Source organism: Candidatus Binataceae bacterium (assembly GCA_035508495.1).
GTDB lineage: Bacteria > Desulfobacterota > Binatia > Binatales > Binataceae > JASHPB01.
Genome location: DATJMX010000036.1, coordinates 1 through 99,930 on the forward strand (window position 1 = coordinate 1; position 99,930 = coordinate 99,930).

Here is a 99,930-nt window from a genome sequence, read left to right on the forward strand (position 1 = left end):
ACCTCATTAAAATATCATCCGGTCCGTGCGTGCTGCCTTCCGCCAGGTAGAAACTGACGGTCGCCGGCCTCAGCCCGCTCGCCCTTACCGTCGCTTGCAGAAACATTTCGCCGCCCGGCGCGCTGCCCGGCGGAACGGGCGCGAGCACGTTCGAAACCGCCACCTGCGCGAATGCAAGCCGCGGCATCGACAGGGCGATCAACCCGACCAACAAGAGTAACGACGCTATGACCTTCGATTGACCCGGGCGGCGATTCGCCGCAAAGTGGCGCGCCGTCGATTTGTCCAATAGCACTGGCAGACACTCCGCTTCCTTTTGATAAGCTCTACTTCCTGTAGGATAGCTTTCACATGAAGTCAAACGCGCTAATCATTTTGAAAGGTACAAGACGCGAAGTGCGCAGCGGTGCGATATTTACCGATGGATTTTTGAGCTAAGCCGCCTTAAGAAGAAAACGAAGAATCACCACCAAGATCACAAATGCACTAAGAAAGGCGGCGCTCGCGCCGCCCTTTAGTGTTTTTCTTTGTGACTTTGTGACCTTCGTGGTTGTTGAATCTGCTGCTGGTGATTCGTTCGCGGTCTCCGTACAGAATGCTCACATGACGCGGCATCACGATGGCAGCGCGGGCGATGCAAACTACGGCGTAATCGGCCAGGGCTACAGCCACTATCGGCGGCCCGAGCCGCGGATCGCTGCGATGATCGGCGAAGCGCTGGGCGATTCGCGAACGGTTCTAAACGTCGGCGCGGGCGCCGGCTCGTATGAACCCGCCGATCGCGTCGTGACCGCGGTTGAGCCGTCGGCGACGATGCGCGCGCAGCGGGGCGCGCATCTGTCTGCGGCGATCGATGCGTTCGCGGACCATCTGCCGTTTGACGATCGCTCCTTCGATGCGGCGATGGCAGTGTTCACAGTGCATCAGTGGCCCGATCTGCGCGCGGGCCTCCGCGAAGTGCGGCGCGTCACGCGCGGACCGATCGTGATCATGGCCGGCGACCCCGACGAGCTCAATCGCTTCTGGCTGAATGAATACGTACCCGAAGTGATCGCGGTCGAAGCGCGCCGCTTTCCTCCTATCTCGTCAATCGTCGAGGCGCTCGGCGCCAGGGCGGAAATTCTGAGCGTCCCGATCCCATTGAACTGTACCGACGGATTCGCGGAGGCGTATTACGGACGCCCCGAAGGCTTGCTCGACCCGGGCGCGCGGCGCGCATGCTCTGCATGGAGCTTCGTCGATTCATCGATCGAAGAGCGGTTGGTGCGAGATCTTACACGCGACCTCGATAACGGCACCTGGGACGTGAATAACGGCCACCTGCGCACGCAAGCAGAGTTTCACGGCTCGCTGAAACTGGTCATCAGCCGTGTGTGATTTCGCGACTATCGAAATTCAGAAGATGACCACCAAGACACGAAGGTAAGACACAGGGGGCACGAAGACGGTCGGCGCTCGCGCCGCCCTTAAAGGTTTTTCCGACTTCGTGCCTTTGTGACCTTCGTGGTTTGACTGGCCGTCTGCGCTCAGGGATTCGCCGCAACTTCGGCGAGTGCGATAGCGTCGAGTGCGATTGATGGCACGTAGTAGGCCTCGGGCGAGCCCCAGACTATTGCGGGCGTAGAGCGGGAGCCGATTGCCAGCGGGTGTTTGAAGACCTGCGCGATGTTGGCGTTGATGCGAAGGCTGTTGGGTGCGACGGGGTCGGCGATTTTGCCGTTGCGAATCAGGTAGGAGTCCCCGCTCACGGTGCAGGTGAAGTCGCCCGCGCGCTGGCCGTTGATTGGATAGGTGTACCAGACGCGACCGATGTAGATGCCGTCGCGCACCGCAGCCAGCAGCGCATCCTCGGCGACGCCGCCGCGCGCCCGCATCACGACGTTAGTTCCCGCCGTGCCAGGATGCCCGTCGAAGCGACGGCCTCCGCCCTCGCCGAGGCGATAGCCGTTGTGTGCCGGGAATTGCAGTTTATCGCCGCCGGCCGAGCCGAGTTTCTCGGCGCGTTCTTCGTCAGTCAGCAGGCGATGCGAATCGTAAACCGTCGAGAGCAGGCCGATGAGCTTGCCGTTGCGAATGAGATCCGTGCGCTGCGCCGCCAGGCCTTCGCACGTGATACGGCGGCGCGCTGCACCCGCGCGATGCGCGGGATCGTCGAACAGGCTAAGCCGCTCATCCATCACGCTCGTGCCGAAGCGGCCATGGTAGGCGGAACTCGCGGCGTGAAACGCGCCCGTCGTGACCGAACCCATCACCATGTAGTTGAGAATCTCGGCAATCGGCTGCGGTCCGAGCACAACGCGGTAAGTGCCTGAGGCTGGCCGCGTTCCGCTTGCGAGACTGAGAGCGCGCTTCACCGCGTCGCGTCCGAGCGTCGCCGCCGAGGCATGCATCGCCTGAGCGGACGAGCCCAGCGCGCTGGCCGTGCCCTTCGCGTCGAGCGATTCGATGAGCGCAGTCACCGACGAACTGAAGTGCGCGCTCTCGTCGGTGCGGATATCTGCGAAGTGCGACGCCGCGATCGCGATACGATCGCGAATCACCGAAACGTCGCCGCCGATGACGAGTCCCGGATGCTCCCGCTTGGCGGCATCGGAGCGCTTGAACGAATCGATCGCGCCGCGCACGACACTCCATGCCGCACTGGCGATCGCTGCATCGCTCACGCGCGCGAGATCGGATTTCTCACCGGCGGGCAGCTTGAGATGGCGCGGCTCCTGGGGAAATCCCGGAAAATGTGGATCGACAACGAGCGCTCGCTTGGCGCGCGCCAGTCCCTTGCGCACCGCGTCGAGGCTGAAGTCGGCGGCTTCGAAGGCGCTGCCAATTTCGTGCGCGTCGCGTTTCATCGCGAGCCGCACCTGCCATCCGTCGGCGTGCAGCGACTTGAATTCCTCGACGCCGCGGCACGGAATGTCGGAGGTGAAATTGAGCCGCGCGATTCGATGCTCGCCGCTCGAGCAATAAATTTCGAATTCGAGCAACTCGCTGTCACGCGCGAGAAGTTTCGCCGCTGCACGCGCAAAGCGCGACAGTTCCGCCGCTTTGAGCATCAGCCGCCCCCGAGCCGCGCCCGCGAGCGCAGCGTCGGCCCGCCGTTCGACATCCGCTTCACCTGCATCGGCTGCCCCTTGCCGCAGTTGGGGATCGCGATGAGCCGCAGATCGTTGCCGACCGCGTCGACGTTCATGAAGAAGCTCTTCGAGTCGGCGATCACGCTGCCCGCGCGATAGAGCTTTCCAAGCCGGCCATGATCGATCTCGTAAACGCGGCGCGCCGAGATGCGGAAGTTCTCGCGCGATTCGGCGATCGACGGTGTCTGATGTCCGCAGACATAGTAGCCGCGCTCGACCTCACCGATGATCTTGTCGGGCGGCGTCTCGCCAGGCATGAAGAACGTGTTCGACATCCGGATGAGCGGCACGTGCCATCCTTCGGACGCCCGCGCGTGGCCGTTGGGCTCCGCGCCGAGCGCGGCGGCAGTGTCGCGCGAGTTGAGAAAGCCGTTGAAGATTCCCTGGTCGATATTGATCACGCGATGGCCGGGCGTGCCCTCGTGGTCGTAGCGATAGTGCCCATAGCCGTCGAGCGTCGGATCGGAGCAGGCAGACAGCAGCGGCGATCCGATGCGATGGCCGATCTGATTCTCCGCGAGCGACTTCAGAAACCAGCTTCGGCCCGCGTACGCCGCTTCCATCTTGAGCGCGCGATCTGCTTCCGACGGATGTCCGACGATCTCGTGCGCCGCGAGCGCGTTGAAGTGCGGATCCGTCACGACCACCACTTCGCCGTCAGTCGCCTTGAGCGCAGGTGCGGCAGCGAGTTCGCGCGCTTCGGTGGCGAGCTCGGTGCAGAAGCCGATGAGATCGCGATTCGGCATCAGCTCGCCGCGCCATCCGTCGGCGATACTCTCGAAGCCGCGCTGTTGACCGATAGTGTCGTAGCTTTCCTGGTGGCCGTCGCCGCTCTGCGCCACGACGTAACAATCGCCCTGCGCAAACGCGGTCGCCTGCGAGATCAGGCTGCCGCTCGTGCTGACAAAGATTTCGTGGCGCAGCTCCGTCATCGCGGCCGCGACGTTGAAAGCGATTTCCTTGCCGAGTCCGGAGACGGCGCGCGAAGCGTCGAGCGCAAGCCGCTTAAGTTCGTCACTATCGAGGCTCCGCGGATCGCGCTTGTAATGCGCCTCGACTTCGTCGCGCACCGGAGCGGGCGGCAGCGAGGCCCGCAGCATGAGCGAATCGGCGCTGGCGCCGAGGCTCTTCGTGAGCGCGGCTTTCTCGCGCGCGCTGAATCGGGCGCGATCGTGCGCCTCGTCGAGCGCGCGCCTGAGCGCCGCAACGAGCTTTGTAGGCGAGCGCGCCAGAGTGCCGACTTCGCCACCGGTCTGGCCGTGCCCCACGACGCCTCCTTGCTCGGCATGCACCGAGATCGCATACGCGGCGGTCGCGCTTTCGTTGGCGTCGCGCGGCTCGCCGTTGGTTGCCGATGCGGACCGGTTGAAGACGACTTCAAAGCGCAGGTCGGCATACGCCGCGCCACGATGCGATTTGGCAAAGCGCGCGAGGAGCGCCGGCCCCTCGCGCTTTAAGTATTCGATCGATTCGAAGAGATCGCTGGACGTGGGCATCGACGAATGGCCGGCGCGGTTAGATCACGCCTTCGCCGCGAAGCGCTTCGCACTGCTGTGCGCTCATCCCGAGCATCTCGCCGAGGACTTCCGTCGTATGCTGTCCGTGCAGCGGCGCGGGCTTCACCTCGACGGGAGAGTCCTCGAGCTTGATCGGACATCCCGGCATCGTGAACTCGCCGCGCGCCGGATGGTTGATCGTCACGATCATGCCGCGCTCTTTCATGTGCGGGTCGTTCAGCAGCTCGACGCTGTCCAGCACCTTTCCGCACGGCACGCCAGCCTCGCCCAGGATGCGCATCACTTCGTGCTTGCTGCGTTGCATGGTCCATTCGTGGATCGCCTCGGTGAGAGCGTCGATATTGGCGGCGCGCGAGCGATGGTCCTTGAAGCGATCGTCGGCCGCCATCTCGGGCTTGCCCATCGCGCGGCACAGGCTCTCCCACATATCGGGCGTGGTGCAGAGAATAAACACGTAGTCATTGTCTCCCCCGGGCGCGCACTTGAAGACGTCACCCGGTCCGGCACTGGTGCGATTTCCCACTCGCGGCGAAGGCTTGTGCGTGATGTAGGTGCCCATCATCGGAACGCGCACAAAATTGAGCACGCACTCCTGCATCGCGACTTCGACCTTCTGCCCGTGCCCGGTGCGCTCGCGCTGGATGTATGCGGCGAGCACTCCAGTCGCGGCGTGGATCCCTGTTCCGGTGTCGCCGATCGTCGGACCCGGCTTGAGCGGTGGCGAGCCCGGAAATCCAGTCAGCGTCATCGCGCCGCCCGTCGCCTGCGCGATCATGTCGAAGCTCTTGAACTTGCTGTACGGCCCATAGGTGCCGAAGCCTTTGATCGTCAGGTAGATGAGCCGCGGATTGATTTCGCGCAGCTTGTCGTAGCCGAGGCCGAGGCCCTCGAGCGTGCCCAGCGAATAGTTCTCCGCGAGGATATCGACTTTCTTCACCAACTCGATAAAAAGCTCGCGGCCCTTGTCAGTCTTGAGGTTGATCGTGACGCTGCGCTTGTTGGCGTTGAGCAGGATGAAGTAGTGCGAATCGACGCCCTGCTTTTCCGTGAGCAGCCATCTGCCCTGCTCGCCCATCTTCGGCGACTCGACTTTGATGACGTCGGCGCCGAGCCACGCGAGCATCTCGGTGCACGAAGTGCCCGCTTCGAACTGGGTCAAGTCGAGGACTTTCACGCCGGCCAGCGCTTTTTCCATCGCGATTCTCCTGCTCAATGGCGCCGTCAGAAGCGGCACCGGTCAACGATGCGGACGGTGATGAACCTTTCTATCGCCCCCGAACGCTATGCGGCAAGCGCGGATGCTTATGTCGTTTGGCCGCGTCTGGTAGATCATGAGAGGAAGCGCATCGCGACCGCATATGACAGAGGCCACAGCCAAGCTTGCTCGCATCCGCGAAGAACTCAACCGGCAATTCCTTGAGCGCGCGGACATGATCGACGGCGCGCTCGTCGCGCTGCTCTCGCGCAGTCACGTGCTGATCATCGGCCCGCCGGGCACGGCGAAGTCGATGCTCGCCGACGAGCTGTGCCGGCGCGTCGAAGGCGCGCAGTACTTCCAGTGGTTGCTGACGAAGTTCAGCACGCCTGAGGAAATTTTCGGCGCCGTCAGCCTGAAGGGCCTAGAGGAAGATGACTATCGGCGGGTCACGGCGCACAAGCTGCCCGAGGCGCATATCGCGTTCCTCGATGAGATCTTCAAGGCCAACTCATCGATCCTCAACGCGCTGTTGACGATCATCAACGAGCGCGTGTTTCACAACGGGCGCGAGCGCGTCGACGTGCCGCTGCTCACGATGTTCGGTGCCTCCAACGAGTTGCCCGACGAAGACGAGCTGACCGCGCTCTACGATCGCTTCATGCTGCGCTTCATCGCGGACTATATCGCCGACGAATTCCGGTTCCTGAGAATGCTCGGCGGGCAGGGGCATGTTCCGCGCACGACGATCACGTTCGGCGAGCTGGCCGAGCTGATTCAAGCGGCTGAAGAAATCGCGATCAGCGGCGTAGTGCTGGAGCTGATCGCCGGCCTGCGCAAGCATCTCGGCTCGCAGCAGATCATCGTGTCGGATCGGCGCTGGAAGAACTCGCTCGCCGTGATGCGTGCGCACGCGCTGCTGCTCGGCCGCGATACTGTCACTGAAGACGACGTGATGTTCCTCGAACACGTGCTGTGGAAGGATCCCGAGGAACGTCCGAAGGTGATCGAAGCGATCAAGCGCCTCGTCAAAGGCTACGAGGAGAAGGCGCAGGAGCTGCTCTTCGAAAGCCGCGAGCTGCGCGAATACGCCGAGGGCCACTGGGAAAGCGACGAGCAGAAGATGCGCGCGCTGACCGAGGTCAATGCCAAGATCGCGCGGATCGTCGCCGAGTTCGAAAAGGTCACCCGCGAAGCGTCGGAAAGCGGGCGCACAATCGCCAATGCCGACGCGATGCGCAACGAAGTCCGCGACATCCAGATGGCGATGCTGCGCCGGAGCCTCGGCGCCTGAGCTGCGATGCCGGCGGAGGAATCGACGCCCGCAATCGTGATCCGCGCGCGCGACTATGCCGATTCGGATCGAATCGTCACGCTGCTCACTCTCGAGGCCGGCAAGCTGAGTGGAATCGCCAAGGGCGCGAAGGCCTCGCGCCATCGCTTCGAGCGCAAGCTCGAGCCCTTCTCGCACGTGATGCTGCATTTCAAGCGGCGCCCGCACGGCCAGCTCGTCTTCATCACCAAGGCTGAAGCGGCGGACCTGCCGCAGCACGTGCTCGACGACGACCTCGGCAAAATCGCGCTCGGCAGCTACATGCTCGAGCTGTCAGATGCGCTCACGACCGAGGAAAGCGAAGCCGCCGAAGCGTATCGCATACTCGAAGCGGGTCTGCGCACGCTCGCAGCGATGTCGCTAAGCGCATCGCTCAAGCAGTCATTCGAATTGAAGATCCTGGGATGGGCGGGCTACGGCCTCGAGTTCGCGCGATGCCGCGTCTGTGCGGAAGCGGTCACGGCGGAAAGCGATGCGATGTATTTCGTGCTCGCGCGCGGCGGAATCGTGTGTACGCGATGCCGCAACTCGATACCCGAGGGCGCAATCAGGATGGGCGCGCTCAGTGCCTATGCGCTCGCGCGCCTTGCGAACGCCACGCTCGCAGACGCGCCGCACCTGCCCGCATCGGGCGCCGAAGGTGCGGCAGCGCTCGCGCGCTTTATTTCATCGATTCTCGATCGCAAGCTGCGCTCGGCAGCGTTCCTCGAATCAATTCTCGGTGGTGGCGCCTGAGCCCGCGATCTGCACATTCGAGTTGTACAGTTCAGGATACTTGTCGCGCAGCGCGTTCAGCTTCGGCCAATCGTTGAAAACGATATATGGATTCTTCGGATGCAGCTCGAAGTAGTTCTGATGATATCCCTCGGCCGGATAGAAATGCTTTAGCGGCACGACTTCAGTGACTATCGGCGCGCCGAAAGTATTTTTCTTATCCGCCTGCGAAATATATTGCTGCGCTTCCTTCTTCTGCTGATCGTTGCTGTAGAAAATCATCGATCGATACTGCGTACCTTCGTCAGGCCCCTGGCGATTCAGCTCGGTCGGATCGTGAGCGACATTGAAGAAGACTTTCAGCAGCTGATCGTAGGAAACCTGCGCCGGATCATAGACCACCTGCACCGATTCGGCGTGGCCGGTCGTCCCCGAGCTCACGATTTCGTAGTGCGCGGTATCGGCGGCGCCACCCGAGTAGCCCGAGGTCACCTGCTCGACGCCCTTGACGTGCTTGAAGACGGCATCGACGCCCCAGAAGCATCCGCCGGAGAAGACCGCCGTATCGGTCGGCGTGGTCGTAGCAGCCTGCGCAGAAGGAACATCGATGACAATGGGATTGAAGGCCATGCCTTGATCATAGGCAACGAGGCCGAAAAGAACGCCCAGACCAAGGACTATTTTCAGAACTGAAAGGCGCGGATTTGCCTCTGACTTCGAAAGCATTGCAAACCTCTCCTCCAATATAACCACCCACGAACCAAATACGTTCCGGAGAGTTTGACGTTGCAGGAAAGTCAGGTATTCGCGAGAAATTCCTTGAGTGCCGCAGCAAATTTCCGGCGGCGGCGCTCGTCGCTGCCGAACTTCAGGAGCGCGTAGCGCTGATCGTAGTCGAGCCGCTGCCAGGCGCTCGCATCGAGCTGAAAGCCGAGCTCGCGGGCGCGATTGATCAGGATCGCGGGCAAGTCCTCGGTCGGCACGGCCGCGACTTGCTGCTCTTTGGACAATTCCGAGGGCGGCTCGCCGGAGCGAGCCTTCACTGCGCTGCGGACGAACTCGGCGAAGTGCTCGCGCTCGGCGGCGCTGTCCGCAGGCATGTCGTTGATCGCGCGCCGCTCGTGCATCTCGAGCGAGAGCCACTGATTGCGGCTGACTTTGATCCTGAGTGCGTCGAGCTTCTGCCGCGCCGCGAGCGGAGGACATGAAAGGTCAGCGTTGAGCTGCCTTTCAAACTCATAATGATGCTTTTCCATTTGCCTGTCCGCCTCTGAGAATTGACGGAACTCGACTAGCTATTGCTTGGAGCGCAGGAACGACGCAACTTCCAAGTTGGGGAGCGCGCAATGCGCCGCCATCCCAGCTTTCTCATAGTAGCGTTGATGATATTCCTCGGCGCGATAGAAAGTCGCCGCGGGCTTGATCTCAGTGACTATTGGGCGGCGGAAGATATGCGCTTCGTCGAGACGCTTCTTCGAGGCCTCAGCAACCGTGCGCTGCTCTTCATCATAATAGAAGATTACTGAGCGATACTGCGTACCGATATCGACGCCTTGGCGATTCGGTGTTGTCGGATCGTGAATGGTCCAGAAGAGATCGAGCAGCTCCTTGAAACTCACGCGGCCCGGATCGTATTCGACGCGCACCACTTCGGCATGCCCGGTCTTGTCGGTACAGACCATGCGGTAGGTGGGATTGTCTACCCATCCGCCCATGTATCCCGACTCGGCCTCGATGACGCCCGGCAGCTTGTGAAAGGCATCTTCGATGCCCCAAAAGCATCCGGCTCCGAAAGCAGCAACTCGCGTCTCTCCCATATTGTCGATCTCCCGGTGGCGGCGCTCAGGCACTCAGCAGGCGCATCATCTGTTCAGGATAGCGTTCACCGGCCGCGATTCCGCGCGGCGCGATTTCATCGATCTTCTTGAGTTCGGCGGCCGTGAACTTGATATCCACGGCACCGGCATTTTCTTCGAGATATTTGCGCCGCTTGGTGCCCGGAATGGTCACGATGTCCTCGCCCTGCGCAAGCACCCATGCGAGCGCGAGCTGCGACGGCGCACATTGCTTTTCAGCGGCCATTTGCTTGATTCGCTCGACGAGCTCCAGGTTCTTTTCGAAATTGTCGCCCATGAAGCGCGGCGAGAAGCGGCGATAGTCGTCGGGCGCGAGGTCTTCGAACTTCTTGAACTGTCCCGTCAGGAAGCCGCGGCCAAGCGGACTGTATGCGACGAAGCCGATTCCCAGTTCGCGGCAAGTCGCGAGGATTTCATCCTCGGGATCGTGGCTCCAAAGCGAATACTCAGTCTGAAGTGCCGCAATCGGATGAACCTTGCAGGCGCGCCGCAGGTTCTGCGGTCCCGCCTCAGACAGTCCAAGGTAGCGAACCTTGCCTTCCTTGACGAGCTGCGCCATCGCGCCGACGGTGTCTTCGATCGGCGTGTTCGGATCGACACGATGCTGGTAGTAAAGGTCGACATGATCGACGCCCAGCCGCTTGAGGCTCGCCTCGCAGGCCTGGCGGACATATTCGGGCTTGCCGCTGATACTGCGAGAGGTCGGGTCGGGACCGCGCACGATCGCGAACTTGGTAGCGATTACGAACTTGTCGCGGCGGCCTTTGACTGCGCGTCCAAGCAGCAATTCGTTTGTATGGGGTCCGTATGCGTCGGCGGTGTCGAAGAAGTTGATACCCAGTTCCAGGGCGCGATCGATCGTCGCCATCGACTCTGTGTCATCGCCGGGGCCATAGAACTCGGACATACCCATGCATCCGAGTCCGACCACAGCGACGCGAAGATCGCTGCGCCCCAGTTGCCGGTGAATCATCGCAACCCTCCAGGCATCGGAAGATTCGTATTAGAACTGCTGAAGCGAGTCCAGCGGCGCGCTACTCATCACCGACACCATGTCGACTATTTCCCAATTTAACAAAGCCGCACGGCGCGGTGAAATCGAATCGCGTGCGATCACTGCCGTGGCTCGCGAAGATTGACCGAGCCCACCGGCACGAAGCGGCGCGAGCCGAACTTCCAGTTGTCGCCGACCTTCACGTACTCGTCTTCATAATAGCCCGATCCGATCCATTCCATCGCGCGCGAGATGCTGCGCAGCTCGACGTAGCATCGCCCGCTCGCCTTGCCGGATCCTTTCAGCTCAACGACGTGGTTATGGATGTAGGGACGCGGCGTCGCGTCGGCCAGCGCCGAAGTGTACATCTTCTTGAGCGCGTCGTGCCCGGTGGTAGTCTGCTCGCGCTCGCGGCCCTTGAAGATGAAAGTCGCGTTGTCGCTGAACAGGCCGACGAGTCCGTCCATGTCGCCGCGCCATACGCAATCACAATAGCGTACGGGCAGATCGCGGATGGCCTCGCGATCGAGAAGCTCAGTTAACAACTGTTCGGTGCTCTTCATGATCGTCCTCGCGCGTCTGCGAATAGAATTCGTTTGCTGTTATGGCTTTCGCACAAGCGGGCAACGATCGTCAAACCTCAATTCTTGATAAGTCGGGGCGAAGCTCTTATAAGTCGGGCACATCTCACCCGCGAGATAATTCCTGCCGCGTCGTTGGTGACTCAGCGCATGAAGATAGAGCCCTTCAAGGTTCATATTCCCGATGAAACCCTCGACGACCTGCGCGCGCGTCTCAAACGCACGCGATGGCCGCGCGACTACGCCAACGACGATTGGCGCTACGGCACCAACCTCGAGTACCTGCGCGAGCTCGTGCAGTACTGGATCGATCGCTACGACTGGCGCGCCGTCGAGCGGCAGATCAACTCGTTCTCGAACTTCAAAACTGAGATCGAAGGCGTTCCGATCCACTTCATCCATGAGAAAGGAAAAGGCCCGAAGCCGATTCCGCTCATTGTCACGCACGGCTGGCCGTGGACCTTCTGGGACATCAACAAGGTCATCCGCCCGCTCACCGATCCGGCCTCGCACGGCGGCGATCCTGCGGACGCATTCGATGTGGTCGTGCCTTCGCTCCCCGGCTACGGATTCTCCACGCCGCTGACGACGCCCGGCATCAATTATTGGCGCACCGCGGATATGTGGGTGACTCTCATGCAGGACGTCCTCGGCTACGGCAAGTTCGCCGCGCAGGGCGGAGACTGGGGCTCGATCATCACGCATCAGCTCGGGCATAAGCACGCTGACAAATTGATTGGCGTGCACATGAACATGGCGATCGATCTGAATCTGTGGGGCGCGAAATTCCCAGGCCCCGATCAGTACGGACCCGATGAGAAGGGATTCTTCGAGCGCTCACTCGCCTTCTTCCAGGAGGGCAGCGGCTACTCCGCGATTCAGACCACGCGTCCGCAGACGATCGCATACGCGCTGAACGATTCGCCCGCGGGCCTCTGCGCGTGGATTCTCGAGAAGCGATGCGCCTGGAGCGATTGCGACGGCAAGGTCGAGAAGCGCTTCACCAAGGATGAGCTGCTCACGACGATGACGATCTACTGGGCGACCGAGAGCTACGGGACCTCGGCGCGCTTTTACTACGAAGCCGTTCACAATTTGTGGAAGCCGTCGCACGATCGTCATCCGACGATCGAAGCCCCGACCGGAATCGCCGTGCTGCCGAAAGAGGTCGTCCTGATGCCGCGCAAGTGGGCCGATGGCTACTACAATCTGAAGCGCTGGACGCGCTTTGAGCGCGGCGGCCATTTCGCACACATGGAAGAGCCCGAAGCGCTGGTCGAAGATATCCGCGCCTTCTTCCGGCCGCTTCGCTAGTTACATGGCGTCGATGCAGAAGCACGAGAATCCCGACGTCGTTGTGTTCGGCGGTGGAATCGGCGGCAGCGCGCTTGCGATCGCGCTCGCACAGGCCGGAATCGCGACGGCGATCCTTGAGAAGACTCTAGCGCACAAAGACCTCGTGCGCGGCGAGTGGATCGCGCCGTGGGGCGTCGCCGAGACTCAGAAGCTGGGTCTCTACGACACGCTACTCAAGGCCGGCGGGCATCATCTGGCGCGGCATATTCCATATGGCGATGACGTCACGCCGGGCGAAGCCGAAGCGCAGAAGCTCGACATGACCGCGTTCGAGAACGCGGGCTTCAAGCCGCCGCTATGCATGCGGCATCCCGTGATGTGCGATCTGCTGAACGCTGAGGCGATCGCCGCCGGAGTCGAACTGCTTCGCGGCATCAATGACTTCGAGTTGACGCTCGAAGCCTCACCGACAGTCCGATTTCATCACGACGGCGCCGAACGAACATTCAAGCCGCGCATAGTAATTGGGGCCGACGGCCGCAACTCCGTCGTGCGGGCACGTGCCGGTATTGAGCTGCATCGCGATCCCATGCATCACCTGATGGCCGGGATGCTGGTGGACGACACGAATGGCTGGCCCGCGGATCTGCAAATCTTCGGCACCGAAGGCAGCGTCAACTTTCTCGCCTTCCCGCAGTCTCTGAGTCGCGTGCGGCTATATATTTGCTACGGCATCGACGACAAGCGCCGCTTTGCCGGTGCTGACAACCAGTCGCATTTCCTCGACGCGTTTCGCCTCACGTCCGTGCCGGGCAGCGAATACCTCGCAAACTCGACTCCTGCCGGGCCGTGTAATTCTTACGGCAACGAAGATACCTGGACCGACGAACCCTATGCGCCCGGCGTGGTTCTGATCGGCGACGCCGCGGGTCACAACGATCCGATCATCGGCCAGGGGCTCTCGATCACTTATCGCGACGTGCGCATCGTGCGCGACCTTATGCTCGAAAATCGCGACTGGTCGCCCGCAACCTTTCGTCCCTACGCCGAAGAACGCCGCGAGCGGATGCGACGCCTGCGCATGACTGCGTCGCAATTATCGATTCTGTACGCCGAGTTCGGGCCACATGCGCGCGAGCGGCGCCTCAAGGTTCGCGAGGAACGCGCACGCAACAATCTTCTCGATCCCGCGGCCGCTACTTTCATCGGTCCCGAGATGCTGCCCCCCGAGACCTTCGACGAGGGCATCCTCGATCGCTTGCGCGCGATGTGATCGCGCTTGATGGAGCACAAGATGAAACTTGGATTGCTATATGAAGTTCAGATTCCGAAACCGTGGACACCCGGAATCGAAGCTCGCACCTATGGCGAAGTGATCGACCAGGTCGTGCTCGCAGACCGGCTCGGCTGGGGCTACGTCTGGGCGGTTGAGCATCATCTGCTGCCGCAATGGTCGCATTGCTCGGCGCCCGAGATTCTCTTCGGCGCGCTCAGCCAGCGCACTTCGAAGATTCGCATCGGCCACGGAATCGCGCTGCTGCCGCGCAACTTCAATCACGCGCTGCGCGTGGCGGAGCGTGCAGCCGTGCTCGATATCCTGACCGGAGGCCGCGTCGAGCTCGGCACCGGCCGCGCAGTCACGCTGCAGGAGCTTGACGGCTTCGAAGTGAACCCGGACGACACGCAGGCGATGTGGTCGGAGGCGGTCGAAATTCTGGTGCGAAGCTGGAAGGACGAGCCGGTCGAGTTCAACGGCAAGTTCTACAAGATTCCGCCCAGCTACGTCGTGCCGAAGCCGATTCAGAAACCGCATCCTCCGATGTGGCTCGCGGGCACCAACCCCGCCACTTTCACGCTCGCGGGCGAGCGCGGCCTCGGCATGCTCGGCTTCGTCACGGGCGCGCCCGAAGATCTCGCCCCGCGTATCAAGGGCTACAAGGAAGCGGTGCGCGACGCGAAGCCGGTGGGAGCCTTCGTCAACAATCAGTCAGCGGTGCTGATCCAGACCTACTGCGCCGAGACCCGAGAGCAGGCGATCCGCGATGTCGAGGGTCCGCTCGAAACCGTTGCGCAGCTTGCCGCGGAGCTGTTCCTGCCGTGGGCCGAGAAAGGCCGCGAGCGCAAGGCGGAGTCATACAAGTATCTGACCCAGCAGCCGGCGGCCGATTCGCGAACCGGCGCGGCGGGAGTCGCGGGCGATGTTAACCAGCGTATCCGCGACGGTATTATCGCGGTCGGAACTCCCGACGATCTGATCAAGCTGTTCCGCATCTACCGCGACATGGGAGTCGATCAGATGCTGACCTGGGTGCAGTTCGGCGGCCTCGAACATGCCAAGATAATGCGCAGCATGGAGCTCATCGGCAAACACGTCATCCCGGAGCTTAACCGCTAGATGATTTCAAGAAAGCAGGTAGTCAACATCCAGAGATGTCGTCACTTGAAGAGCAGCTTGCTCAGTACGTAGAAAAGAAAATCCCTGGCGCGGCCCAGGTGCGGGTCGATCAGCTCGAGCAGATCTCCGGCGGCGCATCGCGGCAGACCTATCGCTTTCGGCTCGGCTACAGCGAAGGTGGAACGGCCCGCGAGCGGCGGCTCATCCTGCGCCGCGATCCGGCCGCGAGCCTGATCGACACCGATCGCAAGGTCGAGTTCGCCGCATACAAGGCATTTTTCGGCACCGAGGTTCCGGTTCCAGAAGTTCTGTGGCTCGAAGACGATCCGAGTCACCTCGGCAGCCCGTTTTTTATCAGCGTCGAGATGACTGGCTTCCAGACCGCGCCCGCGCGCATCTTCATGGAGCCCTACGCGGCTCATCATCAGAAGATGGCCGAGCAGAAGTGGTCTATTCTCGGTGCAATCACGCGTCACGATCCGGCAAAGCTCGGCCTCATCGGCACGATGGAAGCCGTGAAGCCGGAGGACTGCTGGCAGCGCGAACTCGGCTACTGGGAAGGCGTGCTCGATTCCGACGAGCTGATTCCTCAGCCTACGATGCGTGCCGCGATTCGCTGGATGCGCCGCAATCCGCCGCCGCCCGCGCAGAAGGTATGCGTCGTTCACGGCGACTACCGCACAGGCAACTTTCTCTACGACGAGGAGGGGGACATCCGCGGCATCCTCGATTGGGAGATGTCTCATCTCGGCGACCCGCTCGAAGACCTCGGATGGAGTCTCAACCGCGCATGGTGTTGGGGCGGCGACGATCGCCGCGGCGGCCTCGTTCCGCGCGAGCAGGCGATCGCGATCTGGGAAAAAGCCAGTGGCCTGAAAGCCGACCCCGCCGCGATTCATTGGTGGGAGCTGTTTGCCGCGGTCAAAGGCCAAGGCATCTGGGTGTCGAGCGCGCACGCCTGGGAAACCGGCTCGAACAAGGATCCGATCCTGGTGCTCAGCGCGTGGTCGCTGATGAACCTGCAGGATCGCGCCGCACTCGAACTGATGGGGCATCTGAAGTGAGACCGAATATTCCAGTTGTATTTCAGACTGTGGCCGCCGACCTGATGATGCGCGTGCTGCCCGCGATCAGCCCGACCTATCACCAGGGCACAGTCGGTATGATCGCAACGCTGCTGGTGATCGCAGCCGACGAATGGGACCGTGGCGCGAGCCGCCGCCTCGAAGAAAACCAGGCCATGCGTGACCTCTTCCGCAAAGCCGCGCCTGTCGTGAGTGACAAAGCGCTGAGCGATCGCCTCAAGCAGTTAGCAAGCAGCTCGGACACCGACTACCGAGTCTCAGCGCTCGAAGATAACAACTGCGCACTGCGCGCGGCGTTGATCGAACTACATACTCAAATCGAATCGCAATCTGGGAACGAGGCGCGCGAGATCGAAAACGCGATCTGGAAGGAAATAGCAAAGTCAACAGAACGTCGCCGCCTATCGACGGCTGCGTTTTGAACGATGCGGGCATTGCCATTGTGCGGCGACATGGATCACGGAACCGGTACCGGCGCCACTTGACGCGGCGCTGTCCGAGATGGATTCGACTGCGTTCGCGTTTGCTCACTTCGCTCACCATGACGCAAGAAGCCGCTCGCTTCGCTCAGGGATGAGACGGTTGCCCGCCGCACCATGGCCGACAGCTTCTGTTGGTCAGGATGCGGCCGGGCTGGTCAATTTCAATTTCAGTCTGAAATTCAGTTTCCGAAACTATACGCGCCGCCTTTCTCTAGCGCTTTCTTGTAGGCGGGGCGCTCGTGGAGGCGCTTTGTCCACGCGTCCAAATTTGGATACGACGCGCGGACGCCGAAGGCGCCTGCTACTTCGCCGACGAAGCTCATCTCGATGTCGGCGCCGGTCAGGCTGTCGCCGACCAGGAACTGCTTGCCCGCGAGCGACTTGTCGATGTAACCGAGATGGTTTGCGATCTCGCTCTCGATTCGCGGCCTGAGCGGCGCGCCGGCATCGCCGAGGCGCGAGACGTAGAGATTCAGCATGAGAGGCAGCATCGCGGAGCCTTCCGAATAGTGCAGCCACTGCTGATATTCGTCGTACGCGGGAGTGTTCGCCGCGGGCTGCAGGCGGCCGCCGCCGTGATGGCGAATGATGTAATCGACGATCGCGCCCGACTCGATAATCGTGCGGCCGTTGTCGGTGATCACCGGCGATTTGCCGAGCGGATGAATCTGCTTGAGCTCCGGCGGCGCGAGCCGCGTCTCCGCGTCGCGTGCGTACTTCTTGATTTCGTAGGGCACGCCGAGTTCTTCGAGCAGCCAGAGGATTCGCTGCGAGCGTGAATCATTCAGATGATGAACCGTGATCATGGGGTCTCTCCTTCGGTCGAACTGATCAACATAGGATCGTTGCTGTCGCGGCGAAGCACAAGAACCAATGTTGGCCGTGACTAGAGCATCGCGTTCAGCACGTGCTGGCCGAGTGCGAGTGCGCCATGCATCCTCGCGGGCTGATCGGCGTTCAGGTACGCATGCCCCATCATCGCCTTGATGTCCTGGTAGCGGCGCTGGAGCGGATTGTCTAGAAAGATCGCGCGTCCGCTGCTCGATTCGAAGAGCTGATCGATCGCATGCGATGCGAGCTGCGCCGAACGGCACGCGTTGTACCTGACTGCGGCGCGCCGCACGAGCGGCACATTCTCCTCGCGCCCCACCGCATCGATCATCACGTCGAGATCGTGGCGCATCACGAGGAACCCCGCGTCGATCACATACGCCGCTTCGCTCAGCATCTTCTGGATGTATGGATCCTCGGCCGAGTTGCCGCCCATGCCGGCTTTGCGCGTTTTGCTCGCCTCCGTCCATAGCTCGAGAAATCCGCGCGATGCGCCGAGCACGGCGGCGACGAGCGCGTAGTTGAAAATGATCGCGAATGGCATGCGGTAGAGCGGCGCGGGGTTAACTTTCCATCCCGGCAGCTCGCGTGCGAGCGTGTAATCCCAATGCGATTGCGTGCGATGCTCCGGCACGAACGCATCGTCGACGACGATATCCTTGCTGCCGGTGCCGCAGAGGCCGGCGACGTGCCAGTTGTCGTCGATCTTGTAGTCGCGCCGCGGAATCATGAACGACTTGAGATCGGGAACCTGCGCGCCTTCGATTTCGACGCCGCCCGCGATCGCGCCCAGGTTCACCCATTGACAGTGATCGCATCCGCTCGAGAACGACCATCTGCCGCGAAGCTTGTAGCCGCCGCTGACTTTCTCGGCCTTGCCGGTGGGCGCGTATGACGACGAGTGCATGACGGTGGGATCGGTGCCCCACACTTCGCGCTGAGTCTCGTCGGGAAAAAGCGCGAGCTGCCACGGATGCACACCGATAATGCCGGCGACCCATCCTGCGGCGCCATCTGCGCGAGCGACTTCCGCGATCGCGGCGAAGAAGTCAGCAGGATTTGCTTCGAGCCCGCCCCATCGCGACGGCTGAAGACCGCGCAGCAGCTTCGCATCGAGCAGCGCCCGCCATGTCGCGTCGGGCATCCGCCGCAGCCGCGTTCCTTCGTTCGAATTTTCGCGAAGCATCGGCGCGAGGCCGGCAGCCAGTTCGATTAGGGATTTGTTCATTGATTAAACCGCCCGATGAAATGACGCGCGAAAGCTTTGCACAGATCGGCGTCGAAGCGTTAATAACAGCGCGAGGTGTGATGATGAGACTCAAAGACAGAGTTGCCGTGATAACAGGCTCCGGCTCGGGTATCGGCGAGGCCACGGCCAAGCGGCTCGCGGCCGAGGGCGCCGCGATTGTCGTCGTCGATCTCAACGAGGAAGGCGCGACGCGCGTCGCCGGCGAGATTCGCGCGGCGGGCGGAACGGCCGAGTCGCTGCGCGCGAACATCGGCAATCCCGCGGACACCGAAGGCATGATCAAGTTTGCGACTGAGAAGTTCGGCCAGCTCGACATCCTGCACAACAACGCGATCCGCCTCTACACCGGCAAGCTCAGCGAGATGACGCTCGAGCAATGGCGCAAGAGCGTCGAGGTCGGTTTGACCGCATACTTTTACGCAACGCGATGCGCGCTCGAGGTGATGATTCCGCGGCGCAAGGGCGTGATCATCAACACCGGCTCGGTGTCAGGTATCGCGGCGGACTATGGCCTCGGCGCATACAACGCGATCAAGGCGGGCGTGATCAACCTGACGCGCGCGACCGCGATCGAAAACGCGCGCAAGGGCATCCGCTGCAACGCGGTGTGTCCCGGCGCGATCGCAACGCCGCCGATCATCAAGGTGCGGCAGGCGAATCCGAAGCTGGCGCAGGCGACCGAGCAGGCAATCCCGATGGGTCGCTACGGCGAGCCGGTCGAAATCGCGAACGTGGTCCTGTTCCTTGCATCGGATGAGTCTTCATACGTAAATGGCACAACGATCGTGGCTGACGGCGGTCTGCTCGCAGGCACCGGAATCCCCAGCGTCGCAGGCGTCGGGCCGGACTAAGGTGAAATCAATGGAGTTCGAACGCGCAAAACTCGACATCGAAGGCAACCTCGCGTTGCTCACGCTCAACCATCCTGAAGTGATGAACGCCGTGTCGGCCGAGATGCTGACCGGGCTCTCAAAGGCGCTCGACGAAGTTGAGAATCCGAAAAACGGCGTGCGATGCCTCTTGATGACGGGCGCGGGACGCGGCTTCTGTGCCGGCGCGAATCTGCAACCAACCTCCGGCGGCCCGAGTGGCTCGCGCGATGCGGGCTCGGTTCTGGAAACGCAATACCATCCGTTCCTGCGGCGGCTGCGCGAACTGCCGATCCCGTTCATCACCGCGGTCAACGGCGCGGCGGCCGGCGTCGGCATGAGCTTCGCGCTGATGGGCGATCTCGTGATCTGTGGGCGCTCATCGTACTTTTTGCAGGCCTTCCGGCGCATCGGGCTCGTGCCCGACGGCGGCTCGACCTACATCCTGCCGCGGCTTATCGGCAAGGCCCGCGCGATGGAGCTCTCGATACTCGCGGAGCGGCTGCCCGCGGAGAAGGCGCTCGAATGGGGCCTCGTGACGCGCGTCGTCGAGGACGCTGACCTGATCCCGAAGGCCAAAGAGCTCGCGCTCGAGATGGCGAATGGCCCGACCGTCGCGCTGGGCCTCATTCGGAAACTCTATTGGCAGAGTGTAGATAATACCTACGAAGAGCAGCTAAACTTGGAGCGCCAGATGCAGCGCAAGGCGGGCTCGACCGCCGACTTCGCCGAAGGCGTGCGCGCTTTCCTCGAAAAGCGTCCGGCCAAATTCAAGGGCGAATGACGCCTGCAAAGTTGTGACGATGGCTTCGACCGATCGCGATCTTCGGGTAATGACGCTGAACGTCTATTTCGGGACCGACCTGGAGCGCGCGTACAACTCGAAAGATCTGATGGAACTCGTCACCGCGCTCGGCGAGACGTGGAAGGAAGTCGTGGCCAGCGACTTCCCGGGCCGCGCCGCGCGCATCGCTCATGCCGTCGCAACAGCGAAACCGGATATCCTGGCGCTCCAGGAAGCGGCGCGCTGGTCAAGCGGGATGCCGGGCGAGATGCGCGTCGAGTACGATTTTCTCGAGCTGATCCTCGCGGCTCTGCATCGAGGGGGGACGCCGTACATTCCCGTCGCGATACGCAAGGATCTCGATCAGATGGCGCCGATGGACCCGAGCGGCACATTCGCGCGGATCGAGGATCGCCACGCGGTACTTATGCGCGCGGAGTCAGCCGGTCGCCTCTACCCGTACGACATTACCGGCGGAGACTTCACCACCAATTTTCAAACCACAAGCCCGGTGACCGGGACCTTGACCTCGCCGCGAAGCTGGATCGCGGTGGACTGGAATCTCGCCGGTAAAAAATTTCGTCTCATCGAATGCCACGTCGAATCGCTCGACCATGATGTTCAACTGGCGCAGACCCGTGAGCTGATCGCAGGCCCCGCCTCGACCACTGTTATGCCGTTAATCTTCGTCGGCGATCTGAACTCCAACGCCAATCGCGATCCCAAAATCGAGGACTATAGCGACGCCTATCCGGCAATGATCGAGGCGGGGTTCAATGACGCGTGGGCGTCACTCAATCCTGACGACCTTGGCAATACTTGTTGCCACGCGCGCGATTTGCGTAACGCCGTCTCGACTTTGAATCGGCGAATAGACGTCGTCCTAACGCGCGGCGAGATCACGCCGATTTCCGCCGAGCTGGTCCTTAACGATCCTTCGGTGCGCACCTCGTCCGGCGTGTGGCCGACCGATCACTCGGGCATCATTGCGAAGCTCAGAATCGACTGAGCCGGCGGAAAAATCAGTCTGGGAATCGCACCTTTACCGACGGTGTGTCGGCAATCGCCTGGCAGGCGAGGATCCAGCGCTGCGCCAGATCGTTCTTGTCCAGCACCTGGTTGCGGCGCAGGTGAACTTCGCCGGCCTCCAGCGTGCACATGCAGGTCGCGCAGGCGCCTTGCCGGCATGAATAAGGGGCCCTGAGCCCGGCTCGCAGCATCGCATCGAGGAGCGGCTCGTTCGCACCGCACGTGAGATCGTGATGCTGACCGTCGAGCTCCACCTCGAGACGAATCTCGCCCTGCCCTTCTTCGATAGTGACAGGCGCCGCATCTTCTTCGTCCGGCAGCGATACGTAGCGCTCGATATGAACCTGCGCGGATGGAACTTCGAGACTCCGCAGCGCCTCAGCCGTGGCACTCATGAAAGCCTCGGGACCGCAGATGAAGATCTCAGCGGTTGCCCAGGGACGCGACAGCTCCGCGAGCTGTGCTGTCGTCGGCAGGCCCTGCACCGAGTCGAGCCAATGAACGATTTGCAGCCGCGCCGGATGCGCGCGCGCGAGGGCATTGAGCTCATCGCGAAAGATCACCGAATTCTCATCGCGATTGGCGTAAACGAAGAAGAGCCGGCCAGATCCCGCGACCAATACCGACTTGATAATCGAAAATACTGGCGTGATACCGCTGCCGCCCGCGAACATCAGGAAGTCGCCGTCGAGCGAGCGCAGGGTGAAGTGACCCGCCGGAGCTTTAACCTCGATCGTGTCGCCGGCCTTGACGTTGTCGCAGATCCAGTTTGAGATGCGGCCGTCCTTCACGCGCTTTACGGTTACGCGCAGAGGCTCGTCGATTAGCGGAGAGCTCGCAAGCGAATAGCATCGCAGCAAATGCCTGCCGCCGATGGGGATTCGAACGGTCAGGAATTGTCCGCAACGATAACCAAACTCGCGGGCGAGCTCGGATGGGATTCCGAAAACGAGCGACTTCGAGTCCGCTGTCTCCGCAATGACTTCGCGCACCTGTAGCGCGTGAAACTCTGACTCCACGAAACCGCCGTATCAGTATGCGTTGGTGATCCGCAACTGCGCCCCGTTGACGAATCGCGATTCATCGGAAATCAAATAGAGCACCAGGTTCGCCACGTCGCTGGTGAGACAAAATCGCGAGGTCGGATCGGCATCGTAGCTGACAGTCAGGGGATCGGGATCGCCGAGCAGCGGCAGCGTCATCGGCGTCAGCACGCCGTCGGGATGAATCGAGTTGCAACGGATGCGATAGCCGGCGCTTCGGCAATGCACCGCAACACTGCGGGTCAGCGAGGTCACGGAGCCCTTTGAGGCGCTGTACGCGACCGCGAACGGCAGCCCATCGACCGCGACTGACGACATGTTAACGATCGAACCGCCGTCGGTTGATTTCATCGCCGCGACCGCGTGCTTGCAGCCGAGAAAGAATCCGTCGGCATTGATGCGATGCAGTTTCTGCCACTGCTCGAGCGTCGCGTCTTCGATCGATCCCATTTCGAGCACGCCCGCATTGTTGACCAGGCCGTCGATTCGGCCGAATCGATCGCGCGCCGCCGCCATGACTCGCTGCCAGTCGTCGTTCCGCGTGACGTCGTGGCGCACAAATATTGCGGCGTCGCCAATCTCATGCGCGACGGCGTGACCGCCTTCTTCGTTGAGATCGGTGATAACGACGCGCGCGCCTTCGCGGGCGAGCACAAAGGCGTCTTCCTTGCCCATCCCGCTGGCGCCGCCGGTCACGATCACAATTTTTCCTTGCACTCGTCCCATAACTCTCTCGACGATCAGGCGGTCGCCTCCGCGCGGCGTGTTTGACTCGCCAGGTTCACCGTGGCGGATCGACCGACGCGGCGACCCGACCAGATACAATCCGCGAGCGCGAGGCCGCTGACATAGTTGTTCGACGCGACACCGACCGCGGCGCGGCCTGCGGCATAAAGCCCTGCGATCGCGCTGCCATCCGCGCGTTTCACATTGCCCGTCGCTTCATCGACAACGAGGCCGCCGAGCGTGATCGCGGCGCACGGAAACACCTGTTTGTCCACGGAGATATCGAGCGCGCAGAGCGGCATCGCGTCGAGCGCTGCGAGGAGATCGCGCGACTTACCGAGCGGATCTGCGCCGTTTGCGGCAGCGCGATTGTAACTCTCCCAGCTCGCGCGCAGCGCCACGGGATCGGCTCTCATGCGACGCGCGAGGTCGTCGATCGAACGTCCGCGCTTCGCGCCCGCAAAGGTCAGCATGATAGCCGGCACACTCTGAAATCCCCACAGGCCGCCGAAGAGCGCTTCTCGCACAGCGTCGCGGCGAATCGTGGAATCGATCACTAGCCAGGCGTTGCCGTCATGATGCTCGCACATCTCGAGGCCGAGCCTGGCGCCGTAAACTTCCTCGTTGCAGAAGCGCCGCCCCGTCGTATCGACGATCATGCCGCGCGCCCACGCCAAAGGCGGATTGATGAATCGCCAGGCCGAAACGCGTTCCAGCCGCGCGCATTCACCGCCGACGGATTGGCCGAGGCGAATACCGCTGCCGTCGCATCCTGAAGTGCCAAGCCGGAAGTTGCGCAGATACTTGGGCGCATGCCGCTTCAACATCTCGCGATTGTAGATAAAGCCTCCCGTGCTGAGCACCACGCCGCGTCGCGCGTGGACGCGAATCGGCCGCGCCGCGGCAAGTTCAACCGCCAGTGCGCGACGGCGAAACATGTCGGAAATCCCCGCCGACGCATACGACGTTCGCTCGACCCATCGATTCAGGCGCTGATGCTGGCGCGCTGCGCGGCTCCCTTGCGGCAAATGCCACAGTTCGACACCAATGACTGCGCCATCGCTATCGACGATCAGTCGCCGCGCCGTGGTCTCGGTCATCACGCGCGCGCCAGACGCACCGACGCTTTTGCGCAGTGCGCCAAACAGATTCGCGCCCGAAAGTCCCGAGCCTTTGACGCGATGCCCTCGCGGCGCCGGCGGCGCGCTCCCGGCATATTCCTTCACCGCTTCGTTGCCCGAAAAATAAAGGTAGTAGCCATCCGCTGGATATGATGTTTTGTGCAGCGGAACCGTGGAGTCGAACTCGACGCCCTGGGCCTCGAGCCACTCGAGCATCTCGACGCTGTGATCGCAGAAATCACGCAGCGTATCTGCGCTGACAGCGTCGCCGACTTCCTTGCTCAGGTAGTCGAACATCGCTGCTGGGGTGTCGTTGTAGCCGGCCGTCTTCTGATGACGGGTGCCACCGCCGCAATAAACAACGCCGCCGCTCTTGGCGCTCGCGCCGCCGCCGTCGAAACGATCGGTGACGATCACGTCGGCGCCGGCATGAGCCCCTTCGATCGCAGCAGCCGCGCCGGCGGCGCCGAATCCGACCACGAGCAGATCGCATTCGTCGTCCCACCTGGACGCGCCGTCGCGATCGACGCGGGTCGGCGCGTAGATTGGAGTCGCTCCAGCTCCGCTGCCGAACATCGCCGTGTCAGATTCGTGGCTCGCCGTGGCTGCTTCCTCACTCGATAACGATTGAAGAAAATTCGGTGGGTGAGCCGAGCGCCATTCGTCCGGACGGCGGCTGGCTGCCGTCGATATCCTTGACGCCGTAGCGCTCGGCGAGCTCGGCTGAATAGAACGTCTGGCCCGTGAGCTCCATGCGCTTCGGGTCGTTGTAAATCGCATCGATGATGCGTCCGCCGAACTCAGCCGATTCCGCGATCGCGAGCATCGGCCCGTATTTCGACTTGTTCTCGTCGATCATCAAAACTTTTTCGGTCTTCACGAGGCCCAGCCAAACCGAGATCACCGCCACATCGAAGGGCTTGAAGTCATGGGCCATGTCGTGTGACATCTTGTCAACTCCGGCCTTGGCGGCGCCGTAGGCAGGACCGTGGACGTAGGCTTTGGCGCCCGGCGACGACGAGTTGAAGATAAGCCCGCCCTGCTTCGCGAGCATCGGCGCGGCGAACCAGGTCGTCGTGTAGTACGAGCGCAGTCCGACATCGAGCAGGCGGGTGAACCCGAGCGGCTTTTTCCAGAACGGCCCGCTCTCCGTGAGGCCGTCAGGAATCGCCGTCGCGTTGTTGACGAGGATATCGAGCCGGCCTGATTCCTTCTCGATTCTTTCGACCAGCGAGCGCGTCTGATCGTCGCTGCTGTGGTCGCATACGACCGCGACACCTTTGCCCCCGCGCTTTGTAACTTCTTCTGCGGTCGCGAAGACCGTCCCGCCGAATGGGTTGTCGCCTTTCTTCGCGCTGCGGCCAGTCACGTAGACCGTCGCGCCAGCGGCACCCAGGGCGATCGCGATCCCCTTGCCGACGCCGATACTGGCGCCGGTCACCAGACACACCCGATCCTTGAGCATCGTCAGACTCCTGCCAGATGATGGGCCGCGATATAACCGAAAGTCATCGCCGGACCAAGGGTCGAGCCCGCGCCGGGGTAGCTCGGACCCATCACAGCGGCGGAGGTATTGCCGGTCGCATAAAGCCCGGGAATCGGCTGACCGTCCTCGCGCAACACGCGCGCGTACTCGTCAGTGAGCAGGCCGCCCTTGGTGCCGATGTCGCCGGCGTCGATTCGCATCGCGTAGAACGGTGGCTTCGCAATCGGCGCAAGGCATGGATTGGGCTTCACGTTCAGGTCACCGTAGTAGCGATCGAAGGTGTTCGAACCTTTGCCGAACTCCTTGTCATCGCCGGTTCGCGCGTATTCGTTCATTTTGTCGATCGTGGCGAGCAGGCCCTCGTTATCAACTTCGATCTCCTTTGCGAGATCGTCGAGCGAATCCGACCGATAAAAAACGCTGCCGACCCAGCTCGATGGCAGCGACTTGTCGGGCCGCGCCATGCCGGGCAGCAACGGCCCGCAAGGATACTTGCGGCGGAACTCGGCATCGAAGATGAGCCACGCCGGAAGGTTCGCGCCGCTCTTTTCGTTGTCGGCGTACATCGCATACACGATGTCGCTGTAGGGCGCGGCTTCATCGACGAAGCGCCGGCCGTTGCGATTGACCATCACGCATCCGGGCAGCGCGCGCTCGACGAACAAGGCGCGGCGCTTTTCGCGGCCGTGGATAAAAACCGTTGGCGCCCACCATGCGTGATCCATCAGATCGACTTTGGCGCCGACGCTCTGGCCCGCGCGGATCGCGTCGCCGGTGTTCGCCTCGGGCGTCACTGTCCACTCGGCGCGTGTCGGCTTCGGCAGGTATTGCTCGCGCATCGACTGGTTGTGCTCGAAGCCGCCTGCGGCGAGAATCACGCCGCGCCGCGCCCCGATTCGAATCGTCTTGCCGTTCTGATTCGCGACGACGCCAACGATGCCGCGGCTGTCGGTCACAAGTGACTCCAGCGGCGTGTTGAGCCACAGCGGGATGTTGCGATCGATCATCGAGCGGCGCAGCGAACCGATTAGCGCGCTGCCGAGCGTCATTCGTCGATCGCGCTTGTTGCGAAACCGCCACGGGATATCGAGCCAGTAGCTCGCCATGCGCTTCATGAAGAGCGCGATCCATCCCGATTCCTTTGTTAACAGGGTGTGAGCTTCGCCCGCCGTCATCGCAACGCGGCCCGCGATTAACGTGCCGGGCTGCGGCGGGCGCATCGCTTTGAAATCATCGCCGAGCTGACCCGCATCGCACGGCAGCGGATCGAGCGTCCGGTATCCCGGCTTGCTGCCCTTCAATTGCGGGTAGTAGTCCGAGTAGTGCGACATCGTGCGATACTTGAGATGCGTCTTGTCCTCGATATAGCGCAGCATCCGCGGCGCCTGCTCGAGGTATGCGAGGATTCGCTCTTCGGCAACCATGCCGCGCGTCGCCTGCCGCAGATATGTGAGCGCCTCGTCAACGCTATCCTTCCCGCCCGCGGCTTCGAGGAGATGATTGCACGGCACCCATACGCCGCCGCCTGAGATCGCCGTCGTACCGCCGTACTGATCGCTCTTTTCGATCAGCACGGTAGATTGCCCGAGATCGTGCGCGCAGATTGCCGAGGTCATGCCGCCCGCGCCCGAACCGACGACGACTACGTCGAATTCGTGATCCCATCGCGCGTCGGGATTCGCGGGTCTCGTGCCGCCGCTCATATAAAGAAGTCCGTGTTGCCGAGGCCGAGCAGCACGCCGCCGTAGTTGCGCCCGAACTTGTCGGCGTTGTTCGCGTAATGCATCCGCGCCGCGTGGATATCGACGAAGAACCGGCCGACGGGATTGTCGGTGTAGATTCCCTGCCCGCCGCAGGCATGAAAGATCGGATCGATCAGCTCTGCGCAGCGGCCCGCCACATCGGCCGATTGATAGCGGTAATGGATACGATCATTAACGTCGAGCGCTTCGCCGCGACTCAGTCTATCCATCATCGCGTCGAAGTTGCGATGGAGCGCGAGCTTCATTTCGTCGATCGCGACTGCCGCTTCCGCGGCGGCACGTGCCGCCGAAGGATCGTCGGCAGGCTTGCTGCCGTCGTTGTTGCTGACCCGCGTCGTCGCGTAGCTGCGGAACGTATTGAGCGCGCCCTCAAGCGCGCCTATCGACGCGGTTGATACGGCACGGACGAATACCTGGCCGAACGGCAGTTTGTAGAGCGGCGCTTGATTAACGCTGAGGCCGGGACTTGTGCCCATGAAACCGTCGAGCGCGCGATGCGTTCGATACTCAGGCACGAATGCATCCTTGACCAGGACTTCCTTGCTGCCGGTGCCCTTGAGGCCGACCGTGTGCCAGTTATCGTTGATCTCGAAGTCGGCGCGCGGCACGAGGAACGTCCTGTAATCCGGCATGCCGTTGTCCGACGGTACTAATCCGCCGAGAAACACCCAGTCAGCATGATCCACACCGCTTGAGAAACCCCAGCGGCCTTTGAAGTTGAAGCCGCCATCGACGCGCTCGACCTGGCCCTTGGGCATGTAGGTCGATGCGATCAGCACCGAGCTGTCTCGCCCCCAGACGTCCTCTTGAGCACGCTCGTCGAACAACCCCAACTGCCAGTTATGCACCCCCACGACGCCATACACCCATCCGCTCGACATGCATCCTTCAGACAACGTCATCTGGATATCGAAGAAGACGTTGGGATCGAGCTCGTAACCGCCGTAGCGCTTGGGCTGCATCACGCGGAAGAGCCCGGCCTCTTTGAAGTTCGCCATCGTCTCGGCAGGAATCGAGCGCTGCGCTTCGGCGCGCGAAGCGCGCTCCGCGAGTCGAGGCACGAACTCGCGCGCGCGAGCTAATAGAGTTGCGGCGAGAGCGCCGCTTTGCGCGGCGTCATTCGTTTCGCGCGACAGGTGTGTGGCCATTCCGCCGCCTCACAGCTTGTAGGATCCGGACCGAGGCGATGCTCGCATCCGCGCACCGACAGCGGAATCGTCTGAAAAGACTATGATTCGATCAGCCGAGCCATACGACGCTGCCGAGCAGCATCCGCACCAGCGTCGTCTGCCGCGTGATTCCGATTTTCGAGAAGATCGCCCGCAGATGCGCACGCGCGGTGTTCTTGCTGATATCGAGGCTCTCGGCCGCCTCCTCCAGCGTGAGGCCGTTGGCTAGCTCGAGCGCAAGCGCGGCCTCGGCCGGAGTGAGATCGAAGAGCCGCCGCACCGTCTCGCGCGAGGCTTCCGATCTGCGTTCCGCATCGCGAATCAAAATCGCAACGGACGGACGATGCTTGCCCTCGGTCCATCCCGTCGGCGGCACGCTACGGATCACGACACCGAGCTTGCCGCGACCCGCCTTGCGCGTAATCGCGATCGCCTCTGCCACGGCCGGCTTTCCCGATTCGCGATTGAGCGCCTGCTTCACCAGGCGCTGCAGCTCGCGATTTTCCGCTGGCAAACCGGCATGAAGCGCACCGCCAACGATGCGCAGGCCGTCGCCTTCGCGCAGCATCTCGTCGGCAACCGGATTGCTCTTCACGATCACGCCGGTCTCGTCCAGAAGGACCATCCCGACCAGCATCCGATCGACCGTGCCGGCGTAGAGACGGCGCTCGGAATCAATTTGCTCGAGCTGCGAATGCAGATGCACCGCGCGCTTCAGATGCGGCATCACCACGGCGCAGAGCGCCTTGTCGCTCGGCGAGAAAGGCCGCTCGCGATGCGATCTTGCGACGCGAAAGCGGCATTCGAGGCCGTCGTCAGTGCGGATGTCGAAGCCGAGCGCATGAAAAATGTCGAGCGGCTTTAGAAACTGCTTGTAGAATTCGCTATCGCGCCACTGGTGGTCGCCGATCAGCTCCTCGACGGTGACGACGCGATCGGGAGGCAGGTCAACGAACGGATCGAGCGCGTAATAATACTTGTTGTATTCGTCCTGGCGCGTGACGGGGCGATCGCCAGCGGCATTGACCATCAGTGCCTCGCGCTCGGCCGACGGTGGACGAAGCATCAATGTTACATAGCTGGCACGCAGATGCGTGCGCATCAGATCGAGCGCGGTCTTCCAGGGCACCGGCTCCAGCGGCCCCTGGTAGATCGCGGAAACCAGCTCGCTGAAATCGGCCAGCGACAGCGGCACGCCGCGATACGGGTCGGCGCCGTTGCGCCGCGGATGAGCAGCCTTGCGCACATCATTGATGTACGCCAAGGCGCCGCGGACTGCGATACGCGAAGATCAGTCCTCGAATACGTGCCGCAGGTTCGGCGATTCCTTGAGATTGATGTTCATCTCGACGACCTGGCGCTTGCGCAGCTCCTCGGGCACCGCAGCCGCGTCGGTGTAGAACTGCTTGTACCAGTCGCGAAGCTGGTAGATCGGCCCATCGCCCTCGCACAGAAGAGGATTATCGATGCGCACCTTGTTATCCCAGATCGCGACATCCTGGTAGAAGCCCTGCTGGATGCCCTTGATGTACGCGTCAGCCATCTGCTTCGCGGCGTCCTCGGGCATTCCCTTGATCTTGCGCACCATCATCCCGAAGCGCAGGTCGAACGAGCGCAGCGTGATCGGCACGTGGCAGTTGAGCAGGATCGAATCGACCGGGAACCCGCCCACCTCGCCCTTCATCTCGGTGATCTGATACGCGGGGCCGAAATACGTCGCGCAGGTGGCGAGGCTGCCCTGGCTGCCCGGCGAGCCGCTGCCGATCATGATCTGCGTCGCTTTGTGACCCTGGAAAATGTTGGCGAAGTAATCGACCGGCGCGCCATGCACGACCGGGAAGTGCGCCATGTCCGAAACGTTGTCGATAAGCTCGCGGCAGTTGGTGTTGATCGTCCACTTCTCGATCACCCAGTCGGTCCACTCCTCCGAATCGCACGCCACGAGATGAGGGATGTCGAGCTCAGGCGTCGGCGCCGTGCCCTCGGGATCGTTCCATACAAAGAGTAGGTTATTTTGCTCAGATGTCGGCCACGATTTGACCCGCGCCTTGGGCGGGATGCGCTTGCTGTACGGGATATTGTTGCACTTACCGTCGGCGCCCCAGCTCCAGTTGTGGAACGGACACAGCACGCTGTCGCCGCGCACCTCGCCATGGCTGAGATCGGCGCCCATGTGCGGGCAGTAGCTGTCGAGGATGTGCACCTTGCCGCTCTCGCCCCGGAACGCGACGAGGCGCGTGCCGAATGCGTTGAGCGTGTGCGGCTTGCCGTCTTTGTATTCGCTCGCGAGGCCCAGGCAATGCCATCCGCGCGCGTAGCGATTTTCGATCGGCGATGCTTCGATTTGATGTGAAACCGCCATTAGCACCCTCCGCCCTTTTCGAGGCCGAGAGCATGGTCGCAATGAGTTCGCCTCGGCGGCATCGTCCTTTCGGACGATGGAGCGGTTGATCACGTCCGCCTCATTGCGGGATTGTGAAGCTCTCAGGAGGTCTCTTCTTATGGCGATTACCGGAGGCTGCGCCTGCGGCGCGGTCCGTTACGAATGCGCGGCCGATCCGATGATGGCGGCAAACTGCTACTGCACCGATTGCCGGCATTCGACCGGCACCGCGATGGCATCGGTGATGCTCGTGCCGAAGGCCGCGCTCAAAATCACCGGCACGCTCAAGCAATACGCAGTTAAGGGCGACAGCGGCGCCGAAGTGAGCCGCGGCTTCTGCCCCAATTGCGGCTCGCCGATCCTGTCGCTCATCGGCGCGATGCCCGAGTTCGTCGCGCTCAAGGCCGGCAGTCTCGACGATCAGTCGCAGTTCAAGCCGATGGTGCAGGTGTACATGCAAAGCGCGCCGCACTGGGCGCCGGTGCGAGACGATCTGCCGAAGTTCGACAAGCAGCCCGGCTGAGCGCGGCTCGCGCGCGGATAGTTCGACGGTTGAAATTTCGCCGCGTACGCGCTATCGCAATGGTTCAACCAATATTGAATTGAGTTGAGGGCGCTCATGGAACAGGCCGAACTCCTCGTTGATGAAAAAAATCGCTACCGCCTCGAGACTCCGGGCCATGACGGATGGCAGCGCACGGCGCGCCCCGGCGATCCCAATAGGTACCTGATGATCTCCGCCGACTGCCACGCCAACGAGCCCGGCAGCCTCTGGAAGCAGCGCCTCGACGCGAAGTATCGCGACAGGCTGCCGCACGTCGAGACCGACGCCAACGGCGAGAAATGGTTCGTCGCCGAAGGCCTCGGGCGCTCGCGGGTGCGCGCGCGCATGATCGCCGACGTGCCGCGCGAGAACAGCGAAGATCGCTTGCGCGGCAACGCCGGCGCCGATCCCGAGCAACGCATCAAGGATCAGCTCCGCGACGGTATCGACGCCGAGATCATCTTCCCCAACAAGGGGCTGATGATGTTCGCGACCAAGGATCCCGGCTTCGGCATGGCGCAGTGCAAGGTCTGGAACGATTTCGCGTGGGAGATGTACGGCAAATATAACGATTTCATGTCGCCCGCTGCCGCGATCATGACAGCCGACGTCGAGCTCGCGATCGAAGAAATCAAGCGCGTCGCGAAGATGGGTTTCCGCTTCCTCACCCTGCCCTGCAAGCCGATTTTCGGCGGCCACGATTCACGCGACACGAACTACAACCTCCACGATTACGATCCGATGTGGGCGGCGATCGTCGAATGCAATCTGCCGATTACGTTTCACGTCTCGACCGGGCGCGACCCGCGCGTCGCGCGCAAGGAAGGCGGCGCCGTCATCAACTACGTCTCGCATTCGCTCTCGCCGACGATCGAGCCGGTCGCGAGCCTGTGCGGCTCGGGCGTTATCGAGCGTTTTCCGACGCTGCGCTTCGCCGCGATCGAAAGCGGAATCGGATGGGTCGCGTGGGCGCTGGATGCGATGGACGAGGCCTATCGCAAGCATCACCTGTGGGCTTATCCGCGGCTGAAGCAACTGCCAAGCGAATATTTCCGCAGCAACGGCGCGGCGAGCTTCCAGGAAGATCGCGCCGGACTCGAGCTCGCCGAAAAATGGAACCTGGTCGATAATTTCATGTGGGCCAACGACTATCCGCATGCCGAAGGCACCTGGCCGCATTCCGCCGAAGCGATCGAGCGCCAGATGGGCCATCTTAGCGACGATTCGCGCGCGAAGATCCTCGGCCTCAATGCCGCCAGGATGTTCAACTTCGATGTTGACTTGTTGTTGAAGCGGCGCGAAAGCGCGAGCGTCTGAACGCACTGCACGCGGCGCGCCGAGGAGATGCCATGATCGAAATCGGAATTTTTCACAACGGCGCCAGCGATCTGCCCGTGCTGCGCACGAAGAGCGGCGTGGCGATCAACGACGGCAATCTCGCCGAAGTTCACGAAGCGAGCCAGCGATGCCTTGTCTCCCAGGTGCGGCAGGGAATCCTCGCCGACAAGCTCGGCTTCAACTATTTCTTCATGACCGAGCATCACTTCCAGCCCGAAGGCGCCGAGTTCAGCCCGAATCCGCTCCTTGCCGAGACGGCGATCGCGGCGCGCACCAACCAGATCAGGCTCGGCCAGGCCGCTAACATCGTGACTTGGTGGCACCCGATTCGAATCGCCGAGCAGGCTGCAATGCTCGACGTGCTGAGCGGCGGGCGGCTCGAATTCGGAATCGGGCGCGGCTACCAGCCGCGCGAGGCCGAGGTCTTCGGCTGGCCGTTCGCGACCATCCAGGACCAGGAGCGCAATCGCGCCTACTACCAGGAGGCCTACGAGATCATCATCAAGGCCTGGACGCAGCCCTCGTTCTCGCATCGTGGGCAATTCTTCACCATCCCGCCGGTCTTCACGCGCTGGAACCATCAACAAACGATCGCCTACTTCGAGTCGGGCAAGGCCGGCCGCAAGCTCGAAGAGGTGCTCAACATCGGCGCACCTGATCCCTACGGCGGCGCCAACCCCGTGATGCAGAGCGCGACCACGCTCAAGGAGCTCCAGGTGTTCCCGCAGCCGCTCCAGCGGCCGCATCCGCAAATGTGGGAGCCGCTTACGACCGAGAGATCAATCAAATGGGCGGCGGAGCGCGGCCTCAACGGCTACTTCATCGTCGAGCCCAACACGCGCCTCAAGAAGAACATCGACATTTTCTACAACGAGTCCGAAAAAGCTGGATGGCCGGATCGGCTGGGACGCGGGCGCCTCAAATACGGATGGGACGCGGAAAAGCGGCGCGGTGTGTTAACTGGCCGTTATATCCACATGCTGCTGCCCGGCAAGAATCGTGAGCGTGAGCTCAAGCGCTACAGCGACGCGCTCGAGGTGCAATGGGATTACTACGGGCCGTTCGGTTTCGCCGCGGTGCTGGCCGATGCGAACGAGGCCAAGCTCGACCCCGCGGCAAAAGTGTCGCCCGAGCTGCTGCTGAAAAAGGAAGTCGCGCTGTTCGGCAGTCCGAGCGACGTCGCCGCCCAGATCATGCGTATCAAGGAGAGCTGCGGCTACGAGGATTTCGCCTTCAACGCGTGGTTCGAGAAGGGCGGCCTCGATTCCAGGGAAATCGAAGACCAGATGCAGTACTTCGCCGAAGAAGTGACGCCGCTCCTCGCCAGAGCATGCGGCGGCCAGGTGAAGAATCCCGCGCTGGGCCTCGACTTCGAGAGCTGAAAGAAACTTTACGGAGCGCGAGAGAGCTCTTCGAATAGCCTCGCCCGCGGCTGACGCCGCAGGCGGAAGCCGCAAACCGAGAGCCCGCGCGTCGATTCACTGCGTGAATCGACACGCGGGCGTGGGTGCAGCGCCCGAGGCCAACGCACAACAATTTGGAGTGACAGATTGTGAAAATCGGATTGATATTCGTTAACGCCGGGCCCTTCAGCGAGCCCGAGCCCTTCCGCACCCTCGCAACCCACGCCGAAGCGACGGGATTCGAATCGCTCTGGAGCGTCGAGCATGTCGTCATCCCCGACGGCTTCAAGAGCCCCTATCCATACACCGCGAGCGGCAAGCTTTCAGTTACGGACGATGTTGCGCTACCCGATCCGCTGATGCATCTGGCGTTCGCCGCCTCGATCACTACGAAGATTAAATTCGGCACCGCGGTGATGATCCTGCCGCAGCGCAGCCCGCTCTACGTCGCGAAGGAACTCGCGAGTCTCGATCGCCTGTCGAACGGCCGCATGCTGCTCGGTATCGGCAGCGGATGGCTGGCCGAGGAATTCGAAGCGCTGCAACTCGATTGGAAGAAGCGCGGCCTCATGACCGACGAAGCGATCCAATCGATACACGCGCTGTGGCGCGACAACCCATCGAGCTTCCACGGCAAGTATTTCAACTTCGGTCCCGTGCGCAGTCTGCCCAAGCCCGTTAATCCGCGCGGTGTGCCGATTCTCGTCGGCGGTCATTCTCCGGCCGCGGTGCGGCGCGCGGCGCGCTTCGGCGACGGCTTCTTCCCGGCGGTCGGCGAGCTGAAAGGCCTGTCGTGGGAAATCGATGCGGCCGCGATGGAACGGCTGCGCGCACTGCTCGACGATCTCAAAACTGAATGCAATAAGATCGGGCGCAATTCGGCGGAGCTGGAGATTTCCTGTATCGGCCCTGCCGACCTCGATACCTTGAAGAAGCTGCGCGACCTCGGCGTAGCGCGCGTCACGATCGGTCCGCCGGCATTCACCTCCGATGAGCTCAAGCGCGGTCTCGACAAGATCAGCAACGACATCATCGCGAAACTCTGAGGCAGCGAAAACAATGAAGCGCCGCGATCAAATCAAGATGACGCCCTTGGAGCTTGAGGCGTTCCTGCGCGATGAAAGAAAGATCGCGCTCGCGACGATCGGCAAGGACGGCTATCCCCACGTCGTCGCGATGAACTACCTGTGGCGCGACGGCGCGATCCTGATGACCTCCTACGGCAAGGCGCAGAAGGTCATCAACATCAAGCGCAATCCGAAGGTCGCAGTGATGGCGGAATCAGGCCGCAACTACGCGCAACTGCGCGGCGTGATGATCCGCGGCGAATGCGAAATCGCCGAGGACACGCCAACCGTCGAAGCCGCGATGCGCGCAATCCGCAGCCACGCCTCCGGCGAATCCAACGCCCAAATCGGCCCCCTGACGACAGCACCCAAGCGCGTGGTCCTCAAAGTAATCCCAAAAAAGATCACAAGCTGGGACCACAACAAACTCGGCGGCGTTTACTGAATCCTGTTTCCTCCCCTCGTCCAACGAGGCTCTGCAAAACTCGAATTGACTGCACTTTCGTATGCGTTTTCAAGTCCCCTCTCCTTATCCCAGGGACAAGGATAGGGGACAGATTCCTCCACGACTCGTATGCAGTGTTTTGCAACGCGCTCTTGGTCAGGGAGAGGGATTCTCCCAGCCGAGAAATCGGTGATGCAAAGCTTTCCTGTACAATGGGAGGGCTTGGGATAGGTGCAGCGCTCGCAGCTCTGCAGTCGGAGGTTCCCATGATCAAAGGAAGTTGCCTGTGCGGCGGCGTGCGATTTGAGATCGCGAAAGCGCCTGGGCCGTTTGAGCTTTGTCATTGCAGCCGATGCCGCAAGCTGTCTGGCTCGGCGTTCACTGCCGGTCTAGGCGTATTGAGCGCAGACTTCCGGCTGCTCGAAGGCCGGGAGTTGATTGCGGTCTACGAGGCGCCGATTCTTCGTGAGCCGCCGCCCTATCGCTCCGCGTTTTGCTCGCGATGCGGCTCGCAGGTGCCGAATCCGCAGCCGGGCCAGGAATGGTTTGAAATTCCGGCTGGTCTGCTCGACGACGACCCCGGAACCAAACCCGACAAGCACATCTTCGTCGAGTTCAATGCGCCGTGGTTTGCGATCGCGGACGATCTCCCGCAATTCGACATGCCGCGCCTGCGAGAACTGCGCGCGCGGCAGCCGAAGCGCCGTTAACCCTGCTTCGTCTTGCCGTCGAGCTCGTCGAACAGCTCGCGCACTACGCGCATGCCGTTCACCGCGATCGGCCATCCCGCGTAGTGCGCGAGATGAATCATGATCTCGGTGATTTTCTCGCGGCTGATGCCCGCGTTGAGCGCGCCGCGCAGATGCGTCTTCAGCTCGGGATTGCGCGCCAGCACGGTCAGCGTCGTGATCGTGATCATCGAGCGCTCACGCAGCTCCAGCCCTGGCCGCGTCCAGATTTTTCCGAAGAGGTACTCGACCGTGAGCTTCTGAAAATCCTCTTCCATCATGCCGGGCCGCGGCTCGACGCCGAACAGCTCCTTCATCCGCGCCGCGCCCTTCTGATAGTCCTCCGAATTCGCCATCGTCGTTACCTCCAGTGTCTGCCCCAACACTATCAGCGCAGGTCGCGATTCGTGTAGCCGAGGATCACGCGCGCGATGATGAGGCGTTGAATCTCGCCGGCACCCTCGTAGATGTCGAAGATGCGTCCGTCGCGGAAGCATCGATCGAGCGGATAGCATTCTGCCACCGCCTCGGGGCCCAGAATCTCGATACATCCTTGCGTGATACGCCGCGCGGCTTTGCCGCCTGCCGCTTTGGCGATCGAGGCTTCGACTTTCGGCGGATGGTTCTGCTGTTCGAGCCACTTCGAGCGCATCACGGTGAGCATTGCGGCTTCGTGCGCCGCCTCGAGCCGGATGAATTTGTCGACTATGGCGGACCGGCTCCTGGAGCCAGCGCGATAGTCGAGGTTGATTCCGCGCTCGGTGAGTTTTTCGCGCGTGAAGTCCAGCGCCGCGCGCGCCACGCCGAGCGCCGTCGCCGCCACCATCGGGCGCGAGTCGTTGAACACCGACATCGTTGACTTGAAGTCACCCTTGATATGGTTGAATTCCGGAATCCGGCAATTCTCGAACAGCAGGTTGCAGGTGTCGTGCGAGCGGATGCCGAGCTTCTTGAGCTGCGGACCGACGGTGAAGCCCGGAGTGCCGCGCTCGACCAGGAAGGTCGTCATGCCGCGGCTGCCGTCAGGCGCAACGAAGCGCGCGAAGACCATCGCAGCATCGGCTGACGCGGCCTGCGAGATGAAAATCTTTTCGCCGTTGAGAACCCATTCGCCGGTTTCGCGATCGAACGTCGCAGTTGTCCGGATGTTAGCAGGATCCGAGCCCGCGCCCGGCTCCGTGATCGCAATCGCGATCGTGTAGTTCTTCCATTTCTCGATCTGCTCAGGCGTCGCGACTGTTTCGAGCACAGTGTTGCCGAGGCCCCACTTGCTGCGGCGCAGCCCCATGCCGCCGTACTCGACCTCCGACATTACGAGCGCGTGGAGAATACGCGGGCCGCTGCTGTGCGGCACTTCGGCCGCGAGCGTGACCACATCGGGAAATTTTGCCGCCTCGGGAAACTCTCTTGGCGGCAGCTCATCCTCATGCTTGTCGTAATAGTCGGCGTAGCCGCGCGCGATCAGCGCCTGCTGATGGGCGGAATCGAGAAGCTTCTCGTCGGTGGGAGTCAGTTCAAAATCAACCATCTCAAAATCCTCGTCGCGTCCGATAGTCAAACGCCAACGGCGCCTTCAAGCACCGACAAAGTGCGGATGTCGCGGTACCACATCTCGACCGGGTTATCGCGCAGGTAGCCGTGGCCGCCGAGCATCTGGACGCCTTCGTCCGCGATCCACATCGCCTGCTCGACGGCGTAGGTATAGGCGAGTTGCGCCTCGCGGGTGGCGACCTTGCCCTTTTCGAGAATCGAGGCCGCCTTCCATACCATCCAGCGCATCGCGTCGGTTTCGATCCGCATGTCGGCCAGTCGAAACGCGATCACCTGCTTCTGCGCGAGCGCCGCGCCGTGCACCACGCGCTCCTTTGTGTAGGGAATTGCGAACTCCATGACCGCGCGGCTGGTGCCGCTCATGATCGCGGCGAGCGCCACGCGCGCCGAATCGACGATTTGCTGCACATCGCATCCCGCAGCCTCGCCAAGGAGTGCGTCGCCAGCCAGCTCGACGTCTTTGAAACTCACATTCGCCATCTGGAGCGCCCGCAGTCCGATGCCGCGCTTCCTCTCGATGATGACGCCGGCGATGTTGCGATCGACGATGAAGGCTTCGCGCTTGTCATCTAAATTCGCGATCACGAGAAAGTGGCTGCTCTTCTCCGCGAGCGGAACCGGACCTTTGACGCCGTTCAGACGGTAACCGTTGCGCGTTTTCACCGCGCTCGTACGGATTGCGGATACATCGAAAGCGAAGTCGGGTTCGGCGATTGCCACGCTTGCGCTTCGATAGTCGTCGTCAGCGAAAAGCGGCAGGAGCTTTTTCTTTTGCGCCGCGCTGCCGTGTGCCGCAATCGCGCTCAGAAAACCCAGCGGCGCGGCAGCCGCAATCGCGAATGACGCATCGGCAAAGGCAAGTTCCTCAAGCGCGATCGCGTTGGTCACGCAGGTGCGCGCGGGCGCATCCTCATCGGCACGCGCCTGGATGACACCGGTCGCCCACAGCTCGGCGAGCGTGCGCGGCGAAATCGCCTCGCTCTCATCGGCCACGCGTGCCGCGGGCCGCAAAGCTTTGGCCGCGAGATCCTGGAGCATCGATTGCGCGAGCTTCTGTTCCTCGGTGAGTTCAAATGAGATCAATTCTCTGCACCTCGATAGGTGGAAGCTGTTTGACTTTGACGAGGCCGGATAGTAATGGTTCAACCAATGAAAAGCAAGGCCGAGATCGTGGAAGGGGCGGAGGCGGCTGCCAGATCACGTGAACGCGTGATCGATCGCGCCGGGCGCACGGCGGAATTCAGGCGCATCAAGAGTCCGCGCGCGTTTGAGGAGATCGCCGAGCAAATCCGCAAGGAACTCGCGGCGCGCCGGCTGCGCGCGGGCGATCGTTTGCCACCCGAACGCGCTCTCGCCGAGCAGTTTGGCGTCTCCCGCAACACGCTGCGCGAGGCACTGCGCTCGCTCGAGAACGCGGGCCTGCTGCGTCTGCAAAAGGGCGCGACCGGAGGAGCCTTCATCCGCGAAAGCAGCGGCGACGCGATCATCATGGGTCTGCGCGACATGTTCCATCTCGGCGCAGTCACGCCCGAGCATCTCACCGAAGCGCGCGTATTGGTCGAGTCGATCGCGGTCAGGGTGGCATGCGAACGAGCCACGGCCGATGACATCGCAGCGCTCAATGAAAACGTCGCGGCTGCCGAACGCGCCGCGCGCGACAAGATCGCATTTTTCGATCAGGCGCGGATCCATCTCGACTTTCATCGCATCCTCGCGCGCGCAACGAAGAACCCCGTGATGGTCATCGTGATGGAGGCGTTGGTCGATGTGATGCAGCACTTCATCGTCGCGATCGGCCAGCAGCGCAATATCTGGGTGCTACCGTCGCGGCGCCGCTTCATGAAGCATTTCGCCGCTGGCGATGTAGACGCGGCAGTGACCGAGATGGAACTGCACCTGGAACGCCTCAACCGCTACTACCTGTCGCTTTTGAAGGAACAGCATCGTGACGCAGCGGCCGAGTGAAGAAATCCTTGGCGGCGTGAGGGTTCTCGACTTCACGACGATCGTGTCGGGGCCGCATTGCACGCGCCTGCTCGCCGATCTCGGTGCCGAGGTGATCAAGATCGAACCGCCGGAAGGCGACTTCATTCGCGTTCAGCCTCCTATCCGCGATAGCAAGAGCGCGTACTTCGCCAGCCTGAATTGCGGCAAGAAGAGCCTGGCGCTCGATCTCAAGACGCCGGAAGCGATCGAAATCATTCACGGGCTTGCGACAACTGCCGACGTGATAGTCGAGAATTCGCGGCCGGGGGTCATGGATCGTCTCGGCCTTGGATATGCGGCGCTATCGAAGTTAAATCCGCGTCTCGTGTATTGCTCAATTTCGGGATTCGGCCAGACCGGTCCGTGGGCGAAGCGGAGCGCATACGCGCCGATGCTGCATGCGGCGTCGGGCTACGACCTGGTGAATCTTTCGTATCAAAACGGACTCGAGCGACCGCTCAACACCGGGATCTATGTCGGCGACGTTCTCGGCGGCACGTATGCTTTCGGCGCAATTCAATCAGCGCTACTGAAACGAGAGCGCAGCGGCTCGGGAGACTACATCGATCTCGCGATGATGGATGGATTGCTCGGGATGCTGATATACGAATATCAGGAAGCGCAGTTTCCGCCGCGTCCGCGCGTAACTACATTTCAACCGACTCGCGCAAAAGACGGCTACGTAATGATCGCGTCGGTAAAGCCCAATAATTTCGATTCCTTGGCGCGCGCCGTGGGGCATCCGGAATGGCTATCGGATCCGCGCTTCAATTCGCTGCGTTCTCGCTCGGAAAATTGGAGCACCTTGATGGCTCTCATCGACGAGTGGGCATCGACTCGGACGGTTGCTGAGTGCGAAGAGATCATCACGCGCGGCGGAGTTCCTTGCTCGCGATATTACACAGTGCGCGAAGCCATAAATCAGCCTCATCTCGAGGAACGCGGCAGCTACGAAATCGTTAACGATGGCGCTGGCGCGTTGAGGATACCGAATCCACCGTTCAAATTTTCGAATGCCGCGTCACGCGCACGCGACTATGTACCTGCGCTCGGCGGCGACAATGATGAGATCCTGTCGCGCGTACTCGGATATTCGGATGCTCAAATCGCGGCGCTTTACGGATCGCGCGTGCTTCATCGCGCGACCGATGCAGACTGAGTAACCGGAGGAAATCGAAATGGGCGAAATTCTGGTAGCCGGCATTACTCACTATCCCCCTTTGGCGGGACGCGATGAGGCCATGTCGTGGATTCTCAAGCGGATGCTTCAGAATCCTCAACTGCCCGAGCGCCTCCGCACACCTTCGGCGTGGCCGGCAGGGATGCGCGAGGAATGGGGCCTTGACGAAGGCACCGCCTCAGCCCGGCATCATCGCGAGCGGCTCCTGAAGGCGTTGCGAAAAACCCGCGCGCAAATCGATGCATTCCATCCCGACTTAATAGTCATTTGGGGTGATGACCAATATGAAAACTTCCGCGAGGAAATCGTACCGCCATACTGCATTTATGCGCACGATACTTTTGAGTTCGGGCCGCCCGCTCACAACATATGGAACGAACCTGCCGACAAGAGGTTCCGGCTCCCGGGACATGTCGCTGCAGCCAAGTATCTGGCAAGCGGTTTAATCGAGGCAGGGTTTGACACTGCTTACTCGTATAGACCCCTGCACCATCCTCTCGGTCATGCGTTCGCCAATGGAATCCTTTACCTCGACTACGATCGGAAAGGATTTGCATATCCAACTATTCCATTCGCCATTAACTGCTACGGCCGCCAGGTAATTGCACAACGCGGCGGTCTGCCAAACTTCGAGAATCCTCCCAGCGAAGCTCAACTCGATCCTCCTGCACCCACGCCGCGGCGCCTGTTCGAGCTCGGCGCCGCCACAGCGCGAATCTTCTCGCAAAGCCGCTGGCGTGTAGTTTTGCTGGCATCCTCTGGATGGTCGCACGCGTTCCTCACGGCCAAGAATCAGTATCTATTTCCCGATACCCTCGCGGATCGTGAAATGTACGACGCTTTGCGCACGGGTAACTATGATCTGTGGCGCAACTATCCGGCCAAGGCGGTAGAAGAAAGCGGCCAACAGGAATTACTCAATTGGATGTGCATCGCAGGCGCGCTCGCTGAGCTTCGGCGGGCTCCCAAGGAAATGGAATTTATCGATACCTGGATCTTCAATTCGTCAAAGTGCTTCCTCGTCGCACCTCCGCAAGCCAACCAGGACAGGATCACGCCATCGTGAAGCTAAAGGGCAAGGTTGCGCTAGTAACAGGAACGAGCCCGAATATCGGCGGTGGAATCGCCGAAGGGCTTGCGGCAGAAGGAGCCGCGGTCGTGTGCGTGGATTCGCGCGCCGAAAACGCTGCGGATTGCGCGCACTACATTCAGAGCACAGGCGGCCACGCGTTGGCTCTGACGGCGGACGTTACCGACGAGGCGCAAGTCACGCGGGTTGTTTCCTCGGCACGCGAGAGTCTCGGACGAATCGACATCCTCGTTAACAATGCGGCTATCTTCAACAAGAAGGGTGTTGTCGATATGCCTCTGGACGAATGGCGAAGGCAGCTCGACATAATTCTTACCGGCGCCTTCCTCTTCACCAAGCATGTCGGCAATCTGATGATTGCGCAGAAGCGCACGGGCAGCATCATCAATATAATTTCGACCGCTGGCCACCAGGGCGAGCCGAATAACATTGCCTACTGCACGGCGAAGAGTGGTCTCCTCAACTTCACACGCTCGGCTGCGATGGAACTGGTCACTCATGGTATCCGGGTCAATAGTTTGACGCCGACCGCAACCGATCCCTCCGAATCTCTTGAGCGGGCCGCGCGATGGGGACGAACTACCCACGTGAATACCGAACAGTTGCGCGCCGCTTTCGAGCCGTTTCGTAAGGGAGTGCCGATGCAAAAGCTGCCGCGGCCCTCCGATTACGGAAAAGCGGCCGCCTTCCTCGCGTCAGATGATTCAGAAATGATCACGGGAACCGATCTGCGCGTTGATGCGGGCGCGGTCGCTCGATATTGGGCCTGGGAACCTACCATTAAGTAGTACTGCTAACCGGATTACTCAGTGGGGAAAATCATGAGCGAAACAAATAGTGATTTTATTATCGACGATCAGAGCGCTGGACTTTTTCGCGTAAATCGTCGCGTCTTCGTGGATCCGGAATGCCTGGAAATGGAGCGGCGGCGCATCTTCGAGACGTGCTGGATTTACGCCGGACACGAGTCCGAGGTTCCGCACGCGGGAGACTATCGCTCGCGCAATGTTGTCGGCCGCCCGATGATCCTCGTTCGCGGCGATGACAACGTTGTTCGTGTGCTGCTCAACACCTGCACGCACCGTGGCGCGATGGTTTGCCGTCAGCGGTCGGGCAATGCGAAGACTTTCCAATGCCCTTATCACGCCTGGACATACAATTCGCGGGGCAACTTGATCGGCGTTCCCGGCGAAGACTCATATGCTCCGGCGTTCGATCGCAACGAACTCGCGCTCGCCGCACCTGCGCGAGTCGAGAATTATCGCGGTTTTATCTTCGTCTGTTTCGATCGCAATACGCAGAGTCTATATGACTATCTTGCCGGCGCACGCGAATACCTCGATCTGGTCGCGGATCAGTCCGAGATGGGCATGAAGATCGTCGCTGGGCAGCAATCTTACAGCGCGCGCGCGAACTGGAAGTTGCTCGTGGAAAATAGCTACGACGGCTATCACGGCTTGCCGACGCATCAGAGGTATTTCAGCTTCCTGGGCGACATCGGGATCGATCTCAAGGGCATGAATTTGTCTGCTCCTCGCCGGCAAGCCGCGCTCGATCTCGGAAACGGACATGCGGTGGTTGAATATCAGAGCGCCTGGGGACGGCCGATTGCGCATTGGGTCGAACCGTTCGGAGAACATCGCAAGGAACACTTCGCGCAGCTGCGGCGGAAATTCGACGAGCGATTTGGTCCCGAGCGCGCCGCGCGAATCTGCGAGACCAGCCGCAATCTTGGAATTTTCCCGAACCTCGTAATCAACGATATCATGGCGATCACGGTACGGACTTTCTATCCGGTCTCGCCTGACTATATGGAGGTCAATGCCTGGGCGCTGGCGCCGATTGAAGAGAGCGCCGAGGACTCCGCACTGCGCCTCGATAACTTTCTCACCTTCCTCGGGCCGGGCGGCTTCGCTACACCTGATGACGTCGAAATGCTCGAGACCTGCCAGCTCGGATTCCGTAATCGCGAGGTCGCGTGGTCGGATATCTCGCGCGGCATGAAACGCGACGTGCCTGCGATCACGGACGAACTGCAGATGCGTGCGTTCTGGCGACGATGGAATCAACTGATGACCGAGCCTCAGGCGCGACGCGCAAGGCGGGCAGCATGAGCACCATTGAATTGCCCACTCGGCAAGAGGTCGAGGATTTACTCTATCGCGAGGCCGCGCTTCTCGATGACTGGCGCCTCGAAGACTGGCTCGAACTTCTCACTGAGGATATAGTCTACGAGATCCCGCCAACCGACGTTCCCGAAGGCGACTCGCGAAATACTCTGTTCATTGTCGCCGACGATGCGGTCCGTGTTCGCTCACGCGTTAAACAATTGCTAGGCAAGTCGGCGTGGGCCGAAAATCCGCATTCACGAACGCGTAGATTGATTTCCAATGTGCGCGTGCTCGGCGCCGAGGGCGACAATGTACTGGCTACTGCGAATTTCGCCGTTTACCGGATGCGCTATGAATCGATCGATACGTATATAGGCCGTTATGAATATAAGCTCGCACGATTGAATAGCGAGCTGAAAATTCGCGAGCGGCGCGCAATCCTCGACATCGAAGCGCTGCGCCCGCACGGTAAAATCAGTTTCATTCTGTAAAACTGGAATCGCGAGGAGGGCGCATGGAAGCGATCGACATGCACAACCATTTCATCGCGCCCGAAATCATCGATTACCTGGGGCGCGAAGGAAAGCATTTCGCCACGCGAGTCGTGGAGCGCGACGGTCGCCGCTTCTTCCTCATTCAGGAGAGTGCGATGCGGCCGATCGACGGTGCGATCTCAACGCCGCATGCGCGCATCGCCGACATGGAGCGCGAAGGAATCACGGCGCAAGCGGTATCGTGTGTCCCCTTCCTGATGTATCCCGACGTCTCCGCCGATCTCGGACTGGCGATCGCGCAAACAAACAACAACGCTTTGGCCGCGCTGGGAAAGTCAGATGCCAACCACTTCGTGCCGCTCGCTTCGGTGCCGTTGCAGGATCCTGAACGTGCGGCTCGCGAGCTGGAGCGCGCCGCGAAGCTGGGGCTCCGCGGAGTCGAGATCCCACCTAAGGTCGGCGAGAAACAGCTTGATGAGCACGAATTCGAGCCGTTCTGGGCGGCGGCCGAATCACTACGGATGGCGGTCTGTATTCATCCGTTCGAGGCCGCGCCTGCGGGAGCGCTCGCACGCTACTTCCTGGGTAACCTGGTTGGCAATCTCTATGATACGGGGCTCGCGGCAGCCCTTTTGATATATGGCGGCGTGCTCGAGCGCCATCCTAATCTACAGATTGTTCTCTATCATGCGGGCGGCACACTGCCTGCGCTGGTCGGCCGGCTCGACATGGGTTATCGGCTCGTGCCTGAATGCCGCTCAGCGATACCGCGGCCGCCTTCTACCTACGCGGCCCAGTTTCATTTCGACATCATAGCTCACAACCGCGCGATGCTCAGTCATTTGATCCAGAACTACGGTGCAAGCCAGTTTGTGATCGGAAGTGACTATCCCCTCGCGGCGGGTCTGGCCCATCCGGCGGAGGAAGTCAAAGCGCTCGGGCTCAACTCGGATGACCAACAGAAGATAATGAGCGGGAACGCGCGCAGACTTCTGCGCCTCGAGAATTGAATCAGGTTGTGCCGGTAAAGAACGCGATCGAGCGGCCGGCGAAGGCGCTGATCGGCGCCCAATACACTCCGAACAGGATCGTCGCCACCGCGAACACTCCCATCAGGCTGTAGTTCCAGATATCGAAGGACACTGTGCCTTCGTCGCCATTGGGCTGCTGCAGGAACATCGTCCAGACCGGTTTCAGATAGTATCCGAGGGACACCACCGAATTGAGCACCCCGATCAGGGCCAGCAGATAAAACTTGCTGCGTATTACTGCGGCGAAGATATAGAACTTGCCGATGAATCCTACGGTCAGAGGAATGCCGGTGAGTGAGAAGAGGAAGATCGTGAGCGCGATCGCCGGAACGATTCCGCCGCGCCAGGCGAGTCCGCGATAGGCATCGATATCTTCGCGTCCAGTCGAGTTCGCAACGATCATCACGACCAGGAAAGCGCCGGCATCCATTACATAGTACGCGAACAAGTACACGAGCATCGCATGGATGCCGTCGTTTGACAGCACGACGAAACCCATCAGCGCGTAACCCGCTTGCGCGATACTCGAATACGCGAGCAGGCGCTTCATGTTGGTCTGCTGCAGAGCGGCCAGATTGCCAAGCGTCATCGTGATGATGCAGACGAAGAGCAGCAGTTGCGGCCAATCAACCCCGGCGAGAGCCTGCCAGCTTCCGCCCGAAGCGAGATGCGAGATCGCGGGGAAGAAGAACCGTGTCAGGAGCGCGAAACCCGCAGCTTTGGAACCGATTGCGAGGAATGTCGTGATCGGAATCGGCGCGCCAGTGTATACGTCGGGCGCCCACATGTGGAACGGCACCGACGCCACTTTGTATCCCAGACCGCTCAGGATCAGCACCAGCGCAATGAATACTGCCAGCACCGGCAAATGCCCGGGGGCCGATAGCGCGCGGTTTATCTCACTGAAATCCATCGAGCCGGTCAGGCCGAAGATCCAGCTCATGCCATAGATCATCGTGCCCGACGCGACGCCGCCATAGATCAAGTATTTCAACGCGGCTTCGAGCGAGCGGCGATTGTGGCGCAGAAATCCAGTCAGTACATATGAGGTCAGGCTGACGAACTCGAGCGACAAATACGCCATCAGCAAGTTTGCGGATTCCGCCATCAGGAACATCGCAAAGGTGCTCGATAGCAGAATCGCGTAATACTCACTTTGGTCGCAGTCACGAACTTCGCGCGACCCCATCGACATCCAGATGCCGACCACGGTCGCGAGGCCGATCAAGGCGCGGAAGAAGACCGCGAACGAGTCGAACACGAGCATCCGATGAAACAGCCATGCGCCCGGCATCGCCGGCTCGAATGCGATCGCAAGGAGAGCAAGAACCGACGTAACCAGCGCGATGGATCCAAGCCAGCGCTTGCTGATTGACGTTCCGGCGACGGCAAGATCGAGCAGAATGATCGCCAGAATACCGGCGACGAGAATTATCTCGGGGACGAAGTGCTGCAAGCTCGCGAAGTTTCCGAGATCCATCTCGCCTACCTAGTGGAGCATCGCGATCGCTGTCGCGGGCGCGGCGAGCACGACCTGGTTCAGATGCACCAGTGAGGTATTCATCAGATTCAGAATCGCGTGCGGATAGACGCCCAGCACGAGCACGATGATCGCAAGAGGCACAAGAGTGAAGGCCTCACGGAAAGTGAGGTCCGGGAATCCCTTATATTTCTCGTTGAGCGGCCCGAGATAGATTCGCTGGTACGTCCAGAGCAGGTATCCCGCAGTGAGCACCGCAGTCGCCGCACCGAACGCAGTGAGTATCGGATGCGTCTGCCATGCGCCGATCAGTACCAACACCTCCGAGATGAAGGCCGACATTCCCGGCAGTCCCATACCGGCGAAGAATGCGAACCCGGTCATGCCGGCGTAAATCGGCATCTGCTGCGCGAGGCCGCCGAAGCCGGCAATCTCGCGATGATGTGCGCGATCGTAGATCACGCCGACCAGGATGAAGAGCATCGCCGTGACGGTGCCATGATTGAACATCTGCAAGACGGCGCCGTTGATACCTGCGGCGGTGAACGACGCCGCGCCGAGCATCACGTATCCCATGTGACTAATCGAGGAATATGCAATCAGTTTCTTGAAGTCGGTTTGCGCCATCGCGCACATCGCGCCATATACGATATTGACTGCGCCGAGCACGCCGAGGAACAGCCACGCCATCTGATGCGTCGCCGCGGGCAGGATCGCGAAGTTGACGCGCAGGATTCCGTAGGTGCCCATCTTGAGCAGCACGCCCGCGAGGATCACCGAGATCGCCGTCGGCGCCTCGACGTGCGCATCGGGCAACCAGGTATGGAACGGGAACGCCGGAATCTTAATCGCGAAGCCGATGAACAATGCGAGCCAGGCGACGCGCTGGAAATTGAGCGAGTAGGTGCTCGCATTCGCCGCAAGTTGCGTCATGTCGAAGGTAGGTATCGGGCTGTAGAAGTAAAGCCCCAGCATCGCCAGCAGAATCAGTACCGAACCGAGTAGCGTATAAAGAAAGAACTTGATCGCGGCGTATTCGCGTCGCGGACCGCCCCAGATGCCGATGAGAAAGTACATCGGGAGCAGCATCACTTCCCAGAAAATATAGAACAGAAAGAAATCGAGCGAAACGAACACGCCCATCATGCCGGCGTCGAGCATCAGCAGCAGTGCATAGTATCCTTTTTCCGCGCGGCTGACACTAAAGCTCGCGAACACCGAGAAGAAGCAGATAATCGCAGTGAGCAGCACCATCGAGATGCTGAGACCGTCGACGCCCATGAAATAGTTGATGTGATAGGCCGCCATCCATGGCGCTTTCTCGGTGAATTGCATCGCCGTGGTAGTGGTGTCGAAGTTCTGATAGAGCCACCACGCGATGAAGAGCTGCGGCACCGTAGTTGCCACTGCTATCCACTTGAAGGACGGCGTCAGATTGTTGGGAAGCGCGAGTATGATCGCCGCCCCAATCAGCGGAATGAAGGTTATCAGCGTCAGCGCGTGACTCATCGTCGCTCTTCCCGTCTCTCCTGGTCTGCCTCAGCCCGCACGCGCGACCGCGCGCACTAGCAGGATCAGCATCACCGCCGCAAGAATTCCATAAAGGTATCCGTTGATTGATCCGGTCTGCAGCCGCCGCAGCCGGTTGCCTACGTCGAGCGTGATGATCGACGCGGCGTTCACGAGACCATCGACGACGTAATGGTCGAACAATCCCGAAAGCCACGACAGGAACAGAATCACTACCGCGGCGAAATTGACTACTCCGTCTATAATATGAAGGTCGAACCAAGCCAGCGCTCGCGTCGCCATCAAGTATGGCTGGACGAACGCACGGTCGTAAATTTCATCTACATAGTACTTGTTGAGTACCAAGTCGTACAGCGCGCCGCCGCCGATACTGCTGAAGCGCTCGGGATCCATGGTCTGCTGCCGATACATCATGTCGGCGAAATACCATCCCGCAACGACCAGACTGAACGTAATGAGTGCAAAGATCGCTTCCGTCGAATGGCTTCGGATATGCGATTCCACTACGTGCCGCGTTACTTCAGACGAGAAGACCGGATCGAGAAATTCCTCGAACGGTTTCCACGAGACGATAAACTCCGGAATGTTTCCGAGACCACCGACTACCGAGAGCGCGCCAAGCACGATCAGCACATATGACATCGACGCTGGCGATTCGTGCAGATGATGCTCCTGCTCGTGCGTGCCGCGGAACTCGCCGAAAAACGTCATGTACACCTGGCGGAACATGTAGAAGACCGTCAGCGCCGCGCCCGCCAGCAGCAGCAGCCAGACGAAGACGTGCCCGTGCGCATATGCTTGCCAAATGATCTCGTCTTTCGACATGAATCCGGCGAAGGGCGGCACGCCGGCGATCGCGAGTGTCGCGGCGAGGAAGGTGATGAACGTGATCGGCATCTTGTGCCGCAACCCGCCCATCTTGCGCATGTCCTGCTCTCCCCCCATCGCATGGATGACCGAGCCCGAGCCGAGGAAAAGGCAGGCCTTGAAAAACGCATGCGTCATGAGATGGAACACGCCCGCCGCATACGCGCCGACGCCGACCGCAGCGAACATGTATCCGAGCTGACTCACGGTCGAGTACGCGAGAACTTTCTTGATGTCGTTTTGCGCGAGTCCGATCGTCGCGGCGAACAGTGCAGTGAGGCCGCCGATCACCGCGATCACAGTCATCGTCGCCGGCGCCATTGAGAACAGGAAATTGAGGCGCGCGACCATGTAGATACCGGCCGTGACCATCGTCGCCGCATGGATGAGAGCGCTGACAGGCGTAGGACCCGCCATCGCATCAGGCAGCCACACATACAAAGGTATTTGCGCCGATTTGCCGGTCGCACCGATGAACATTAGCAACGTCGAGAAACCGACGACGCTCCAGCCGAAATAGGGCATGTGCACGCCGGCGAGCATCGGCGCGTACTTCGCGATCTCGCGCGTCACGAGGGTCGGATGTCCGATCGCGCCGAGGCCCTGGAACAGCGCGTAGAGCGCCATCACGAAAGCGAGGTCGCCGACGCGGTTGACGATGAACGCCTTGTTGCCGGCGGTAGTATTGGCGAGCGTCGTGTACCAGAAACCGATGAGCGCGAATGAGCAGAGACCCACACCTTCCCATCCGACGAACATCAGCCATAGGTTGTCGCCGAGGACGAGCGTGAGCATCGCGAACGTGAACAGGTTCAGCCAGCCGAAGAATCGCCAGTACGAATCCTCGTCGTGCATATAGCCAGTCGAATAAATGTGGATGAGGCCGCCGACGCCGGTGATAATCAGCGTCATGATCATCGAGAGCGGATCGAGCCAGAACGCGATATCGAGATCGAGCCCGCCGATATGCATCCACGGCCACAGGTAGTCGATCATGAAGCGATCATCGGGCACCAGATGCAACATGCGCACGAGCGCGCTGACGGCGATCGCGAAGGCGGCGATTACGGCGCCGCAGCCAACGATGTTGATCGCGACCTTGCCGACGTTCTTCTGCAGCCACGGCCCGAGCAGAAAGTTAATCGTCGCGCCGACCAGAGGCAGCAGGATGATCAGACGGATGAAACTGACTGGAATCGGATGGTCCATCGGCACTAACCGCTCATCGTCTCCGTTGCACTGACGTCGATGGTCCTGAAGTTCTGGTAAATCGCGAGCACGACAGCGAGACCGACCACGGCCTCAGCCGCGGCGAGCATGATCACGAAAATCGCGAAGATCTGGCCGTCGTATTTGGCGCCGCCGTAAAAGTTGAATGCGAGGTAGTTGATATTCGCCGAATTGAGTATCAGCTCGACGCCCATGAGGATGCCGATAGCATTGCGGCGCGAGAGCACGCAGTACATGCCGAGGCCGAAGACGATCAGGCTCAGCACCAGAAAATGATAAAGGGTAATTCCCCCGCCCATCCCGCTATTCCTTTGCCTCGTGCCGCGAAATTACAATCGCACCGATCAACGCCGCGAGCAGCACGAGCGACGCGACTTCGAAGGGCAGTACATATTCGCCCAGGAACGCATTGCCGATCCCATACGTAGTCGGTGCGACCTGCGGCGCCGCCTGATGCCAGGGCGTGCGGACCACCGCGTAAATCATGACGCCCACTGCGAAGACTGAAACAACCAGCGCCGGCACTACGCCGACTTCACGATTCGATACGGTGACGTCGGCGATACCCTGGGTGAGCATCACCGCGAAAATCGTCACGACCAGGATTCCGCCGACATACACGAGGAGCTGCACCATCGCGACAAAATCAGCGGCGAGCATGACGTAGATTCCTACCACGCCCATGAAGGCGCCGAGCAGCGCGAAAGTGGAATATACAATGTTGCGCGAGAACGCGGTGAAGGCGGCCGATCCGACGGTCAGCGCCGCGATCGCGTAGAAGATAACCTGCTGAAGCATTCCGTTCCCCCGCGCGCCGGTCCCTACTCCTGCGCGTCCGCCTCCTCTTCCCCATCGGCAGGTGGCGCCCCGTTGACAACTGCGCCGCCGGCCCAGGCCTGGCCCGGGGTCGCGAACTCATTTATATAGCGCATGCCGCGATTTAGTATCGGCGCGATACGTTCGTCGGTCTCGGGACCCTTCTTCGGCTTGTACGCATCGATCGGATCCGTCACAAAGCGCCGAATCATGCTCTCCGTCGAGAAGTCCGCCCCTTCGAACTCGCTCGTATGATGAATCGCGCCGGTCGGGCACGGCTCGCTACAGAGGCCGCAATACATGCACTTGATAATGTCGATATCGAACTGAGAAATCGTGAGAACCTTAGTCTTCTGATCCTTCTCACAGGCGATAACGATGCAATCGATCGGGCAGGCGCGCTCGCAGGCGAGGCAACCGGTGCAGATCTCGAGATCGACGTTGAGAATTCCGCGATAGCGATAGGGCAGCGTGTCCTGCACGCGCACCGCGATACGATCGGGGTACTGAACCGTGTACGGCTTGCGCATGAAATGCGACGCCGTTACCGCCATACCCTCGAAAATCGTGCTGACGGTTTCCTTTATATTCTGAAAATATTCGCCGATCGCGCCCATCGAACCTCTATATTGTCGGACGGAAATAAAGTTCCATCCGCGAACGCCTGACGTAGTAAATGACCCGCTGGACGAAGATGAACGCGACCACCAGCCCCACTGCGAACATGATATAGCCTGCAACCGAGTTGCCATCGGGCCAGATCGCGACCCAGACCGCCGTGCCAAGCATGTTCACGAACGAGATCGGCACGAAATACTTCCAGCACAGCGACATCAGCTGATCGATACGCACGCGCGGCAGGGTGCCGCGAATCCACATCGAAAGGAAAACCAGGAACAGCACCTTCACGTTGAACGTGATCAACTGCAGCACGTTCATCACGACCGCGTTGTTGGTCACGCGTGGAAATTGCCATCCGCCGAGGAACAGCGTCGTGATAATCGCGCCGATGATGAACAGGTTGCCCCACTCCGCCATGAAAAAGAACAGGTAGCGCATCCCGCTGTACTCAGTCGCAAATCCGGCGACGAGTTCCGATTCCGCCTCGGGCAGATCGAAGGGAGTGCGGTTGCCCTCGGCGAGTGCCGATACATAGAGGATGTTGGCGGCGACGAAGGTGAACGGATTCGCGAACAGGAACCAATGCTGCGGCGCCCAGCCCTGCGCCTTGATGATCGACTGCATCGAAAGCGTTCCGGTCATCAACACGACCGGAAAAATCGAAAGGCCGGCGGGAATTTCATAACTGACTATTTGCGCCGCGGAACGGATCCCACCGATCAGCGACCACTTGTCGTTCGACGCCCACCCGGCCATCAGCACCCCGACGACGGTGATCGCCGTGACCGAGGTCATATAAAGGATGCCGACATTCATATCGGCCAGGATGAGCGCAGACGAAAACGGCATCACTGCCCAAGGCAGCACGAAGGCGAGTACGACTAGATACGGCGCCATCTTAAATAGATGAGGGTCGGAGTCGGCCGGAATAACGTCTTCCTTGCAGACGTGCTTTACGCCGTCGGCGAGCCACTGCAGAAAGCCATTGGGCCCGACGCGATTCGGGCCGACGCGCGACTGGATTCGCGCCCATACGCGGCGCTCGACCCAACTGACTATTCCCGCAAACGGAAACGCAACGCCGAGGAACACGACCGCGCTCAGCACGATGATCACGATCGCGCCGACGATCGTCGCAGGCATGCCGCCGAAGCTCTTCGACGAAACCAGACTATTAATCAGTTCCTGCATTCAACCCTTAGCGATCGATCTCCGGAGCGATGACATCGAGGCTCGCGATCAATGTCACGAGGTCGGCGATCATCAGCCCCTGACTGAGTTTCTGCGTAATACCCATTGCGGCGAACGATCCAGTGCGCACATGGACGCGCCACGGATAAGCAGTGCCGTCGCTGACGGCGTACCATCCCATGTCGCCGCGGGCCGATTCAACGCGAATCTGGCATTCGCCCGCCGGCGGCTTGAAGTTGCGCGGCACCTTCGCGAGCACGGGGCCGGCCGGGATCTGCGCCAAGGCCTGGCGCAGGATTTTTACCGATTCCTTCATCTCGCGGATCCGCACCATGTAGCGATCCATCGCGTCGCCGAGCCTGCCCCACTCGCCCGACCCGACAGGCACGTCAAAATCGAAATCAGGATAGGCGGAGTAAGGAATGTCCTTGCGGATATCCCACTTCATGCCCGAGCCGCGCAGGTTGGGACCGACGAGGTTGTAGCTAATCGCTTCTTCGAGCGAGATGATTCCGATGTTCGCCAGCCGCTCGATATATATTTTGTTGAAGGAGAGGAGCGCGTTGTACTCCTCGAGAATCGGATCGAAATGATCGAGATATGCGAGCGCTTTCTCGCGCCATCCCGGCGGCAGATCCCACGCGACACCACCGATACGCATATAGTTAAATGTCAGCCGCGCGCCGCAGAGCTCCTCGATCAGGTCGTTGATCATCTCGCGCTCGCGGATCGCATGCGTGAACGGCGTCATCGCGCCGATATCCATGCCCATCGTGCCGACGGACAAGAGATGTGACGCGAGGCGATTAAACTCGGCGGCGATCACGCGGCAATACTCACCGCGCTTGGGAACCTCGATATTCGCGAGCTTCTCGCTCGCCATGCCCCATCCCTGGTTCGTGAACATCGCGCAAACGTAATCGACGCGATCGGTATAGGGCATGAAGCCGTGATAGCCGACTTTCTCGGCGATCTTCTCAATCGAGCGATGCAGGTAGCCGACGTCGGGAATCGCCTCGCGCATTACTTCGCCGTCGGCGCGCACGATGAAGCGCAGCACGCCGTGGGTTGACGGATGCTGCGGGCCCATGTTGAGGGTCATTTCTTCGGTGCGAAAGGTACTCATTTCTTTTTCGAGTCGAGCCGGATAATCGGGCTCTCGCGGATAGTTGAAATGCCGTGATACTCGGTCGGCTCGACGAAATCCTTGCGCAGTGGATAGCCGATCCAGTCCTCGGGCATCAGGATACGCCGCAGATCGCTATGACCTTCGAAGGTGACACCGAGCAAGTCGAAAATCTCGCGCTCCATCCAGTTGGCGGACTTCCAGACTTCTTCGAGCGTTGTGACCGACGGATTATCGCGCGGCAATTTGATTTTCATCACCGCGCCGTGGCGCCTCGAATATGAGAACAAATGGTAGACGACTTCAATACGATCCTTGTAATCGACGCCGCTCTCGTTGGAGAGGCAGTCCATTGCCAACTCGGGATCGTCGCGCATGAACGTGCCGACCTCGACGAGCGCAGACGGATCGATCACGATGAACGGGTCGGGCTTCTTCTCGGAAACTTCGAGAACTCGATCGCCGAACCGTTCTTTGACCCGCTCGTATATCTGGAGCGGTTCCATACTCACGCCGCTGCGACTCCATTGCTCGAGCGCGCCAACCAACGCTCGGACATGATTTTTTCCTGGAGCTTGAGCAGTCCCTCGGTCAGCGCCTCGGGACGCGGCGGGCATCCGGGAACGTAAACATCAACCGGCAAGATCTTATCGACGCCGTCGCAAACCGAGTACGCGAGCTGGAACAGGCCGCCGCAGCTTGCGCATGAGCCCATCGCGATCACGTACTTGGGATCGGGCATCTGGTCGTAGAGGAGCCGCGTGCGCAGCGCCATCTTAAGCGTCAGCGTGCCGGCGACGATCATCAGATCGGACTGGCGAGCCGAAGCGCGCGGCGTGGCGCCGAAGCGCTCGATATCGGCGCGCGGGCCACCGGTATGCATCAGCTCGATCGCGCAGCAGGCGAGGCCGAACAGCATGTACCAGATGCTCGACTTGCGCATCCAGTTGAGCAGCTCATCGGTCTTGGTCGTTAAAACGTAATCGGGCAGCGTGTTCAAAAGCGGCATACGAAAACCTCAAACCCCCGACTCCGGAACCTTCTTGATCCACTCGAGATCATGCTTCACCCAGACGTACACCAGCCCGACGAAGAGAATCATCAGAAAGACGAAGATCTCGCTGAGCGCGTAGAGGCGGCGCCCGCTGCGCACCCAATCGAGATACACGGCCGCGATCGGATAAACGAAGGCGACCTCGACCTCGAACACGACGAAGATAAGCGCGATCAGATAGAAGCGGACGTTGAAATTAATCCACGCGCGGCCGGTCGGCGGCTCACCGCATTCGTACGGGATAAGCTTGCGCTCGTGCGGATTGGAGGGCGCGAGCAGCTTTTGCAGGCCGAACATCAGCGCCACGAACCCGATACCGATGATCGTGAGAGCCAGTGCCACGCCGAAGTTTACGTACATTTTGGATTACCGAGTCCTCATTAGTTGGACTGGAATAAAAGGTCAAGAAGAGTGACTTGAGCGTGAACGAATCACGCTTTAACAATTCTAATCCAAGCCCGCTAACTTTCTTACTGACATCATATCACTTTCGGGCCGCGAGCAAGCGCTCCAGGGTCTTCTTGCCAACCCACGCCCCATGATCGTTGGGGCACTTGAGCATGTCGACTCCGCCCTCGGTTTCCGCTCCCAACGAGGCCTTGCAGTACGGACACAGCATCGCGTTGAGCCGCTCGCGCATCCTCTCCAGCAATTCCGCATCGCGCTTGCGCGCCCATTGATCCTCACGCGCCGCTTCGACGTCTTTGAACTTCTCCCCCATCCGATCTTTTTGATCGCTCACGCTCAGCCCCTCCTCAAGTGACTCTATGTCATGTCCTTGATCAGCTTGCCGCTGCGCGCCTTCTCGACCGTCGATTCGAACTTGTCGCCAAGGTCGACGCCCATCTGCCTCGCGCGCTTCTTCGCCCACATCCCGACGTTGCGCGAATCCTTGTAGAACGATTCATCGCGCGGCGTCGACGTGTCGAAGTTCGAAAGACGCGAACTTTCGCTCTCGACCACTGCGAACGACGACATCACGCGTCTGAGGCGCGCGCCTCCGCACGCGGGACATACCCGCCGCTCGCGACGCCTGGTATTCAGGACGACATGCGAGCTGATTCGCTCGCACCCGGCACATTCATACTCGAAGATGGGCATCCGACCACGACCATATCGTGCCCCGGAAAAGCCCGCAATTACGGTTCGCCGAACATCATGAAGATGTGAACTGAACTTAAAGGTTACGGATTCTATCCGCTCGCGAGCGATCAGGATTTCGGCGGCGCGCCGCGCCACGACTCGCGCAGATCGAGGATCGGCTGCGCAAGCGGACTGCCGACGAAGAGCAAAAGACCAACCGCGCCCACCACGACGCCGCATCCGATCCACCATAGCGAATGATCGCGGAGTCCAAGCACCAGCATGATCAGTCCCCAAAGCGGCATGATGAGCGACACGCCAAGGCGCATCAGCGCGCTCATCGCATTTTCAGCACGTTCCTGCGGCGTCGGCATCGCTATTCATTTAGCGGCTCGCGGCGGAGCTTTCAAACGCCGAGGCAGGCGCCAGAGAATCGAGATGTGCTAGCCTCCGAGCCGGTGAACGCCATGAATGAAGCATCGACGCGATTTGACCCACTTTTGTCCACCGCTCCGCTGATCGTCTATATCGATTTCAAAAGTCCCTACGCCTATCTCGCGAAAGATCCGACCCTGGCGCTCGGCGACGAACTCGGTATCGAAATCGACTGGCGTCCGTTCACGCTCGATATCCCGAGCTACCTGGGCTCGGCGAAACTCGACAAACAAGGGCGCGTCGCGGAGAGCCAGCGCACCGATACGCAATGGAAGATGGTGAAGGGCGCTTACTCTGACGTTCGCCGCTACGGCTCGCTGCGCCAGGCGGTCGTGCGCGGCACGATCAAGATCTGGGATTCGTCGCTCGCTGGAATCGCGATGCTGTTCGCTAAGCAGCAGGGAATCACCGTACTGCGGAGTTACATGGGCATCACGTACGAACGCTTCTGGAAACGCGAGCTCGACATCGAGGACATCGCGGTGCTCGAGGGCGTGCTCGCCGAGGCCGGCGCGAGCATCGCAGGTTTTCGCGAGTACGCGTCGGGCCCGGGTCGCCAGCTGCATGACGAGATTCAGCGCAAGGCGTTCGACGCGGGAATCTTTGGCGTCCCGACTTACCTCGTCGACAATGAGATGTACTTCGGCCGCGAGCATCTGCCGCGCATCAGGTGGATACTCACCGGCCGTCGCGGCGCGCCGCCGGATATTGCGTATGAGGGTGGCGCGCCGATGCCGCGAGCCACGGCGATCAACACCGCGCTCACATTTGCATTCGATTTTGCGAGCCCTCGTTCATATCTCGCCATGAAGCCAACCTGCGCGCTGGCCGACCAACTCGGCATCGAAGTCGATTGGCAGCCGCTCGTAACCGAAGCGCCGAAAAAGCCCAAGCCCGCGACCAGCGCCGACAATCGCGGCCTGCGCCATCGCGCGATTCGCGCGCAATACATGGAGCGCGACCTCGCGCGGTACATGGCCGATCGCGGCATCACGCTGAGGAATCCCAGCAAGCACGCAAACTCGACCGCGGCGGCGATCGCGCTCTTGTGGCTGAATCGCGAGGCAAAACACCTCGCGAGAAAGTTCACCGAGTTGACGTTCGAGCGTTACTGGCGAGGCGAACTCGACATAGAAAACGAGTCGGCCATCGGCCGCTCGCTCGAAGAGATCGGCGCGCCGACAGACGACTACGAGACATTCCTCAGATCCGAAGGCCGTGCCGCGCTCGATGAAACGCGCGCAAGACTGAACGACGCCGGCCTGATCGACGTGCCGACCTACCTGGTACGGGACGAAGCATTCTTCGGTCGCGAGCACTTGCCGCTGATTCGCAACAGATTGCTGACTAGCGGCTAGGCGCGATCTCGTAGAGTGCTGGAGGCCCCGGGCCGCCGATTAGCTTCGATTGGAGGACCGGTTTCAGACGCGCGCGAAGGTCGGTGGGTAGAACTTCGTACTCCTTTTCGTAGGCGAAAAGGTATGCGGGCGTCGATACTGGGCCGCTGGCGCATCCGCTCCTTTTCAGATCGGGTACCGCTTCGCCGTAGTAGAATGATAACTCGTAGTTGATGCCGTCCACGATGCAGAGTCTGCCGTCGCCGACCTTGGCGCGGATCTGCGGTGCGAAGTCGTAGACGCTACGGCGAACGGCGAGATCGGGGCGCACCACGGCGGTGAATAGAAGACTGGCGCAGAGGCTTAGCACTCCGAGTGATATGCCCGCGATCGTTGCCTGCCCGCGGCGCGCCGCAATCAACACCACGATCGAGCAAGCCGCGATCATCATGGCGAATGCGGTCGATTTGAAACCCGTGCGCCCGAGCAGAACTCCCAGCAGCTCCGCGTCGCTCGAGTTGAGGTTCAGCTTTGGCGCAAGATTTCCAGCTTTCGCGACGATCGCCAGCGCGACCCCGGCGAGCATCGCAACTGCGATGATCATCGTCGCGATACTGCGCAGCCTTGCGCCGATACCTTGCTCACTCGCGGTTGCGCCGAACGCCGACGCGCTCAGGATCGCGATTCCCGGCAGCGCCGGCAGGATGTAGTCGTCGCGTTTCGCGCTTGCGATCGAGAAAAAGATAATCGTCGCCAGCGCGAGGCTCGCCTGGTAAAGAATCGGTCCGCGTTTGCTCTCCTCGATCTCGCCGCGCGCGAGCATCGCAATCGCCGCCGGCACCAGCAGCACCAGCGGCATCGCGCCGCCGGTCAACCGCGCGAGGATGAACCATGGCGGCCGCCCGCCCTCGCCGGTTCCGCCCGCCGCGACCGGCAGAAAGTGGCCGAAGTTCTCGGTCATGAACGTATGCCGGAAACGGGGGTCGCCGAACGCGAACCAGATCGCGTACCAGGCAATCGACAACGCAATCACCGGTATCGCGACGCTCCAGACCCAGCGCTCGGCAAGCATCTCAAGCGGATTGCGGCGCTCCAGCAGGAGGTAAATCGCGACTGCAATCGCGGGCAGTACGATCGCCACCGGCCCTTTGGTCAACACACCCAGGAACATCATCGCGAGCGCCCAGACGATGGCGCGTCGGCGATCTCGTTCCCCGGCAACACCGCTAACAATCGGATATAGCGCGACGAGCGTAGCAACGACGAACATCGTCAGCGTCATGTCCGTCAGTGCAAGCGGCGCGCGAGCCGCGAAGCCATAAGTGCCGAGCAGGAAGACAAAAGCGAGCCATCCTTCGATCGGACCGACATTGACGCTCGTCCAAACGAGCACGATCACACTAAGCGCGACCGCCGAGGCCACCGCGACCGCACGTGACCGGACTTCATTGACGCCGCCGCCGGTCAGGTCCGTCAATCCGGCGCCAAGCCAGTAGAAGAGAAGCGGCTTCTGCGTCAGGAAGCCGTAGTAGTCACGCGGCGCGAGCAGATGCCCGCGCGCGACGCTCTGCATCCATTCGGCGGATTGCGGCTCGGCGTCTTTCTGGAACGGCGCCGAGATTCCTTGCGCGAGCACCAGCGTCGCGAAGATCGCGGCGCTCACAATCGCGAGCGCACGCGGCCGCGCGCTCCGCGATGAAGCCGCGCTCACTGCCGCCGCCGGCTATGAATCGGATCGAGCCAGAGATGTTGCAAACCGTGCTCGGGATCGAACGTGCCGACCTGCATCGACGCCGCGTTATGCGCATAGCCTATTCGCCCGCGCGCATCGACGAGGATCAGGCCGGCCTCGGCGCCCGTTGAATCGATGAGCTCCTGGATCGCATCGCGCGCGACCCGCTGCGGCGTCGACTCGGCCATCGCCATCACAGCTTCGCGGCACAGCGCCGTCACGATGATGGCCTCGCCCTGCCCGGTCGCCGACGCGCCGCCGAAGGCGTGCGCGAAGACGCCGGCGCCGACGATCGCCGAGTCGCCCACACGTCCGAATAATTTGCCGGGCACGCCGCCCGTTGAAGTTGCCGCCGCGATCGCGCCGCGCACGTCGAGTGCCACCGCGCCGACCGTGCCATGTCCGTCGGCGGTTTCCTCCTCGATTTGGAGCCGCTGCGCCTCGCGGATTCGCCAACGTTCGCGGGCGCGTTCGGTGATCATCTCGGCCGGCTTGGCCAGCGCGATCCCGGCGCGGCGCGCGAATCGTTCCGCCCCCGCACCGACCATCAGGATATGAGGAGTGCGCTCCATCACCGCGCGCGCGAGCATCACGGGATTGCGCACGCGCGATACCGCCGCGACCGCCCCGGCCGAGACCCGATACTCGGGACCGTGCACATGACTGCGCAGCGCCGCGATCGGCTCGCTGACCGGCTCGGCCAGCATCACCGACGCATCCATCTCGACCTGCCCCTCGGAGTTGAGTAGCGAGCCATAGCCCGCGTTGAACATCGGATGATCTTCGAGCGCGGTCACCGTCACCTCGACCGCGTCGAGCGCGCTGCCGCCAGCGCGCAAGATTTCCGCGCCGCGCTTGAGCGCCGCGAGCATCGCGCGCCGCCGCTCGGGGCGTTCGGAAGCCAAACCGATTGCTCCCGCGCCGCCGTGCGCCGCGAGCGCGATTTTTAACCGTTGATGTGCCATCAGGATTGTGGACGCCGTCCCCAGATAAACAGGCGGCGGAAGGCGAAGGTTATAGCACCACTTGTACCGTAGGCCCGCTCGAGGCGCGCGCTGTATGCCGCGACGAAAGCTTCGTGGCGCGCCTCTGGCAGAGCGTCGAGAAAAGGCCGCAGCCCTGTCGAACGATACCACTGGGCCACGTCGGCGGCGCGTTCCATGGGATGACGGAATGTCAAATAGTAGCAATCTACGTCGACAAAGCCGATCTCTTTAAGCATCCGCGCGTAATGCTCGGGCGGCGGCACATCGCGAAACGACTGGTCAATACCGCCCAGCGCCGCGCACCACGCTGGCTCACGCGCGAGCGCGCCGAGCTCGACCTTGCCTGACTCATGCTCGTTGGCGGGCATCTGCACTGCCAGCCGGCCGCCGGGCGCCAGCGCGCCAAACCACGCCGCGAGCACCTCCCGATGATGCCGTAACCACTGGAGTGCTGCGTTGGAAAATATAACTGTCTGTACGCTGTCTGATGCTAGCTGCGCGATGTCACCGACCGCAAAGGTCAGGCGCCGTTGCACATCAGGCGCTTGCGCGGCGCGCAGTTTGGTAGCGGATTCGATCATCGCGGGCGATAGATCGATACCGTGCACCACGCCATGCACACTACGCCGCGCAAGCTCGAGCGTGTTGTCGCCGGGACCACAGCCCAGATCGAGGATTCGCTCATCCTCGCCCAGTGGCAGGCGGCCGAGCATATGCTCTACCGGTTCGGCGCGATAACGCCTGAAACGGTTATAGAGTTCGGGATTCCAATCAGTCATGAGAGGAAGTGCTTGAGACGGCAGCATAGAGGGCAAAGCGGCACGTAACAAGCGGCTTTCAAAACATCGCGATCGGCGCTGCGCTTCGCAGCCGGAACAATCCAGCCACAAAAGCACCGAGTCACAAAGGTGAATCAAAACATTCCTTAGTGGCTTTGTGCCTATGGGGTTTGCTGACGCGCGCGGCGCGGCGTGCATTTCGGACACCATGCTTGCGCAATCATGCCACGATCGGCGATAGCAGTATGCGTGAACCAGACAGGGAGAGCGCGCAGCGGGCGCCGGCGCAGGTTCCTCGGCGTCGGGGTCGCGATGCTTGGGCTGCCTGTCATCTTGTGGGTCGGCGCAGCGACCTTCATCGCCAATCAGATCAAGTATCCGATCTTTTTGTCGAGCGCACGGGGCGACGATGTAGTGGGCGAGCACGTTCCCGAGCGCACCAGCCATCCTTACGACCTGGCGCGCTCCTCGATCGGCGTGATGCCCGACGAGTTCAAAGCGGGTCAGGTAGAGTTCGCGGGATTGCCGGTTGACGTAAGCGGGCTCTATTTCCACGGACGCAGGAGCGACACGATCATTCTGCTCGCAGCCGCCGGGGGCGGCACCGAGTCGCTGATTCCATACGCGCAATTTCTATACGCCGCGGGTTACTCGGTCCTCGCGCTCGACAGTCTGAGCAACGCGCATCTGGGTACCGACTTCGGATGGACCGACAGCGCGGCCGTGCTGAAAGCGGCGGCGAAGCTGCGCCATGACGGCGTGGGGCGAATCGCCGTGATGGGAATCTCGGAGGGCGGCGCGGCCGCGATCTTCGCGGCTGCCGAAAAACCGATGTTCAGCGCCGTGATCGCTGACAGCTCCTACGCTAACCTCGACGAGATGCTGCGGCAGAACCCCTCGATCGCGGGGCTGAATCCGGCGTTCGCGGCCACGGTGCTGGGGATCGCAGAGCATCGATGGTTCCCGCGGCCCTTCACCGAGATCGCGCCCGCTGATGCCGCGCTCAAGCTGCGATGTCCACTGCTGGTCATTCAGAACGAGGCCGACCCGTTGACTCCGGTCGCAAACGGCCGAGCAATCGAGGACGCCGCCCGCAAATCGGGAAATCGGGCCCAGCTCTGGGTCGCTCCCGCCCAAGGGCACGGCAACGCAATCTTCGAGATTTCCGACCAGTATAAAAAGCAGGTCCTGGATTTTCTCGCCGCGAACATGAGCTGAAGCTCTCTGAATCCCTCGCCGTTAATGGGCAAAGAAGATTTCGCCGAGAGGCTCTTTTCCTGCGGTGGTGTCTGTGGATCAATAATGGCGGCGCAGTTGATGCTGCGCCTGGCTAAAGGGGTGGCCGACAATTCTTCACTGCGCGATTCCGCCTTGAGCGCTTCCAGCGAGCGCGATGGCGATTCTCGTTCGCTCGAATTCGAACTGCGCAACATCGCATCGATCGCGGTCCGCGCCTGCAATGCTGGCGTGACGGCGCTCTCGTGTGCCCTCTTTGGAACGACGGCCGATGTCCGCGCAGGAGATGGATCCGCGAAGTGGGACGCCGTCCTCGAGGCCGCATGCTCCGCGCTCGCAAACCGAATGCTCGATTCGGAGACGAACGGCCATGGCGGAACCACACTTTCGGCCCCGCAGCTCGAATCGCTCATCGCCCGTGCGCGCAAAGTTGACCCGCGGGCGCGCATCCATGCTGCCGCACTGTCTCGGCACGGAGCGGTGGTGAAAGCGATCGCCATCACGACAAGTGAGATTGGCCAACCCCAACTTGAAGCATCGCTTGAGCTTGCCGCCGAGGCAGCGGCTGCGTGCTGCCGGCGCCAAAGCGGGACGGTCACGGCCGCGTCGTGGCGCCAGCTGGCCGCCGATGCAGCCGAGCGCGCCGCCGCTTCACTTAAAGCACTTGATGAAGTTTCCCGGCGGATACGAGACGCCGACGATGCGGCACGATTAGTGTCCCTGGCCGCTCGGGACGCGCGCTATGAAAGGCTCGGGGCATTTATCGCCGACGCGGCCGGGGCGCACGATTGGGGCGTCGGTCGGACTCGTGGTGCCGAGCTCGAAATCCTCGCCGCCTCTCGGAAGTTCGAGCTCGATTCCGTTGCGATCGCCGATGCGTTGTCGAACTCGCAAATCGTCGTTCGCGATAGGTTCACGTATGTGCCCCTTGGCGAGTTTATCGTCGCGCTCGTATCGAGAACATCACTCACTGATGATGCTCGCGCTCGGCTTGAAGCAATTGCCGCGCGCCTGCGCGATACCGTTCGCATCTGGCAGCTCGAAGCTGACGATGCGGCACGGCAGGCGCTCCTGCAGCGGATGGCACTCCGGATGTTCGCGGCGGTCGACGAGGAGCGCGCGCGGATCGCGCGCGATCTCCATGACGACCAGGCCCAGCTCCTCACCGCGGCGAAGATCGCGCTCGAAGGCGGCCGCGACGAGGCGCGCGCGATCCTGTCACAGGTCGAAGGCGAGCTGCGGCGCCGCACGCGCGAGCTGCGCCCCGCCCTGCTCGGCGCGGCTACGCTCGACGAGCTTATCAACCGGGAACTGGAACGGCTTGGCACCGTCGGAATCGCCGCGCGGTTCAACCATGGGTCGGGCGCGAGCCGGATTTCGCGGCCAATCCAACAACTTTGTTACCAGGTGACGCGCGAGGCTGTATCCAACGTTATTCGCCACGCACATGCCCGTTCCGTTGAGGTTAAAATAGGGCGCCAGGCGGGGGGTGCATTGGTGACAATTTCCGACGACGGTCGCGGTATCGAAGCCGGGCGCGATGCGGAAGGCGTTGGGCTAAAGGGCGTGCGCGAGCGCGTCGAGCTCCTGGGCGGCAAGCTCTCGGTTCAATCGGGCGCGCACGGCACTGTCGTGAGCGCCGAAATCCCGGAGCCGATGGAATAGCGCCGCTGCCATGAACAGCAACAATCACGAACGGATCCGCGTTCTGCTGGCCGACGACCACCGCATTCTGCGCGAGGCGCTACGCGGGGTGCTGGCGCCCGAATGCGAGGTGATCGGCGAGGCGGCCAGCGGCGAGGCTGCCGTTGCGATGGCGGCGCAATTGCGCCCGCATGTCGTCGTGCTTGATATCGGGATGCCTGGGATGGGCGGGCTCGCCGCCGCGCATCGTATCAACCGCGAAGCTCCCGGCAGCAAGGTCCTCGTGCTGAGCCAATACGATGACGAGGAGTACGTCATCGAGGCGCTGGGCGAGGCGGGCGCCGCAGGCTACCTGGTCAAGACCGATGCGGCGTCGGAGCTCTTGGCCGCGGTGCGGGCAGTGCATGCGGGCCGGCGGTATTTAAGCCCGTCGATCGCGCCGATCGTGCTCGGGCGTCTGCGTAATCCCGTGCGCGGCGACGGCCCCGGCGGCGTGCGCCTGACGCGGCGCGAGCGCGAGGTGCTGCGACTTATCGGCGAAGGCTCGACCACCAAGGAAGTTGCGCAACGCCTAGGGATCAGCCCCAAGACCGCGCAGGTGCATCGCGAGAATTTGAAGCAGAAGCTCGATCTGCGCTCGACCGCCGCGATGGTGCGCTACGCGATCAAGCACAAGCTGATCAGGCTGGACTGAGGCAGATCGTCTGAACAAGAGTCCTAAACGAGCGTTCCAATTTTCCCGCTCATTGTGCTAATTGTCACTTTTGGTAAGCCATTCGGCAGGGCGCGCGGCCCCCGGGAGAAAAACATATGGAGCGCAGAGGCGTTCATCATCTAGGGCTTGCAACACTCGACATGGATCGCACGATCGAGTTCTACACCAAGAAGATGGGCTTCGATGTCGCGTGGTGCGACATTATCGAGATGCCCGACGGCGGCAAGATCAAGCACGCGTTTTTCGACACCGGCGACGGATGCCTGGTCGCATTCATGTGCCCCGAGAAGATGAAGGGCGTGCCGACGGAGTGGGCGACCGACATCAACAGCGCGCAGGGTCTGCCCGGGATGTTCTACCATTTCGCCTTTTACGTCCCGACGGTCGAGGCGCTGGAGAAAAAGCGCGAAGAGCTGATCTCACGCGGCATCGATGTCACCGCGGTGCTTGACCATGAGTGGTGCCGATCGATCTACTTCCGCGATCCCAACGGCCTGTTGCTCGAATATTGCGTGACCGTGCGCGAGTTCACCGCCGAGGACCAGATCATGAAGCATCACGATCAGCCAGGCTTCATGACCAAGGATCCGGCGGCGCTAAAGCATGCGAATCGCGTCATGGCGGGACCGCCGCCCAATGTCGCGCCGACCCGTCCTCCGGTCTAATCGATCTGTCAGGATTTTAGAGCGGCCGGGCCCAAACCCGGCCGCTTTTCTTTTACGCTCGTCTGTCGCATTGTGCGGCTTGCTACACAATCTTCCGCATTCGGAGAACTTTTTTATGGCTGAGATGGGAGTATTCGAAGTCATCCACACGGCGCGCGCGCTCAGGCGTTTCAAGCCCGATCCCGTGCCCGACGAAGTGCTTACCAAGGTGCTCGACGCCGCAATCCGCGCGCCCTCGGGCAGCAACGAGCAGACTTGGCAGTTCATCGTGATCAAGGACGCCGCGCAGCGCAAAAAGCTCGGCGACATCTATCGCAAAGGCGGCCAGATTTTGCTGGCGCTGTATGCGAACCGCGTGCGCCCCGAGCATATGCCCCAGGCCCAATATGACAAGCTGATGGCCTCGGCCTACTACCTGATCGATCACATGGGCGACGCGCCCGTGCTGCTCCTCGCGTGCCTGCAGCAGACGGCGCCCGCCGGACCGCCCCCGCAACTCCCGCCCGAGGCGGCCGCGGCGATGAAAAATCTCGGCCGGATGTCAGGCTCGAGCATCTATCCCGCGGTGCAGAACGTGATTCTTGCCTGCCGCGCGGTCGGCCTCGGCACCTGCCTCACCACGATTCACATGTTCTACGAGGAAGAGGTCAGAGCCGCGCTCGGCCTGCCCGACGATGTCCAGACCTACGCCCTGCTGCCGATCGGCTACCCCAGCGACAAGTTCGGTCAAATTAAACGCAAGCCGCTGTCCGAGGTCGTGCACCTCGACAAGTGGAACAACCACTGGAAGGGCTGACCTCGGACGGTTAGATCCTCGCCGCCCTTCAAAATAGCCTCGCCCGCGGCGGAAACCGCGGGCGGAAGCCGCAAACCGGGAGAGGCCACGGAGCGATTCGTATGCGAATCGCTCCGCGGGTGAGGGTGCAGTAGCGGGAGCTTGCAACAATGCTCGTCGCTCACATCCTGCCAACTTCGCGCCGCTGCACCCTCAACCGACTGGATCGCGACTTGATCTCAGACATATCAAGTCGCGATCCAGTCTGCCTCTCCCGCTGCGTGGGCTAGGTTATTCAAGAGAGAAGACTGTTCATTTATGCGCTCACGACTTCGCTTCGTCGTGGAGATCCTGCGTGACGCGGCCAGCCAGATGCTTCACTTGATCGCGCTGCGACATCAGTCCTGCCAGCGCTGCCGCATCGGGCTCTGTGCGCAGGCGATACTCGTCGGCGGCATGGACGAAATTCTCGTATGCCACCAGCATCTTGTCGAAATCCTTGTGCGAATGGCGCGAGGCTTCGCGCGGGGTCGAAGCGGAAAACGCGCTCGCCTTGTTAAACGCGTAGTAAAACTCGCCCATCTCCTCTGACGTCACCTTGTGATCGTCGAGCATGAAATCCGCCTTGCTGTAATCGGCGAGCTTGTCGCACAGGTCTGAGATCAGCGACACATTCGCCGCCACCGCCTGGTTGTAATCGCGCGAGTAGCAAGCCGAGGCAGCGAGCGCCGCGATGAGCAGGAGAAAAAAAAGGGGCCGGCCAAAGCCGGCCCGTTCATGAGGTCTATGCAACTCGATGCCGTCCCTGCTCAGCCGAGATGCTGCTTGAAGAAGGCGATGGTCTTGGTCCACGCCTCCTTGGAATGCGTAGGATGGAACGACGGACGCTCGTCGCACATGAAGCCGTGATCGGCGTCGGGGTACAGCACGACTTCGGCGCTCTTGCCCGCCTTGCGCAGCGCGTCGCGAAACGCATCGACTTCTTCGATCGGGATGAAGGCGTCCTTGCCGCCGAAGAAGGCGAGCACGGCGGCGTTGAGACCCTCGACGTACTCAATCGGCGCCTTCACTCCCGGCTGCCGCGACTTGACCATCCCGCCGCCGTAGTAAGGCGCGGTCGCTTTGACATCGCGATTACGGCACGCAGTCAAAAAGCTGATCCTGCCGCCCATGCAGAAGCCCGTGGTGCCGAAGCTTTGCTTCACTTCTTTCATCGGCTTCAGATGATTGATCGAGGCGCTCATGTCGGCGACGATCTGGTCGTCATTGAGCGCGCCCATCAGGCGCATCGCGCCCGGAAGGTCGTTGTAGCCAACGACGTTGTTGGGGGAACGGAAATAGATATTCGGCGACAGCGCGACAAAACCCTCGGCCGCAAAGCGATTCGTGATGCTCCTGATATGATCGTTGAGCCCGAACGCCTCCATCACGACGATAAGCCCCGGATAAGGGCCACCCGTCGCGGGACGCGCGAGATGCGCCGGCATTTTCTCACTACCGGTCTGTACGGTAACTTCCTGTGAAACAACTTCCATAATGGCTGCCTCCCTGTCGGTATCCCGCGGGGAACGCGGGCGCGGCGTTGCCAAGCAATTGAGATAAGCGCCGCTTAGGATTTGCATGCGAACAGAAAACGCTTGCGATCCTTCGATCCTTGTCGCACACCTCGCACTCCTGCTCAAGTACGTTTCATGCCCCACCCAGGTTGCGTCTCGCGCGCGACAGATGCGCGCCGCTACTATATGCGGATTCGAGATGCGCCGCCGATCGGCACCTGAATGATCCCCTTCCGCGACAACGCGGCGCCGCGCCGCCTCACGCCAATCAACATCGCACTGATCGCGATCAACGTCGCCGTTTTCGTCTACGAAGTGAGCCTCGGCCCCAACCTCGGCGGCTTCGTCGATCGTTTTGCGATGGTGCCCGGGGCGATCGACGCGTCGATTCGCTTGCGCGCTCATCTTGCGATTCCGCTCGGCGCGCGCTTGATGCCGCTCGTCACGATCATCACCTCGATGTTCCTGCACGGCGGCTTCTGGCACATCGCAGGCAATATGCTTTACCTTTATATCTTCGGCGCGGCCGTCGAATGGCGGATGGGCTCGCGCCGCTACCTCTACTTCTACTTTCTTTCCGGTATCGCGGCGGCGCTCGCCACGGTCCTGATCACGCCGGCCTCGCAAGTGCCGGTGATCGGCGCGAGCGGTGCTATCGCAGGCGTGCTCGGCGCTTATTTCGTGTTTTTCCCGCGCGGCCGGATCTCGACCATCCTGCCGATCTTTATTTTCATCCAAGTGGTCGAAATTCCGGCGGTCATTTACTTGCTGCTGTGGTTCGGCTTGCAGCTTTACTCCGGCCTCAGCGAAGGCAGCGCTGCGGCGGCGATGGGCGGCGTCGCGTGGTGGGCGCACATAGGAGGATTCATGTTCGGCTTGCTACTCGCGCCGCTGATCGCCGATGAACGCAAGCGCAATCGCATCGGGCGTCGATGATTAATTAACATGCTCTGGAAAAACGATCGCGCGCGCGATGTAATTGCGTTGTAAGCGCACGGCGTATCCGGAATACTTCCGACCCTGAATTGACGCGCACGCGGGATGGAGGATGTGGCAGTGGCGGATTCGACGGACGACATTCTTAAGCGCGTTCCCCCACAAAATCTCGACGCCGAGCAATCGGTGCTCGGCGCAATCCTGCTCGAGAACGACGCGATCAACCAGTCGCTCGAAATTCTCACCGCCGACGATTTCTATCGCGAAGCACATCGACAAATTTTCAGCGCGATGGTCGAGCTGTCGGACCGCAACCAGCCCGTCGATGCGATCACTCTCGTCGATGCGCTGAAGTCGCGCGGCACGCTCGACAATATTGGCGGCGCCGCGTATATCGCAGAGCTCGCCGCATGCGTTCCCACCGCGGCGAACGTCTCGCATTACGCGCGTATCGTGCGCGAGAAAGCCGTGCTGCGGAGCCTCGCAACCGTCGCGACCGATATTGCGAGTTCCGCCTACGAAGCGCCGCCCAATGTCGATGAATTCCTCGACACCGCTGAGCACCGCATCTTCGAGATTTCCGAGCGCCGCATCCGGCCGTCGTTCCATACGATGCCCGAGCTAACGCGCGAGTCGCTGCGCATCCTGGAGCGGCTCTACGAGAAGCGCGAGCTGGTGACTGGCGTGCCGACCGGTTACATCGATCTCGATCGCGTCACAGCGGGATTGCAACCGTCCGATTTGATCATCATCGCGGCGCGGCCTTCGATGGGAAAAACGGCGCTAGCGCTCAACATCGCGGCTTACGCGGCGATGGACGCCGATCCTCCGGTGGGTGTCGCGTTCTTTTCGCTCGAAATGTCAAAGGAGCAGCTCGTGCTGCGTCTCTTATGCTCGGAGGCGCGCGTCAATAGCCAGAAGGCACGCCAGGGATTTCTGCGCGAGCAGGATTTTCCCAAGCTCGCGCAGGCGGCGGGGCGGCTCTCGGAGGCAAACATCTTTATCGACGATTCCTCCGACATGTCGCCGATCGTGCTCAAGGCAAAGTGCCGCCGGCTCGCGAAAGAGCGCGGCAATCGCCTCGGACTCATCATGGTCGATTACCTTCAGTTGATGCGCTCGTCGCGGCCGGGAGAATCGCGCGAAAAAGAAATCGCCGAGATATCGCGCTCGCTGAAGGCACTCGCCAAGGAACTGCGCGTGCCGGTCGTCGCACTGTCGCAGTTGAATCGCCAGGTTGAAACGCGGCCCGATCGCCGTCCGCTCCTCGCCGACCTGCGCGAGTCGGGCGCAATCGAGCAGGACGCGGACGTGATCGGCTTCATCTATCGCGACGACATGTACAATCGCAAAGACAGCAAGGAACCCGGCGTCGCGGAAGTCATTATCGCCAAGCAGCGTAACGGCCCTACCGACACGGTGAAGCTGACCTATCTGTCAGAGTACACCCGTTTCGAGAACTACACTCCCGAATCCGGGGTCTTCGAAGACGCCGGCGGCTAAACGAGTCTTCTCTGGAATTCCAGGCGCTACTTACCTCCGCTACAAACTGCCGGGAGTTCCCAGAGAACTTTGCTTCTGTTCTCGCAGGTCAGAGTAGCTACTGGCTTCGCGCACTTCCGCAAGTCGTCGATCGAATGATACGGAAGGCCGCATTTATCCTCTAGAAAGGTCTTCCACGTAGTTTCAGGTACATCGAGGATGCCGAGGAAAAACACCGAATGGCCGCCTTGACGGACGGGCGCAAAAAAATTCACCAACAGCTTGGTCGTGAGAGGCCCGGCGGCGACTGCCACCGCAGGTAGATCGAACGTAGTTGCACGATTACGCAGAAACGACGAGTAAAGAAGCGAGATTGGATCCCATGAGGTCACCAACAGATCAGACGAATCGACTATCGTTGACAATTGATGGGCTGCATCTAGACAGGGAGTCGGCTCGCTATGCGCATCGACCGCCCGCGCGAAGCCGGCCGTGACGATGACCAGCGCAGCGAACGCTTCGGGAATAAGCACTTTCCACTGTCGGTGGAGTGTACGCCAGCCAGTGAATATCACGCTCCAGCCGAGAATTACGGCAGCCAACGGCTGTAGCCATAACTTGTCATACAGCGGATCCCAATAAATCAGCGCCAATGCGTCAAATATCAATGCGACGAGGCAACAGCTGAGGAATAAGCGTTGGTTGGGGCTTAGAAGCGCGCGTGCGTAGACGCTGCGAATCACCGTCCACGAGAACCAGAGTATCGAAATCAAAACTGCGCCTACTGCAATCAAAATCGTATCAACAGACTCGGTGCGCAGCGAACGGATTCCTCCATAGTCGAGAGGCAGCGCTCCGAAAATTCCACTGGCGAAGCCGAATGGTAAATTGACTATTTTTGCGATAGTCACTCTGCCATAAACCCGGTCGCCTCCGCCCATCGCAGCGAACCGCCGCCACATATACAGCGGATTAGTAGTTCCGCTGAGGTAGTAAATCGGGACGTAGGCGAGTAGACCGCCAACGATACACCCGGCAAGAAACCATACCAGGCGTTTGCCAGCTTCATTGCCGTCTTTCCACCCCCAGATCAGCGCCAGCTCTGCCGGACCGATCAAAACCATGCTTTCGTAGGTCGCCATCGCGAGCAGCAGGAACGCGCCGCCGGCGAACAATAGCAGGTAAGAGCGAGCCGACAGGCCCCAGGCTGCCAGACCGACGGACACGAAGCTCCACAGAAGTCCGACCATCGGCTCGGCCGTGCTCGTCGCGTGGAGCAGGAAGGCATTGGAAAATGCGTAGGCGGCCGCCGCGGCACTAGCTATCGCGATCCGCCCCGTCGCGCGCTTGCATAGCAGCCAGAATATCGATACCGAACCCGCCGCGGCCAAGGCGTTCATCCACTCGGTAAGGTGCACGAAATTGAATGGATCGGTAGCCTCAATTCCAAACTGCGAGAGGAAATCCCGCCACAAGGTCACATTGGCGTAATATAATAAATGATTGTTATCGCCCGCGATTCGATACGAGTTCCAGTACACATTCACGCAACGAACCGCACCGTCAACGGCGAGATACTGCTGAGTATGCAGCAGGCCGTAGAAAGCCGTACCCGCAAAAAAGATCGCCAGCGCGAGAAGAGCGTCCGCGGAGCCGCTGCCGCTCATTTCACCGCGTTCGATGTCCACAGGTTTATTGAGGTTGGAAATTGTCGAGCTCGTTTTCCATGGGCTCTTCTTTTTCGATTTGGTGCGTAGCACCAGTCGCGAGTTTCTGCTCTTTACCGGATTTTTCGCGCTTGTAATCGACCATCGTGTACTTGTCGATTGCGAACGGCAGGCCTTGCGACTTTATGAATGAGGGCGTGTCGCAGAGCTGGAAGTGCAGGTGCGGCTCGCTCGAGTTGCCGGTGTTGCCCAGATGCGCGATTACGTCACCGACGTGAACCTCGTCACCCTGCTTCACCTTGATCGATCCCGGGATCAGATGCGCATAGGCGGCGAAGTGGCCACCGCCGAGATCCTCGACGATATGATTGCCGGGCAGCGTTTCCCACCTTATCTGCGTCGCGAGCTTGCCGCTGTTGGGCACGTTCTGCGCCACGCCGTCCTGCACTTCGACGATCTTGCCGTCAGCGACCGCATGGATCGGCTGGTCGTAGCAGTAGTAGCTGCGATTGTCGCTCTTGTCGCCGTGATACGTCGCGCCGCGATCATCGACTTGCACCCAATCGATCGCATAGCGCTGTCCGATGTACGGCCGCCCATAAACAACCAGCACGGCGCGACGATGCACGGAGGTATTCGACGGCCCGTTCACCGCCATCCAATGTTCGCCGCGCACCGGCGCCTGAATTACGAACGGCGCGTCCTTGCTGACCGGAGTTGACGCGATGTCAATCGTGCCTGACCCGACGTGACCGCCGCCGCCCAGAATCGAGATCGACGTTTCGAAGCGGTCGGGCACTCCGCGCTCGGGCACGAAATCCGCAAACATAAACAGGATTCCGCTGGCGCCAGGCTGGAGCATCGGGTCCTGCGGCGCGGCTCGATCGGCGGTGATGATCGCGCTGTACATCGCCTTGAGCTTCGGCCCGGTCGCGTCTTCGGCAAAGAGGTCCTTGCCCCCGAGCACGCCCGTCATGCGCACTTCCTTAATCGTGATCGGCTCGTGGCCGAAGTTGGTCAGGTAAACCTCGTAGGCCGAATGCTTGTGCCCGGCGCCGTCGAGGATCGCGGCCTCATGTGGCGCGGGATGCGCGAGGAGCGGCATGTAAAGCGGATCGTTGTAGGGCGGCACCGGCTCGATCTCCGCGCCGATACCCACCACGGCGGCGAGAATCGCGGCCGCGCACGCGACAAACTTTCGCATGATTAAAACTCAGCTTTCGGATTTCGGCTCGTCGCGCTCGTCCGGCTCGTCAACCAGCTCAACTGCTTCGTCGGTCTGGACGATTTCCTCCGCTTCGGCTTCCGCCTCTGCCTCGAGCTCGGGCTCGGCCGGCATGTCGGTTTCGGCAGGCACATCCTCGGGCATCTTCTCGAGGCTCTCGATTGGCTTGGTCTCGGCCTGCTCGACGGCGCGTTCAATCTCGCGGAACTCGGAAAGATCGGGCAGGCTGTCGAGATCCTTAAGCCCGAACAATTCGAGGAACTCGGGCGTGGTCGCGTAAACGATCGGACGGCCGGGCGCTTCCTTGCGCCCCGCGATTTTAACGAGGCGCTTTTCGAGCAGCGTCTCGAGCACGCCGCCGGCATCGACACCGCGCAGCTGCTCGATCTCGGGACGCGTGATCGGCTGGCGATACGCGATGATCGCGAGCGTCTCGAGCAGCGGGCGGCTGAGCCGCGGCGGCTTGGCCGCCAGCAGCTTGCGCACCCACGACGAGTGCTCCTTGGGCGTGCGCATCTGGTAGCCGCCTGCGACCTCGTCGATCGTGACGCCGCGATTGTTGGCGGCGCACTCCGTCGCCATCGTGGCGAGCGTCTTCTGAATCGTGGCGCGTGGCACGTTCTCGAAGATCGCGGTCAGCTTGGCGAGCGAAACCGGCTCGCCGGCCGCGAACAAAAGGCTTTCCAGGATCGATTTCAGTCGTTCTTCTTCCACTCGGACTCCGCTTCCGATTCGGGATTGGATTGCGCCGCTTCCTCGACCGCCATCGGTGCGCGGTTCTCGCCGCGCTCGAGCCAGATCGGTCCGAAGCGGACTTCCTGATACGCGAGGACTTCGCGGCGGCGAATCAGTTCAAGCAGCGCCATAAAAGTTGCGATGACGATCGAGTGATCGCGTGCGTCCTCGAACAGCGTCGCGAATTCGATACGGCCGCCGCCCTCGAGGGCGCCCAAAATTCGCGGGATACAGTGCGCGACCGGGACGTCGCGCAGCACGATACCGCGCGGCACCGCGTCAGCCACCCGCTTCAGCACAAGGCCCATCGCCTCGACCAGGTCGAAGATCGAAACGGTGTAGCGCGGTGCGCTTTCCTCGCCCTCGGGCGCTTTCTCACCCGGCGTGGTGAACACGTCGCGCCCGAGCAGCGCGCGCTCGGCCAGCTTCTCTGCCGCCTCGCGATAGCGTTGATATTCGAGCAGCCGCTCCACCAGGTCAGTCTTGAGGCCCTCGGCTTCTTCTGCGTCCGCGACCCCCGGATGCGGTAGCATCGAGAATGACTTGATGAGCAAGAGGGTCGCCGCCATCACAAGGTATTCGCCGGCGACATCAAGGTTGAGCTGATCGAGCAGCTCCAGGTACGCGAGATACTGCTCGGTGATGATGCTGGCGGTGACGTCGTGCGGATCGAGCTCGGCGCGCTTCAGCAGATGCAGCAACAGGTCGAGCGGCCCCTCGTAAATCGGCAGCCGGAAACGAATCGAGCCGTCGGCCTCGACCTTCGCCGTGATTGTCTCGTCGCTCAAATCAGCACTCGCACGATTGAATTGATTATCGGGCTGATAACCCGTTCGACCGTATCTGTATACAGGAGCAACAGCAGGATGAGGAAGCCGTAGGGCTCGATACGCGAATAAGCGCGCGCCAGCTGCAGCGGCAGAATCCCGGCAAGCACACGGCCGCCGTCGAGCGGCAGCAGCGGGAACAGGTTGAAGACCCCGAGCACGACGTTGATGAAGACCGATGCGCGCGCCATCAGTGCGATCGGCAAAGCGATCTCATTGCCCATCGGTCCATTCAACTTCGACGCCGCGATGCGCATCACGATCGCGCTCAGAACGGCGAGCGAAAAGTTGGTGAGCGGCCCTGCGGCGGATACGACGATCATCCCAAGCCGAAGAGGTTTCAGGCGCCGAAAATCCACCGGTACCGGCTTGGCATAGCCAAAGACAGGCAGATGCAAAAACAAAAGCATCGCGGGAAGGAGAATCGTGCCGAACAAATCGATGTGCGAGATCGGATTGAGCGTGAGCCTGCCGGCGCGCAGCGCGGTATCGTCGCCGAGCTGAAGCGCAACGAAGCCGTGGCTGATTTCGTGCAGGATGATCGCGAAGATCGTCGGCAGCGCCCAGATCGAAATCTGGATCAGGAACTGAGGAAGGTCGTTCAAGCTTTGCGATCCTCGAGCGCGGCGCGTGAGGCGCGCGGATGATAGGTGCGATGAACTTTGCGCAGATGGCTGCGTGAGAGGTGCGTGTAGATTTGCGTCGTCGAGATGTCGGCGTGACCGAGCATCTCCTGCACGGCCCGCAAATCCGCGCCGCCTTCGACCAGGTGCGTCGCGAAGCAGTGACGCAGGCTGTGCGGACTCACCCAGGCGAGCCGCCGATCGTACGACGCCCATTCCTTGAGCGCTTTGAAAAATCCCTGCCGCGTCATCTTGCTGCCGAGCCGCGTGATGAACACCGCGGTCGAGCGAATCGGTTTCGGCGCGCGGCGATCCTCCTCGAAGTTCGCGCCGGCCGGAATGAAGTTGCGCAGCGCGAGGTATGACTTGAGCGCGCGCTTGGCTGCGCCGCCCACCGGCACCATCCGCTCCTTCGATCCCTTGCCGAGCACGATGATCACGCCCGCTTCGAGATTCACCTGATGCAGCTCGAGGTTGACGAGCTCAGACACGCGCAGGCCGCATCCATACGCCAGCTCGAGCATTGCGCGATCGCGCTTGCCGCGCGGAGTCGATGCGTCGATCGATTCGATTAGTTGTGCGATTTGCTCGCGGCCCATCGTGCGCGGGAGTTTGCGCGGATGCGGCCGGAGCTTCACCGCGGGCGCCGGGTCGCGCTCGATCACTTTCTCGTCGACCATGTGCCGCGCGAGGCCGCGCAGGCTTGCCAGATGGCGCCGCTGCGTCGTCACTTCGAACTCACGCTCAGCGAGCATCTCGAGGTACTTGGTCAGCGCCGCGGAATCGAACGCAGGTGGCGCGAGCTTGTGCAGCATCGCCCATTCGGCAAAATCGCGCAGATCGCGCGAATATGCTTCCATCGAATGCGGGCTGAGGCCGCGCTCGACCGCCTGGCGGCTCAGGTGCCCATCGATGAGCGCTTCCCACGAGGCGGTGCTCAAGCGCGAACTTCCTCGCTCGGAACCGGCCGCTCGTCGATCTTGTCCGTGAGGATAGTGCGCAGCTCGCGCATGCGCTCGATGTCGGTGATCTTCTGCCCGTTGCGATCGCTGACGTAGAAAGCGTCGAGCGCCTGGTCGGCATTGGTCGATATGCGCGCGAGATGGATCAGCAGTCCGAGCTTGAAGAACGTGTGCGTGATCGCAAACAGCAATCCGACGCGATCCTGCGTGAAAACATCGATGACAGTGAGTTCTTCGGAGGTGCGGTTGTCGACGGTGACTTCGGTCGCCACCCGGCGCAGAAATTTCCGGCCCGCCGTGCGCACGTGATGCGCCGCGGCCACCAGCTCGCCGATATCCTGCTTGCCGTTCACGACGCGCTCCAGATCCTGATCGACACGCTGCCATCGGTCCTCTTCCATCGCCATCGTCGCGTCGGTGCCGGCATGCGAAAGGCGAAAGGTGTCGATCGCGATACCGTTGGTGCGGGTCGTGATTCGTGCTGACAGGATGTTGAGATTGTTGGCGGTCAGCGCGCCCGCGATCATCGAGAAGAGCCCGGGCTGGTCGCGCGTCACGACGATATATTCGCTGAACTCGCGATCGGGATAGTGGCGCACGCGGCTGACCAGCGGATGCTCGGCGAGCGCGCGCATCAACTCGAAGTGCACGAGCATGTCAGGCTCGGGCGTGATGAAGAAGTATCGATCCGGCATCTCATCGAGAAACAACTCGACGGCATCGAGCGGCGCGCCGCGATCGGTCAAGTCCTTGCTCACCGCCGTTTTGACCGTGAGCAGGCGCCGCGCGGGATCGACCGTCTCCTTGTCGCCCTGCTCGAGCACTTTGAGCGCGCGCAGGTAGAGATCGGAAAGCAGCATGTTGCGCCAGTTGTTGTAGACCTTGGGCGCGACCGCGCGCATATCGGCGTAGGTCAGAAGGTAGAGCGCCTTGAGCCGCTCGATCGAGCCGACCTCGCGCGCGAATTCGGTCACGGTCGTAGGATCGTCGAGATCGCCCTTCTGCGCGATCTGCGACATCATCAAATGATCGCGCACCAGGAAAACGACGAGATCGATCTGCTCCGAATCGAGGCCGAGCCGCTTCGATACTTCGACGGTGAGATTCGCGCCGCGCTCGTGATGGTCATGGCCGTGGCCCTTGCCGATGTCGTGCAGCAGGAGCGCCAGGAACACGAGCGGCAGACAGTCGAGCTGGCGCGCGACCTCGGTCAAGAGCGGAGTCGTCTCCTTGAACTTGCCGATGCGCAGACTCTCCAGCTCCTTGACCGCGACCAGCGAATGACGATCGACGGTGTAGATATGGTAGAGGTCGTGCAGCACGCGCGCGTAGAGATTGCCGAACTCCGGAATTACCGCGCCCAGAACGCCAGACAGATGCATCGCCTCGAGCGTTTCTGCCACGCGCTCGCGGCCGGCGAGAACCTGCATCAGGATCGTGCCGACCCGGGGATCGTGACGGACGGTATCGTCGATGAGCCCCAGGTTGTCGCGCACGAGCTGGTAGGCGCTGCCTGAAAGCCCGACCAGTTGCGACTGACAGTCAGCATAGATCGTCAACAAGTTAAGCGGATCGTTCTTGAAAAGCTGCGGATCGCTGACCGAGAGCAGATTCTGCTGAATCGTCACGCCGGGGCGAATCTTGCGGACCGGCACGCGATTGAAGAAACGGCCACCGGGGCTGTTCTCGGTGACGCGCGCGATCAGGCCCTCGGCGAAGCGATGAATCGTCGTCGCGTGCTGGTAGTACTCGCGCATCAGCGCCGCGCCCGCCATCTCGCCCTCACGCGGGCGTAGTCCGAGCTGCGGCTCGATTTTTTCCTGCATCTCGAAGCTGAGCTGATCGAAATGGCGCCGCGCCGTGAAGTGCAGCGCGTTGCGCACGCGCCACATGAAGTCGCGCGCCTCGAGCACTTCCTTAAGCTCGGGCTCGGTGATGACGGCCTTTTGGACCAGCTCTTCGACCGAATGGATCTTGTACTTGACCTTGGCAAGCCACAGCGCGGTGTGCAGATCGCGCATCCCGCCCTCGCCTTCCTTGAGCTGAGGCTCGAGCAGGTAGATCGAATCGCCATACTTCTGATGGCGTTCGCGGCTCTCCTCGAGCTTGGTCTTGAAGAACTGATCCTGGTTGCGATTGAGCACTTCGCTGAGGAGGATTTTTTCGAGATCGACGTAAAGCTTTTCCTCGCCGCACAAAAATCGCGCGTCGATAATCGCGGTTTTTTCCTTGAAGTCGGTGTTGGCCAGCCGCACGCATTCTTTGGCAGTGCGCACGCCGTGACCGACGCTGACGCCGGCGTCCCATAGCGCGTGGAGCGTGATCTCGGTGACGAACTCGAGATACGGCCCGCGCTTGTAGTCGTGAAGATAGAGCAGATCGATATCCGACCACGGGTTGAGCTCGCCCCGCCCGTAGCCGCCGCGGGCGACGATCGCGACGCGCTGGTTGAGCTTGTGCCCGTGACGCGCAAACTCGGCCTCGGCGTAACGAAACAGCGCCCGCATCAGCGCGTCGGTCGCGGCCGTCATGCCCATCACGACTTCGCTGCCGCTGGCGCCCGCCAGATGACGCTCGTGCAACTCTTCTCTTACTGAATCGAGATAGGCGCGCGTGAGCTCGCCCGGCTTGCGGCCGCGCTCGAACTCCTGGAAGAGAGCGTCGTCGCTGCGGAGACTCGATAAATCGAGAGCGCCGCCGGCGCCATTTTGCCGAGAGACCGCCTCGCTCACAGATTTCCCACGGCCGCGTCTGAGCTCAGGTAGTGCCGCACGGCTTCCGCGATACCGTCAGCCAGAAGCTCCTGGTATTGCGGGGACTTCAGACGCTTGGCCTCGCTCGGGTTCGACAGGAAGCCGCACTCGACCAGCACCGACGGCATATGCGCACCGACCAGCACGTAAAAAGGACCCTTTTTCGCTCCGAGTGCGTTCACCTCGACTCCCAGTCCGCTGGTCAGATCGGCGACCGTTTGCGCATCGATCATCCTGGCCAGCGAGGCCGAATCATTCGCCTTATAGTTCTGGCGCAGGTCGGCCAGGATGTAGTTTAGGTTGGAGTCCCCGGTGGCGCCATAGTCGGTCGTGCCGCCATTCTCCATCCGGGCGAGGCGGATCGTCGCGCGGTCGGTCGTATTGTTGAGATAGTAAACTTCAATGCCGGTCGTGTCGGGATTGGGACTCGAGTTGAGATGAATCGACAGGAACAGATCGGCGCCGGCGTTGTTAGCAGCCTCGGTGCGATCGTGCAGGCTGATGAAATCGTCGGTCGAGCGCGTCATCTCGGCTCGGATACCACTTTCCTCGAGCGCGCGCTTCACCTGCATCGCAATTTGCAGCGCCAGGTCCTTCTCCAAGATTCCTGATTCGGATGCCGTGCCCGGATCGTAGCCGCCGTGGCCCGGATCGATCATGACGAGCGGATGTCCGGGCGTGGCGGGCTCGATACTCACCGGCTCCACTTCGGAGGGATGCGGCCGCTCGATCACGGGACCGCCATAGCGATACTCGGGAGCTGACGGCGCAGCAATCTCGGGCGGCGCCGCGGAGGCGACGTAGCGACTGCGACGCTTGGGCGCGATGTCGTTATGCACGAGGATCGGTGCGGCAAGATTCGGCACAGCGCCCGCGGGTGCGAGCCGCAACAGAATCTCGTGATTCAAGCGCGCGATCGCATAGTCAGCTTTGCCCTGAACGTCGATGACGATGCGCTGATGTCCGTCGGCATCCATCGCACGCAACGCCTTGAGCGGCGGCGATTCCAGTCCGTAAAGCGGGCGCGGCGGCACGTCGAGATGCGCGCCGTCGAGATCGATCCAGAGTTCGCTGCCATGCGCACTCAGATGCATCCGCGGCGCTACACCTTCGAACTCGAAATGAATCTCCTGCGCTGCGCCGTGACGGGTGATCTGAACTGAAGTGAGGTTCGGAAGGGAAGCATGAGCGCGCGCGGCCATCGCGGCGATCGTCAACGCCACCGCAGCCGCGAACGAAAACGCACGAAAGCTCCGCGCCACAATCCCCTCCAACTCCGAGCCAAATGATAGCTAGTGCGAAGAGCTTATGCGACGCCTGCCGGTCGGCTAGAAGGTGATATTCAGATTTCCGATACTTATCCATGCCGATCGACGATCCGACAATCCCGGGTTCGCTGGAGGTCTATCGAAGGATAGAAGCGCGGTAGTTTGCTCTAGATTCGGATGGCGACCCAGTGGTTTCCGACCAGGTCTTTCGAACGCACGAGATGTCACTGTTTCGATGCGATCGGGTCACAGCAGACGAAGCTATTCGCAGGACATCAGAGCGACGGGCTCGCGATAATCACGATTCAGAAGATTCGAAATGCAGGCTGCATCGTGGTTGTCGCCCGGCCATCTGCTTGCCTATCGTGCAGACGATCCGGGCAAACGAATTTCGGGCGGTACAGCAATCTTCAGCGAATCCAACAGCCACTCCGCGCGCGGCCCGCTACATGTAATACGGCTTTGCCAGTTCGTCGAATTTACCGTACATCAGCCAGACTTTGACGTTGAAGGCGTGGGGATGCTCGATCGGCGCTTTGCCGATGGCCTTCATGCCGAGTTGCCTGTAGAGCTCGTAGAGCGGCTCGACCGGGTTGGTGATGATGAGCTTGGGCCGGCGCGAGAAGAGGAATAACCGCGCCGTGTCCGACATCATGCGGACCAGGCCCTTGCCCTGGTAAGTGGGATCGATGACCATCCCGCCGAACTCCCAGACTTCGCTCGCCATGATGCCGCGGAAGAGTGACGGCGGATAAAGATGACCGAGTGTTAGCGGCGCCTCGGCGAGGCATCGCGCCCAGAACGCGCCGATGAGCGGCGGCCGGCGCCGTTCCCCTCCCCGCTTCACGCTGTAGAGCCCGAAATGCAGCGCCAGCGGCCAGAGCAGAACGTGGACGCGCTTTTCCTCGACGTTGAGCATGGTCCAGGTGCGGCGATGGAGAGCCTGCAGCTCGCGCAGTCCGAGCGAAGTGCCGATGGGACGAACTTCGAGCCGTTCTTCCGACTCGGCCTCGGCGACCGGGCGCGCGAAGGTCACGTTCTGCTGCATCTCGACGGATGCGCTCTCCGTCCCAGTCGCAGCACGCCTCGATTGAACGATCGTCTCCGAGTGGCCGTCCTTTCCCGCCGCCATCAGTGAACCTCGGGGCATCGATGAGAAGTCATCGATGCTCCAGCACGAAATCCATCAATGATCGCCCCCCTAAACGGCGAACCTCGGACCATCAGGTGCTGACAAAACTCCGCGCTATCAAGGATTTGGAGCTGCGCGGAGCGATGCCACTATACGCAATGCGCAGGTGAATACGAAGTCTGCTGACGCGGCCTCAATTTCAAAATGAAAAGGGCGCCCTCGTTCGAAGGCGCCCTCTGGTTGCAGTTTCGTTACAAGTTAGAGCTTTGCGTACACGGACTTGATCTGGGTGTAGAGCTCGATCGCATGCTTGCCGAGCTCGCGGCCGAAGCCCGACTGCTTGTAGCCGCCAAACGGCGACATCGGATCGATCTGACCGTAGGTGTTGATCCAGACCGTGCCCGCCTTGAGCTTGCGCGCGATCGTATGGGCGCGGCTGATGTCCTTGGTCCACACGGCGGCGGCAAGGCCGTACGTCGTGTCGTTGCCCTGGAACACCGCGTCGTTTTCATCCTTGAACGCGATCGCCGAAGCGACCGGGCCAAAGATCTCTTCGCGCGCGATCTTCATCTGATTGTTGACACCCGTGAAGACCGTGGGCTGGATGAAGTAGCCGCGCTCCTGGTTGCCGGCCTCGCCACCGATCTTGGCCTTGGCGCCCTCGTCCTTGCCGATCTTCAGGTAGCCCTTCACGCGGTCGTGCTGCTCCTTCGATACCAACGGGCCCATGCGGGTGCCGGGATCGAGAGGATTGCCGAGCGTTATCGACTTGGCGAACTGCGACATGCCTTCGGTGAACTGGTCGTAGACCTTCTCTTGCACGAACACGCGCGAGCCGGCGCAGCATACCTGGCCCTGGTTCATGAAGATTCCGATGCTCGAGCCGAAGACTGCCTGCTCCATGTCCGCATCGGGGAAAATGATGTTCGGCGACTTGCCGCCGAGCTCGAGCGATACACGCTTCAGGTTGCCAGCCGAGGCCTTCAGGATGATCTTGCCGACTTCGGTCGAACCGGTGAACGCGACCTTGTCGATATCAGGATGCTCGGCGATCGAGCTGCCGGCGCCGGGGCCGAATCCGGTGATGATCTGCACGACGGACTCAGGCAGTCCTGATTCGAGGATCAGCTCGCCCAGGCGAATCGCGGTGAGCGGCGTCTGCTCGGCGGGCTTCAGGATCACGACGTTGCCGCACGCGAGCGCAGGCGCGATCTTCCACGACGCCATCAAGAGCGGGAAGTTCCACGGAATGATCTGTCCGCATACGCCAACCGCTTCGCGCAGCGTGTAGTTGAACATCGAGGGATCCGAGGGATTGGTCTCGCCATAAATCTTGGTGGCGAAGCCGGCGTAATAGCGAAAGGTCTCGGCGGCGCCGGGGACGTCGATATTCTTCGACTCGAAGAGCGGCTTGCCGTTGTCGAGCGATTCGAGCTCGGCCAGCTCGTCGGCGTTCTTCTCGATCAGATCAGCAATCTTGAGCAGCGCCTTGGTGCGATCATGCGGGCGCATCGAGGCCCAGGGGCCTTCCTCGAAAGCCTTGCGCGCGGCCTTTACCGCCTCATCGACGTCGGCCTTGTCGCCTTCGGCAACGAGAGCCAGCACTTCTTCGTTGGCCGGGTTGAGAGTCTCGAAGGTCTTGCCCGACTTGGACGGAACCCACTTGCCTGCGATCAGAAGCTTCTTCGGCGAATTTTTGAGGAAACTGAGCGCGGCGCTCGATTTCGCACCTCTGGCGGCGCTTTCTAGTGACGGTGATGCACCCATCGTTGGTATCTCCTATCGAAATTTGTATTCGCCGTGTGCGGGTGTCCGCCCCGCGGGAATGGACATGGCGAGTGATCCCAGTCTCAATAACACCTTCATCGTAATAAATCGACAGAGAACGGGTAAAGGGAAAATCGCCATGCAGGGGCGGCTGCGGCTCGGTCCCGCCCCGCTTTTGCCCGCGCTCGGTAACCCGCTATCCTGCGTCCCGGCACTACTTCGGTGACGGTCAAGACCACACCTCTGATGGCCCAGTACCTGGGTGTCAAGCAGCGCGTGCCCGACGCGATTCTGTTTTTCCGCCTCGGCGACTTCTACGAGATGTTCTTCGAGGACGCCGAGGTCGGGGCGCGTGTGCTCGATATCCAGCTCACGTCACGCTCGAAAGACGGCGTGCCGCTGTGCGGCGTGCCGTATCATGCCGCAGAGCCATATATCGCCAAGCTCTTGAAGGCCGGCTACAAGGTCGCGATCTGCGAGCAGGGGCCGATCGACGGCAAGTCCAAGCTCGTGCCGCGTGAGATCGTCCGCGTGATCACGCCGGGCACCGTCGGCGAGGAGATGGTGCTGACGGCGGCCGAGAAGAGCTACCTCGCATCGTTGGCGGAAGCGGCGGATGGCGGCTTTGCGCTGGCGGCGCTCGACGTATCAACGGGAGAATTCATCGCGACCACGATTCGCGAGGCGGCGACGCTGCGCGAGGAGCTGGCGCGACTGCGGCCGCGCGAGTTGATCGTCGCCGCCGCGAGCGAGGGACTAAGCGCCGCGCTCGACGGCGTCGAATGCACCCTGAGCGCGCTCGACGCCGAGCGCTACTCGGCCGCGATCGCGGCCGAAGCGCTCGCGCGGCGCTTTCCGGATGCGAGTCTCGACGAGGCGATAGCGCAGGCCGCAGGCCGCGCGATCGCCTACGTCGAGGAGACCTTCGGCCGCGACCTGGCGCATTTCACAGCGCCGCGCATTTATCGCGCAGCGGAGTACATGCTCGTCGACGACACGACGCGGCGGCACCTCGAGCTGGTCGCAGCGTCCGACGGCTCGCGCCGCGGCTCGCTGCTGTCGATTCTCGATGAAACGCTGACTGCGGTCGGCGCCCGCACGCTCGCGAATTGGATCGTCTATCCCCTGCTCTCGCGCGAGGATATTGCTGCGCGGCACGACGGCGTCGAAGAACTCTTCGACGCGGATCTCGGCGGCGCCGTCGCCGATGCGCTGAGGCACATCGGCGACCTGGAGCGCCTCGCGGGCCGCGTCGGCAGCATGCGCGCCTCGCCACGCGATTGCGCACGCCTGGGCGACGCGCTCAGCGCCGTCGCCGATTTGCAGCTCGCGATGCGCTCGCTGGCGAGCCCACTCATCAAGGCGCTCGCCGATCGAATCGAGCCGCGGCCCGTAATCGTCGAGCAAATCACCACCACGCTCTCCGACGAGCCACCCGTGCTCGCGCGCGACGGCAATGTGATCCGCACCGGGTTCAGCGCCGAAGTCGATGAGCTCCGCGCGCTCGCCAGCGACGCTCGCGGCGTAATCGCCCAGCTCGAAGCCGAGGAGCGCGCCCGCACTCAAATTCCGTCGCTCAAAGTCCGCTACAACAGCGTCTTCGGCTACTACATCGAAGTAACCAAGGCACATCTCGAACGCGTCCCCGCGGACTACGAGCGCAAGCAGACTCTGGTCGGCGCCGAGCGCTTTACGATGCCGGGTCTCAAGGAGCTCGAACGCAAAATTCTCACGGCGGAGACCGGCCTCAAGGAACTCGAGTTGCAGCTTTTCACCAAGATGTTGCGCGATTTGCAGGGCGTGAGCGCGGCGATCCTGGAAACCGCTCGCGCGGTGGGCGAATTCGATGCGCTCATGTCGCTGGCACGCGTCGCGCGTCGTCGCGGCTATGTGCGGCCAAAGATCAACTCGGGCCTGCGCATCCGCATTCGCGACGGGCGGCATCCGGTCCTCGAAGCGGGGATGCGCACGGGGGAGTTCGTGCCCAACGATCTCGACGCCGATCCCGATTCGCGCCAGCTCGCGCTTATCACCGGCCCGAACATGGCGGGCAAATCGACGTATCTGCGGCAGGTCGCCGTGCTCGTCATCATGGCCCAGATCGGCAGCTTCGTCCCGGCGGCGGAAGCGACGATTGGCCTCGTCGACCGCGTGCTCACGCGAATCGGCGCGCGCGACGAACTGCGCCGCGGCGAATCGACCTTCATGGTCGAGATGAGCGAGACGGCGCGCCTGCTCAAGGGCCTCACAGAGCGCAGCCTGCTGCTGCTCGACGAAGTCGGCCGCGGCACGAGCACGTTCGACGGCCTCGCGATCGCATGGGCCGTCGCGGAATATCTGCACGATCAGACGCGCGCCAAGGTTCTGTTCGCGACGCATTTTCACGAGCTGACCGACCTCGCCCGCGATCGCCCGCGCGTGCGCAACCTCAGCATGGCGGTGCGCGAATGGGGCAGCGAAGTGCTGTTCCTGCGGCGCGTCATCGAGCAGCCCGCGTCGCGCAGTTATGGAATCGAAGTCGCGCGCCTCGCCGGCCTGCCCGACTCGATCATCGCACGCTCAAAAGAAATTCTGACGAATCTGGAGCAAGGCGAGCTCGATGAAGCCGGAATGCCAAGACTGGCGCATCATCGGCGCGCCTCGAAACCCGTCGCGCAGATGAGTCTCTTCTCACCGCTCGAAAGCCGAATAATCGACGAGCTTCGCGCCACCGACGTCGATCGCATGACGCCAATCGACGCGCTCGCAACGCTGGCGCGATTGAAGTCGCGATTATCGAACGACGAGAAATAGCTATCCGGCGATTACTCAGAAAAAAAGGAAGTTGCTAACGCGCCTTCCTTATTTCTTGCTAATGCCCGTCGGGACCGAGCGATTGGCCGAGCTTCTGCATTTCGGCGCCGAATTGTTGCCAGTTGCCCTGCTTCAGCGCGTCCATCGCGCGATTGTAGTGCGATGAGGCCTGTTCGAGATCGGGTTTGCCATTCGGCGGCGGCATCGCCGTCTGCGCCGGCGCGATTGCCGGTGCCGTCGTCGAGACCAGCGTTGGGGCCGGCACCTGCTGATTGCTGAACAGCGAGGTTAGCGTCAGGTCGAGCGTGTCGCCCATCACCACGCGATCGCTGTAGGCCGCGATCACGCGCTGAAGCTGCGGCAATTGCCCATTTTCGGCGCGGATGAAAAGCGGCTCGACGTATAGCAGCGCGTCCTGCACGGGAATCACCAGCAGATTGCCGAGCAGCACCTTCGAGCCCATCTGATTCCATAGTGACAACTGCCGCGAAATCTCGGGATCCTGGTTGATTCGCGCCTGGATCTGATACGGACCGTAGAAGAGCTTGTCCTTCGAAAATGAATACTCAAACAGATGACCATAGTCGGTCCCGTCGCATCGCGCGGCCAACCACGAAATCATATTGTCGCGCCCGTGCGGCACCATCGGCAGCATCAAAATATATTCGTCCTGCTTCTCGCCGGGCAGCCGCATGATTACGTAGTAGGGCTGCATCTGGATGGTCTGGCCGCCGTAATTCTCGTTCGGAAAGCCCCACAGGTCTTCGCGATTGTAGAAAACCTGCGGGTCGGTCATGTGATAGGTGCGATAGATATCCGCCTGGACGAGAAAGAAGTCTTCCGGATAGCGAATATGCGCATGCAGGTCCGAGGGCATCTGCGCCATCGGCTTGAACAACGCCGGGAAGATTCGCTCCCAGGTGCGCACGATAGGATCGTCGGGATCGGCGACGTAAAAATTGGTCTCCCCCGTGTACGCATCCACAACGATTTTCACTGAGTTGCGAATATAGTTCAGGTCGCCGATGTCAGTGTGCTCGATCTGCGAATATGGGTAATGATCGCTCGTCGTGTACGCGTCGACGATCCAGACAAGATGACCGTCATGAATAACAGCGTAAGGATCATTATCTACAGTAAGAAACGGCGCGAGATACTTGATCCGGTCAATAATATTGCGACGAATCATTATCTTGCTCTTGGGGACGATATTCTCGGTCACGAGCAAGTTGATATCGCGATAGAAAATGCTGAACAGCAGGCGCCGGAAGAGTCCGTGAATCGGGACGCCGCCGGCGCCTGAATAATAACTAAATACGTTGTCAGCGCCGCGCGGATAGTCGAACTCCGGAGTCGCCGAGTCCACGATCGCATAGTTGTCGCGCGGCTCCTGGCCGAAATAGATCGCGGGCTGATCGAGCTTGAGACCCACGTCCGACACCGCCGGGATGTCCTTGAGGTAAAAGACCGGCAGTCCTTCGGAATCCTTCTCGTTGACGGGACTCATCGCGAGGCCGGCGCCGTGGGTGAACTTGAGATGCTGATTGACCCAGGTCTGCGCGTTCTCCGGCAACGCCTCGACGTTCATCTCGCGCGCCGAGAGCATCACCTCGGTGTACTGCCCGTTGATCCAGTAACGATCGATATCGACGTCGCGGAAGTCGTAGTAAAGGCGGATTTCCTGCAACTGTTTATACGTGTCGATCAGCGGGCGCGGGTCCCACAATCGGATATTCTTGACCGTCGCGGCGTCCTGATGAACCCCGGCGAGCGTGAGATTGTTCTTGCCCGCGAAGGGCTTCACGTCGATCCCGTCGAGCCGATACGCATGCCGCGTCGATTCGATATTGCGCTCGAGGTACGGCTTCTCGATTCGCAACTCGTCGGGCTTGACGAAAAGCCGCTCAATCACGGGCTGGATCAGATTCAGGATAAGCGCCGGGCCGAAGACGATTATGAACGCGACGACCGGCAGCCTGAGGCCGCCCGTCCGCGCGTTCGCAAGGCATAGCCCCGCGGCAGCAAGCGCCAATATCACCAGCAGCCAGAAACCCGGCTGCCAGAGGATCCGATCGACGTAGCGCAGGCCGAATACGACGCCGTCGGTATGCAGCAGCAGGCCGTAGCGCGCCAGCCAGTAGCTCATCGCGCGCTGCACGAAGAACAGCGCGAGCAATATCGAAAGATGCGTGGCGGCCGCGGGCGATATTCGTGGCGGCGATTCGCGGAAATCGATCGAGCCGCGCGACCAGTACACGCCGACCGTCGCAGCAGTCATCAGGAACAGCAGAACCAAAAAGAGGTCGCGCAGCTCTTCGAGGAACGGCACCGAGAAGATGTAAAAGCCGATGTCCTTACCGAACGCAGGATCGGTAGTGCCGAACGGCACGCCGTAAAAGCCTTTAAGGTAGAGATCCCAGTTCGCGGCCTCGCCCTGGGCGACAAAGAGCGCCAGCACCGCCGCGCCCGCGATCACTATAAGGCGCCATGGCACGCGATCGCCGAGCGCGCGAATCAGCTCGGGCAGGTTGACCTCGACCATCTCGTCGGCGCGCCGCACGACGCGCAGCCGCTCGCGGCTCCATTTGATCGCGAGCAGGCCGTTCAGCGAGACCACGACGAAAGTGACCACCCAGGCAAGGCCGAAGATCCCAACTTCGGCGCCGACCGTGGTCGAAAAGACCTCCGAAAATCCGAGGTTCCCGTACCATAGGAAATCGACCAGCAGTTGATCGAGCACGCTCACCGAGATGAGCGCGACGAGCACGATAGCCGCCAGGGCAAACAGGAGGTAGCGCGGTCGCATCTTGGTTCAGGCGTTCCGCGCTATCGCTGTAACATGCTCGCGGACAATGTCAGGCGGGCAGAGCCAGATGAAAATCTTGAACGCGACGAATGCCACCAGCATCCAGTCGAGCTCGCCGACGATCGGGATCATATCGAGCTCCAGCGCCGGCGGCGTCAACAGCACCAGCAACGCCATCACGGGCACCAGCTTGGGCAGGATTCCCACCCGCGAATCGTTCATCAAGCGATAAAAGACCCGCGCAAACTGGGGCAGGTACATGAACAGCTTCCGCATCTGAAGCGGCCGCAAAAAGCCCAGGCTGAGTATCGAGCGAAACATTTCTATCCCTTGGCGGCCCAATCGTAGCACACACGCGGCTGGAAGTTATCAGGCTTCATGCGGTGTCATCAGCTTCGCTTCTGGTACAATTTGGATTAAAGGAGTCGCCGCTTGAAGAAGCACATGCCGCTCGGTGAGTTCCTGGTCGCATACCTGCGCCGGATCGGTACCACCCACGTATTCGGGATTCCAGGCGACCTGGCGCTGCGACTGTTTTTCGCGCTGGGCCGCAAACATGATCTCAATATAATCACGATGTCGCATGAGCCGGGCGTCGGCTTTGCCGCCGACGGCTATGCCCGCGCGACCGGCAGGATCGGCGTCGTCTGCGTCACCTACGGCGCCGGCGGCCATAACATGGTCAATCCCGTCGCCGGATCGTTCTCCGAGCGCGTCCCGCTCTTGATTTTCTCGGGCGGCCCCGGCGAGGAGGAGCGCAAGCTCGGCACTCTCATCCATCACCAGGCCCGCGAGATCGATTCGCAGCTCCGCATCTACCAGGAGGTTACCTGCGCCTCGACGGTGCTCACCGATCCGCGCACCGCCGCGCAGGAGCTGCATCGCGTGGTTCGCACGATTTGGGAGGAGCAGCGTCCCGGCTATGTCGAGATTCATCGCGATATGGTCGGTCGCGTGATCGAAGTGCCCGACGAGATAATCGAATGGGACGGGCGCCTGCATTTCCGCGAATCCGATTCGCGCAAGGTCGAAGAGGCGGCGCGCGAGACCGTCGCGATGTTCAACGCGAGCCGCAAGCCCGTGCTCATCGCGGGCATCGAGATCCATCGCTACAAAGTGTCGGAGGAGCTGATCGAGCTCGCCGAGAAGATGGGCGCGCCGGTGTTCACGACCGTGCTCGGCAAGGGCGCCTTTCCGATGAACCATCCGCTCTACATGGGCGTGCATATCGGACCGATCAGCCCGCCCTCGATCGTCGCGCGGATGGATCAGGCGGACTTTGTACTCAACCTCGGATGCCTCAAGACCGATATGAACTTCGGCAATCGCCCGCCGCGCGTCATCCAGTCACGCTCGGTGTGGGCCGTCGATCGCAAGGTCGACGTGAAGTTTCACACCTACACCGACGTTGCGGTGCGCGATTTCGTGCGCGCGATGCTGAAAGAAAAGATTCGCCGTCACAAGGAGCGCGTGCAGTATGCCGACAATCTGCGCGAGGCCGCCGCGCGCAACGGCAAGCCGATCAAGGTCGGCCAGCTTCTCGCGACGGTGAATGAGTTCCTCGCGAGTCACACCGACTATCTCGTCGTCTCCGAGTCGGGCGATATGCTGTTCGGCGGACTCGATGTGCGCGTGCCGCATCGCAATGCCTACTTCGCGCAGGGCTTTTACGCCTCGATGGGATTTGCCGTCCCTGCTGCGATGGGCGCCCAGCTCGGCAGTGGATTGCGTCCGCTGATTCTGTGCGGCGATGGCGGCTTTCAAATGACCGGGCCCGAGATCTCGCAGGCGCCTGCGAAGGGCGCCAATCCGATCGTTATCCTGATCAACAATGGCGGATGGGGTATCTTCCGGCCCGTCGCCGAGCGCCGCGATCTGCTCGAGATCCCGCCCTGGCCATACGCACAACTGGCGCGCGATTGGGGTGGCGTGGGATTCGAGGCCACCAACGCCCAGGAGCTGCGCGACGCACTCGACATGGCGCATCAATCGAAGTCGTTCTCGATTATCGACGTTCACACCGAGCGCGACGATCTCTCGCCGATCACGCTCAAGTACATTCGCGCCGCGGCCAAACGCTCCGAGGCTCCCGCCGAGCGCGCGCATCGCACGGGTGCACGCCAATGAAGGAAGCGCTGGAGAAATACCACCACGCGCGTGCGGCCTTCCGATGGAACACGCCGGAGTATTTCAACTTTGGCACCACTGTCGATCATTTCGCTGGTGATCCGAATCGCGTCGCGCTCTTGTGGGAAGATCAGGACGGCCGCCGCGCGCGGCTGACATTCGCCGACCTGCGCCAGCAATCAAACCGTATCGCCAACGTACTGCATACGATGGGCATTCGGCGCGGCGATCCGGTTTTGCTCGTGCTGCCGCGAATCACGCTGTGGCAGGCGGCATACGTCGGCGCGCTCAAGCTCGGCGCGCTCGTCATCCCCTGCACTTCGATGCTGCGCGAGAAGGACCTAATCTATCGCGCCAATCATTCCGGCGCCCGCGCGATCGTCGCCACCACCGAGCACACCACGATGATCGCCGACCTGAAAAAGGAGTGCCCGGCGCTCGAGCATTACCTGCTCGCCGGCAGCAATCGCACCGGATGGACCGGGCTGCCCGAAGCGATGCAATCGGCGTCGGCCGAGTATCGCCCCGCGCATACGAAGTCGTCCGATCCCGCGATCTGTTATTACACGTCCGGTACCACTCGCGAGCCGAAAGCTGTCCTGCACAGTCACGCGTACACCTGGAGTCATCGCCACACCGGCCTTGACTGGATCGGCCTCCAGGACGGCGACCGGCATTGGACGACTTCCGACACCGGATGGGCCAAGGCGGCGTATGGCGTCCTCTTCGGCCCGTGGATGAACGGCGTCACGACCTTCATGTACAACGGGCGTTTCGAGCCGCGCCGCGAGCTCGAGCTGATCGAGCGCTACGGCATCACCTCCTTCTGCGCGCCGCCGACTGAGTATCGGATGCTGATCAAGGAGGACCTCGGCAAGTACAAATTTCCGGACCTGCGGCATTGCGTCGGCGCCGGCGAGCCGCTCAATCCCGAGGCGATCGAAGTATGGCGCGAGCGCACCGGCCATACGATTCGCGACGGCTACGGCCAGACCGAGACGATCATCCTGGCCGCGAATATGCCGGGGATCGAAATCAAAACCGGTTCGATGGGCCTGCCCTTCCCCGGTCACGACGTCCACGTGATCAACGACAAGCTCGAAGAATGCGCCGTCGATGAAATCGGCGAGATCGCGGTGCGCGTCACGCCGCATCGCCCGCCCTCGCTGTTCCTCGAATACTGGAAGAACAGGGAAGAAACCGAAAACGTGTTCCGCGGCAATTGGTATCTCACCGGCGACCAGGCGACGCGCGACGCCGACGGCTACTTATGGTTCGTCGGGCGCGCCGATGATGTGATCATCTCGGCCGGCTATCGTATCGGTCCGTTCGAAGTCGAAAGCGCGCTGCTCGAGCATCCCGCCGTGGTGGAATCGGCGGTGGTCGCCAGCCCCGACGCCGAGCGCGGCTCGATCGTGAAAGCCTTCGTGAAACTGCGGCCAGGAGTGGCGGGAAGTGAACCGCTAGTCATCGAGCTGCAGGAGCATTGCAAGCGAATCACCGCGCCCTACAAATACCCGCGCGAAATCGAATTCATGAACGAGCTGCCGAAAACGGTAAGCGGCAAAATCCGCCGCGTCGATCTCAGAAAGCGCGAAGAATCCCGCAAGCCTGGTTGAGCGACGCCGTAATTTACGGCTCTGCCAGGTATGCGCGCAGCCGCAGCACGCGACAGTTGCCGAACTTCCTGAGCGCCAGCATCGCATGGTCGCCAGTTACGATTGCGTCGGCAATGCCGGCCTGCGCGCATTCGAGAATTCGATCGTCTGGATCATCTTTGAGAATATTGATTCGCCCACCCGGTTCGACGGTTTCGCCAAGCTCCGCCAGTGACACGGCAAGTCGCGATAGTTGCTCGGCGTCGCGAGCGAATTCCCGCGCCGGCACCCTTAACAGTTCATCGATAATAGGCCGGGAGATCAGCAGCACATCGCGCCCCTCAGTGACGCGTTCCAAGGCGCGCAAAGCGTGCCCACCAGGAAATATCAACGCCGAGACCAGAATGTTCGGGGCAAAGACGACTCTCAATCGCGCAAATCCGCGCCACCGGCTGCCGCGGATACGCCGCGGCCGTGTCCCGTGAATGAAAGTTCCAAGGCGCGCGCAGCCGGTTTTCGGCGGCTAGATTTTTCCGCGGTTCGGCTTTTGATCGCGCCTGGCCTTGTAATCCGGATGCTTTTCGTTGGCGCGATTCCTGCTTCCCCTGGATGAACGAGCCTCCTCGTTTTGTCGTCTAACTATCAGGCTCGCCGCGAAATACCCGGAGCACTCTCTATGCGAACAATCAGCAACACCTGGCAGGAAGATGCGATTCTTTGGCTGCACCATCGCGCCGGCGAAGTCTCGGCGCTTACCGCCGAGGACGAGCCCGGCAAGCCCGCGCTCAAGGCCTGCGCGCGGATGCTGGACCTCGTGCGCCGTCATATTCCGGCCGCCGATGCGCCGATCGACATCGACGTGACCCCCGACCACGGCATCGAGCTCGAATGGATCGGCGAAGGCAAGGGCCTGCGCCTCTGCGTGCTCGCCGACGGCGCGATCGAAGTCACCAAACTCGTTGAAGGAATTACTGTCAACGAGTTTTCTCTCGATCATCCCGACTGGCGCCTCGGCCAGGCCTTTGCGTGGTACGAGAATCCCGACGAAAACGATCTGCGCGGCCTGCGATTTCCCGGCGCACTCGCCAGATAATCGGACTCCGCAGTCCAAATCTCCCCTTCGCTCGGTTTGCCCGGCCTGACCCGCGCTCGCGCGGCCTTCAACTTCAGGTAGTTGTTCCGCCGTATGCGCGTGCGATAAGCTGCTCCGGCCCGCTACAGACGCACATTATGGCATCCAACAAGGACCGGCTTGCTCTCCTGGAGCACCTATCCTCGATCGGCGGCGAGCATTCGGACGACCTTCGCGACACCCTCGATCGCGTGGTGGCCGCAATTGCAGCCGGCATGGAGGCCGAGGTCTGCTCGCTTTACCTCTTCGATCCGCAGCGCGAGCGCGTCGTGCTGCGCGCCACCGTCGGTCTCGATCGCGAATCCGTCGGCCGCGTCTCGATGAAGCTCAAGGAGGGCCTGGTCGGCTTGGTGCTCGAGAACGAAGAGGCGCTCTGCGTTCCCGACGCGATCAGCCATCCGCGTTATAAGTATTTTCCCGAGACCGGCGAGGAGCGCTATCACACCTTCCTCGGCGTGCCGCTTTTCGATGGCCGGCATAAGCCGCTCGGCGTGCTGGTCACCCAGACCCTGGAGCGGCGCAAGTTCACCAAGGGCGAAATCCGTCTGCTCGCCACCGCCGCCAACCAGGTCGCACAAATCCTGCGCCACTTCCGCCTGCGCGAGACCCTCGCCACGCGCGAAAAGGAGCGCGAGGAATATCGGCGCCGGATGATCGAGGCGAACCGCCAGCTCAAGGACTACGAAAAGGTCGGCGGCACCGCGCGCGTCGCTGCCCCCGTCAAGGTGCGGCGCCCGCGCCTGGTCGGCCTCGCCGCCTCGCCCGGATTCGCCCAGGGCGCCGCGCACGTCGTCGGCACCTTCCTCAGCACCATTGATCGCAATCAGCGCTCACGCGACGCCAAGGTCGAACTCAAACGCCTCGACGATGCGATCGGCCGCTCCAGGAGCGAGCTCGCCGCGCTCAAGGCCCGGATGGCGCCGCTGATGCCCGAGGGCGAGCTGCGCATCTTCGACGGCCATAGCCTGATTCTCGAGGACGAAGAATTCGTCGGCCGTATCCGCCAGGCGGTGCAGGACGGATGGGCGGCCGAGAGCGCGCTCTTCCGCGTGATCGATGAGCTGAGCGCCTCGATGCTCGCGGTTGCGGACAGCTATTTGCGCGAGCGCGCCACCGATTTTCGCGACGTCGGTCATCGCGTGCTGCGCCATCTGCGCCAGGACGACAACAAGAGTTCCGCGTTCAGCAAGCCGACAGTGCTCGTCGCCGAGGAGCTGACGCTTTCGCAGCTCACGCTCGTTTCGCATGAGCGGCTGGCGGGAATCGCCCTGCAATCGGGCGGCGTCACCTCGCATGCTGCCATTCTGGCCCGCGCCTTTGAGATTCCGACCGTGGTCGGCGTCGAGCATCTGATGGAATCGGTGGTCGAGGGTGACCATCTCGTCCTCGACGGCAACTCGGGCGTGGTGTACGTCAATCCCGGTCCCGAGATCGAGCGCGATTACACCAACCTCGCGCGCCGCTATGAGGCCTTTAAAAAAGACCTGCTCGCCGACGATGACAAACCCGCCGCCACGCGCGACGGCCACAAGATCATGCTGCTCGCCAATATCGCGCTGCAGGCCGATATCGCGCTGGCGCTGCGCTACGGCGCCCAGGGCATCGGTCTCTTGCGCTCGGAGTTTTCATTCCTCACCTACGAGGATTTCCCCGACGAGAATCAGCAGTACAAGTTGTACACCCAGATGTTCGAGGCGGTCGGCAAGCGCCCGATCACGATTCGCACCCTCGATATCGGCGCCGACAAGTATCCGCCCTACCTGCGCGTCCCGCGCGAGGAAAATCCCTTCCTCGGATGGCGCTCGATTCGGATCTCGCTCGAGATGTCGGGCCTGTTCAAGGTTCAGCTCCGTGCGATCCTGCGCGCCGCGGCGCGTTACAACGTGCGCCTGCTGTTCCCGATGATCTCCAGCCTCGAGGAGCTGCGCCGCGCCAAGGAAATACTCGAAGAGGCGCGCGCCGAGCTGTTCAAGGAAGGCCTCGAGCACAATCCCGATATCGAAGTCGGGATCATGGTCGAAGTGCCGTCCGCGGTATGGCTCGCGCCGCGCCTGGCGCGTGAGGTCGACTTCTTTTCGATCGGCACCAACGATCTGATCCAGTATCTGCTCGCCGCCGATCGCAATAATCCCAAAGTCGCCCATCTTTACGAGGCGCTCCATCCGGCGGTGATCTCCGCGATCTCCGAGGTCGTCAATGTCGCCCGTGGAACCGACAAGGAAGTATGCATCTGCGGCGAGATGGCATCGGATCCCCTCGCGACGCTACTATTGATTGGGATGGGGCTCGATGAACTGAGCTTGAGCCCGCTTTTTATCCCCGTGGTCCGCAAGATCGTGCGCGAGGTCGACTATCAGACCGCGCGCCTGGTCGCCCGCGAAACGCTTCAGATGGCGAGCGTACAAGAGATCAAGGGTTACCTCGTCGAAAGGTATCGCGATTTGGGTCTGATCAACCTTGTTGAAATGTATCGGTAAGCGGAAATTCCCTTTGATTACCGCCAATTTTTTTTCTTGTCCGATCGGTCAGAATGAAAAGCTAAATCTTGACTTTACCAGTCGGGATTAGTTTACTCTGACCGAGCGGTTAGAAGTGCCGCGCCGATCAATCCATTGGGGTGTGATGGGCCAGGAGTGGGACGTTAATGGTATTACTTGTTTGCCTCGCAATCCTCAGCGTCGTAATCGGCGTCGCCGCAATCGTGCTCTATCGCTTGATAGGTACCGATCGTTATGGCGGCGACCGACCCGTCAATGCCCTCCAATTGACCGCCAGCGAAGCCGCGATGCGCGGCGCGGTGCGCAAGCCTGAGCCTTGCCGCACGGTCAGAATCTACTTCATCAAGCCCTCCCGCTACGACGAAGAGGGCTACGTTCAGTACTTCCGCTACGGCGTTCAGCCGAACAATACCCTCACTGTTCTGGCCGCGCTCAACGACGCATTCAACAAGCGCTACACCCAGGAGCGCAATGTCTACCTTGAAACGATCATCTGGGACGAGATCTGCGACGGCGCCGTCAGCGCCGATTCCATCAAGGCGATCGTCGAAAAGGCGCACGAAGACGGCGTCGAGCTTCTCATCGGCCTGGCCGGCGTGCAGTCCAATCAGTACCCGCGTGGCCGTGACCTTGGCCTCCAGTTCGTCAAGCTCGGCGTGCCCACCATGATGGGCGGGTTCCACGTCAGCGGCTATCCCGAATCCTGCAAGTTTCTCAACGAATGCGGCATCACGACCGTCGTCGGCGAAGCGGAAAATATCTGGGAGAGCGTCGTCGAGGATTTCCTTGCCGGCGAGCTCAAGCTGAATTATTCGGTGACCCAGGGAATCCGCGCCAAGACCGGCAAGGACGATATCATCGTCCCGCTCATCACCGAGTCGCTCCTGCCCTCGCTCGACGATCGCTACCTGTCGCGCTTTTTCAATATCTCGATGACGACGCTCGATACCTCGCGCGGATGCCCCTTCACCTGCTCGTATTGCAGCGTGAAAAACGTCATGGGCCGCACGATGCGCTCGCGCGAGCCCGATCGCGTGGTGCAGTGGGTCCGCGATGCGATCCAGAATCACGGCATCGACACTCTGTTCCTCGTCGATGACGACTTCTTCCGCTCGCCGCGATGGGAGGAAATTCTCATCGGCCTCGGCGAAGTGAAGAAGGAATATCCCAAGCTGTCCTTCATGATGCAGGTCGACGTCGATGCGTCCTGTTACGCGAATATCGCAGACGGCGAGACCGAAACCGCCAAGCATCGGCGCAGCCGCCGCTTCACCGAGCTCGCCGCGGCGGCGGGATGCTACCAGGCCTTCGTCGGCATCGAGTCGCTCAATCCCGACAACCTCAACTTCGCGACCAAGTATCAGAACACCGACGATCGCCAGCACAAGCTGAAGCTCGAAGCCGCCCGCGCGGCCGTGATCAACAAGTACCGGCGCGTGGTCGATAACTGGCACAAGGTCGGCATCGCCGTGCACGCCGGCTACATGCTGGGCTTCCCCTTCGACGGTCCCGACTGCGGACGCGTGGCGGCCGACACGCTCAAGAAAATCGGCTTCGATATCGTGTCGTTCTTTATCATGACTCCCCTGCCCGGCACCGAGGACCAGGTGCGCTGCGCCAAGGAAGGACTGATCGCCGACTGGGACTTCAACAATCTCGATTCGCAGCACGTGACGCTCAAGCACGACTTGCTCGACAAGCACAGTTGGATGGAAGCCTATCGCGAGGCCTTCACCCGCTTCTATTCATTCCCGCGGATGATCAAGAACGTGCTCACGGTATGCGGCGGCAAGGGCCTCAGCCTCGAATCGCGCAGGGCGATCGCGGTCCAGTTCGTGTACTACTTCTTCAGTTACCGCCAAGGCCGGCATCCGATGGTCGGCGGTATCTGGCCGATCAAGCGCCGCGACATCCGCCGCATGGTGGTGTCGGACGAAGAAGCGCGCCGCTACTACCTCGGCCGAATCGGCGCAATCCTCCGCGGCGACGGCAACGACTTCGCCGCCGCCCCCGCTTAAGCGGACTGTCACATCGAAACGCGAAAGCGCCGGCGCGACAAAATCGCGCCGGCGTTTTTTTGTCCAGAAAAAAAGCAGCCGCGGACCGTCGGGCTCGCGCGATCAATGGACGGGCAAGGACGCCCATCCCACTACGTTCTCAGTCAATAAAATGAAAAAGATCGGCATCCCGAGCAACGTCGAGGGATCTTGGAGGCCCCCAAAAGGGCCGGTGCCAGACATCGCGCGCAGTGCTTTCCTTTGACCTCTGCCTCACCGCCCATTGAGCGCGTCAACAAACGCCGGACCACCAAACACCCGCGTCACCGCATCCTGCATCGCAGCATTCAGCGCGCGCTGGGCCAGTCCGCCGCCAATCACCGACTCCCCGCTCTTTCCCTCGCCCGTAACCCGCTTGTCATACGCCACCCTCCCGTCAGCAGTGGGTTTGAAAATCCTCGCTCTTGAACGGGCGCTGCGTCTGCGATCCGTCTGTGTGATAATGAACGCATGGCCGAACGACTCAAGAAGCGTCCCCGCGATCCGCTCGCGTTAGCCAAGCTCATCGGCGACATCGCGACAGGCCAGACGACAGATAAGACGCAAGACTCGCGCAATCCAGCCGCCGTCGAGCTTGGACGGCTGGGCGGAAAACAGGGCGGAAAGGCGCGCGCGGCCAAGCTCACGCCAGAACGGCGGAAGGAAATCGCCCAGAAAGCGGCGCAAAAACGCTGGTCGAAATGA

At 61.4% G+C, this 99,930-nt stretch carries 94 protein-coding genes; 39 read left to right on the forward strand and 55 right to left on the reverse strand.

Features of this window, described 5'->3' with window-relative positions:
• Window positions 1-295, reverse strand: a 295-nt coding sequence (locus tag VMA09_11955) for a hypothetical protein (protein ID HUA34312.1), incomplete at its 3' end; no start/stop codon positions are given.
• 251 nt (window positions 296-546) lie between these two features.
• Here VMA09_11955 and VMA09_11960 point away from each other — a divergent pair.
• Window positions 547-1,377 (forward strand): methyltransferase domain-containing protein, encoded by an 831-nt coding sequence (locus VMA09_11960; protein HUA34313.1) that lies wholly within the window; start codon window positions 547-549, stop codon window positions 1,375-1,377.
• Window positions 1,378-1,526: 149 nt separating this feature from the next.
• On the opposite strand, the gene VMA09_11965 is transcribed toward VMA09_11960, so the two are convergent.
• Genes VMA09_11965 through VMA09_11975 form a run of 3 tightly spaced genes read right to left on the reverse strand, consistent with a single transcriptional unit; the run spans window position 1,527 to window position 5,843 of the window.
• The gene (locus VMA09_11965; GenBank protein ID HUA34314.1) at window positions 1,527-3,050 is read right to left on the reverse strand and encodes a metallopeptidase TldD-related protein; all 1,524 of its coding nucleotides are present in this window, start codon (window positions 3,048-3,050) and stop codon (window positions 1,527-1,529) included.
• Window positions 3,050-4,627: a TldD/PmbA family protein gene (locus VMA09_11970; protein ID HUA34315.1), complete on the reverse strand. Its 1,578-nt coding sequence runs from the start codon at window positions 4,625-4,627 to the stop codon at window positions 3,050-3,052. Before VMA09_11970 ends, VMA09_11965 begins: the two co-directional genes overlap by 1 nt.
• A gap of 19 nt (window positions 4,628-4,646) precedes the next feature.
• The gene (locus VMA09_11975) at window positions 4,647-5,843 is read right to left on the reverse strand and encodes a CoA transferase (GenBank protein ID HUA34316.1); all 1,197 of its coding nucleotides are present in this window, start codon (window positions 5,841-5,843) and stop codon (window positions 4,647-4,649) included.
• A gap of 163 nt (window positions 5,844-6,006) precedes the next feature.
• Between VMA09_11975 and VMA09_11980 the strand changes: the two genes are divergently transcribed.
• Together VMA09_11980 and recO are read left to right on the forward strand one after the other, a co-directional pair.
• The gene (locus tag VMA09_11980) at window positions 6,007-7,137 is read left to right on the forward strand and encodes an AAA family ATPase (protein HUA34317.1); all 1,131 of its coding nucleotides are present in this window, start codon (window positions 6,007-6,009) and stop codon (window positions 7,135-7,137) included.
• 6 nt (window positions 7,138-7,143) lie between these two features.
• A complete protein-coding gene (gene recO, locus VMA09_11985; GenBank protein ID HUA34318.1) occupies window positions 7,144-7,911 on the forward strand; it encodes a DNA repair protein RecO in 768 nt (255 codons plus the stop codon).
• Here recO and msrA (VMA09_11990) read toward each other — a convergent pair.
• The 5 genes from msrA (VMA09_11990) to VMA09_12010 form a co-directional block, all read right to left on the reverse strand.
• Complete coding sequence (gene msrA / locus VMA09_11990; GenBank protein HUA34319.1) at window positions 7,888-8,616, reverse strand: peptide-methionine (S)-S-oxide reductase MsrA; 729 nt, start codon at window positions 8,614-8,616, stop codon at window positions 7,888-7,890. The two genes, recO and msrA (VMA09_11990), sit on opposite strands and share 24 nt — an antisense overlap.
• A gap of 71 nt (window positions 8,617-8,687) precedes the next feature.
• Window positions 8,688-9,146 carry a nitrate reductase associated protein gene (locus VMA09_11995; GenBank protein ID HUA34320.1) on the reverse strand — a complete coding sequence of 153 codons (459 nt, stop codon included), beginning with the start codon at window positions 9,144-9,146 and terminating at the stop codon, window positions 8,688-8,690.
• A gap of 39 nt (window positions 9,147-9,185) precedes the next feature.
• Complete coding sequence (gene msrA, locus VMA09_12000) at window positions 9,186-9,707, reverse strand: peptide-methionine (S)-S-oxide reductase MsrA (GenBank protein HUA34321.1); 522 nt, start codon at window positions 9,705-9,707, stop codon at window positions 9,186-9,188.
• 25 nt (window positions 9,708-9,732) lie between these two features.
• Entirely contained in the window at window positions 9,733-10,719 is a 987-nt protein-coding gene (locus tag VMA09_12005) for an aldo/keto reductase (GenBank protein HUA34322.1), read from the reverse strand.
• A gap of 140 nt (window positions 10,720-10,859) precedes the next feature.
• Complete coding sequence (locus VMA09_12010; protein ID HUA34323.1) at window positions 10,860-11,303, reverse strand: nuclear transport factor 2 family protein; 444 nt, start codon at window positions 11,301-11,303, stop codon at window positions 10,860-10,862.
• A gap of 168 nt (window positions 11,304-11,471) precedes the next feature.
• Between VMA09_12010 and VMA09_12015 the strand changes: the two genes are divergently transcribed.
• The 5 genes from VMA09_12015 to VMA09_12035 are packed head-to-tail and all read left to right on the forward strand — an operon-like array spanning window position 11,472 to window position 16,519.
• Window positions 11,472-12,635, forward strand: coding sequence for an epoxide hydrolase (locus tag VMA09_12015; protein HUA34324.1), 1,164 nt, complete (start codon window positions 11,472-11,474; stop codon window positions 12,633-12,635).
• 4 nt (window positions 12,636-12,639) lie between these two features.
• Entirely contained in the window at window positions 12,640-13,890 is a 1,251-nt protein-coding gene (locus tag VMA09_12020; protein ID HUA34325.1) for an NAD(P)/FAD-dependent oxidoreductase, read from the forward strand.
• Between the two features lie 21 nt (window positions 13,891-13,911).
• Window positions 13,912-15,012: an LLM class flavin-dependent oxidoreductase gene (locus VMA09_12025; GenBank protein HUA34326.1), complete on the forward strand. Its 1,101-nt coding sequence runs from the start codon at window positions 13,912-13,914 to the stop codon at window positions 15,010-15,012.
• Between the two features lie 35 nt (window positions 15,013-15,047).
• Window positions 15,048-16,076 carry a phosphotransferase family protein gene (locus tag VMA09_12030; protein HUA34327.1) on the forward strand — a complete coding sequence of 343 codons (1,029 nt, stop codon included), beginning with the start codon at window positions 15,048-15,050 and terminating at the stop codon, window positions 16,074-16,076.
• Complete coding sequence (locus VMA09_12035; protein HUA34328.1) at window positions 16,073-16,519, forward strand: hypothetical protein; 447 nt, start codon at window positions 16,073-16,075, stop codon at window positions 16,517-16,519. Before VMA09_12030 ends, VMA09_12035 begins: the two co-directional genes overlap by 4 nt.
• A 239-nt stretch (window positions 16,520-16,758) precedes the next feature.
• On the opposite strand, the gene VMA09_12040 is transcribed toward VMA09_12035, so the two are convergent.
• Window positions 16,759-17,385: a glutathione S-transferase gene (locus VMA09_12040; GenBank protein ID HUA34329.1), complete on the reverse strand. Its 627-nt coding sequence runs from the start codon at window positions 17,383-17,385 to the stop codon at window positions 16,759-16,761.
• A gap of 80 nt (window positions 17,386-17,465) precedes the next feature.
• Window positions 17,466-18,638 (reverse strand): hypothetical protein, encoded by a 1,173-nt coding sequence (locus VMA09_12045; GenBank protein HUA34330.1) that lies wholly within the window; start codon window positions 18,636-18,638, stop codon window positions 17,466-17,468.
• A gap of 83 nt (window positions 18,639-18,721) precedes the next feature.
• Between VMA09_12045 and VMA09_12050 the strand changes: the two genes are divergently transcribed.
• The 3 genes from VMA09_12050 to VMA09_12060 are packed head-to-tail and all read left to right on the forward strand — an operon-like array spanning window position 18,722 to window position 21,321.
• Entirely contained in the window at window positions 18,722-19,510 is a 789-nt protein-coding gene (locus VMA09_12050) for an SDR family NAD(P)-dependent oxidoreductase (protein ID HUA34331.1), read from the forward strand.
• Between the two features lie 10 nt (window positions 19,511-19,520).
• Window positions 19,521-20,312, forward strand: a complete 792-nt coding sequence (locus tag VMA09_12055) for an enoyl-CoA hydratase/isomerase (protein HUA34332.1) — start codon at window positions 19,521-19,523, stop codon at window positions 20,310-20,312.
• Window positions 20,313-20,331: 19 nt separating this feature from the next.
• Entirely contained in the window at window positions 20,332-21,321 is a 990-nt protein-coding gene (locus VMA09_12060) for an endonuclease/exonuclease/phosphatase family protein (GenBank protein ID HUA34333.1), read from the forward strand.
• A 13-nt stretch (window positions 21,322-21,334) separates the two neighbouring features.
• On the opposite strand, the gene VMA09_12065 is transcribed toward VMA09_12060, so the two are convergent.
• The 8 genes from VMA09_12065 to VMA09_12100 all read right to left on the reverse strand — a co-directional run bounded on the left by VMA09_12065 (window position 21,335) and on the right by VMA09_12100 (window position 31,011).
• Complete coding sequence (locus VMA09_12065; GenBank protein ID HUA34334.1) at window positions 21,335-22,360, reverse strand: ferredoxin--NADP reductase; 1,026 nt, start codon at window positions 22,358-22,360, stop codon at window positions 21,335-21,337.
• A gap of 12 nt (window positions 22,361-22,372) precedes the next feature.
• Window positions 22,373-23,110: an SDR family oxidoreductase gene (locus tag VMA09_12070; GenBank protein HUA34335.1), complete on the reverse strand. Its 738-nt coding sequence runs from the start codon at window positions 23,108-23,110 to the stop codon at window positions 22,373-22,375.
• A 14-nt stretch (window positions 23,111-23,124) separates the two neighbouring features.
• The gene (locus tag VMA09_12075) at window positions 23,125-24,807 is read right to left on the reverse strand and encodes an FAD-binding protein (protein ID HUA34336.1); all 1,683 of its coding nucleotides are present in this window, start codon (window positions 24,805-24,807) and stop codon (window positions 23,125-23,127) included.
• A gap of 37 nt (window positions 24,808-24,844) precedes the next feature.
• Window positions 24,845-25,696 (reverse strand): SDR family NAD(P)-dependent oxidoreductase, encoded by an 852-nt coding sequence (locus tag VMA09_12080; protein HUA34337.1) that lies wholly within the window; start codon window positions 25,694-25,696, stop codon window positions 24,845-24,847.
• A 2-nt stretch (window positions 25,697-25,698) separates the two neighbouring features.
• On the reverse strand, window positions 25,699-27,420 hold the full coding sequence (locus tag VMA09_12085) for an FAD-dependent oxidoreductase (protein HUA34338.1): 1,722 nt from the start codon (window positions 27,418-27,420) through the stop codon (window positions 25,699-25,701).
• Window positions 27,417-28,628: a flavin-dependent monooxygenase gene (locus VMA09_12090; GenBank protein HUA34339.1), complete on the reverse strand. Its 1,212-nt coding sequence runs from the start codon at window positions 28,626-28,628 to the stop codon at window positions 27,417-27,419. The genes VMA09_12085 and VMA09_12090 overlap by 4 nt, the downstream gene beginning before the upstream one ends.
• Window positions 28,629-28,719: 91 nt before the next feature.
• Complete coding sequence (locus tag VMA09_12095) at window positions 28,720-29,913, reverse strand: LuxR C-terminal-related transcriptional regulator (GenBank protein HUA34340.1); 1,194 nt, start codon at window positions 29,911-29,913, stop codon at window positions 28,720-28,722.
• Between the two features lie 27 nt (window positions 29,914-29,940).
• On the reverse strand, window positions 29,941-31,011 hold the full coding sequence (locus tag VMA09_12100) for a Rieske 2Fe-2S domain-containing protein (protein HUA34341.1): 1,071 nt from the start codon (window positions 31,009-31,011) through the stop codon (window positions 29,941-29,943).
• A 139-nt stretch (window positions 31,012-31,150) separates the two neighbouring features.
• Here VMA09_12100 and VMA09_12105 point away from each other — a divergent pair, with 139 nt between their 5' ends.
• The 6 genes from VMA09_12105 to VMA09_12130 all read left to right on the forward strand — a co-directional run bounded on the left by VMA09_12105 (window position 31,151) and on the right by VMA09_12130 (window position 36,539).
• On the forward strand, window positions 31,151-31,555 hold the full coding sequence (locus VMA09_12105; protein ID HUA34342.1) for a GFA family protein: 405 nt from the start codon (window positions 31,151-31,153) through the stop codon (window positions 31,553-31,555).
• A 96-nt stretch (window positions 31,556-31,651) separates the two neighbouring features.
• Window positions 31,652-32,893: an amidohydrolase family protein gene (locus VMA09_12110; protein ID HUA34343.1), complete on the forward strand. Its 1,242-nt coding sequence runs from the start codon at window positions 31,652-31,654 to the stop codon at window positions 32,891-32,893.
• Between the two features lie 32 nt (window positions 32,894-32,925).
• Complete coding sequence (locus tag VMA09_12115) at window positions 32,926-34,296, forward strand: LLM class flavin-dependent oxidoreductase (protein HUA34344.1); 1,371 nt, start codon at window positions 32,926-32,928, stop codon at window positions 34,294-34,296.
• Window positions 34,297-34,466: 170 nt separating this feature from the next.
• The gene (locus VMA09_12120) at window positions 34,467-35,363 is read left to right on the forward strand and encodes an LLM class F420-dependent oxidoreductase (GenBank protein ID HUA34345.1); all 897 of its coding nucleotides are present in this window, start codon (window positions 34,467-34,469) and stop codon (window positions 35,361-35,363) included.
• Between the two features lie 13 nt (window positions 35,364-35,376).
• Window positions 35,377-35,829, forward strand: a complete 453-nt coding sequence (locus VMA09_12125; GenBank protein HUA34346.1) for a pyridoxamine 5'-phosphate oxidase family protein — start codon at window positions 35,377-35,379, stop codon at window positions 35,827-35,829.
• 266 nt (window positions 35,830-36,095) lie between these two features.
• The gene (locus tag VMA09_12130) at window positions 36,096-36,539 is read left to right on the forward strand and encodes a GFA family protein (protein ID HUA34347.1); all 444 of its coding nucleotides are present in this window, start codon (window positions 36,096-36,098) and stop codon (window positions 36,537-36,539) included.
• Here VMA09_12130 and VMA09_12135 read toward each other — a convergent pair.
• Genes VMA09_12135 through VMA09_12145 form a run of 3 tightly spaced genes read right to left on the reverse strand, consistent with a single transcriptional unit; the run spans window position 36,536 to window position 39,191 of the window.
• Window positions 36,536-36,913, reverse strand: a complete 378-nt coding sequence (locus VMA09_12135) for a carboxymuconolactone decarboxylase family protein (protein HUA34348.1) — start codon at window positions 36,911-36,913, stop codon at window positions 36,536-36,538. The two genes, VMA09_12130 and VMA09_12135, sit on opposite strands and share 4 nt — an antisense overlap.
• A 32-nt stretch (window positions 36,914-36,945) precedes the next feature.
• Complete coding sequence (locus VMA09_12140) at window positions 36,946-38,085, reverse strand: acyl-CoA dehydrogenase (GenBank protein ID HUA34349.1); 1,140 nt, start codon at window positions 38,083-38,085, stop codon at window positions 36,946-36,948.
• Window positions 38,086-38,111: 26 nt separating this feature from the next.
• Entirely contained in the window at window positions 38,112-39,191 is a 1,080-nt protein-coding gene (locus VMA09_12145; protein HUA34350.1) for an acyl-CoA dehydrogenase family protein, read from the reverse strand.
• A gap of 66 nt (window positions 39,192-39,257) precedes the next feature.
• On the opposite strand from VMA09_12145, the gene VMA09_12150 reads away from it, so the two are divergent.
• Genes VMA09_12150 through VMA09_12180 form a run of 7 tightly spaced genes read left to right on the forward strand, consistent with a single transcriptional unit; the run spans window position 39,258 to window position 45,979 of the window.
• Window positions 39,258-40,073 carry a GntR family transcriptional regulator gene (locus VMA09_12150; protein ID HUA34351.1) on the forward strand — a complete coding sequence of 272 codons (816 nt, stop codon included), beginning with the start codon at window positions 39,258-39,260 and terminating at the stop codon, window positions 40,071-40,073.
• Window positions 40,054-41,253 carry a CoA transferase gene (locus VMA09_12155; GenBank protein ID HUA34352.1) on the forward strand — a complete coding sequence of 400 codons (1,200 nt, stop codon included), beginning with the start codon at window positions 40,054-40,056 and terminating at the stop codon, window positions 41,251-41,253. Before VMA09_12150 ends, VMA09_12155 begins: the two co-directional genes overlap by 20 nt.
• 19 nt (window positions 41,254-41,272) lie before the next feature.
• Window positions 41,273-42,340 carry a hypothetical protein gene (locus VMA09_12160; protein HUA34353.1) on the forward strand — a complete coding sequence of 356 codons (1,068 nt, stop codon included), beginning with the start codon at window positions 41,273-41,275 and terminating at the stop codon, window positions 42,338-42,340.
• Window positions 42,337-43,152, forward strand: coding sequence for an SDR family NAD(P)-dependent oxidoreductase (locus tag VMA09_12165; protein HUA34354.1), 816 nt, complete (start codon window positions 42,337-42,339; stop codon window positions 43,150-43,152). Before VMA09_12160 ends, VMA09_12165 begins: the two co-directional genes overlap by 4 nt.
• Window positions 43,153-43,185: 33 nt before the next feature.
• On the forward strand, window positions 43,186-44,478 hold the full coding sequence (locus VMA09_12170; GenBank protein ID HUA34355.1) for an aromatic ring-hydroxylating dioxygenase subunit alpha: 1,293 nt from the start codon (window positions 43,186-43,188) through the stop codon (window positions 44,476-44,478).
• Entirely contained in the window at window positions 44,475-44,966 is a 492-nt protein-coding gene (locus tag VMA09_12175; GenBank protein HUA34356.1) for an aromatic-ring-hydroxylating dioxygenase subunit beta, read from the forward strand. The genes VMA09_12170 and VMA09_12175 overlap by 4 nt, the downstream gene beginning before the upstream one ends.
• 23 nt (window positions 44,967-44,989) lie before the next feature.
• Entirely contained in the window at window positions 44,990-45,979 is a 990-nt protein-coding gene (locus VMA09_12180; GenBank protein ID HUA34357.1) for an amidohydrolase family protein, read from the forward strand.
• A gap of 1 nt (window position 45,980) precedes the next feature.
• On the opposite strand, the gene VMA09_12185 is transcribed toward VMA09_12180, so the two are convergent.
• The 14 genes from VMA09_12185 to VMA09_12250 all read right to left on the reverse strand — a co-directional run bounded on the left by VMA09_12185 (window position 45,981) and on the right by VMA09_12250 (window position 57,372).
• Window positions 45,981-47,480, reverse strand: coding sequence for an NADH-quinone oxidoreductase subunit N (locus VMA09_12185; protein HUA34358.1), 1,500 nt, complete (start codon window positions 47,478-47,480; stop codon window positions 45,981-45,983).
• A gap of 9 nt (window positions 47,481-47,489) precedes the next feature.
• Window positions 47,490-48,989: an NADH-quinone oxidoreductase subunit M gene (locus tag VMA09_12190; protein HUA34359.1), complete on the reverse strand. Its 1,500-nt coding sequence runs from the start codon at window positions 48,987-48,989 to the stop codon at window positions 47,490-47,492.
• Window positions 48,990-49,019: 30 nt separating this feature from the next.
• Entirely contained in the window at window positions 49,020-51,086 is a 2,067-nt protein-coding gene (gene nuoL, locus VMA09_12195) for an NADH-quinone oxidoreductase subunit L (GenBank protein HUA34360.1), read from the reverse strand.
• A 5-nt stretch (window positions 51,087-51,091) separates the two neighbouring features.
• Window positions 51,092-51,406, reverse strand: coding sequence for an NADH-quinone oxidoreductase subunit NuoK (gene nuoK / locus VMA09_12200; protein HUA34361.1), 315 nt, complete (start codon window positions 51,404-51,406; stop codon window positions 51,092-51,094).
• 4 nt (window positions 51,407-51,410) lie between these two features.
• Complete coding sequence (locus VMA09_12205) at window positions 51,411-51,905, reverse strand: NADH-quinone oxidoreductase subunit J (protein ID HUA34362.1); 495 nt, start codon at window positions 51,903-51,905, stop codon at window positions 51,411-51,413.
• Window positions 51,906-51,928: 23 nt separating this feature from the next.
• Entirely contained in the window at window positions 51,929-52,540 is a 612-nt protein-coding gene (locus VMA09_12210) for a 4Fe-4S binding protein (GenBank protein ID HUA34363.1), read from the reverse strand.
• Window positions 52,541-52,547: 7 nt separating this feature from the next.
• The gene (gene nuoH, locus VMA09_12215) at window positions 52,548-53,735 is read right to left on the reverse strand and encodes an NADH-quinone oxidoreductase subunit NuoH (protein HUA34364.1); all 1,188 of its coding nucleotides are present in this window, start codon (window positions 53,733-53,735) and stop codon (window positions 52,548-52,550) included.
• 7 nt (window positions 53,736-53,742) lie between these two features.
• Window positions 53,743-54,861, reverse strand: a complete 1,119-nt coding sequence (locus VMA09_12220; protein ID HUA34365.1) for an NADPH-quinone oxidoreductase — start codon at window positions 54,859-54,861, stop codon at window positions 53,743-53,745.
• Entirely contained in the window at window positions 54,858-55,367 is a 510-nt protein-coding gene (locus VMA09_12225; GenBank protein ID HUA34366.1) for an NADH-quinone oxidoreductase subunit C, read from the reverse strand. Before VMA09_12225 ends, VMA09_12220 begins: the two co-directional genes overlap by 4 nt.
• A 2-nt stretch (window positions 55,368-55,369) precedes the next feature.
• A complete protein-coding gene (gene nuoB / locus VMA09_12230; protein ID HUA34367.1) occupies window positions 55,370-55,870 on the reverse strand; it encodes an NADH-quinone oxidoreductase subunit NuoB in 501 nt (166 codons plus the stop codon).
• A 9-nt stretch (window positions 55,871-55,879) separates the two neighbouring features.
• A complete protein-coding gene (locus VMA09_12235) occupies window positions 55,880-56,275 on the reverse strand; it encodes an NADH-quinone oxidoreductase subunit A (GenBank protein HUA34368.1) in 396 nt (131 codons plus the stop codon).
• Window positions 56,276-56,399: 124 nt separating this feature from the next.
• Window positions 56,400-56,657: a zf-TFIIB domain-containing protein gene (locus VMA09_12240; GenBank protein HUA34369.1), complete on the reverse strand. Its 258-nt coding sequence runs from the start codon at window positions 56,655-56,657 to the stop codon at window positions 56,400-56,402.
• Window positions 56,658-56,680: 23 nt separating this feature from the next.
• The gene (locus VMA09_12245) at window positions 56,681-57,016 is read right to left on the reverse strand and encodes an FmdB family zinc ribbon protein (GenBank protein HUA34370.1); all 336 of its coding nucleotides are present in this window, start codon (window positions 57,014-57,016) and stop codon (window positions 56,681-56,683) included.
• Between the two features lie 110 nt (window positions 57,017-57,126).
• Window positions 57,127-57,372, reverse strand: coding sequence for a hypothetical protein (locus VMA09_12250; protein HUA34371.1), 246 nt, complete (start codon window positions 57,370-57,372; stop codon window positions 57,127-57,129).
• Window positions 57,373-57,465: 93 nt separating this feature from the next.
• Here VMA09_12250 and VMA09_12255 point away from each other — a divergent pair, with 93 nt between their 5' ends.
• Window positions 57,466-58,791 (forward strand): DsbA family protein, encoded by a 1,326-nt coding sequence (locus tag VMA09_12255; GenBank protein HUA34372.1) that lies wholly within the window; start codon window positions 57,466-57,468, stop codon window positions 58,789-58,791.
• Here the strand turns inward: VMA09_12255 and VMA09_12260 are convergent.
• From VMA09_12260 to VMA09_12270, 3 genes are read right to left on the reverse strand one after another with little or no spacing between them, the layout of a single operon-like run.
• Window positions 58,781-60,481: a phospholipid carrier-dependent glycosyltransferase gene (locus VMA09_12260; GenBank protein ID HUA34373.1), complete on the reverse strand. Its 1,701-nt coding sequence runs from the start codon at window positions 60,479-60,481 to the stop codon at window positions 58,781-58,783. The two genes, VMA09_12255 and VMA09_12260, sit on opposite strands and share 11 nt — an antisense overlap.
• A complete protein-coding gene (locus VMA09_12265; protein ID HUA34374.1) occupies window positions 60,478-61,467 on the reverse strand; it encodes an isoaspartyl peptidase/L-asparaginase in 990 nt (329 codons plus the stop codon). Before VMA09_12265 ends, VMA09_12260 begins: the two co-directional genes overlap by 4 nt.
• On the reverse strand, window positions 61,467-62,477 hold the full coding sequence (locus VMA09_12270; GenBank protein HUA34375.1) for a methyltransferase domain-containing protein: 1,011 nt from the start codon (window positions 62,475-62,477) through the stop codon (window positions 61,467-61,469). The genes VMA09_12265 and VMA09_12270 overlap by 1 nt, the downstream gene beginning before the upstream one ends.
• A gap of 12 nt (window positions 62,478-62,489) precedes the next feature.
• Here VMA09_12270 and VMA09_12275 point away from each other — a divergent pair, with 12 nt between their 5' ends.
• The 5 genes from VMA09_12275 to VMA09_12295 all read left to right on the forward strand — a co-directional run bounded on the left by VMA09_12275 (window position 62,490) and on the right by VMA09_12295 (window position 67,323).
• The gene (locus VMA09_12275) at window positions 62,490-63,485 is read left to right on the forward strand and encodes a prolyl oligopeptidase family serine peptidase (protein ID HUA34376.1); all 996 of its coding nucleotides are present in this window, start codon (window positions 62,490-62,492) and stop codon (window positions 63,483-63,485) included.
• 84 nt (window positions 63,486-63,569) lie between these two features.
• Window positions 63,570-65,168 carry an ATP-binding protein gene (locus tag VMA09_12280; protein HUA34377.1) on the forward strand — a complete coding sequence of 533 codons (1,599 nt, stop codon included), beginning with the start codon at window positions 63,570-63,572 and terminating at the stop codon, window positions 65,166-65,168.
• A gap of 10 nt (window positions 65,169-65,178) precedes the next feature.
• Window positions 65,179-65,841, forward strand: coding sequence for a response regulator transcription factor (locus VMA09_12285; GenBank protein ID HUA34378.1), 663 nt, complete (start codon window positions 65,179-65,181; stop codon window positions 65,839-65,841).
• 116 nt (window positions 65,842-65,957) lie between these two features.
• Window positions 65,958-66,527, forward strand: coding sequence for a VOC family protein (locus tag VMA09_12290; GenBank protein ID HUA34379.1), 570 nt, complete (start codon window positions 65,958-65,960; stop codon window positions 66,525-66,527).
• 115 nt (window positions 66,528-66,642) lie between these two features.
• Window positions 66,643-67,323 carry a nitroreductase family protein gene (locus VMA09_12295; GenBank protein ID HUA34380.1) on the forward strand — a complete coding sequence of 227 codons (681 nt, stop codon included), beginning with the start codon at window positions 66,643-66,645 and terminating at the stop codon, window positions 67,321-67,323.
• Between the two features lie 303 nt (window positions 67,324-67,626).
• Here VMA09_12295 and VMA09_12300 read toward each other — a convergent pair whose 3' ends face one another.
• Window positions 67,627-68,094, reverse strand: a complete 468-nt coding sequence (locus VMA09_12300; GenBank protein ID HUA34381.1) for a hypothetical protein — start codon at window positions 68,092-68,094, stop codon at window positions 67,627-67,629.
• 17 nt (window positions 68,095-68,111) lie between these two features.
• Entirely contained in the window at window positions 68,112-68,837 is a 726-nt protein-coding gene (locus VMA09_12305; protein ID HUA34382.1) for a dienelactone hydrolase family protein, read from the reverse strand.
• 243 nt (window positions 68,838-69,080) lie between these two features.
• Here VMA09_12305 and VMA09_12310 point away from each other — a divergent pair, with 243 nt between their 5' ends.
• Together VMA09_12310 and dnaB are read left to right on the forward strand one after the other, a co-directional pair.
• Window positions 69,081-69,794, forward strand: a complete 714-nt coding sequence (locus VMA09_12310) for a rhomboid family intramembrane serine protease (GenBank protein HUA34383.1) — start codon at window positions 69,081-69,083, stop codon at window positions 69,792-69,794.
• A 120-nt stretch (window positions 69,795-69,914) separates the two neighbouring features.
• Window positions 69,915-71,297, forward strand: a complete 1,383-nt coding sequence (gene dnaB, locus VMA09_12315) for a replicative DNA helicase (GenBank protein ID HUA34384.1) — start codon at window positions 69,915-69,917, stop codon at window positions 71,295-71,297.
• Between the two features lie 26 nt (window positions 71,298-71,323).
• Here dnaB and VMA09_12320 read toward each other — a convergent pair whose 3' ends face one another.
• The 10 genes from VMA09_12320 to VMA09_12365 form a co-directional block, all read right to left on the reverse strand.
• The gene (locus tag VMA09_12320) at window positions 71,324-73,036 is read right to left on the reverse strand and encodes a hypothetical protein (GenBank protein ID HUA34385.1); all 1,713 of its coding nucleotides are present in this window, start codon (window positions 73,034-73,036) and stop codon (window positions 71,324-71,326) included.
• Window positions 72,969-74,147 carry a M23 family metallopeptidase gene (locus VMA09_12325; GenBank protein HUA34386.1) on the reverse strand — a complete coding sequence of 393 codons (1,179 nt, stop codon included), beginning with the start codon at window positions 74,145-74,147 and terminating at the stop codon, window positions 72,969-72,971. Before VMA09_12325 ends, VMA09_12320 begins: the two co-directional genes overlap by 68 nt.
• A 9-nt stretch (window positions 74,148-74,156) precedes the next feature.
• A complete protein-coding gene (gene scpB, locus VMA09_12330; GenBank protein ID HUA34387.1) occupies window positions 74,157-74,882 on the reverse strand; it encodes an SMC-Scp complex subunit ScpB in 726 nt (241 codons plus the stop codon).
• A complete protein-coding gene (locus VMA09_12335) occupies window positions 74,864-75,691 on the reverse strand; it encodes a segregation/condensation protein A (GenBank protein HUA34388.1) in 828 nt (275 codons plus the stop codon). The genes scpB and VMA09_12335 overlap by 19 nt, the downstream gene beginning before the upstream one ends.
• Entirely contained in the window at window positions 75,688-76,335 is a 648-nt protein-coding gene (locus tag VMA09_12340; protein HUA34389.1) for a site-2 protease family protein, read from the reverse strand. The genes VMA09_12335 and VMA09_12340 overlap by 4 nt, the downstream gene beginning before the upstream one ends.
• A complete protein-coding gene (locus tag VMA09_12345) occupies window positions 76,332-77,294 on the reverse strand; it encodes a tyrosine recombinase (protein HUA34390.1) in 963 nt (320 codons plus the stop codon). The genes VMA09_12340 and VMA09_12345 overlap by 4 nt, the downstream gene beginning before the upstream one ends.
• Complete coding sequence (glnD, locus tag VMA09_12350) at window positions 77,291-80,047, reverse strand: [protein-PII] uridylyltransferase (GenBank protein HUA34391.1); 2,757 nt, start codon at window positions 80,045-80,047, stop codon at window positions 77,291-77,293. The genes VMA09_12345 and glnD overlap by 4 nt, the downstream gene beginning before the upstream one ends.
• Window positions 80,044-81,330 (reverse strand): N-acetylmuramoyl-L-alanine amidase, encoded by a 1,287-nt coding sequence (locus tag VMA09_12355; protein HUA34392.1) that lies wholly within the window; start codon window positions 81,328-81,330, stop codon window positions 80,044-80,046. Before VMA09_12355 ends, glnD begins: the two co-directional genes overlap by 4 nt.
• Before the next feature lie 451 nt (window positions 81,331-81,781).
• Window positions 81,782-82,486 carry a hypothetical protein gene (locus VMA09_12360; GenBank protein HUA34393.1) on the reverse strand — a complete coding sequence of 235 codons (705 nt, stop codon included), beginning with the start codon at window positions 82,484-82,486 and terminating at the stop codon, window positions 81,782-81,784.
• 240 nt (window positions 82,487-82,726) lie between these two features.
• Complete coding sequence (locus tag VMA09_12365; protein ID HUA34394.1) at window positions 82,727-84,235, reverse strand: aldehyde dehydrogenase family protein; 1,509 nt, start codon at window positions 84,233-84,235, stop codon at window positions 82,727-82,729.
• 222 nt (window positions 84,236-84,457) lie between these two features.
• On the opposite strand from VMA09_12365, the gene mutS reads away from it, so the two are divergent.
• Window positions 84,458-87,028, forward strand: coding sequence for a DNA mismatch repair protein MutS (mutS, locus tag VMA09_12370; GenBank protein HUA34395.1), 2,571 nt, complete (start codon window positions 84,458-84,460; stop codon window positions 87,026-87,028).
• A 58-nt stretch (window positions 87,029-87,086) separates the two neighbouring features.
• Here the strand turns inward: mutS and VMA09_12375 are convergent, their stop codons facing one another.
• Together VMA09_12375 and VMA09_12380 are read right to left on the reverse strand one after the other, a co-directional pair.
• A complete protein-coding gene (locus VMA09_12375; GenBank protein HUA34396.1) occupies window positions 87,087-89,834 on the reverse strand; it encodes a UPF0182 family protein in 2,748 nt (915 codons plus the stop codon).
• A 6-nt stretch (window positions 89,835-89,840) separates the two neighbouring features.
• The gene (locus VMA09_12380; protein ID HUA34397.1) at window positions 89,841-90,155 is read right to left on the reverse strand and encodes a hypothetical protein; all 315 of its coding nucleotides are present in this window, start codon (window positions 90,153-90,155) and stop codon (window positions 89,841-89,843) included.
• 111 nt (window positions 90,156-90,266) lie between these two features.
• Here VMA09_12380 and VMA09_12385 point away from each other — a divergent pair, with 111 nt between their 5' ends.
• Window positions 90,267-91,961 (forward strand): thiamine pyrophosphate-binding protein, encoded by a 1,695-nt coding sequence (locus VMA09_12385; GenBank protein HUA34398.1) that lies wholly within the window; start codon window positions 90,267-90,269, stop codon window positions 91,959-91,961.
• The gene (locus tag VMA09_12390) at window positions 91,958-93,580 is read left to right on the forward strand and encodes an acyl--CoA ligase (protein ID HUA34399.1); all 1,623 of its coding nucleotides are present in this window, start codon (window positions 91,958-91,960) and stop codon (window positions 93,578-93,580) included. The genes VMA09_12385 and VMA09_12390 overlap by 4 nt, the downstream gene beginning before the upstream one ends.
• Window positions 93,581-93,593: 13 nt before the next feature.
• Here the strand turns inward: VMA09_12390 and VMA09_12395 are convergent, their stop codons facing one another.
• The gene (locus tag VMA09_12395; protein HUA34400.1) at window positions 93,594-93,989 is read right to left on the reverse strand and encodes a putative toxin-antitoxin system toxin component, PIN family; all 396 of its coding nucleotides are present in this window, start codon (window positions 93,987-93,989) and stop codon (window positions 93,594-93,596) included.
• 246 nt (window positions 93,990-94,235) lie between these two features.
• Here VMA09_12395 and VMA09_12400 point away from each other — a divergent pair, with 246 nt between their 5' ends.
• The 3 genes from VMA09_12400 (at window position 94,236) to VMA09_12410 (ending at window position 99,207) form a co-directional block, all read left to right on the forward strand.
• Window positions 94,236-94,652: a hypothetical protein gene (locus tag VMA09_12400; protein ID HUA34401.1), complete on the forward strand. Its 417-nt coding sequence runs from the start codon at window positions 94,236-94,238 to the stop codon at window positions 94,650-94,652.
• 137 nt (window positions 94,653-94,789) lie between these two features.
• Window positions 94,790-97,168, forward strand: coding sequence for a phosphoenolpyruvate--protein phosphotransferase (gene ptsP / locus VMA09_12405; protein HUA34402.1), 2,379 nt, complete (start codon window positions 94,790-94,792; stop codon window positions 97,166-97,168).
• A 167-nt stretch (window positions 97,169-97,335) separates the two neighbouring features.
• The gene (locus VMA09_12410) at window positions 97,336-99,207 is read left to right on the forward strand and encodes a radical SAM protein (GenBank protein ID HUA34403.1); all 1,872 of its coding nucleotides are present in this window, start codon (window positions 97,336-97,338) and stop codon (window positions 99,205-99,207) included.
• A gap of 252 nt (window positions 99,208-99,459) precedes the next feature.
• On the opposite strand, the gene VMA09_12415 is transcribed toward VMA09_12410, so the two are convergent.
• Entirely contained in the window at window positions 99,460-99,615 is a 156-nt protein-coding gene (locus VMA09_12415; protein HUA34404.1) for a hypothetical protein, read from the reverse strand.
• Window positions 99,616-99,696: 81 nt separating this feature from the next.
• Between VMA09_12415 and VMA09_12420 the strand changes: the two genes are divergently transcribed.
• Window positions 99,697-99,930: a hypothetical protein gene (locus tag VMA09_12420; protein HUA34405.1), complete on the forward strand. Its 234-nt coding sequence runs from the start codon at window positions 99,697-99,699 to the stop codon at window positions 99,928-99,930.

Coding starts and splice junctions, on each gene's coding strand:
- VMA09_11965 (HUA34314.1), bottom strand. CDS start 3,050: ATGCTCAAAGCGGCGGAACTGTCGCGCTTTGCGCGTGCAGCGGCGAAA.
- VMA09_11970 (HUA34315.1), bottom strand. CDS start 4,627: ATGCCCACGTCCAGCGATCTCTTCGAATCGATCGAATACTTAAAGCGC.
- VMA09_11975 (HUA34316.1), bottom strand. CDS start 5,843: ATGGAAAAAGCGCTGGCCGGCGTGAAAGTCCTCGACTTGACCCAGTTC.
- VMA09_11980 (HUA34317.1), top strand. CDS start 6,007: ATGACAGAGGCCACAGCCAAGCTTGCTCGCATCCGCGAAGAACTCAAC.
- recO (HUA34318.1), top strand. CDS start 7,144: ATGCCGGCGGAGGAATCGACGCCCGCAATCGTGATCCGCGCGCGCGAC.
- msrA (HUA34319.1), bottom strand. CDS start 8,616: ATGCTTTCGAAGTCAGAGGCAAATCCGCGCCTTTCAGTTCTGAAAATA.
- VMA09_11995 (HUA34320.1), bottom strand. CDS start 9,146: ATGGAAAAGCATCATTATGAGTTTGAAAGGCAGCTCAACGCTGACCTT.
- msrA (HUA34321.1), bottom strand. CDS start 9,707: ATGGGAGAGACGCGAGTTGCTGCTTTCGGAGCCGGATGCTTTTGGGGC.
- VMA09_12005 (HUA34322.1), bottom strand. CDS start 10,719: ATGATTCACCGGCAACTGGGGCGCAGCGATCTTCGCGTCGCTGTGGTC.
- VMA09_12010 (HUA34323.1), bottom strand. CDS start 11,303: ATGAAGAGCACCGAACAGTTGTTAACTGAGCTTCTCGATCGCGAGGCC.
- VMA09_12015 (HUA34324.1), top strand. CDS start 11,472: ATGAAGATAGAGCCCTTCAAGGTTCATATTCCCGATGAAACCCTCGAC.
- VMA09_12020 (HUA34325.1), top strand. CDS start 12,640: ATGGCGTCGATGCAGAAGCACGAGAATCCCGACGTCGTTGTGTTCGGC.
- VMA09_12025 (HUA34326.1), top strand. CDS start 13,912: ATGAAACTTGGATTGCTATATGAAGTTCAGATTCCGAAACCGTGGACA.
- VMA09_12030 (HUA34327.1), top strand. CDS start 15,048: ATGTCGTCACTTGAAGAGCAGCTTGCTCAGTACGTAGAAAAGAAAATC.
- VMA09_12040 (HUA34329.1), bottom strand. CDS start 17,385: ATGATCACGGTTCATCATCTGAATGATTCACGCTCGCAGCGAATCCTC.
- VMA09_12045 (HUA34330.1), bottom strand. CDS start 18,638: ATGAACAAATCCCTAATCGAACTGGCTGCCGGCCTCGCGCCGATGCTT.
- VMA09_12050 (HUA34331.1), top strand. CDS start 18,722: ATGAGACTCAAAGACAGAGTTGCCGTGATAACAGGCTCCGGCTCGGGT.
- VMA09_12055 (HUA34332.1), top strand. CDS start 19,521: ATGGAGTTCGAACGCGCAAAACTCGACATCGAAGGCAACCTCGCGTTG.
- VMA09_12060 (HUA34333.1), top strand. CDS start 20,332: ATGGCTTCGACCGATCGCGATCTTCGGGTAATGACGCTGAACGTCTAT.
- VMA09_12070 (HUA34335.1), bottom strand. CDS start 23,110: ATGGGACGAGTGCAAGGAAAAATTGTGATCGTGACCGGCGGCGCCAGC.
- VMA09_12075 (HUA34336.1), bottom strand. CDS start 24,807: ATGTTCGGCAGCGGAGCTGGAGCGACTCCAATCTACGCGCCGACCCGC.
- VMA09_12080 (HUA34337.1), bottom strand. CDS start 25,696: ATGCTCAAGGATCGGGTGTGTCTGGTGACCGGCGCCAGTATCGGCGTC.
- VMA09_12085 (HUA34338.1), bottom strand. CDS start 27,420: ATGAGCGGCGGCACGAGACCCGCGAATCCCGACGCGCGATGGGATCAC.
- VMA09_12090 (HUA34339.1), bottom strand. CDS start 28,628: ATGGCCACACACCTGTCGCGCGAAACGAATGACGCCGCGCAAAGCGGC.
- VMA09_12100 (HUA34341.1), bottom strand. CDS start 31,011: ATGGCGGTTTCACATCAAATCGAAGCATCGCCGATCGAAAATCGCTAC.
- VMA09_12105 (HUA34342.1), top strand. CDS start 31,151: ATGGCGATTACCGGAGGCTGCGCCTGCGGCGCGGTCCGTTACGAATGC.
- VMA09_12110 (HUA34343.1), top strand. CDS start 31,652: ATGGAACAGGCCGAACTCCTCGTTGATGAAAAAAATCGCTACCGCCTC.
- VMA09_12115 (HUA34344.1), top strand. CDS start 32,926: ATGATCGAAATCGGAATTTTTCACAACGGCGCCAGCGATCTGCCCGTG.
- VMA09_12125 (HUA34346.1), top strand. CDS start 35,377: ATGAAGCGCCGCGATCAAATCAAGATGACGCCCTTGGAGCTTGAGGCG.
- VMA09_12130 (HUA34347.1), top strand. CDS start 36,096: ATGATCAAAGGAAGTTGCCTGTGCGGCGGCGTGCGATTTGAGATCGCG.
- VMA09_12135 (HUA34348.1), bottom strand. CDS start 36,913: ATGGCGAATTCGGAGGACTATCAGAAGGGCGCGGCGCGGATGAAGGAG.
- VMA09_12140 (HUA34349.1), bottom strand. CDS start 38,085: ATGGTTGATTTTGAACTGACTCCCACCGACGAGAAGCTTCTCGATTCC.
- VMA09_12150 (HUA34351.1), top strand. CDS start 39,258: ATGAAAAGCAAGGCCGAGATCGTGGAAGGGGCGGAGGCGGCTGCCAGA.
- VMA09_12160 (HUA34353.1), top strand. CDS start 41,273: ATGGGCGAAATTCTGGTAGCCGGCATTACTCACTATCCCCCTTTGGCG.
- VMA09_12170 (HUA34355.1), top strand. CDS start 43,186: ATGAGCGAAACAAATAGTGATTTTATTATCGACGATCAGAGCGCTGGA.
- VMA09_12175 (HUA34356.1), top strand. CDS start 44,475: ATGAGCACCATTGAATTGCCCACTCGGCAAGAGGTCGAGGATTTACTC.
- VMA09_12180 (HUA34357.1), top strand. CDS start 44,990: ATGGAAGCGATCGACATGCACAACCATTTCATCGCGCCCGAAATCATC.
- VMA09_12185 (HUA34358.1), bottom strand. CDS start 47,480: ATGGATCTCGGAAACTTCGCGAGCTTGCAGCACTTCGTCCCCGAGATA.
- VMA09_12190 (HUA34359.1), bottom strand. CDS start 48,989: ATGAGTCACGCGCTGACGCTGATAACCTTCATTCCGCTGATTGGGGCG.
- nuoL (HUA34360.1), bottom strand. CDS start 51,086: ATGGACCATCCGATTCCAGTCAGTTTCATCCGTCTGATCATCCTGCTG.
- nuoK (HUA34361.1), bottom strand. CDS start 51,406: ATGGGCGGGGGAATTACCCTTTATCATTTTCTGGTGCTGAGCCTGATC.
- VMA09_12205 (HUA34362.1), bottom strand. CDS start 51,905: ATGCTTCAGCAGGTTATCTTCTACGCGATCGCGGCGCTGACCGTCGGA.
- VMA09_12210 (HUA34363.1), bottom strand. CDS start 52,540: ATGGGCGCGATCGGCGAATATTTTCAGAATATAAAGGAAACCGTCAGC.
- nuoH (HUA34364.1), bottom strand. CDS start 53,735: ATGCAGGAACTGATTAATAGTCTGGTTTCGTCGAAGAGCTTCGGCGGC.
- VMA09_12220 (HUA34365.1), bottom strand. CDS start 54,861: ATGAGTACCTTTCGCACCGAAGAAATGACCCTCAACATGGGCCCGCAG.
- VMA09_12225 (HUA34366.1), bottom strand. CDS start 55,367: ATGGAACCGCTCCAGATATACGAGCGGGTCAAAGAACGGTTCGGCGAT.
- nuoB (HUA34367.1), bottom strand. CDS start 55,870: ATGCCGCTTTTGAACACGCTGCCCGATTACGTTTTAACGACCAAGACC.
- VMA09_12235 (HUA34368.1), bottom strand. CDS start 56,275: ATGTACGTAAACTTCGGCGTGGCACTGGCTCTCACGATCATCGGTATC.
- VMA09_12245 (HUA34370.1), bottom strand. CDS start 57,016: ATGCCCATCTTCGAGTATGAATGTGCCGGGTGCGAGCGAATCAGCTCG.
- VMA09_12250 (HUA34371.1), bottom strand. CDS start 57,372: ATGCCGACGCCGCAGGAACGTGCTGAAAATGCGATGAGCGCGCTGATG.
- VMA09_12255 (HUA34372.1), top strand. CDS start 57,466: ATGAATGAAGCATCGACGCGATTTGACCCACTTTTGTCCACCGCTCCG.
- VMA09_12265 (HUA34374.1), bottom strand. CDS start 61,467: ATGGCACATCAACGGTTAAAAATCGCGCTCGCGGCGCACGGCGGCGCG.
- VMA09_12270 (HUA34375.1), bottom strand. CDS start 62,477: ATGGTGTCCGAAATGCACGCCGCGCCGCGCGCGTCAGCAAACCCCATA.
- VMA09_12275 (HUA34376.1), top strand. CDS start 62,490: ATGCCACGATCGGCGATAGCAGTATGCGTGAACCAGACAGGGAGAGCG.
- VMA09_12280 (HUA34377.1), top strand. CDS start 63,570: ATGGCGGCGCAGTTGATGCTGCGCCTGGCTAAAGGGGTGGCCGACAAT.
- VMA09_12285 (HUA34378.1), top strand. CDS start 65,179: ATGAACAGCAACAATCACGAACGGATCCGCGTTCTGCTGGCCGACGAC.
- VMA09_12290 (HUA34379.1), top strand. CDS start 65,958: ATGGAGCGCAGAGGCGTTCATCATCTAGGGCTTGCAACACTCGACATG.
- VMA09_12295 (HUA34380.1), top strand. CDS start 66,643: ATGGCTGAGATGGGAGTATTCGAAGTCATCCACACGGCGCGCGCGCTC.
- VMA09_12305 (HUA34382.1), bottom strand. CDS start 68,837: ATGGAAGTTGTTTCACAGGAAGTTACCGTACAGACCGGTAGTGAGAAA.
- VMA09_12310 (HUA34383.1), top strand. CDS start 69,081: ATGATCCCCTTCCGCGACAACGCGGCGCCGCGCCGCCTCACGCCAATC.
- VMA09_12325 (HUA34386.1), bottom strand. CDS start 74,147: ATGCGAAAGTTTGTCGCGTGCGCGGCCGCGATTCTCGCCGCCGTGGTG.
- VMA09_12360 (HUA34393.1), bottom strand. CDS start 82,486: ATGCCCCGAGGTTCACTGATGGCGGCGGGAAAGGACGGCCACTCGGAG.
- VMA09_12365 (HUA34394.1), bottom strand. CDS start 84,235: ATGGGTGCATCACCGTCACTAGAAAGCGCCGCCAGAGGTGCGAAATCG.
- VMA09_12375 (HUA34396.1), bottom strand. CDS start 89,834: ATGCGACCGCGCTACCTCCTGTTTGCCCTGGCGGCTATCGTGCTCGTC.
- VMA09_12380 (HUA34397.1), bottom strand. CDS start 90,155: ATGTTTCGCTCGATACTCAGCCTGGGCTTTTTGCGGCCGCTTCAGATG.
- VMA09_12390 (HUA34399.1), top strand. CDS start 91,958: ATGAAGGAAGCGCTGGAGAAATACCACCACGCGCGTGCGGCCTTCCGA.
- VMA09_12400 (HUA34401.1), top strand. CDS start 94,236: ATGCGAACAATCAGCAACACCTGGCAGGAAGATGCGATTCTTTGGCTG.
- ptsP (HUA34402.1), top strand. CDS start 94,790: ATGGCATCCAACAAGGACCGGCTTGCTCTCCTGGAGCACCTATCCTCG.
- VMA09_12410 (HUA34403.1), top strand. CDS start 97,336: ATGGTATTACTTGTTTGCCTCGCAATCCTCAGCGTCGTAATCGGCGTC.
- VMA09_12420 (HUA34405.1), top strand. CDS start 99,697: ATGGCCGAACGACTCAAGAAGCGTCCCCGCGATCCGCTCGCGTTAGCC.